Annotated in this window: 101 protein-coding genes, 4 tRNA genes and 1 pseudogene (1 of these 106 running past the window's edge); 49 read left to right on the forward strand and 57 right to left on the reverse strand. The window is 43.0% G+C overall.

Going from position 1 to position 115,343, the window contains the following annotated elements; translation table 11 throughout:
* The 6 genes and pseudogenes from JFC10_RS03260 to JFC10_RS03285 all read right to left on the reverse strand — a co-directional run.
* A pseudogene (locus tag JFC10_RS03260) lies at positions 1-197 on the reverse strand (FAD:protein FMN transferase); the annotation flags it as partial.
* A gap of 55 nt (positions 198-252) precedes the next feature.
* On the reverse strand, positions 253-567 hold the full coding sequence (locus JFC10_RS03265; RefSeq protein WP_198331659.1) for a hypothetical protein: 315 nt from the start codon (positions 565-567) through the stop codon (positions 253-255).
* A complete protein-coding gene (locus JFC10_RS03270; RefSeq protein ID WP_198331660.1) occupies positions 560-1,165 on the reverse strand; it encodes a hypothetical protein in 606 nt (201 codons plus the stop codon). Before JFC10_RS03270 ends, JFC10_RS03265 begins: the two co-directional genes overlap by 8 nt.
* Before the next feature lie 98 nt (positions 1,166-1,263).
* Complete coding sequence (locus tag JFC10_RS03275; RefSeq protein WP_198331661.1) at positions 1,264-2,727, reverse strand: ATP-binding protein; 1,464 nt, start codon at positions 2,725-2,727, stop codon at positions 1,264-1,266.
* A 64-nt stretch (positions 2,728-2,791) separates the two neighbouring features.
* On the reverse strand, positions 2,792-3,466 hold the full coding sequence (locus JFC10_RS03280) for a response regulator (protein WP_198331662.1): 675 nt from the start codon (positions 3,464-3,466) through the stop codon (positions 2,792-2,794).
* 19 nt (positions 3,467-3,485) lie between these two features.
* Positions 3,486-4,094 (reverse strand): cytochrome b/b6 domain-containing protein, encoded by a 609-nt coding sequence (locus tag JFC10_RS03285; RefSeq protein ID WP_198331663.1) that lies wholly within the window; start codon positions 4,092-4,094, stop codon positions 3,486-3,488.
* A 494-nt stretch (positions 4,095-4,588) separates the two neighbouring features.
* On the opposite strand from JFC10_RS03285, the gene JFC10_RS03290 reads away from it, so the two are divergent.
* Positions 4,589-5,848, forward strand: coding sequence for a ferredoxin reductase family protein (locus JFC10_RS03290; RefSeq protein ID WP_198331664.1), 1,260 nt, complete (start codon positions 4,589-4,591; stop codon positions 5,846-5,848).
* A 96-nt stretch (positions 5,849-5,944) separates the two neighbouring features.
* On the opposite strand, the gene JFC10_RS03295 is transcribed toward JFC10_RS03290, so the two are convergent.
* Positions 5,945-6,403 (reverse strand): DMT family transporter, encoded by a 459-nt coding sequence (locus tag JFC10_RS03295; RefSeq protein ID WP_198331857.1) that lies wholly within the window; start codon positions 6,401-6,403, stop codon positions 5,945-5,947.
* Positions 6,404-6,411: 8 nt separating this feature from the next.
* Positions 6,412-6,846: a DMT family transporter gene (locus tag JFC10_RS03300; protein WP_198331665.1), complete on the reverse strand. Its 435-nt coding sequence runs from the start codon at positions 6,844-6,846 to the stop codon at positions 6,412-6,414.
* A 98-nt stretch (positions 6,847-6,944) separates the two neighbouring features.
* Between JFC10_RS03300 and JFC10_RS03305 the strand changes: the two genes are divergently transcribed.
* On the forward strand, positions 6,945-7,880 hold the full coding sequence (locus JFC10_RS03305) for a LysR family transcriptional regulator (RefSeq protein ID WP_198331666.1): 936 nt from the start codon (positions 6,945-6,947) through the stop codon (positions 7,878-7,880).
* Positions 7,881-8,003: 123 nt separating this feature from the next.
* Positions 8,004-8,711, forward strand: a complete 708-nt coding sequence (locus JFC10_RS03310) for a hypothetical protein (protein WP_198331667.1) — start codon at positions 8,004-8,006, stop codon at positions 8,709-8,711.
* 91 nt (positions 8,712-8,802) lie between these two features.
* On the opposite strand, the gene JFC10_RS03315 is transcribed toward JFC10_RS03310, so the two are convergent.
* A complete protein-coding gene (locus tag JFC10_RS03315) occupies positions 8,803-9,063 on the reverse strand; it encodes a hypothetical protein (RefSeq protein WP_198331668.1) in 261 nt (86 codons plus the stop codon).
* A gap of 533 nt (positions 9,064-9,596) precedes the next feature.
* On the opposite strand from JFC10_RS03315, the gene JFC10_RS03320 reads away from it, so the two are divergent.
* Positions 9,597-9,986, forward strand: a complete 390-nt coding sequence (locus tag JFC10_RS03320; protein WP_198331669.1) for a hypothetical protein — start codon at positions 9,597-9,599, stop codon at positions 9,984-9,986.
* 342 nt (positions 9,987-10,328) lie between these two features.
* On the opposite strand, the gene JFC10_RS03325 is transcribed toward JFC10_RS03320, so the two are convergent.
* The gene (locus tag JFC10_RS03325; protein ID WP_198331670.1) at positions 10,329-11,255 is read right to left on the reverse strand and encodes a response regulator; all 927 of its coding nucleotides are present in this window, start codon (positions 11,253-11,255) and stop codon (positions 10,329-10,331) included.
* A gap of 33 nt (positions 11,256-11,288) precedes the next feature.
* On the reverse strand, positions 11,289-13,646 hold the full coding sequence (locus JFC10_RS03330; protein WP_198331671.1) for an ATP-binding protein: 2,358 nt from the start codon (positions 13,644-13,646) through the stop codon (positions 11,289-11,291).
* A 698-nt stretch (positions 13,647-14,344) separates the two neighbouring features.
* Between JFC10_RS03330 and JFC10_RS03335 the strand changes: the two genes are divergently transcribed.
* Positions 14,345-14,821, forward strand: coding sequence for a hypothetical protein (locus JFC10_RS03335; protein ID WP_198331672.1), 477 nt, complete (start codon positions 14,345-14,347; stop codon positions 14,819-14,821).
* Positions 14,822-15,025: 204 nt separating this feature from the next.
* Entirely contained in the window at positions 15,026-16,960 is a 1,935-nt protein-coding gene (locus JFC10_RS03340; protein WP_198331673.1) for an oleate hydratase, read from the forward strand.
* A 111-nt stretch (positions 16,961-17,071) separates the two neighbouring features.
* On the opposite strand, the gene JFC10_RS03345 is transcribed toward JFC10_RS03340, so the two are convergent.
* Entirely contained in the window at positions 17,072-17,968 is an 897-nt protein-coding gene (locus tag JFC10_RS03345) for a LysR family transcriptional regulator (protein WP_198331674.1), read from the reverse strand.
* A gap of 178 nt (positions 17,969-18,146) precedes the next feature.
* On the opposite strand from JFC10_RS03345, the gene JFC10_RS03350 reads away from it, so the two are divergent.
* From JFC10_RS03350 to JFC10_RS03435, 18 genes are all read left to right on the forward strand, one after another.
* A complete protein-coding gene (locus JFC10_RS03350; protein WP_265089980.1) occupies positions 18,147-19,274 on the forward strand; it encodes an alkene reductase in 1,128 nt (375 codons plus the stop codon).
* Positions 19,275-19,881: 607 nt separating this feature from the next.
* Positions 19,882-21,177 (forward strand): molybdopterin molybdotransferase MoeA, encoded by a 1,296-nt coding sequence (locus JFC10_RS03355; protein WP_198331676.1) that lies wholly within the window; start codon positions 19,882-19,884, stop codon positions 21,175-21,177.
* 223 nt (positions 21,178-21,400) lie between these two features.
* Positions 21,401-22,504 carry a GTP 3',8-cyclase MoaA gene (gene moaA, locus JFC10_RS03360; RefSeq protein WP_198331677.1) on the forward strand — a complete coding sequence of 368 codons (1,104 nt, stop codon included), beginning with the start codon at positions 21,401-21,403 and terminating at the stop codon, positions 22,502-22,504.
* 59 nt (positions 22,505-22,563) lie between these two features.
* Positions 22,564-23,094, forward strand: coding sequence for a molybdenum cofactor biosynthesis protein B (gene moaB / locus JFC10_RS03365; protein WP_198331678.1), 531 nt, complete (start codon positions 22,564-22,566; stop codon positions 23,092-23,094).
* A 3-nt stretch (positions 23,095-23,097) separates the two neighbouring features.
* The gene (mobA, locus tag JFC10_RS03370) at positions 23,098-23,841 is read left to right on the forward strand and encodes a molybdenum cofactor guanylyltransferase (protein WP_198331679.1); all 744 of its coding nucleotides are present in this window, start codon (positions 23,098-23,100) and stop codon (positions 23,839-23,841) included.
* Between the two features lie 59 nt (positions 23,842-23,900).
* Positions 23,901-24,437: a cyclic pyranopterin monophosphate synthase MoaC gene (gene moaC, locus JFC10_RS03375; protein ID WP_198331680.1), complete on the forward strand. Its 537-nt coding sequence runs from the start codon at positions 23,901-23,903 to the stop codon at positions 24,435-24,437.
* A 60-nt stretch (positions 24,438-24,497) separates the two neighbouring features.
* On the forward strand, positions 24,498-24,788 hold the full coding sequence (locus JFC10_RS03380; RefSeq protein ID WP_198331681.1) for a MoaD/ThiS family protein: 291 nt from the start codon (positions 24,498-24,500) through the stop codon (positions 24,786-24,788).
* 116 nt (positions 24,789-24,904) lie between these two features.
* Positions 24,905-25,396 (forward strand): molybdenum cofactor biosynthesis protein MoaE, encoded by a 492-nt coding sequence (locus JFC10_RS03385; RefSeq protein ID WP_198331682.1) that lies wholly within the window; start codon positions 24,905-24,907, stop codon positions 25,394-25,396.
* Positions 25,397-25,464: 68 nt separating this feature from the next.
* Entirely contained in the window at positions 25,465-26,310 is an 846-nt protein-coding gene (gene modA / locus JFC10_RS03390; RefSeq protein WP_198331683.1) for a molybdate ABC transporter substrate-binding protein, read from the forward strand.
* 226 nt (positions 26,311-26,536) lie between these two features.
* Positions 26,537-28,234 carry a phosphoethanolamine transferase gene (locus tag JFC10_RS03395; RefSeq protein ID WP_198331684.1) on the forward strand — a complete coding sequence of 566 codons (1,698 nt, stop codon included), beginning with the start codon at positions 26,537-26,539 and terminating at the stop codon, positions 28,232-28,234.
* Positions 28,235-28,293: 59 nt separating this feature from the next.
* Entirely contained in the window at positions 28,294-28,995 is a 702-nt protein-coding gene (locus JFC10_RS03400; RefSeq protein WP_198331685.1) for a response regulator transcription factor, read from the forward strand.
* 77 nt (positions 28,996-29,072) lie between these two features.
* Complete coding sequence (locus JFC10_RS03405; RefSeq protein WP_198331686.1) at positions 29,073-30,419, forward strand: sensor histidine kinase; 1,347 nt, start codon at positions 29,073-29,075, stop codon at positions 30,417-30,419.
* A gap of 243 nt (positions 30,420-30,662) precedes the next feature.
* Positions 30,663-31,124 carry a diacylglycerol kinase gene (locus JFC10_RS03410; RefSeq protein ID WP_406947326.1) on the forward strand — a complete coding sequence of 154 codons (462 nt, stop codon included), beginning with the start codon at positions 30,663-30,665 and terminating at the stop codon, positions 31,122-31,124.
* 121 nt (positions 31,125-31,245) lie between these two features.
* Entirely contained in the window at positions 31,246-32,037 is a 792-nt protein-coding gene (locus JFC10_RS03415; protein WP_198331688.1) for a PAP2 family lipid A phosphatase, read from the forward strand.
* Between the two features lie 180 nt (positions 32,038-32,217).
* Complete coding sequence (locus tag JFC10_RS03420) at positions 32,218-32,832, forward strand: YceI family protein (protein WP_198331689.1); 615 nt, start codon at positions 32,218-32,220, stop codon at positions 32,830-32,832.
* 141 nt (positions 32,833-32,973) lie between these two features.
* A complete protein-coding gene (locus tag JFC10_RS03425; RefSeq protein WP_227685911.1) occupies positions 32,974-34,356 on the forward strand; it encodes a c-type cytochrome in 1,383 nt (460 codons plus the stop codon).
* 81 nt (positions 34,357-34,437) lie between these two features.
* Complete coding sequence (locus JFC10_RS03430; protein ID WP_198331691.1) at positions 34,438-36,039, forward strand: flavin monoamine oxidase family protein; 1,602 nt, start codon at positions 34,438-34,440, stop codon at positions 36,037-36,039.
* Positions 36,040-36,234: 195 nt separating this feature from the next.
* On the forward strand, positions 36,235-36,840 hold the full coding sequence (locus tag JFC10_RS03435) for a c-type cytochrome (protein ID WP_406947327.1): 606 nt from the start codon (positions 36,235-36,237) through the stop codon (positions 36,838-36,840).
* Positions 36,841-36,941: 101 nt separating this feature from the next.
* On the opposite strand, the gene JFC10_RS03440 is transcribed toward JFC10_RS03435, so the two are convergent.
* The 13 genes from JFC10_RS03440 to JFC10_RS03500 form a co-directional block, all read right to left on the reverse strand.
* Positions 36,942-37,355 carry a PaaI family thioesterase gene (locus JFC10_RS03440; protein ID WP_193012189.1) on the reverse strand — a complete coding sequence of 138 codons (414 nt, stop codon included), beginning with the start codon at positions 37,353-37,355 and terminating at the stop codon, positions 36,942-36,944.
* A 29-nt stretch (positions 37,356-37,384) separates the two neighbouring features.
* Entirely contained in the window at positions 37,385-37,927 is a 543-nt protein-coding gene (locus JFC10_RS03445; protein ID WP_198331692.1) for a DUF3124 domain-containing protein, read from the reverse strand.
* A 43-nt stretch (positions 37,928-37,970) separates the two neighbouring features.
* Positions 37,971-38,672, reverse strand: coding sequence for a potassium channel family protein (locus JFC10_RS03450; RefSeq protein ID WP_193012187.1), 702 nt, complete (start codon positions 38,670-38,672; stop codon positions 37,971-37,973).
* A 58-nt stretch (positions 38,673-38,730) separates the two neighbouring features.
* Positions 38,731-40,491 (reverse strand): TrkH family potassium uptake protein, encoded by a 1,761-nt coding sequence (locus JFC10_RS03455; protein WP_198331693.1) that lies wholly within the window; start codon positions 40,489-40,491, stop codon positions 38,731-38,733.
* Positions 40,492-40,849: 358 nt separating this feature from the next.
* Complete coding sequence (locus JFC10_RS03460) at positions 40,850-41,791, reverse strand: DMT family transporter (RefSeq protein WP_198331694.1); 942 nt, start codon at positions 41,789-41,791, stop codon at positions 40,850-40,852.
* Positions 41,784-43,004 carry a flavin monoamine oxidase family protein gene (locus JFC10_RS03465; RefSeq protein WP_198331695.1) on the reverse strand — a complete coding sequence of 407 codons (1,221 nt, stop codon included), beginning with the start codon at positions 43,002-43,004 and terminating at the stop codon, positions 41,784-41,786. The genes JFC10_RS03460 and JFC10_RS03465 overlap by 8 nt, the downstream gene beginning before the upstream one ends.
* A 42-nt stretch (positions 43,005-43,046) precedes the next feature.
* Positions 43,047-43,469, reverse strand: coding sequence for a tetratricopeptide repeat protein (locus JFC10_RS03470; RefSeq protein WP_193012183.1), 423 nt, complete (start codon positions 43,467-43,469; stop codon positions 43,047-43,049).
* 257 nt (positions 43,470-43,726) lie between these two features.
* Positions 43,727-44,215 carry a M48 metallopeptidase family protein gene (locus JFC10_RS03475; RefSeq protein WP_198331696.1) on the reverse strand — a complete coding sequence of 163 codons (489 nt, stop codon included), beginning with the start codon at positions 44,213-44,215 and terminating at the stop codon, positions 43,727-43,729.
* Positions 44,216-44,481: 266 nt separating this feature from the next.
* Positions 44,482-46,527, reverse strand: a complete 2,046-nt coding sequence (gene betT, locus JFC10_RS03480; RefSeq protein WP_198331697.1) for a choline BCCT transporter BetT — start codon at positions 46,525-46,527, stop codon at positions 44,482-44,484.
* A 307-nt stretch (positions 46,528-46,834) separates the two neighbouring features.
* Positions 46,835-48,535, reverse strand: a complete 1,701-nt coding sequence (gene betA / locus JFC10_RS03485; RefSeq protein ID WP_198331698.1) for a choline dehydrogenase — start codon at positions 48,533-48,535, stop codon at positions 46,835-46,837.
* 118 nt (positions 48,536-48,653) lie between these two features.
* Complete coding sequence (gene betB / locus JFC10_RS03490; protein WP_198331859.1) at positions 48,654-50,126, reverse strand: betaine-aldehyde dehydrogenase; 1,473 nt, start codon at positions 50,124-50,126, stop codon at positions 48,654-48,656.
* 214 nt (positions 50,127-50,340) lie between these two features.
* Entirely contained in the window at positions 50,341-50,913 is a 573-nt protein-coding gene (locus JFC10_RS03495) for a TetR/AcrR family transcriptional regulator (protein ID WP_198331699.1), read from the reverse strand.
* A gap of 1 nt (position 50,914) precedes the next feature.
* Positions 50,915-51,259 (reverse strand): DMT family transporter, encoded by a 345-nt coding sequence (locus JFC10_RS03500; RefSeq protein WP_198331700.1) that lies wholly within the window; start codon positions 51,257-51,259, stop codon positions 50,915-50,917.
* A 530-nt stretch (positions 51,260-51,789) separates the two neighbouring features.
* Between JFC10_RS03500 and JFC10_RS03505 the strand changes: the two genes are divergently transcribed.
* The 3 genes from JFC10_RS03505 to JFC10_RS03515 all read left to right on the forward strand — a co-directional run bounded on the left by JFC10_RS03505 (position 51,790) and on the right by JFC10_RS03515 (position 53,688).
* A tRNA-Asn gene (locus JFC10_RS03505) sits at positions 51,790-51,865 on the forward strand.
* 374 nt (positions 51,866-52,239) lie between these two features.
* The gene (locus tag JFC10_RS03510; protein ID WP_109589375.1) at positions 52,240-52,581 is read left to right on the forward strand and encodes a CopG family transcriptional regulator; all 342 of its coding nucleotides are present in this window, start codon (positions 52,240-52,242) and stop codon (positions 52,579-52,581) included.
* Between the two features lie 372 nt (positions 52,582-52,953).
* Positions 52,954-53,688, forward strand: coding sequence for a hypothetical protein (locus JFC10_RS03515; RefSeq protein ID WP_198331701.1), 735 nt, complete (start codon positions 52,954-52,956; stop codon positions 53,686-53,688).
* A 91-nt stretch (positions 53,689-53,779) separates the two neighbouring features.
* On the opposite strand, the gene JFC10_RS03520 is transcribed toward JFC10_RS03515, so the two are convergent.
* From JFC10_RS03520 to JFC10_RS03535, 4 genes are all read right to left on the reverse strand, one after another.
* A tRNA-Ser gene (locus JFC10_RS03520) sits at positions 53,780-53,870 on the reverse strand.
* 83 nt (positions 53,871-53,953) lie between these two features.
* A tRNA-Ser gene (locus tag JFC10_RS03525) sits at positions 53,954-54,044 on the reverse strand.
* Between the two features lie 57 nt (positions 54,045-54,101).
* Positions 54,102-55,286: a type I glyceraldehyde-3-phosphate dehydrogenase gene (locus JFC10_RS03530; protein ID WP_198331702.1), complete on the reverse strand. Its 1,185-nt coding sequence runs from the start codon at positions 55,284-55,286 to the stop codon at positions 54,102-54,104.
* Positions 55,287-55,462: 176 nt separating this feature from the next.
* Complete coding sequence (locus JFC10_RS03535) at positions 55,463-57,409, reverse strand: AAA family ATPase (protein ID WP_198331703.1); 1,947 nt, start codon at positions 57,407-57,409, stop codon at positions 55,463-55,465.
* Between the two features lie 54 nt (positions 57,410-57,463).
* On the opposite strand from JFC10_RS03535, the gene JFC10_RS03540 reads away from it, so the two are divergent.
* The 10 genes from JFC10_RS03540 (at position 57,464) to JFC10_RS03585 (ending at position 69,156) form a co-directional block, all read left to right on the forward strand.
* Positions 57,464-57,622, forward strand: a complete 159-nt coding sequence (locus JFC10_RS03540) for a hypothetical protein (RefSeq protein ID WP_198331704.1) — start codon at positions 57,464-57,466, stop codon at positions 57,620-57,622.
* A gap of 77 nt (positions 57,623-57,699) precedes the next feature.
* Positions 57,700-59,226, forward strand: coding sequence for an acetaldehyde dehydrogenase ExaC (gene exaC, locus JFC10_RS03545; protein WP_198331705.1), 1,527 nt, complete (start codon positions 57,700-57,702; stop codon positions 59,224-59,226).
* A gap of 98 nt (positions 59,227-59,324) precedes the next feature.
* Complete coding sequence (gene adhP, locus JFC10_RS03550; RefSeq protein ID WP_198331706.1) at positions 59,325-60,353, forward strand: alcohol dehydrogenase AdhP; 1,029 nt, start codon at positions 59,325-59,327, stop codon at positions 60,351-60,353.
* Between the two features lie 196 nt (positions 60,354-60,549).
* Complete coding sequence (locus tag JFC10_RS03555) at positions 60,550-60,876, forward strand: DUF779 domain-containing protein (RefSeq protein WP_193011665.1); 327 nt, start codon at positions 60,550-60,552, stop codon at positions 60,874-60,876.
* Positions 60,877-61,066: 190 nt separating this feature from the next.
* Positions 61,067-62,710 carry a GMC family oxidoreductase gene (locus tag JFC10_RS03560; protein ID WP_198331707.1) on the forward strand — a complete coding sequence of 548 codons (1,644 nt, stop codon included), beginning with the start codon at positions 61,067-61,069 and terminating at the stop codon, positions 62,708-62,710.
* 471 nt (positions 62,711-63,181) lie between these two features.
* Entirely contained in the window at positions 63,182-64,822 is a 1,641-nt protein-coding gene (locus JFC10_RS03565) for an ABC transporter substrate-binding protein (RefSeq protein WP_198331708.1), read from the forward strand.
* Between the two features lie 226 nt (positions 64,823-65,048).
* Entirely contained in the window at positions 65,049-66,065 is a 1,017-nt protein-coding gene (locus tag JFC10_RS03570) for an ABC transporter permease (RefSeq protein WP_114700462.1), read from the forward strand.
* A gap of 133 nt (positions 66,066-66,198) precedes the next feature.
* Entirely contained in the window at positions 66,199-67,113 is a 915-nt protein-coding gene (locus JFC10_RS03575) for an ABC transporter permease (protein WP_114700463.1), read from the forward strand.
* A 1-nt stretch (position 67,114) separates the two neighbouring features.
* Positions 67,115-68,188, forward strand: coding sequence for an ABC transporter ATP-binding protein (locus tag JFC10_RS03580; protein WP_198331709.1), 1,074 nt, complete (start codon positions 67,115-67,117; stop codon positions 68,186-68,188).
* Entirely contained in the window at positions 68,185-69,156 is a 972-nt protein-coding gene (locus tag JFC10_RS03585) for a peptide ABC transporter ATP-binding protein (protein ID WP_198331710.1), read from the forward strand. The genes JFC10_RS03580 and JFC10_RS03585 overlap by 4 nt, the downstream gene beginning before the upstream one ends.
* 12 nt (positions 69,157-69,168) lie before the next feature.
* Here JFC10_RS03585 and JFC10_RS03590 read toward each other — a convergent pair whose 3' ends face one another.
* The 5 genes from JFC10_RS03590 to serS all read right to left on the reverse strand — a co-directional run bounded on the left by JFC10_RS03590 (position 69,169) and on the right by serS (position 74,836).
* On the reverse strand, positions 69,169-70,203 hold the full coding sequence (locus JFC10_RS03590) for an NERD domain-containing protein (RefSeq protein ID WP_198331711.1): 1,035 nt from the start codon (positions 70,201-70,203) through the stop codon (positions 69,169-69,171).
* 76 nt (positions 70,204-70,279) lie between these two features.
* On the reverse strand, positions 70,280-70,936 hold the full coding sequence (locus JFC10_RS03595; protein ID WP_198331712.1) for a LysE family translocator: 657 nt from the start codon (positions 70,934-70,936) through the stop codon (positions 70,280-70,282).
* Between the two features lie 128 nt (positions 70,937-71,064).
* Positions 71,065-73,062 carry a transketolase gene (tkt, locus tag JFC10_RS03600; RefSeq protein ID WP_198331713.1) on the reverse strand — a complete coding sequence of 666 codons (1,998 nt, stop codon included), beginning with the start codon at positions 73,060-73,062 and terminating at the stop codon, positions 71,065-71,067.
* A 93-nt stretch (positions 73,063-73,155) separates the two neighbouring features.
* Positions 73,156-73,536, reverse strand: a complete 381-nt coding sequence (locus JFC10_RS03605; protein ID WP_198331714.1) for a hypothetical protein — start codon at positions 73,534-73,536, stop codon at positions 73,156-73,158.
* A gap of 13 nt (positions 73,537-73,549) precedes the next feature.
* Positions 73,550-74,836 carry a serine--tRNA ligase gene (gene serS, locus JFC10_RS03610; RefSeq protein WP_198331715.1) on the reverse strand — a complete coding sequence of 429 codons (1,287 nt, stop codon included), beginning with the start codon at positions 74,834-74,836 and terminating at the stop codon, positions 73,550-73,552.
* 466 nt (positions 74,837-75,302) lie between these two features.
* Here serS and JFC10_RS03615 point away from each other — a divergent pair, with 466 nt between their 5' ends.
* Positions 75,303-75,962, forward strand: coding sequence for a YcxB family protein (locus JFC10_RS03615; RefSeq protein ID WP_193011674.1), 660 nt, complete (start codon positions 75,303-75,305; stop codon positions 75,960-75,962).
* A 366-nt stretch (positions 75,963-76,328) separates the two neighbouring features.
* Positions 76,329-76,808, forward strand: a complete 480-nt coding sequence (locus JFC10_RS03620; RefSeq protein ID WP_193011675.1) for a Dps family protein — start codon at positions 76,329-76,331, stop codon at positions 76,806-76,808.
* A gap of 95 nt (positions 76,809-76,903) precedes the next feature.
* Here the strand turns inward: JFC10_RS03620 and JFC10_RS03625 are convergent, their stop codons facing one another.
* The 3 genes from JFC10_RS03625 to JFC10_RS03635 all read right to left on the reverse strand — a co-directional run bounded on the left by JFC10_RS03625 (position 76,904) and on the right by JFC10_RS03635 (position 79,910).
* Positions 76,904-77,593: a DUF2057 family protein gene (locus tag JFC10_RS03625; protein ID WP_198331716.1), complete on the reverse strand. Its 690-nt coding sequence runs from the start codon at positions 77,591-77,593 to the stop codon at positions 76,904-76,906.
* 76 nt (positions 77,594-77,669) lie between these two features.
* Positions 77,670-78,473, reverse strand: a complete 804-nt coding sequence (gene hda, locus JFC10_RS03630; protein ID WP_193011677.1) for a DnaA regulatory inactivator Hda — start codon at positions 78,471-78,473, stop codon at positions 77,670-77,672.
* Between the two features lie 330 nt (positions 78,474-78,803).
* Positions 78,804-79,910, reverse strand: coding sequence for an AI-2E family transporter (locus JFC10_RS03635; RefSeq protein WP_198331717.1), 1,107 nt, complete (start codon positions 79,908-79,910; stop codon positions 78,804-78,806).
* 342 nt (positions 79,911-80,252) lie between these two features.
* On the opposite strand from JFC10_RS03635, the gene purM reads away from it, so the two are divergent.
* A complete protein-coding gene (gene purM / locus JFC10_RS03640) occupies positions 80,253-81,302 on the forward strand; it encodes a phosphoribosylformylglycinamidine cyclo-ligase (RefSeq protein WP_198331718.1) in 1,050 nt (349 codons plus the stop codon).
* On the forward strand, positions 81,302-81,994 hold the full coding sequence (gene purN / locus JFC10_RS03645; protein ID WP_198331719.1) for a phosphoribosylglycinamide formyltransferase: 693 nt from the start codon (positions 81,302-81,304) through the stop codon (positions 81,992-81,994). Before purM ends, purN begins: the two co-directional genes overlap by 1 nt.
* Positions 81,995-82,145: 151 nt before the next feature.
* Here the strand turns inward: purN and JFC10_RS03650 are convergent, their stop codons facing one another.
* Together JFC10_RS03650 and JFC10_RS03655 are read right to left on the reverse strand one after the other, a co-directional pair.
* Positions 82,146-83,528 (reverse strand): NAD-dependent succinate-semialdehyde dehydrogenase, encoded by a 1,383-nt coding sequence (locus tag JFC10_RS03650; protein WP_198331720.1) that lies wholly within the window; start codon positions 83,526-83,528, stop codon positions 82,146-82,148.
* 402 nt (positions 83,529-83,930) lie between these two features.
* The gene (locus JFC10_RS03655) at positions 83,931-84,920 is read right to left on the reverse strand and encodes a LysR family transcriptional regulator (protein ID WP_193011682.1); all 990 of its coding nucleotides are present in this window, start codon (positions 84,918-84,920) and stop codon (positions 83,931-83,933) included.
* A 679-nt stretch (positions 84,921-85,599) separates the two neighbouring features.
* Between JFC10_RS03655 and JFC10_RS03660 the strand changes: the two genes are divergently transcribed.
* A complete protein-coding gene (locus JFC10_RS03660) occupies positions 85,600-87,186 on the forward strand; it encodes an isocitrate lyase (RefSeq protein ID WP_193011683.1) in 1,587 nt (528 codons plus the stop codon).
* A gap of 120 nt (positions 87,187-87,306) precedes the next feature.
* Here the strand turns inward: JFC10_RS03660 and JFC10_RS03665 are convergent, their stop codons facing one another.
* Positions 87,307-88,542: a DUF4349 domain-containing protein gene (locus JFC10_RS03665; protein WP_198331721.1), complete on the reverse strand. Its 1,236-nt coding sequence runs from the start codon at positions 88,540-88,542 to the stop codon at positions 87,307-87,309.
* Between the two features lie 242 nt (positions 88,543-88,784).
* Between JFC10_RS03665 and JFC10_RS03670 the strand changes: the two genes are divergently transcribed.
* Complete coding sequence (locus JFC10_RS03670; RefSeq protein ID WP_198331722.1) at positions 88,785-90,494, forward strand: CYTH and CHAD domain-containing protein; 1,710 nt, start codon at positions 88,785-88,787, stop codon at positions 90,492-90,494.
* Positions 90,495-90,708: 214 nt separating this feature from the next.
* On the opposite strand, the gene JFC10_RS03675 is transcribed toward JFC10_RS03670, so the two are convergent.
* Positions 90,709-91,323, reverse strand: coding sequence for a nitroreductase family protein (locus tag JFC10_RS03675; protein ID WP_198331723.1), 615 nt, complete (start codon positions 91,321-91,323; stop codon positions 90,709-90,711).
* A 214-nt stretch (positions 91,324-91,537) separates the two neighbouring features.
* Positions 91,538-92,053 (reverse strand): L,D-transpeptidase, encoded by a 516-nt coding sequence (locus tag JFC10_RS03680; protein WP_198331724.1) that lies wholly within the window; start codon positions 92,051-92,053, stop codon positions 91,538-91,540.
* Between the two features lie 146 nt (positions 92,054-92,199).
* Here JFC10_RS03680 and JFC10_RS03685 point away from each other — a divergent pair, with 146 nt between their 5' ends.
* Entirely contained in the window at positions 92,200-93,498 is a 1,299-nt protein-coding gene (locus tag JFC10_RS03685) for a hypothetical protein (RefSeq protein WP_198331725.1), read from the forward strand.
* Between the two features lie 143 nt (positions 93,499-93,641).
* On the opposite strand, the gene JFC10_RS03690 is transcribed toward JFC10_RS03685, so the two are convergent.
* A complete protein-coding gene (locus JFC10_RS03690; protein WP_193011689.1) occupies positions 93,642-94,880 on the reverse strand; it encodes an argininosuccinate synthase in 1,239 nt (412 codons plus the stop codon).
* A 327-nt stretch (positions 94,881-95,207) separates the two neighbouring features.
* On the opposite strand from JFC10_RS03690, the gene pyrC reads away from it, so the two are divergent.
* The 4 genes from pyrC (at position 95,208) to JFC10_RS03710 (ending at position 97,853) form a co-directional block, all read left to right on the forward strand.
* Positions 95,208-96,278: a dihydroorotase gene (gene pyrC, locus JFC10_RS03695; RefSeq protein WP_198331726.1), complete on the forward strand. Its 1,071-nt coding sequence runs from the start codon at positions 95,208-95,210 to the stop codon at positions 96,276-96,278.
* Positions 96,279-96,569: 291 nt separating this feature from the next.
* A complete protein-coding gene (gene rnt / locus JFC10_RS03700) occupies positions 96,570-97,229 on the forward strand; it encodes a ribonuclease T (RefSeq protein ID WP_193011741.1) in 660 nt (219 codons plus the stop codon).
* 297 nt (positions 97,230-97,526) lie between these two features.
* A complete protein-coding gene (locus JFC10_RS03705) occupies positions 97,527-97,724 on the forward strand; it encodes a hypothetical protein (RefSeq protein WP_140412980.1) in 198 nt (65 codons plus the stop codon).
* A 53-nt stretch (positions 97,725-97,777) separates the two neighbouring features.
* A tRNA-Glu gene (locus JFC10_RS03710) sits at positions 97,778-97,853 on the forward strand.
* 464 nt (positions 97,854-98,317) lie between these two features.
* On the opposite strand, the gene JFC10_RS03715 is transcribed toward JFC10_RS03710, so the two are convergent.
* The 11 genes from JFC10_RS03715 to JFC10_RS03765 all read right to left on the reverse strand — a co-directional run bounded on the left by JFC10_RS03715 (position 98,318) and on the right by JFC10_RS03765 (position 113,015).
* The gene (locus JFC10_RS03715) at positions 98,318-98,941 is read right to left on the reverse strand and encodes a BLUF domain-containing protein (RefSeq protein WP_198331727.1); all 624 of its coding nucleotides are present in this window, start codon (positions 98,939-98,941) and stop codon (positions 98,318-98,320) included.
* Between the two features lie 679 nt (positions 98,942-99,620).
* Positions 99,621-100,388, reverse strand: a complete 768-nt coding sequence (gene ispD / locus JFC10_RS03720) for a 2-C-methyl-D-erythritol 4-phosphate cytidylyltransferase (RefSeq protein WP_198331728.1) — start codon at positions 100,386-100,388, stop codon at positions 99,621-99,623.
* A gap of 150 nt (positions 100,389-100,538) precedes the next feature.
* Positions 100,539-100,847, reverse strand: a complete 309-nt coding sequence (locus tag JFC10_RS03725; protein ID WP_193011693.1) for an FtsB family cell division protein — start codon at positions 100,845-100,847, stop codon at positions 100,539-100,541.
* Between the two features lie 124 nt (positions 100,848-100,971).
* Positions 100,972-102,288 carry a phosphopyruvate hydratase gene (gene eno / locus JFC10_RS03730; protein ID WP_045444505.1) on the reverse strand — a complete coding sequence of 439 codons (1,317 nt, stop codon included), beginning with the start codon at positions 102,286-102,288 and terminating at the stop codon, positions 100,972-100,974.
* A gap of 320 nt (positions 102,289-102,608) precedes the next feature.
* The gene (locus tag JFC10_RS03735; RefSeq protein ID WP_198331729.1) at positions 102,609-104,969 is read right to left on the reverse strand and encodes a heavy metal translocating P-type ATPase; all 2,361 of its coding nucleotides are present in this window, start codon (positions 104,967-104,969) and stop codon (positions 102,609-102,611) included.
* Positions 104,970-105,317: 348 nt separating this feature from the next.
* Positions 105,318-105,542, reverse strand: a complete 225-nt coding sequence (locus tag JFC10_RS03740; protein ID WP_193011695.1) for a heavy-metal-associated domain-containing protein — start codon at positions 105,540-105,542, stop codon at positions 105,318-105,320.
* Between the two features lie 233 nt (positions 105,543-105,775).
* Positions 105,776-106,030 carry a heavy-metal-associated domain-containing protein gene (locus JFC10_RS03745; RefSeq protein ID WP_198331730.1) on the reverse strand — a complete coding sequence of 85 codons (255 nt, stop codon included), beginning with the start codon at positions 106,028-106,030 and terminating at the stop codon, positions 105,776-105,778.
* 30 nt (positions 106,031-106,060) lie between these two features.
* Positions 106,061-106,936 carry a 3-deoxy-8-phosphooctulonate synthase gene (gene kdsA, locus JFC10_RS03750; protein ID WP_193011697.1) on the reverse strand — a complete coding sequence of 292 codons (876 nt, stop codon included), beginning with the start codon at positions 106,934-106,936 and terminating at the stop codon, positions 106,061-106,063.
* 230 nt (positions 106,937-107,166) lie between these two features.
* Complete coding sequence (locus tag JFC10_RS03755) at positions 107,167-108,801, reverse strand: CTP synthase (RefSeq protein WP_198331731.1); 1,635 nt, start codon at positions 108,799-108,801, stop codon at positions 107,167-107,169.
* Positions 108,802-108,995: 194 nt separating this feature from the next.
* The gene (locus tag JFC10_RS03760) at positions 108,996-110,054 is read right to left on the reverse strand and encodes a porin (protein WP_193011699.1); all 1,059 of its coding nucleotides are present in this window, start codon (positions 110,052-110,054) and stop codon (positions 108,996-108,998) included.
* A 762-nt stretch (positions 110,055-110,816) separates the two neighbouring features.
* The gene (locus tag JFC10_RS03765) at positions 110,817-113,015 is read right to left on the reverse strand and encodes a malate synthase G (protein ID WP_198331732.1); all 2,199 of its coding nucleotides are present in this window, start codon (positions 113,013-113,015) and stop codon (positions 110,817-110,819) included.
* Positions 113,016-113,691: 676 nt separating this feature from the next.
* On the opposite strand from JFC10_RS03765, the gene miaE reads away from it, so the two are divergent.
* A complete protein-coding gene (miaE, locus tag JFC10_RS03770) occupies positions 113,692-114,387 on the forward strand; it encodes a tRNA-(ms[2]io[6]A)-hydroxylase (RefSeq protein WP_406947328.1) in 696 nt (231 codons plus the stop codon).
* A gap of 124 nt (positions 114,388-114,511) precedes the next feature.
* Here miaE and JFC10_RS03775 read toward each other — a convergent pair whose 3' ends face one another.
* From JFC10_RS03775 to JFC10_RS03785, 3 genes are all read right to left on the reverse strand, one after another.
* Positions 114,512-114,712 carry a hypothetical protein gene (locus JFC10_RS03775; protein WP_198331733.1) on the reverse strand — a complete coding sequence of 67 codons (201 nt, stop codon included), beginning with the start codon at positions 114,710-114,712 and terminating at the stop codon, positions 114,512-114,514.
* A 91-nt stretch (positions 114,713-114,803) separates the two neighbouring features.
* Entirely contained in the window at positions 114,804-115,196 is a 393-nt protein-coding gene (locus JFC10_RS03780) for a hypothetical protein (RefSeq protein WP_198331734.1), read from the reverse strand.
* 109 nt (positions 115,197-115,305) lie between these two features.
* Positions 115,306-115,343: the end of a hypothetical protein gene (locus tag JFC10_RS03785; protein ID WP_198331735.1), read on the reverse strand. The gene runs 214 nt beyond the window's last position; 38 of the gene's 252 nt are visible here — the last part of the coding sequence; its start codon lies beyond the right edge, outside the window; it ends in the stop codon at positions 115,306-115,308.

The following is a 115,343-nucleotide window of genomic DNA, read 5'->3' on the forward strand; positions in this document are numbered from 1 at the left end:
CTGAATATATGTTCCCAGTCAGCTAAGCGCTGCTGAATATCGTTTGTTAAAAAAGCGACTTGTTGGTCTATTCTCATTTGTGAAGGTTGCACGCTCAGTCTTGTGGTATCTAAGCTGATTTGAATGTGACAACCCATGGCAAACAGTTTAATCGTTGCCAGTTGCGGTGTTGTTTGATTGGACGTATTTGTGTGCATTCAAAGCCCTCCCTTGACTAAACATTCAAACTAAATAATCTGTGGTTTTTCTTATTTATTGAGAAGAACGCGTACGAGCGACAACCCTTATTACCTCAACAGGTGCGACTGCATTGACCTGTCGCAATTGATTGATATCAGCGATGGGCGTTGGCGTGACAGCACTTTCATCAGACTCAGCAACAGCAGTGCTTATAATGGCCGTGCTCACAGGGGCAGTTTGTTTTTCTTGATTGAGTAGTACCAACCATCCTGCCATAGTACCTACAATCGAGACCATCATAATGCTGCTTTTAAGAGCGGCAAAAGGATCTGCTTTTTTAGCCGTTTTTTTGACGGCTGGTGTCGAATGTGATTTGGTATTAGTCATCGTATTCCTCCTCCTCATGTTGCTGATAGCTCATGGCGATTAGGCGATCATTCTCTTTATAGTATTTTTTATCGTGTGCTTTGCGGTGTTTATCCTCTTTATGGTCGTCATCATCGTGATGCTTATCTTCATAACCATCGTCCTCATAATCGTCATCGTCAAATCTCTCAGCACGATAGTCATTGGTCGCAACCGGATTCAGTACAGTGCCGACACTGGCATCAATATAAGTAGCGCCGCTGTCTAATAGCACCTCATAAGCGACGGTACCGTTATAATTGACGAGCTCGGGTGACCCCTGCAATACTGAATTGGGCGCGTCTTGCTGCGCAAGCGCAGTTGCTTGCGTGGCTGTGAGTGCCGCAAGAGGTGATGGATTGGCAGATGGGGGTTGCGTGAGAGGGTTTGCCACGGCTTTAAAGGACGATAAATCAGAGGATACAGAGGTAATGTCAGTATTTTGACTCATGACATCCGCAGCTGATAGTGCGTCATCAGCACTGGGCGATTGGACAGATAAGGCAATAACGCCACCAAAAAACACTAATGAGGTGGCACCAACAGTCAATAATAAGGGTTTTAATAGAGGTAGGCTCATAGGATGTACTCCGTCTATATTATTAGGGAATACAACTAGCATACGGGGTAAATATTAACTCAACCTTAAGCCCACGCCGATTAATTTTTATCGTTTTATCAGGTGCTTGATATCGCTTTTTTATGTCTTATCGTGACGATAAAGCCAGTTTCTGGTTGAGAGCGGTTAGCAAACTCTAACGTCAGACCGTGCAGCTCTGCTATTCGATTGGCAATGGATAGCCCAAGACCGCTACCTAATTGGCTTTGACCTGCTGGGCGATAAAAGCGCTCGCTTAACCGCGTCAGTTGTTCTGGCTCGACGCCACTGCCATTATCGACCACTCTAATAGCATTGGTGTCGAGCTGAAGTTCAATCGAAGCGCCCTCGGGACAATAGCGAATGGCATTGTCCAACAGGTTGCGGATGAGCAGTTTGAATAAAATTGGATTGATAAGGATGGGTAGAATATCAGCAGGATTGTCACAGTTCACAGTGCGTTTTAATTGAATGCGCTTTTCACGAGCCAGCCGATTGACATCACTAAGTACAATATCCGTGAGCATTAGCCATTCCGGACTTTCTAATTGCTCAGGAGGTAATTGTTGTTGCGGTTCTATTTTGGCTAAAATCAACAGTTGCTCGACCAAATGAGTAGCCCGCTCAATGCCATTGCTGATGTTTTGGGTATGATAAAACAGCTGATTATCGTCTTCTACGCCAGATAACTGCAATATCTGCTGCTGTAACAAATCAGCTTGTAGCTTTAACGCCGCAAGCGGGCTTCTTAGCTCATGTGAGGCATCGGCCGTAAAGCGTTGCTCACGTGCTAGGGTATCCGCGACTTTTACAAACAAGACATTTAAGGCGCTCACTAACGGTTGGATCTCTTTGGGCACGTCTGCTGTGATGGGGCTATCGTCTTGCGGTTGACGCTGTTCAAGCGCACCACTAATCTGAGTTAACGGCATAAACCCCCGTCGAATCAACCAAACCACTAAACCCATAAAGGCAAATAGCCCAATCAACATCGGCAGCACTTGCACGGACATGGCATCAACAATCATCTCTCGGCGAGATTTCAGGTTCTGTCCGACGGCAATGACCCGACCTTCGTGGTCATGGTCATCGTGCACATAAAATAAACGCCAGCGCTTACTAAAAGGGTTGAGGCGCTGATAGGCAGAATCATGCTCTTCTAAAAATCCATACTGATCTGGCAAAAAAGCAAATGATTGACCATTTTCATCAGCCATTAATAGGCGTCCTTTTTTATCCCAGATGGCAAAGCCCATATAGTCATCTTCAGCCTCACCAAGATCACCTGATAGCTGCTTACTTTTTAAATTATAGATTTTGGGTTTATGCTTTTTTTTACTGTCCTCTTGTCCATGATTGTCTTTATCATCATCTTCTTTGGGGGCGACCCCTATTAAGTAACGGGCAACTTGAGTGATTTGGGTGTCATTCATCTCATTGATTTCATGCCAAAGCTTCCACGCAATAAAGCTCGAGGTGAGTACCCATAGCAGAGGTAGACCAATCAGTAGCGATGTTAATAGCCGTTGCTGAATACTTTTCATAGGCTCACATAATAGCAGACAAAGTGGGAACGCCAAAAACAGGCAGGTGAATGCCTAACGGTGGTTAATGGTGGTTATGGGCTGGATTGAGATAGTAGCCAATACCACGTTTGGTCAAGACGAAATCATTACCCAGTTTTTTGCGTAAATGATGAATGTGCACTTCAATGGCATTACTTTCGATATCTTGTTGCCACCCATATAGCTTATCTTCTAAGCTTGCGCGGCTGTGAATTTGCTTAGGGTGAGTCAGCATTTGCTCTAAGATTGCCACTTCCTTGATGGTTAATTCTACAATTTTTCCTTTATAAGAGACTTGCTGATTATGAGGCTGATAGGCCACTTCGCCATAACGGACTTCAGGTTGACTCCGACCTTGGCTGCGTCTCATCAATGCTTGTAAACGGGCAATCACCTCATCTAATGCAAACGGCTTCACCAAATAGTCATCAGCGCCTGCATTGAGTCCTGCCACACGATTGGCAATCGCATCGCGAGCGGTGATAATCAATACAGGCGTATCTATGTGTTTTTCCCGCCAGTTTTTTAGGACGGTCATGCCGTCCCCTTTTGGCAAGGTCAAATCCAGCAATACCGCATCAAACATGCCATCTTGCAGCGCAATCTCACCTTGCTTGGCATCACTAAACCAATCCACCATCATGCCATGACTTTTTAAGCCAAGGACAATACCATCAGCGATGGTGCTGTCGTCTTCTATCAATAATATGCGTGCCATATGTGCTCCATCGCTTGACTTATTTCATAGTAGTCGGCTTGTCTGTCACCGTTTTTTTGCCCGTTATCATTGATTTGATGAGGTTTTGGCGTTGCCAGTAACTCATGGCAATCGCTGCGATGATATGTAGAGGAACCAGCAGATATAAGCTGTTTGCTAATAACTCATGAATCTCTTCAAGCACCTCTTTATCACCAAACAGCCCTGATTCCATCAGATAACCGGTTAGTCCTAACCCTATAATCACGGCCCATAACGATAACATCATCAGGGCTGCCAAGGGGTTATGACCAAGATGCTGCTCATCAACGCGTCGAACACTTAAATCTGATACATGATGTTTGAGTCGTGTTGGTGTAGGAAAGAAACTAGTAAAGCGTGCATAGCGCGTTCCAACCAGACCCCAAAGTAAACGTACGACGACCAGTCCCAAAACGGTATAGCCTACATACTCATGCCACTCACCACCATCTTCGGTAAAGAATAGATTGGCAATAATACCAGCTGCGACTGTCCAGTGGGTAACTCTTACTAATATGTCCCAAACTTTTACTTGCCTCGCTTTAGGCGTATTCGATAAAGGCGCGGAAGAGTCGTCGTCCCAATTCATGGTGTCTTTTTGGCTCATGGTTGTCACTCTCTTAATCATTTGTTTGTTTATTGACAATATCAGCTGCTAAACACTGAAAATCAGCAAGATATCGTAAGCAGACGAGATATCGCATCATCTGCCTCATCGCTATTACAACAAACAAATCTTAAGGTGAGCTTAGGGCGTGTACTCATTTAAAAAATGGCGATAAAAATGAGATAAATTGCCGTTAAACAAGGAAAATGGCGCAGATAATACCGAGGTATTGCCCAGCAAGTTGACGATGTTTAGCAAAATTTAGCCATTTTTAGCCCATTTAGAGGACTATCGCTTGAATTGAGAACACGCCCTAGGACGTTAAAACAGGTAAATAATTGTGCAGCGGATCAGTTGCATACGTCGTGCCATAGACACCACTTAAGAATTATTTAAGAATCAGGCTGTATGATCAGCCATGCTTTTTCAATAAATGTATACTTAGTAAATCAAGCCTTCTTAACGTGAATAAAATAATTTTTAGGGAGATTCTTATGGCTGTAAAGTCATGGCAAGTAATCAGTAGTATCGTACTGATCACATCAATCACTGTACTCATGCAAATTCCCTCTGAAACGTGGATAACGTCAGCAACAGTCAGCTTGATTATGGGTGCATCGGCTTTAGCCTGCATGGCAAGCTCATGCATACTCGCTAGCCGTTGGCACGGTGTTGAACGGATCTTTGGCGGTCTGGACAGAGTTTATGAAGCGCATAAGTGGATTGCTATATGGGCACTTGTCTTCGCTGTCTATCATTTTTTATTCAAAGCCAAGCTAGACTCTTGGGAGCTTGCACCAATTTTAGAATTATCCAAATATTGGACGCGGATGGTGCGTCAACTTAGCCTTGTCGCGCTAGGTCTGATTATACTACTGGCACTGAATCGGAAAATTCCCTATGGCAACTGGCGTTGGTTGCATAAGTTCTCAGGTCCACTTTTTCTAATCGTTATACTACATTGGCTGAGCTTTGAGTCTCCCATCACACTGACTAGTCCAGCAGGTATTTGGTTAGCACTACTTTGTTCTGTCGGCGTGATTGCAGCACTGTACAAAATGGTGTTTTACCCCTTCATTGCCAAAGCTGGAGAATATAAGTTAGTCGCTATCTCCCATGGCAAAGCGGCGGTACACTTGGAATTTGAGCCAGTAGATAAAAGGTTTCCATTCAAAGCTGGGCAATTTGCCTTTATTTCTCTTAAAGAAGCAGGTTTACGCGAGCCGCATCCTTTTACCATAGCTAACGCACCTTCTGATAATGGACGCATCCATTTTGTGATCCGAGCATTGGGTGATTATACAAAAAAGCTAAATGAACAAGCCAAAGTGGGTATGTTGGCTGATATTTATGCGCCTCATGGTAATTTTAAACGTATAGCGAATGCAGAGCGTGAAATATGGATTGGTGCCGGAGTCGGCATTTCGCCCTTTATTTCTTGGCAAGAGGATAAAACCATTGGTCATTTTGAACGTGCCACTTTGGTATATTGCTTCGATCCTGCGCGTGTTTTCCCAAGTGTTGAGCGCATGCAGGAGATGACAGACCAGTCTGGCGTAGGTTTCGTAGCCAACCCAAGTGGCAGTAATGCCATGGCTGAAACCATGCGCAAAATCGCCAGTGAGGTTGATCCAAAGCAGATTCAGATTAGTTTTTGCGGTCCAAAAGGGCTTTTAGACAGGGTGCGAGGATTAATGAAAGAAAATGGCATTCCTGCCAAGAATATTCATTATGAGTTTTTTGATTTTCGCTAGGCGCTATAATAGCTTCTGTGTTTAGCATGACATGCCTTTTTCCTAAGTCACTAGAAAAAGGCATGTCATGCTATTAAAAACAATCAATATATATGACTAAGCTTCTTTGGGCTCAGACTTGCTACTCGCATAAATAAAATAAAGGGCAATTGCCAAACAAACCAAAGCACCCATGCGACTGACTGAAAGACTAATCGCCTCATTACCGAACCAACCAAAGTTATCAATCAACACACTCATACTCAACTGACCAAAAATAACCGCAACCGTGGCCACAGCCGTACCAATACGCTGGACTGCCACCACCATAATGACAATATAAGGAACACCGCATAAAGCACCAAGTAGCTGCCATTTAGGGACATCCAATAAAGTAACCGCATGCTTGGGTTCAAAAAAGAAAATCAGCAAGGCTGTGACCACTGCACCCACAGAAAAGGTTAAAAAAGCACTTTTAAATACACCAACATTGCTACCAAGGCGACCATTTAAGGCTGCCTGTATGCTTAATGCCGCGCCGCCAATTATTGCCAATACAATCATTAAAATAAGCATCATTTATTTTACCCCTGTGCCATAAAGATAAGTGCAACAATAATGAAAAACAAAGCAATAATTCGTTTAACGTCTATTTTTCGCTCCATGGTTTCGAACAAACCATAATGGTCTATGAGTACACTCTGAAATACTTGCCCAGCCAGTATTCCAATCATCGTCAACGCAATCCCAATGACAGGCGTCACAACGGTTAATACCACCACATAAATAGGCCCCAAAATACCGCCAACCAGCAGTAAAGGCGGCTGTGAGAAAAATGAAGGACTGTCTCGCGGACTAAAAAACAACATCAAAAAAAACGTCAGAGCAGCACCAACACCAAAAATACTCAATGTCGCCCACAGCTCCCCCACTTCACTTCCCAAAGGCCCCAGCAGCCCTGCCTCAACGGACAACCCCATGCCGCCTAAAACAACAATGAGTATTAATAAAATTTGCATGAAAAAATCCTTAATGAGCAATGTGGCGTAGTGTACCGCAGCCTATACCCATTAAAAAACGCTATAATATGGAAATGACCTTTGCATAAGTTGCACAAATGAATACTTTAGATACCATCAATATAAAAACCTTACTGTTTTTTATAGATGTTTTTCATGCTCAGAGCTTTTCGGTAGTGGCTCGAAAAGAAGGCGTCTCAGCGTCTAAAGTGTCACGCATCATCAAGCAGTTAGAAGACTCACTGGGGCAGCAGCTTTTTTATCGTAATACACGTGCCGTCATTCCGACTGAAGCGGGACGCGTGTTTATGCGCTATGCACACTCCATGACTGAGAGCATGAGTGCGGCACAGCAAGCGCTTCAAGACCGGACATTAGAGCCGGGTGGTTTATTAAGAATCAACGCGCCAGTATTTTTCGGCCAACGCCATATCGCACCTTGGCTGCCACAACTTAGTGCTCTGTATCCTAAATTACAGATAGATTTGACTTTAACAGATGACTTTATTGATCCTCATCATTATGCAACCGACGTTATTTTTAGAATTGGCACCTTAAATGACTCCGCCTTTCATGCGCGTATTTTTGGCGAGCAAACCTATCATCTTGCCGCCTCTCCGGCGTATATAAGCACACACGGCAAACTACAAGCGCCAGCAGATCTGACGCAGCATAAATGCCTAGTATATAAAGGCTCAACAGGACCCAATCGTTGGCTTTTTAAGACAGGAAATGAAGAGTGGACGCCATTCTTAGCGCCCGCTTTGTTGATGTCTAATAATGCAGAATCTTTATTGGTATCTGCACTCAAAGGTATGGGAATCGTACTTTTTCCAGATTGGCTTATCGGTGAGTATTTAAAGAGCGGCGAGCTAATCAAGCTATTACCTGATTATGATGCCGCCGTTAAGACCACACCTCAGCATGTCGCGGCTATTTATCCTCATACCCGTCATGTTTCTCTAAATGTAAGAACGTTGATTGATTATTTTGCTGAGATTTATGGCACGCCTCTTCGTTGGCAGCTCAGTTAAAGAGCGGTAATTGAAAGCAATAAACACTGTAGTGGCATAATTAAATAGTTAGCAGATGTCATTGTTTAAAAATTCGATTATAGTAGATATCAAATCATACATTTAAAAATTGAGGATAAAACCATGAAAACACTAGGATTATGTATCGCAGCAGGACTGGGCTTAAGCGCTTGTGCTGGTGGAATGACAGGCAACACGGGTCAAAATAACAATGTCAATGGCGTCGTCACTCAATACCCTGTTGAGGCTGCTATGCTCAACATCTACACCAAACAACGCAGTGATAAGTTAGTTGCCGTTGTCGGCAATCAAAGCGTGTCAGCAGAGATTCAAGTTACGCCTAAAGGCAGTATGGTATTTAATAATAAGTCTGTACAAGGTACAGAAATAAATACCATCAATAAGATGAATAATCAAATCACCAATCAATCAGTCGCTATCAATTACTTTACTTTGAATCCACTGATATTCCATGGTTTTACCGATAGCACAGGCAGATACTCACTATCTAACCAGACAACCACTATTCCTAAGATGGCGACGGTAGGCGCTTCTAGTAAGCTAATTACAGAAAATGTCTATGCTGATAGCAGCATGCGCAACAAGATAGGAACCTACAACCAAGACTGGTCTCTGTCGCGAGATACGAATAACACTGCATGGTTCTGTATAGAAACCTCAGGCAATCTATTACTTAGCTATGATCCAGCAGGCACTTCATCAGAATGCTACAAGATCAATGCCAAAGGCGATATCTTAGCAAGTAAGGTGACATTGAGTCAGCCGAGTAGTAATGGTGGCACTAAGAAAATCACCTTGACCAGTCAATAGTGATTAACTTGGTTACTTAGCTTTTGTCACATAACAACGAAAAAAATAGCGCCTAACATGGGCGCTATTTTTATATCAAAAAGCTGCACGATTAAGAACGGTATCCATGAGTATGCTTAGCTTGATATTTGTTTTTTGCTTTTATATGAGCCACTGGTTTTTTTGATTGATACTTTGACGCTATTACTCTTTTCTTTACCTGCTTATGTTTATTATCGAACTTTGCATTGACCTTTTGATGTTGTATTTGAGTGGCATGATGCTTAGCAACATGAGGAGCTGCATTCGCTTGACCAACCATAGTAAGGCAAGCCGTCAAAGCTAGAATTGAGCTTATCATTATTTTTTTCATTGTATTTTCTCGTGTCAATTCATATGAATTATGAGTGAAAGTGTCTTACTCAATATCAAGCAAAACATTAACGTGATAAAAAGCATCGTGATAAAAGTCTGCTCTATCGACAACGAAAATGATAAACGATTCTAAGGTTAAGTAGATTCATGAAAATTGAAGAAAGGTAACCTTAATAAGGAAAGGTTGCTTCAATGGTACGCTATAAGCGTTATATTGGCGCTTTTGTAGACGGGCAAGTAATAGTTAATAAAAAAAACATCTTATATATAACTTAGGATAACTGACTTTGCCGTATTTTTTATAAAGCCTAGACTTTGTCACGATACTTTCATTTCCACCCTATAGAATGCGGTGATTATTCAAAGCCATTAACGATATGTCGCATATCAATGAAGATTTCTAAAGAGTGAAGACCAAATCAAGTAGGCTGAATAAGTATTTTGTAACGGTCGTTGGCATGTGGATTTTTTTAAAGTAGCCAATTGATGGCCTTCTGAACAGAATTTTTGAAATAACTGAGAGTAGATGTAATGAGCCATTACTTATGTTTGACAGATTATGAAAAGAATTTGATTGATAGTGCGTTGCTCATTCTAATGAAAAAAAATATCCAATATAGCGAGCAATCAAAAGAAAATTCAGTGCAGCAACACTATCAAGATTTTAATCTTACACTTTTTGAGCTATGTGCAAAAATAAAGGCTCCTGATTTTGATAAGCACATGGATTTATCTTCGAAAGAACTCAAAGCAATTAAAAAAGGCCTGACATCACTGTACAACCGTATCTATCAAAAAACCCTTAAGAAAACAGAGAGCCACCAAGAAGGTCACTATAAGAGCTGTAAGTTGCAAATTATAGAGCTAGAGAGGAAAATCGATATTATCGAGAAAAACAATATAGAGGGCAATAGTTGTTAAGTTGTCCTTTTTTTTATCGAAAAATTTCGCTATTTTTAAGGCGCTACCACCATCAACACTGGTCGCGTAAAACAAGAAAAGGCACTCCACATTACATCAATCTTATGCTTATATTTTCCGCTGTTTTTTTATTCAGTCCCTCCTATTTGCTTGGTTATAGTCTAGCTACTCTAGTCATATGGTCGTCTCAGCACAAGCTGGATATAGATACAGCAAATGATAGTATGACAAATAACAGGCTGAGCAAATGAACCATGAGCAATAAAAAACGTCTCTCATGCAAATAGGAGGCAATGATACGTTTAAACCATGGATAGGGCATTTTTAGCGTGCCCTATTTTTTTATCTACTAATGCGCCAACTTCTGAATTTGGCAAAGAAACCCTTCAGCCTTTCAGAAAAGTTAAAAGCCTCTGACTCCGGCACTTCTTCGACATGATGACGAGCCGCCAGTATCGGCTGCTGCACCAATCTTTCGTGATGATCAAAAGCGCGATCAAGACTGATACTCATGATAGAGAAGTTGGTCGGACGTGGTAGACAGCGATACACCTGACCCTTATTGATTAAATCAATGACCATATGGGCATCTTTGAATTCAGTCAACATCAGCACCATGAGATCTGGCTGGATATTTTTTAAGGCATAAACGATGGGTGTAATATTCTCTTGATTGAGCGTCGAATCCGTAATAGTAACGCCAAAGCGTTTTTTTTGTAATAACGTTGCTGCCTGTTCAAGATTGCTGGCCCAGCTCACGTTATAAGCACTCTTAAAATGACTTTTTATTTGTTGATAGATGCTCTCATCATCATCTAATACCAATATATTGCGATTACTAACAGTGCCACTATCAACACGGTGTTGAGTCGCATCATTTTCCATGATTTCTTGCGTTTTCTGAGCAATTTCTGTGGCTTTATTAACGATTTTTTTAAGCTCATCATTTTGCCATGGCTTAGTGATATAGCGATAAATTTCGCCTTCATTCACAGAATCCATCACGGCATTCAGATCCGCATAACCGGTTAACAAGATACGAATAGTATTTGGTGAAGCTGCTTTGATGTCACTCAATACTTCCGTACCTTGCTTATCTGGCATGCGTTGGTCGCTGATGACCACTTGTACCTCATTTTGGCTGACATATTCCATTAGCTCAGTGGCATCGGTAGTAATAAATACATCATGTGACTGGCGAAAATGCATCTTTAAGCTGCGCAAGATACGCGGCTCATCATCGATAAAAGCGATTTTTGGTTTTTGCATGACGCTCTCTTTAAATAAGTGGTTGCAAGTATCTCAACTTTCAAATAAGGCTTGTGCAGGTTTCTTTTCATGAACGATAGACTGTATCGGGAGCATAAGGGTAAACGTCGTGCCCGTGCCAACCATTGAGCTAACCTCAATGCGTCCACCATGTTGTTCGATGATTTGTACTGTAATGGCCAATCCCAACCCTGTGCCATCGCCTGCTTTTTTGGTGGTAAAAAACGGCTCAAAGATATGCGTTAAAATATGCTCTGCGATACCGACACCATTATCTATAATGCGTACCACGATATATTTCTGCGCCTCATCGACAGACGACGTGACTTGCAATGTCCCTTTATGATCACTCGGTATGGCTTGCGCGGCATTATTAAATAGGTTTAATAATACTTGGTTAATTTGCGAAGGATTACACTGAATAAGCGGCAGCTCGGCTAGGTTGGTATTGACGTCTAAGGTTTTTAAATTATTGCGAGCCATAGTCAATGAGGTATTGATACATTCATTGATATCGACATCTTTTACTTTGGATTCGTCAAGTCGAGAAAAGTCGCGCAAGCTGACGACCAGTTCAGCAATTTGATCCACGCCATACAGTCCGTCTTTAATCAAATCTGCCAAATCTTCATTGACTTCATCTTCTTTGATTGCCTCGCAGCATTTTAAGGTTTGCTCTATTAGCTGCTTGACTTGTTCTTGATTGATAGTTGGCGCTTTTAACGCCTGCAATAATTGATCGGTATGCTGTAGCAGCTCATCAAAACGCATGAGATTATCGCCGACCAGCTCCATATTACTACGCACATAGCCCAATGGAGTATTGACCTCATGTGCCACGCCAGCCACCATTTGGCCTAATGTCGCCATTTTTTCGGAGCGCACCAGATGCACTTGTGAGGCTTTTAACTCATCCATGGCTTGCTGCAAGTCTTGCGTGCGGGCGGCGACTTGTTTTTCTAGATGGACATTTATTTCAGCAAGCGCACCTTCATTTTCGACGACGCGGTCGATTAATTGATTGGTCTGCTCACTGATGATTTGAATTTCGCTGACATTTGAGTGTGGCAGTTTAAGTGCGCTTAATTGTTGATATTTTTTTTGTTCAATCAATGCACCCATATCAGCCACTGCTAGTGCCATGTACTTTAATGGTCGAGTAAAGTAGCGACGGAACACCCATGCAGTCAACAACAAGATAGGAATAAAACCCAGTAGCATGGTTTGAATTAGCTGGTTCGACAATGCATTTGCCACGCTCATCATGTCATTATTGGGCTTGACGATAACCATTTTCCAATAGGTAAATGGCATACGAAACACAAAGGCGGTGGCAGGCTGCTGCAACACAAAATCATTGGGCACAGCGATGGTCTCAACTAAGTGACTGTCTACCAAATTAAATGTTTGATCAATATTTAACAGCAGTAATGCTGACAGCAACTTGGATTCTTGTTCGCTGATTTTATCAAGATTGGTCGTACTCAAAATACTACGTGCGGCGAGCGTATAACGACCTTCATCTTTGGCAACTGCCTCATCGATGAGTGTTTGGTTAATATGATCTAGGCTGTCCGCAATAGGTGCAAAGGTAGGATGTTTCTCGGCCAATTGATGCGCGGTTACCATCTCGCCTTGGGGGTTATCTTTAGTCGCTTGCGTGACCATAGATTGATCAGGAAAGGTCAAAAATCTATTGTCCAAATCTACCAAAAAGACATAACCACCCAGCTTATCTTGCCACTTTTTCATGGCGTCATCGAGGTTATCTAATAGCAGGTTAAAACTCACTACTCCATCAAAAGCCTGATTGCGACTGTCATACAATGCCTTGGCGCAAGTCATCATCGGCTGATTGCTTTGCGGATCGACATACGCACGACTCCAGACACAGTGGTCATGACGTGCGTACATCGCAGGAATGTACCACCACTCTCGATAATAAGGATTAGGCGTTTGGCGCACTCGATTATAACGCTCTAATGGCTGCATGTTGCCTGAGTCATCACGCGCCCACACAAACGACTGGCGCTCTCGGTCTTGCGCGTACATATTGGGATCAAACCACACGCCGCCGCCCACAATCCTTTGATCGGTTTGTTGCATGAGATTGCCAAAGGTTTCTTTATAAAGAACGTCTTCTTTTGGCAAGCCGCCCGCCATCGCACTGGTGGCTTTTGCCAGTCCGTCGACATGATTGATACTCGCCATAATGCTGTTAATGGCTTCGTTACCCGTTTCAACGACTATCTCTGAGGTCATCTCCAGTATGCGCGGCTTAGCTTGGGTCTCGATGACCCAGTAAACCATCAAAATAATCAGTAAAAAAGCTAACGCTAAAATAATCAGCATACGTGTGGAAATACTACCAAGCCGACCAGCAACACTCATAGATAAACCTTATATTGATGCGTCTACCATCATCAATGAATCACTGAATGAATAAAGACATCAGTGATACGCAACCACCATTTATAGTGGGCTCAAGGATACGATGCAGTCATGACAACATGATGACAAAAGTTTTGTTTTATTATCTGTTGACCAGTATCTTTTAATTAACAACAATTAGCTTGCGGTTGCTAGATACAACCTTGTCATCATTTAGCGCTGCTGCCTTTTTCTCATCAATCACAACATACAGCTTATTGAGCACATAGCTACACTATCAGCCATTACAAGACACAAAAAAAGCCACTTATTTTTAAGTGGCTTCTTCATATTCAAATCAGGCGCTGTCTTACTCATAATTAGTAAGGATTCAACACATTAGCACAGGAAACACGATCAGCAAAACAGTCGCTAGTTTTTTCTATTGATATCATCAACACCTTTATAATCACAGAGTCTACCAAGTTTATCTTGTTCTATACTGTGAAATTTTATACATATGTTATATTAATAATACTAATATAGATGTTCTGTTTGTATTTTATATAATAGAGTCGATTACCGTCACTTATCACTGATTGTAATATCTGTCTGCTGTACACTCAGAGATTGATATAACTCGCTCATACAGTTATTCAAATAAACCTAAAGAAAGGCGCTTACAAAGTCTTTCTCTTTTCAGAATTAAAGGAAGACCGATGCGTTCTTTGTTTTTCAGTACTTTGTGCTTAGCAAGCAGCCTTTCGCTAGTGGCTTGTAATACTCATCAACCAAACACAGCAAGCAAATCAACAGAGATCATTACAAACACGACAAAAGAGAACGCTGATAAACAGCCAAACGTGGAGCCGTCCAGTACCAAAGAGCCGTTATCGGCATTCACTGCTTTTGGTAATAAAGAGAAAAGTTGGCGCACAGTGGTTAATGGTAACCAACTTAGTATTGAAGCAGATTTTTTGAAACCAACAACCATCGTTGTCTCTCGTTCGACCGACGCTGAAGGTGTTGAATACGTGAGCACCGTTAGCGGCAAACCTATTATCATGAATATACACGGCCAGACTTGTACCGATGATAATGGCTATCAGAATGAATTTACCGCGACGTTAACTTATGATAATAAAAGCTATCAAGGTTGCGCGGTTGCTGGAGCGTTTGAAACAGCGCCTACGTAATTACATAGCAGTCCTTATGGTTAGCAACCATAATAAACAGTAAACCATTAGCAAATGAATAACGCATAATCTGGCAAATAAATACTTATATTCTTTTCAACCGATGTCACTATTGTTTAATGAAGACAATCTATAATCTGTCTATAAATCATTCATTTAAGTCAAATAACCTTTATATCAGTCTTACTAAATAAGGATGAACTTATGAAAACCATAAAGACTCAAACAGGTAATCCGGTAGACCATGACACATTTATTCGCCAGCCCGATGCCAGTAAAACCCGTGTAGAAAATATACCAGGCAAGAGCTTACCCTTTCCGGACCAAATTGGTAATTATCAGCGCAATATAGGGACGCCCAATGACGCTTATCAAGACAGTAAGGTTTATATCGTGGGTGGCGGCGTTGCAGGTCTAGCCAGTGCTTATTACTGTATCCGAGATGGCAAGGTATCCGCTGAAAATATTATTATCTTAGAGTACCTGGACGTTGCAGGTGGCTCCTTAGATGGTAGCGGTAATCCCGAGACTGGCTATATGATTCGTGGTGGTCGTGAAATGGACTTCACCTACGAAAATTTTTGGGATTTATTCCAAGATATTCCTGCACTTAAAATGCCTGCACCTTATAGCACCTTGGATGAGTATCGAATTGCAAACGATACCGACCCAAACTACTCCATTGCGCGACTGATACACAAACAAGGTGAGATAAAAGACTTCAGTCAACTGGGATTGAGTAAAACCAATCAGCTCGCATTAATTCGTTTGCTGTTAAAGCGCAAAGAAGAATTGGACGATATCACGATTGAAGAGTATTTTGACGACAGCTTCTTAAGCAGTAATTTTTGGACGTTTTGGCGTACCATGTTTGCTTTTGAAAACTGGCACAGTTTACTTGAACTTAAGCTTTATGCGCATCGATTTTTACATGCATTAGATGGTCTAAACGACATGTCTGCCTTGGTATTCCCAAGATACAACCAGTTTGATAGCTTTGTGGTACCACTAAAGAACTATCTAAAAGACAAAGGCGTACAATTTCAGTACGACACGCTAGTCACTGATTTAGACATTGAGTTTGAGAACGAAGATAAGGTAACAGGCGCTAAAAAGGTCAATGCCATTGTGATGGAGAAAGCGGGTGAAGAAACCACTGTCCCCATGGGCGCTAATGACTTTGTCATCGTGACGACAGGCTCCATGACTGAAGATACCCGCTATGGGGATGATAATACCGCACCTACCCTAGACTTCACTCAGGATAATATGGGGCAATCGTCTGGTTGGAAAGTATGGAATAACCTAGCCAAGCAGTCTGCTGTCTTTGGTCATCCAAATAAATTTAATCAGCATGTGGACAAATCTTCTTGGATGTCTGCCACTTTGACCTGCCAACCCTCTGCCTTTATTGATAAGCTCAAAACGCTGTCCGTCAACGATCCATATACTGGTAAAACAGTGACCGGCGGTATTATTACCATTACTGACTCAAACTGGTTGATGAGCTTTACTTGTAACCGTCAACCGCACTTCCCTGATCAGCCAAAAGACACGCTAGTGATATGGGTGTATGCCTTATTGATGGACAAAGAAGGCAATTATGTCAAAAAAACCATGCCAGAATGTACGGGTACAGAAATTTTGACGGAACTTTGCCATCACCTTGGTATCATCGATAATTTAGACAATGTCATGGCCAATACCATCGTCAGGACCGCTTATATGCCTTACATTACCTCGATGTTTATGCCACGAGCTAAAGGCGATCGCCCCGAAGTCGTCCCTGACGGTTGTGTCAATATGGGGTTGGTCGGGCAGTTCGTTGAGACACGTAATGATGTGGTCTTTACCATGGAGAGCTCTGTGCGTACTGCCCGTGTCGCAGTTTATGAGCTACTGAATGTGCAAAAACAAGTTCCCGATATAAACCCATTACAATATGATATCCGTCAATTACTAAAAGCCGCGAACACCCTCAACGATGGCAAAGGCTTCATCGGTGAAGGTCTATTAAATAAGCTCCTTAAAGGTACCTATTACGAGCACATATTGCCAAAAGCCAATCAATCCACCAACGGCAATGACTCAATATTTTCTCAGCAATGGGAGGCGATCAAAGGACTTTGGCATAAGTAGTTGTAGTTTTAATAAAAGTAGTTTTGGTAAAAGTAAGAACGAAAAATAAAAGCGATAACGTTCTAGGGCGTGTCCTCATTTTAAAAACGAAGATGGAAATGAGGTCATGCCCTAGTCAGACTTGGATAACTGCTGTAACTGCTCAATCAGCCAACGGTGTATACCACTGTGACTGGTACGTGGGTGCCATGCTGCTATCACCTTAAATGTGGGTGGCAAGGCTGCCACTTTAAGCTCTTTAACCCGACTGTTTGGCAATAAACGCGAGGGATAAAATGCAATCATATCGGTTGTATAGAGGATATCTGGCACCGCAGAAAAGCTAGGAACGGACATAACAATATTTCGTTTAAGACCTTTTTCTGCAAACCACTGGTCATGAGAGCCACGCAAGTTAGCGCGTGAAGGTGACACCACCAGCTGCGAGTGCGCAGCAATTTGCGCCAGTGACAGCGGCTCAGTTGTAATATTATTATTACAACCAGTAATGCAGAAATGTTGTTCTTCAAGCAACGTCACATAAGCCAAGTTATCAGGGATAAATTCTGGGAAAGTAATCAGCAGATCAAGCTCGCCTGCCGTAATAAGCTGATTGACATTGTCTGAGGCAAAATCACGCACGATTAACTTCAAATCAGGCGCATCGCGACGCGTTATATGAAACAACTGCGGTAATAATGCCTGCGTCGCATAGTCGGTCGCGCTAATCGTAAACACCCCTTTATAAGTCTGCGGCGAAAACACATCCGGTTCTAACAGTGCTTCTAATTGCTCTAATATGCGACTAATGGGTTGCTGCATCGATAGCGCTTTGGGGGTTGCCACCATGCTATTGCCTTGACGAATAAACAAACGATCATCAAACAAATCACGCAGCTTACGTAACTGTTCGCTGATTGCCTGTTGCGTCAGCCCCATTTTGCGCGCGACTTGTGAGAGATTTTTTAGATCAAGTAGCGCATGTAGCACTCTCAGCTGCTTGATATCGAGTCGGTTAATACCATTCATAATCTGTACCATTCATAATTGTATCTTAAACAAGAAAATCCTGTTTCCGATTGTATCCATAAAACTCTATGCTTGCCAACCTTACTTACGCAGTAATAAAGCATCAAAACAAGCTCAGTGGTTTAAACAATAACCCCGTCTATTTGTTTTAAAAGAGAGTTTTATGGAACCATCTAATATCGATACTAGCCCATTGTTTTCATCTGTAACACTTGGACCATATACGTTAAAAAACCGTATTGTCATGCCACCATTGACACGCTCTCGCAGCACGCAACCGGACAATATTCCTAATGACTTAATGGCAAGCTACTATACACAGCGCGCCTCTGCAGGTTTTATGGTCACTGAAGGCACACAAATTGAGCCAAGGGGTCAAGGTTATGCGTGGACGCCAGGCATACATTCGCACGCCCAAATCGAAGGCTGGAAAAAAGTCACTCAAGCGGTACACGCGGCAGGTGGTATTATTTTCGCTCAGCTTTGGCATGTTGGTCGCGTGTCTCATACCAGCTTACAACCACAAGGCGCTCAGCCAGTCGCACCATCAGCTATCAGTGCTGACAATGTAAAAGTATTTATCGAAACAGCACCAGGTGCAGGCGCGTTAGCCGATCCTAGTGAGCCACGCGCACTCAGTACTGATGAAGTTAGTGAACTGGTCGCTATGTATGCTCAAGCCGCGCGCAATGCATTGGAAGCAGGTTTTGATGGCGTCGAGCTGCATTGTGCTAATGGCTATTTGGTGAATCAGTTCATCTCTGAGCATAGCAACACACGTGATGACCAATATGGCGGTTCGTTGACCAATCGCTTGCGTTTCTTAAAAGAAATCGTTGCTGCCGTCAGTGCAGTGGTTGGTGCTGATCGTTTAGGCGTACGTTTCGCGCCACTGTTTGCTAGCACAGATGAGACTCGCGTGTATTTAGGTCTAGTGGAATCAGATCCACATCATACGTACATGGAAGCGATTAAAGTACTTGAACAAGCGGGTATCGCTTATTTATCTATTGCAGAAGCTGACTGGGACAATGCCCCTGATTTACCAGAGACTTTTTATCAGGCCGTCAGAGCTGAGTTTTCAGGACGCATTATCTATGCGGGTAAATACACAACGGAAAAATCGGTTCATATGTTAGCTAAAGGTTATGGTGATTTATTTGCTTTTGGGCGTCCTTTTATTGCTAATCCCGATTTACCTGAGCGCATCGCCAATCATTGGCCACTCAATGAGGCAGATCCTGCCACGATGTATGGTGGCACCGAAATTGGCTATAATGATTATCCTTACTATCAAAACTCTTAATATAATAAGGCCATTCGTGGCCTTATTTTTTTGCTGATAAATATGATGTTTTTATGGAAAAAATCGAAAGCCTTACAGAGAGCTTCATAGAAAACCTTACCGCATAACATAACCATACTGCATAATTTATATGTATTACGTAGCCAAGATTATGGGGCTGCTGACTGACAGCGAATCCTCCTGCTTAAATAATGCAGAATTTATCCAATTAGCACGCCCGCATTCGGCTTGTCCTTCAAAATAGCTAGGCGGTGAATTGGGTGTGTTTATCAAAAGATAAACCGTACTAGAACTTGAAGGCACATTATTTAAGCCTGATAAAGAACGTGCCCCAAGCCCCATCGAAAGCCGCTATCATTTTCACCTCGTTGAGGTGCTCAATTATTTGTTTACCTTAGCGAATGAAGCTGATATTAAAGGTATTGAGATAATGCTTGAGCAATAGGATATATTTTGCGGTTACGCAATCCGCTGTCAGTCACTTCATTCTTATGTTATAAAGTAGCTGTTAAGGTATAAAGGTTCTTATAATATAACTCACCTCTTATGCTATGTGTCGTTCAATATCAATAACACAGTTCAATATTAATAAAATAAGTAGACATTTATGATTACGGTTGCAGAGCTCATCTCTGAAATACAGCAGCGCATAGAAACGTATAATACTAACGACTATCCGCTACATCAAAGAACAGTCAAGAGCTACGATTTATTAGACAGCCCTCATCATATATTGGCAGAAGATATCATCTCGCCTTTTGCGATACCAAGGCAAAACCTGTCCGCGATGGATGGTTATGCTATTGCTAAAAACAGCGTACTCTCAGCAGACAGCACTATCGATATCGTCGGTGAATCACAAGCTGGCAGTCCTTATGATGGTGAAATCTCAGCAGGACAAGGGGTGCGTATCTTTACCGGTGCGGTTGTTCCTGACAGCTGTGATACGGTCATCATGCAAGAAAACACCAACTTTGCCGCGATAAAGGATAGCATTGATAAATCACAACCCTATGCCATCACTCTCAGTCAAGACGCTAAGCATGATGATAATATCCGTAAACAAGGCGAAGAAATTGAGGCTGGCGAAGCGGTTTTATTAAAGGGTAAACGCCTAAATTCTGCTGATATCAGCCTACTGGCTAATTTAGGCTTTGATAAAGTGACGGTATATCAGCCTTTAGTCGTTGGTGTGCTCGCAACAGGTGACGAGCTGGTTGCGATTGGCAGTGAGCTGACAAGTTTGGCGCAAATCTATAACTCGAACACCCCTACTCTAAAAAGCCTACTCTCTGATTTGCCCGTCACTATTCGTGATTATGGCATCATTCCTGATGATTTAGACAAGACCACCACTGCCGTAACCCAAGCAATGCAAGAGTGTGACGTACTAATCTCTACGGCAGGAGTATCGGTTGGCGACTATGATTTCTTAACGACAGTCATTGAGCAACTTGGACAGATTAATCACTATAAAGTCGCGATGAAACCCGGTAAGCCGTTTGTCTTTGGCGAGCTGACTAAAGACCTTACCAAGCCCGTACTATATTTTGGCTTACCCGGCAATCCGCTATCGACCATCGTTGGCAGCTTGCAATTTGTGATTCCAGCCTTGTGGCAAATGGCAGGCGCTGCGACACAAGAGCGACCTATACAGTTAAGTCTCACTGCAACGCTTAAAAACGATATCAAAAAATCAGCGGGGCGGATGGATTTTCAAAGAGGCATCTTATCCCAAAACGAATCTGGCGATTTCCAAGTTGAAAGCTTCACCAAGCAACAATCGCACCGTATTAAACAACTGAGCCTCGCCAATTGCTTTATTGTATTGGCACAAGATTCTGGCAATATAACCGCTGGCGAAACCGTAAACGTGCAGCCTTTTCCTTGGTCGCATCGCTAGTTAATGGTTACACAGTTAATAATTCTTTATAGCATTAGTCATGAGAAACTGATTCATGATATAAAGTAGCATCTACTACTTTGGTGGTAGTTTTTAGGTCACTTACGGTGAATGGTTATTTGCGTACAAGCTGTCATAATCATACCTAAATAGAATTTTCCACTCACAACCCGAGGCAACGCCTAAAAGTACACACTATACTTAATGTTAATGGTAATCATCTATGAACCATCTTGCCCCCAATGCAGGCAATGTGCAATGGCATTCGCCTGCCGCTGCACCCGCTGTTTTTGATGGTGACTCATCATCGATAGCAGCTATCACATCAACGTATTCTCCGGCCACGCTCTCTCAACCATTAACCGATGGTTTCGCACGACGTCTCACCTATTTGCGTCTATCGATTACCGATTTCTGTAATTTTCGCTGTGAGTATTGCCTGCCCAATGGCTATCAAGGCAAACCACCACAAAACGAGCTCAGTGTCACTGAAATTGCCACTTTAATCCGCGGCTTTGCCCAAGTTGGCACCAAAAAAGTCAGAATTACTGGCGGTGAACCCTCTATACGCCGTGATGTAGTAGACATTATTAAAACCATCAAAAATACCGAAGGTATAGAAACCGTTGCCATGACCAGCAATGGTTATAAGCTTGGTAAGCACTTAGCCGACTGGCAAGCGGCTGGACTGAATCAGCTTAATATCAGTATGGACAGCTTTGATGCTGCAACCTTCCATAAGATGACTGGCTTTGATATGTTGCCGCAGCTCTTGGCTGATATGGATACTTTGCTTGCGACCACAAATATTAAGCTAAAAATAAACAGTATTTTAATGGCTGAAACTGCCTTTGAAAATTTGATGAATGCCATCGAATACATCAAGGACAGAGCGGTCACTTATCGCTTTATTGAATTTATGCAGACCAGTGATAATAGCGATTTATTTTTTGCGCAGCATGCACAGTCCGATATTATTACCAATTACTTATTAAAAAATGGCTGGCAAACTCACATACGTGGCAGCAACGATGGTCCAGCGATAGAATACAGCCATCCCGATTATCAGGGGCGCATCGGTATGATTGCCCCTTACGCTGCTCATTTTTGTGACAGCTGCAATCGCCTGCGGGTCAGTAGTCAAGGCAAGGTGCATTTATGCCTGTTTGACCAAGGTAATTATGATATTCGTCAGCATCTAGCGCAAGATGATGTGGCAGGTCTCGTTGATACCTTACACAGCTTTATGCCGATTAAACCAGAGCATCATCATCTTCATGAGTCCAATAGTGGCATGATGAACAACTTGTCGATGATTGGCGGTTAATGAATTTATCAGCAATATTTTTCATTTTTTACAACAAGCGTATTTATTAAGGAACATCCATGAGTAAGCTGCAAGCCCCTTTTACCCCGCTTAATATCGCCATCTTAACGGTTTCGGACAGTCGCACTCTTGCAGAAGATACCTCAGGGCAGTATTTGGTCGACCAACTGACCACAGCAGGTCATCAACTTGCCGATCGGCAGCTGATTACCGACGATATTTATAAAATCAGAGCCGTCATCAGTGGCTGGATTGCTGACCCAAATGTGCACGCTATTATCACCACTGGCGGTACTGGCTTTTATATCCGCGACAGCATGCCAGAAGCGGCTGGCGTATTATTTGATAAATCAGTCGATGGTTTTGGTGAGATGTTCCGCTTAATCTCAAAAGACGATATCGGTATGTCTACCATTCAATCTCGCGCCCTAGCTGGCATGGCAAATAGCACGGGCATTTTTTGCTTACCTGGTTCATCAGGCGCTTGCCGCACTGCGTGGGAAGGCATCTTACAAGAGCAGCTCGATAGCCGTACACGCCCATGCAATTTTGTCCCACACTTTATGCGCACCAATCCAGGTCATGATTGATTCATGCTCGAAGTTTCAGATAGCTTAATTGAAGCAGGTAAATTAAATCGCTTAGCAGGTATCGTGATTTTGGCGGGCGGCGCGTCCAAACGTATGGGAACGCCAAAAGCTGAGCTTATATTGCCGACAGGCGAGCGCTTGCTTGACTATCATATCAGGCAAGCGCTTGAATTAAGCACAGCATTGGCGAGAAACTTACCTATTATGATTGCGGATAATGGGCGTGGTTTTACCATCAATCCAGATTTGATTAAGCATTTGCAATCGCCAATATTTCATATTGCTGACTATGTAACTAATGACGATCTATTTAGTGACAGCGATAAACCGATTGAAACAGGCGGCGCATTGGTAGCGATTGAATCGGCGCTGCAATCTTTGGTAAGTTCAAACCAATTAACGAAAAATGTAAGCTGTCATCAATCTTGGCTGCTAGTCATTAGCTGTGACAGCTTAATTCCTATTAATGATTTATGGCAAAAACTGCAACCTTATATAACGCAAAATCCTGATAAAGCTGTCATTTGCCTCGCCGATGATCATCATTTATATCCATTATTAGGTCTATATCGTTTAAGCATTGAGCCTGATTTAAAGCATTATATTGACGGTGGACAGCGACAAGTCATGAGATTTATTAAGCCGCTTGTGCAGCCCGTCCCTTTTGCAAAAGAATGGCAGTATTTAACCAATTTTAATACGCCTGAAGATTTTGATCATGCCTGTTTAGCTTTAAATGATTCATAAAAAGGTTTATTGAGAAAAACTAACTTTAAGAAGAACCAGCCATTTGAGAGAAATGAGAAATGAATAGCGACCGTCAAAAAAACAGTCCTCAACCGAGCAGCAAGCAACCGAGCAACCAATCTGGGTTATCCCATCTAAACAGTGCTGGTGATATTACCATGGTCGATGTGAGTGGCAAAACGGCTAGCACCAGAGAAGCTAGTGCATTTGGACAAGTGGTTTTTCCTGCGGTCATTTATGAGCAAATAAAAGCCGCTGACGGCATGACCAAAAAAGGCAGCATTACTCAAACTGCTCATATCGCTGGTATCATGGCAGCCAAACGCACCCATGATTTGATTCCACTTTGTCATCCTCTGCCCTTAGATAAAATCAGCTTAAGCTTTGAATACGATGATGCAAACCATAGCATTACCGTGACCGCCACCGTTAAAGTCACCCATAAAACTGGGGTAGAAATGGAAGCATTAACCGCTGTCAGTGTCGCCTGCTTAACCATTTATGATATGACCAAAGCCATCTCGCATGACATTGTGATTGATAATATTCATCTCATGAAAAAAACGGGCGGAAAATCCGACTATCAACATGCATAAATTGGCTTTATGAATATCATCTACAAAAAGCTTAGTAATGAATAAATAATGGAGATTTCTATGAGCACTTTAGTAGAAAGCAATACAAATTCAGAGATAGATGCCACGATGAATATTAACGTTTTATACTTTGCCAGCTTAGCCGATGAAGCCAACTGCCATGAAGAAACAATCAAAGTGCCACAGTCAACATCATTGACTGAATTGTATGAACAGTTGCGCCAAAAACATCGCTTTAGTCGCCCGCAGTCGGAGTTACGCGTGGCGGTCAATGACTATTTTGCCAAATGGACAGATGAGATTCATGACGGCGATAGTGTGGTTTTTATTACCCCAGTTGCTGGCGGCTAATTTAAAATAGCTTTTTATTAACCTATTCCTTTATCAAACCACTTCTTTATAAGCAGCGTTACTTTTCGCTATGCTTAAAAGATTAAAAATCTCGCTCGAATAATAGGCAAAAAGAAATGACAGACAACGTACATGGGCAGTCGATGAGCATCAAGCGTAGCATCGATGAAGCGTATCTCCTCGCTGAACGTGATGGTTTTGCACTTTTAGATACCGATATTGATGAAAATCGTCTTAAAAGCACCCTTGATAATGACAGTTGCGGCGCATTTGTCTGCTTTGAAGGGCGGGTACGCAATCATAATAATGCCAGTAGCGTCAATCGTTTGACTTATTATGGCTACGAAGAGCTTGCCATCAATCAAGGTCGCGCCATTATCGAAGAAGCCAAAAAGCGCTTTGAGATTACCCATGCCATTGCCATCCATCGTGTCGGCGCGTTAGAGATTGGTGATGTCGCTGTTTGGGTTGGCGTGGTTTCTGCCCATCGCTATCCTGCGTTTGATGCTTGTCGCTGGATATTGGATACTATTAAAGCCGATATTCCCATTTGGAAGCAAGAATATTACCAAGATGACTCTTCTAAATGGCTTAGCAATAACGGTTAAAAATGCGATTTAAATGACTGCTCAGAGCGATAGCCAATAGTGAGCAATAATGGCAAGGCTTCATAATAATGATTAAAATAATAACAGTATCATCAGCTTGCTTAGCATTAACACTAAGCGCTTGTAGCAAAGAGCAAACCGCTGCGCTTGTCCAATCGGACGCCGACAACGCCACTGAGCAGAGTCAAACACTGCGCATCGCTTCTGCTGCCAACTTATCTGATGTATTACCTGAGATCATTGCTGCTTATAAAAGGGATAAAAACCTGCCTGCGCAAGAGATTGACGTGACTTATGCTTCCTCAGGTAAGTTATATGCGCAGATCACCTCTGGCGCACCTTACGATATATTCTTATCTGCTAATCAAGCATTTCCTGCCAAGCTTGCCAAAATAAAATTAAATAAAATTAAGCCTAGTGACAAAACGACCCATCAGCCTTTTACTTATACCCAAGGTCAACTGGCACTTTATAGCGTTAACAAATCCCTTAAAGGCCTCAATCCTACTACCTTAAATGCATTATTGATGACTGAGTCTGATAGTAAAATCACCATTGCCAATCCAGAACTTGCCCCTTATGGCAAGTCAGCACAAGCCTATCTACAAACGCAAAAAATTTTTGATACTCTCACTGAGCAAAGTCGCATTATTCAAGCTGAAAATATCGGGCAGGCGTTTCAATATGCGCACACTGGTAATGTCGATTATGGCTTTGTCGCCCAGTCGCAACTGACGGCGATTAAGGCCACGCCTGAGCAGTTCTATACGTTAGCGCCAAAGTCTTACCCCGCTATTTTGCAAGACGGTTTGGTACTTAGTGACACTATTACCGCGACAGATTTTTCTGACTATCTGCGCTCGCCTACTGCACAACAGTATTTTTCTGACGCAGGTTATCTCGCGGTTGATTAGGCCGTACATCATTTTAAAAATAGTGATACAAATGAGATAAATTACAGCCAAACAAGCACAATAGTGCAGATAATATTAGGATATTGACTAGGACCTGTCTGTCATCGTTTAAATTATTAAGGTTTCCTCATATATTATTAAATTAAAATACCTTAACATCTTCTTAACAGCCCACTTGTTATGGTAAGGAATGACGTTTCCCACCATTCTGTTGAGAAGTATTTATATGTCAATATCTCAAGCCGCCAAAATCGACACGCCCAAAGCCAATAAAAAAAATAGCTATCTGAGTAAGCTCTACGATCGTGAGGTAAACCTCAGTTATCTTATTATCATTGTTGCCTTATATTTGGTGGCGACTGCCAATATTGGCTTTTTTGAACAGGTGCTAAACGTCTATCCATTTAGCAAAAACGTCGGCTTTATACTGTCTATTACCGGCTTGTTGTTTGGACTGATGTGGTTGGTATTGCAGCTGCTTTGCTATCGCCCTATTGCCAAACCAGTATTGATTGCGCTACTGATTACTGCCGCCATCTGCGGTTATTTTACCGATGCTTACGGGACGATATTTGATACGAACATGCTGATAAATAGTATGGAGACCGATCAAGCAGAGGCCATGGGATTGTTTGCCCCTAGCATGGTCATTCGACTGCTCATATTAGGCGTGTTACCGGCATTTATTATTAGCAAAATTCGTCTAAAACGCTTTACTTGGCAACGCAACATTTTACAAAAGACAGCCACGTTGATATTGTCTATAGCACTGATCGCGGCGTGTCTTTTACCCTTTGGTGACCAATACGCCAGCTTCTTTCGTCAGCATAAACAAGTTCGCTCTTATGCCAACCCGATCACGCCTATTTACTCTATGATCAAACTTGGGGAAAACTATATCGATGAGCTGCGCCGTCCTGATACCTTGACGCTACATGCGACAGATGCAAAGCGCGTAGCCTCTGCCAATAGTGTTAATAACAGCGCCAAACCCAAACTGATGGTGTTTGTGGTTGGTGAAACCGCTCGAGCAGATCATTTTGGTTTAAATGGCTATACACGCAATACCACGCCTCTACTCTCAAAACAATCAGATCTTTATAGTTTTAAAGATGCCGTCTCCTGCGGTACTTCGACTGCCTACTCAGTGCCGTGTATGTTCAGTTATGCAAATCGGGAAAATTATGATATCGATACCGCCAAGTACAATGAAAACGTACTCGATACGCTAAGCAAGCAAGGGGTCAATGTCATTTGGCGAGACAACAACTCTAGCTCTAAAGGTGTGGCTGATCGTGTCACTTTTGAGGACTACAAAACGGCTGATACCAATCCTAACTGCGATGTTGAATGCCGAGATATTGGCATGCTTGATGGTTTTGATAAACTGGTTAAGTCAGGCAGCTTAGAGAAAGAGGCACCTAAAGACACGCTTATTTTGTTACACCAAATGGGCAATCATGGCCCCGCCTATTACCAGCGCTACACTAAAGAATTTGAAGAATTTAAACCTGTCTGTATGACCAATGAGCTGTCAAAATGTGATACCCAGTCTGTGATCAATGGCTATGATAATGCGATTCTTTATACCGACTACTTTTTGAATAACGTGATCGATACCTTAAAATCTTACGAACAAGATTATGATGTAGTCATGGTATATATGAGCGATCATGGCGAGAGTTTGGGGGAAAATAATATTTACCTGCATGGTCTGCCATATAAATTTGCTCCAGATACCCAAAAACACGTCCCCGCGGTGATCTGGTCACCAGACAGTAATAACATCGATGCGGATAGTCTCTCTAGTATGAGCAGTCAGCCCGTATCACACGATTTTATTACGCCAACATTGCTTAGCTTTTTTGGCATCACGACTGATGAAGTCAAAGATGCACCAACCTTTTTTAAAGTGAATCACTAAATCTGTTTTTATATTGCTCCATCCTTTAGGCCATCATCATCTTTTAGGTAATAAGCATCATGTACAAAATACTCGTTATTGAAGACAACCCCGATATCGTGGCCAATATTTATGCTTTTTTTGAGCCAAAAGGCTTTGAGCTGGACAATGCACATAATGGCTACAGTGGGCTAACGCTCGCCTCAAACAATCATTATGACGTGATACTGCTCGATGTGATGCTACCAGGTATGGATGGCACTAAGCTGTGTAAAAAACTCAGAGAAGAATTACACGACAAAACGCCTGTATTAATGCTCACCGCTCGCGATACGATTTTGGATAAAGTTGCAGGATTTGATAGCGGTGCTGATGATTATTTGGTCAAGCCTTTTTCGTTGATTGAACTGGAATGCCGTATCAAAGCACTCATACGTCGCCATGAAGACGAGCATTTTGTACACAGTATCGCTGTAGGTGCGCTATCGTTGAACAATAGTGAGCATACTATTATGCGCGAAGGCAAATCCATTAAGCTGACACCAACCGGATTTAAAATACTACATATCCTAATGAATGCAGCACCTCGCGTCGTCAGCAAAACTGAACTTGAAGAAAAGGTTTGGGGTCTGGATATCCCGAGCAGTGATGCGCTACGCACCCATATGCATAGCGTGCGGGCGCAGGTCGACAAGCCCTTTACCAAAACTATGATAGTGACAGTACCTGGTGTTGGTTACCAAGTTATTGATCCTAATAAATCAGAAAACGTTGTAGTATAACTGAGAGAATAGCACCTCATAAGGTTTGCCATCGCTCACTATAACTACCGCCTCATTCGATTAAGCACCTCCATACTATGTTCAATATAGACTCGATAGCCAATAAGTTTCGCTTGTCCTACTTCATATTTGCATTATTGCTATGTGCCGCTTTTGTCAGTATTTTTTTGTACGCGGAAAGCAGAATAGAGCAGGAGTTGGTCAAGGCTCGTCTGTTACAGCAGCTAGAGCTCAGTCAAAAAGAGTATGGCGATCAGCCTATTTACACTGCCGATCCAGGTATCAAAATTTACCGCTACGATAATGCTCCTGCCAGTCTGCAAACAATGGCGAATGAAACCGTTCAAGAAACCTCTATCACTATAAATGATGAGTCTGGCAAAACGCGCGCTAACCTTCATTTCTTTGCCTATCAACAAGACGGTCAAGCTTATATTTTGACCTACTTAGAAGGGGTAGAGATGGTAATGAAGCACTACCCTGTTTTGGAAATCTTCGAAAACTTAGAAGATATATTTGCGGATACACTAAAAGTAGCGGTGATTTTAAGTTTACTTATCGCTGCTATCTTCTCCCATTTGTCCTCTAAACAAATCATAAAGCCGCTACTCGATTTAAAACAAGCCGTCGAAACTGATCATAAAAACCTAACCGAATTAACACATATGCCATCTGAGGTTGGCGTGTTGGCTCGAGCTATTGATGAAAAAAACCATAAACTAGAGCAATATCTCAAGCGCGAGCAACTGTTTACCGGTGACGTCAGCCATGAGCTGCGCACGCCTTTGACCATCATCATGGGTGCCTCTGAGGTGTTGGCCTCACAGTTAGAAGCAGACAGCCACCTGAACGAGTTTACCAATCGTATCAGTAATACGGCCAAAGAAACCTCCGAGATTATCACCGCTTTGCTGCTACTATCGCGCGCGCCTGAAAAGCTGGATACACCGCAAACGTCGATCAATAGCATTGCCTTAGCTGAGGTGCAGCGACTGAAGTATTTGATGCGCTATAAGACCGTCACATGTCAGGTAGTCGCTGAGCAAGAATACAGTGCCTATGTACGACCTGAGCTACTAAAGATGGCATTGGGCAATTTGATAAAAAATGCGTTTCAGTACACCGATGATGGCGAAGTGATCGTCACTATCGATGACGAAAAAATCACGGTAACCGATACTGGTCTTGGTATTCCTGAGGTGATGATGCCCTTACTATATGAACGATTTGAGCGATTAACTCATGACTATCAAGACGAGGGTACAGGCACCGCATTGTCACCAGAGCATGATATCAATCACAAGGTTGAAGGCTCAGGTTTGGGGCTGAGTATCGTACAACGTATCATGTCTCATATGGGCTGGCAGCTGACCCATCAAGCCAACCACTCAGGTGGCAGCACCTTTAGTATTTATTACAAATAACCTTGATCAATATAACGCTACCCAAAAACCTCCATTTATCAGCCGCCAGTTAGTGTTGCTAAGCGATGCACCCAAATATTCACAACCGTTTATTGCTGCCGCTTTATAATCTCTTAACACTTTCTTAACCTCTATTATCTTATACTCAAGCTATATTGACTTTGCTTGACTGGTTTTTTGGTCATGCAAAGCCGAGCGCATACCTTGATATTAATAGACTATTAAGAATTCTATATGAATAAAATTACTCCTATTAATCTTGAAAACAAGCCAGCCAGTCACAGCTCTATCAAGCAGCCAGCACATCATAGTGCGCTTACGCCTGATAGCTTTGCAGAGAACGCAAAAGGTAAAACGGGCTTTTACCGAATTATAAAAGCTGCTGGCTATTCTATGGATGGCTTTAAAGCAGCATACAAATTTGAGGCGGCCTTTAGACAAGTCGTGTGGCTCAACTTTGCACTGTTTGTAGCCATCGCTTTTATGCCTTTTGCACTGAATATAAAAATGATGCTAGTGCTCGCATCTTTTTTATCTTTGATTGTGGAGCTGCTCAACACCGGTATCGAAGCTTGCGTTGACCATACCTCAACAGCCAAGCACCCACTCGCAAAGATAGCAAAAGATGTCGGCTCTGCTGCGCAATTTTTGTCGTTATTTCTCTTAACCGTCTTATGGTTAATGGCGCTGTCTATCTTTTTATAGTAGAGCGCGGTGAATACTCATATTTAAGTATTACCAATCGCTAGTCCAGTTTCAGATAAGACACCAATGAACGATCATGCTGGAAGCTATCACCATTTAATATACGTTATCAGGTGTATCCATGACTTTAGAAAACCACTCAATGGCTTGGGGCTGGCTAAAATTACTGTGCGTGACCATCATTGCCACATTTATTTTTGAGCATAGCCAGTTGGACATACGCATCAGTGAGCTGTTTTATAGCAATGGTCACTGGCTACTAGAAAAGGGCGCGCAGCCTTATGCGTTTATCTTTTATGATTTGCCCAAAGCTCTATTAATTCTACTGGCGGTCTATCTCATAGCAGTGTTAATTATAAAGTATCGACAGCCTTTGCCCGACCTTGCCTCGCAGCATCGCCATAAATTCGATAGATTTCTGCTTCCGTTACCAATTCGAGAGATTGGCTACCTACTGATTATAATAGCGATTGTACCGGCTACCATTGCCACGCTCAAAGGCGTCACCCATGTGAGCTGCCCAAATGACTTGGTTATTTTTAACGGTGATCTACCCTACCTTAACCTTTGGCAAAACATCGTAGCAGCCACGCCAGCCAGATGCTTCCCCGCTGCTCATGCTAGTGCAGGGTTTTCCTTATATGGACTGGCCTTTTTGCCGACCCTAAAAAAATACCGCTATCATATATTGGCAACAGTAACGGTCCTAGGATGGACGATGGGGCTGTATAAAATGCTGTTTGGCGATCATTTTTTTAGTCATACTTTGGTCTCGATGCTGCTATCACTGACGATAGCATGTGCGCTTGCCACTCTGTTTTTTAAAGACTCAATCATGAAGAAAGCCAAAAGCATCAAGGCTAATACTAAAAAATCTGATGAGACAGGCTTTCAAGAATCATCAAAAACCTAATTTTAACGGTTGAACAATAGCCAAATTGATAATGATGTTCTTACGAAAATAAACCTACTAAGTATTTGAAAAATAATGTATAAATAGTTAGTGCTGACCTACTTGTTATTAAGTAACAGCATGGATTGCGCTCGTCGTCGACGTTCTTTATTTATCAATAGCCCGCAAAGGAATGTAGCTATGAGCATCCTATCCCTTACTCTAAAAATATCACACACCTACCCTTTATTGACACTGCCATTATTGATAATAAGCGCCGCACCTAGCAGCCATGCCGCCAGTTACTCCATCAACCCTGCCAGTACACACATAATATTTGCCATTGAACGCTTCAAGACCTCTGCCACTACTGGTGGCTTTTATGATATCAAAGGTCAACTACAATACGACCCAAGTCGACAAACAGGCGACATTTCATTAATCATACCGATAGACTCCCTCAATACGGGCAACCCCTCTTTTAATAGTAGCCTAACGGGACCGGATTTTTTTGATGCGAAAAAGTTTCCCTCGGCGCGATTTAAGTCGACGAAGTGGTATTTTGATCAAAATAAGAAAAGCCCGCAGGTAACAAAAGTAGATGGCAAGCTGACGCTACATGGTGAGACACATCCTATTAGCCTGACAGCCACGAATTTTGATTGTTATTTGAGCCCCAGTCTCAAAAAGGATGTTTGCGGTGGTGACTTCACTGCGACGATTGATCGCACAAAATGGAATATAAACAAATTTGTCTGGTTTGGATTGACCAAAAATCTTAACTTAAATATCAAAGTCGAAGCCGCCAGACAATAGCAGTCAGTTTTAACTTTACGACACTGCTTTTTGAAATATGAATTTTTATCACTTTGCTTTATTTTGGTAGACACTATTGATGACTTGCAGGCATTTCATAAGAAGGGGTTAAGGATGATTTATCAGCACTATAAGGACGTTATGAAGCCACTTTCTGCCGTCATGCCAGCATTGTCGTTTTCATTGGCATTGGGACTTAGTTTAGTGTCTACCGTCGTGATGGCAGAAGGTGTCAGTTTGCCAATAGATACTTTGCACAGTCGAATAAGCCTACCAAATGTCAGTCCAGCCAATAGTGCACTTGCTAATCGAGGTGCTTACGTCGCCCGTACCGCTGACTGTATGGCCTGCCACCGTGAAGACTATAGTGGCGGCGTGCCGATTGAGACGCCGATTGGCAATATCTACTCGACCAATATCACACCCTCTAAGAAATACGGTATCGGCAACTATACCGAAGCCGATCTCAAAAAAGCCTTACGTAAAGGTCGTGCACCCGGTCATCAGATTTATCCTGCTATGCCTTACCCGTCCTATCATGGCCTAACGGATGATGATGTCAGTGCCTTATTCGCTTATTTCCAGACCGTACCTATCGTAGACAAACCACCTGAAAAGACCACACACCTCCCTTTTCCATTAAATATCCGTAGCTTAATGCTGGCATGGAATGTGATCAACGTACCCTCTACCGAAAATCGCTCAGGACTCACCCAAACTCAGCAACGCGGTGAATATCTGGTCAATAACTTAGAACACTGTGGCACCTGTCATACGCCGCGTAACCTAACCCAAGGCCTCGATAAAGACCGATACTTATCTGGTGCACCGCTCGGTAAATGGTTTGCCCCAAATATCACCCCTGACAACGACACAGGGATTGGTCGCTGGAGCGAAATGGACATCGTGACTTACCTGCGTACAGGAACGCTTGATAAGCACGCTTATGCGGGCGGGCCAATGGCAGAAGCCGTGGCGCATAGTACGCGCTATCTTACCGACGAAGACCTGATCGCGATGGCGTCTTATTTAAAAGTCGTCCCAGCCATTAAGACAGATGATTATCTTATACCGGTCAATATCTCTCGCCTGCCGCAGCCAGTCAGCAACTCCATTACTTATAATTTACTTGAGCAAAAAGACTATCTGGCGCAGGCCAAAACGAATGCTGTCACCAGTGCCAACAATAGCGGTCTGAACATCAACTCGCCAAAAGACTTATATCTAGCAAATTGCGCCAGCTGTCATGGCGTCGATGGTTACGCTCAGCCCGATGCGCGCTATGCATCTATCGTTGGCCTCAGTAGCATTCGCCGCGTAAAACCTGATGCGCTCGTTGGCGTGATTGCCTTTGGCGCGAAAGGTGCCTTCAATACAGCACCAAAAATGCCTGGCTTCTCAAAAGATTTAAGCCCTGCACAAATCGCTAGCATTACCAACTATGTACGAGTCACCTTTGGTGGTTTACCAAACAGCGATGTCAGCGCGGCGGATGTCACACGCGTGATAAAAGAAAAAAGCTAGCCCTAAAACTAACTATAAAAAATGCGCTCTAATCTTCGCCTTTTATCATATGGCAGAGACCAGCACGATAAGGATAATCCTATGAATGACCTGCTCCAATCTCCCACGCGGCGGCAACTGCTCTCCATGATCGGCAAGACAGCAGGTGCGACCGCGATGTATCAAGCGATGACCACGTTGGGGTTTGCATCCGAGTCGAGCTTTAAAGAAGAAATGAATCTAAAAGGTGCCCCTGCTGGTGCCAGTATCGTGATTTTGGGTGCAGGATTGGGCGGGCTTACTGCGGCCTACGAGCTCCGCAAAGCGGGCTACAAAGTGACCGTGCTGGAGTACCAAAATCGGGGCGGTGGACGTAGTTGGACACTCAACAGTGGTGATAAATATACAGAGCTGGGCGGTGCTGAGGTCACTTGCGACTTCAAAAAAGGCAATTACTTTAATGGCGGTCCATGGCGATTACCCATCCATCACTACGCAGTCTTTCATTACTGCAAAAAGTTTGGTGTGGCACTACAGCCATTTATCCAAACCAATGATCGCGCTTATCTACATCGTACCAATCACTTCAATGGCGCGCCGCAGCGCTTGGGTGAAGTGCAGAATGATATTCGTGGTTATGTGTCAGAGTTATTATCCAAAGCCGTGAATAAAGGCAGCCTCGATAGTACGGTTGATAAAGAGGACAAAGAAAAACTACTCGAAGGGCTAAAGGGTTGGGGCGTCCTTGATAATAACTATCGCTATGTCAAAAGCGATGAAACGGGTAAACATCGGGGCTATAGTGTGTATCCGGGTGGTGGATTGATGCCTGATGCCAAGCCGTCAGCACCTATACCGATGGACAAGCTATTGGACTCAGGCATGTGGTCAGACATTTATAGCAACTATACCGTGCATGTGCATCAACCAACGATGTTTCAGCCTGTCGGCGGTATGGGAAAAATCGGTGATGCGTTCACGCGTGAGTGCCGAGATATGATTACCTTTAATGCCAAAGTCACCAAAATCAATCAAGACGAGACGGGCGTCACCGTTGACTATGTCGATAGCAATAGCCCTGACGGTGCCACCAAAACCGTGCGCGCGGATTGGTGCATTTGTAATATTCCCTTATCCATATTGACTCAGATTGATGTCAACGTCTCCGCTCCGATGAAAAAAGCGATGGCAGCCGTCCCTTATGATAGCTCGTATAAAGTGGGTTTGGAGTTCAAACGGCGGTTTTGGGAAGAGGATGAATGGATTTATGGCGGTATCACCTATACTGATCTGCCGATCACTCAAATCTCCTATCCGTCACAAGATATGTTTAGTACAGGCTCTGGTGTGTTACTTGGTGCGTATGGCTTCGGGGAAGCCTCGTATAAGTTTAACTCATTGACACCCAAAGAACGTATCAATGCGGCTCTCGCCTATGGCAAACAGATTCATCCGCAATATACCAAGGAGTTCCGCTCAGGTACATCTGTCGCATGGCATCGTATTCCTTGGTCGCTTGGCTGTTATGGTATCTGGAGCGAGTCCAGTCGTGAGCAGTATTACGACACACTCTGCGAGATTGACCACCGTATCGTACTAGCAGGTGAGCATTGCTCACATATTCCTGCGTGGCAAGAAGGGGCCATACTATCTGGTATGGATGCTGCTAAACGCCTGCATCAAAAGGCTAAAAAGCTTGGGTAGTACGTCTTTCAATAGCCAAACTTTGAATAACAAGGCTGTGGTAATAAACCTCTAGATAATAAGCTTTTGGATAATCAGTCTGGCGTTGAAGCAAGGATGATAACAATGAGACTAGGCACATTAGGAATAATCATGAATATGGTGACAATAAACCCGATCAAACCCTTTGGCACGCGCAGCTCAAGCAAAGCAATAATGACGGTCATAGTTGGTGGAACAATATTATTATCAGGCTGTAGTCAGTATAAGGCAAAAAACGCAGCCACTATCGCCAGCCAGCAGACAGCACCAATGGTATTCGACAATCAGGCCAGTCGCAATCAAGGTGCATGGGGCGGCGTATATATGTCCAAAGCAGAATTGGCTGAACCCACTACCAATATTGTCGATGTGCGCTCAATACCGAGAATGAGCAATGATGCTAGCATGCAGAAATGGCTCGCCAAGTTTGAAGGCAGCACGCAAGGCAAAAAGGGGTTTTTTACCACTAATGGTAAGAAACTCTATGACGACTCCTGTGCTGGTTGTCATATGCAAAAAGGTGAAGGCGCACAAGGTGCTGGCTACTATCCACCGCTGGCTAATAATAGCAAGATGCAGTCGAAATACTATATTATCAGTGTGTTAATCAATGGTCTGCGCGGGATGCCATCGTTCCATAGCATGATGAACGACGAGCAAATAGCAGCCGTCACACAATACGTGCATAGTGACCTAAATAATTTCACAGATACGGTTACCACTACTAATGTTGCACAGCTACGCCATGATTTTCCACCCGGTTCAGACCCGAGTGAATAGATGACACTCGCTATTTTATAAAGCAGGTTCGTTTTTACGATAAGAGTAAACTGGTAAGCCAGTTGCTTTTTTATAAGGTATCCAAACGCTTACATAGCCTTTTAGATACGCTTAGGCGGTACAGAATAGGTGCCCACTACATGAGCCACGGCATCATCTGAGCCTTCTGAATACAGAGAGACCTCGCCCACTATCAAGGCTCGCCCTACTTTTAGTAAGGTGCATTCAGCGATGATACGTGCATCCGCTGACGGTTTACGCAAAAAATTGATGGTCAGACTCGTCGTCACCGTTAATGGTACGATACCGATTTTTCCGAGTATCGCAACATAGATGGCGACATCGGCAACGGCCATCATGACAGGTCCCGACACTGTGCCACCGGGACGTAGCTCATCTATGCCAATTTCGTGTGATAAGGTCGCACCATTATCACCGACTGCCTCAACGACGCATTTGGTTTGCGGAAACTCTAACGCCATAAAGGCACTGATTTCTTCTTTGGTTGCAGACATATCCCTTCCTTGGATTTTTTTATCCTTGATCAATGCACCACTGGCGTGCCTTCTGTACTGAATGCAAAACCTTTATTGCTAAAATTACCAATCATCACCGCCTCAATGACGGGCTTGACCGTCTCATCGACGCCTTCAACTTCGATGATGAAGTTGGCACCCGATCCGCCTTTATCCTCTTCTTTTTCAACGATATAATTGAGCGTAGCCATTGCTGGAAGCTCAATCGATTTATTTAAATAAGACTTTATAAAGGTTCCATCAGTGCCGTAGTAGTCAATTTTATTGATATAAAGTGATTTTTTGAGCGTGGTATTACGCACACTCAGCGTTGCTGACAGTAGCACTTTGCGATTGTCTCTATCGGTATAGATGTCAGAGTAAATGGGCACATAAAAGGTTTGTTTATAGGCAAACTGGCTACGATCAACGGCTGTCGTCATCTCAAGCTCCTGAATGGGGTCTTGATGTTTTTCTGAGTACAACACATTCGGGTCTTGCGTTGACTGATCACAACCTGACAACAGCGTTATCGTCGCAAGCAACAAGACGGATATAGTGCGCTTATTCATAAGTTTCTCCTTTGCCTTTTCATGTCACGGCTGCTGCAAATATTTATTTAATTTTTACACCGACACTACGCAGAAACTCGTTGATATGCTTATTAGCACCGTAGATGACCAATACGTCTTTATCTTGCAATACTTGCTCAGGCGCGGCCAAGCCTTTAATAGTAGGCTTACTTTGCGTACGACCAAAGCTGTCCTCATAATACTCATAGCGCAGGGTACTAAGCAATCGAATATTGAACTTTTGCTCCAACTGCAAGTCCTCAACGGAGTGACCAATCAACGCCTTGGGAATGCTAATCTCTACCATACTGAAGTGATCACTCAGCTCAAACGAGTCTACGAAGTAACGTAGTGACAGCCGTTTGGCCCAGCGATTGGCCGCCTCTTTTTCAGGGTGAATAATATCGTCCACACCGATAGCTTGCAACACTTTTTCGTGCAATGGATTGATACTGCGACTGATCAAACGTTTTGCTTTGAGAGTTTTAAATAAAGCGGTCGCCATGACGTTTGCGCCTTGATCTTCACCGATTGCGACAATCACGATATCGGTGTCGATAATCGGTAAACCACTGACGGTAGATTCATCTGTGGCATCCATACAGATGGTATGAGAGATAACTTCCTTATACGCCTCAACCTTTTGTATGCGGCTATCAATGGCAATCACTTCATGCCCCTGACGGGTCAATGCCATACCTAGCGATGAGCCAAAGTTCCCTAACCCTACGATGATATATTTCATAACCTTGATGACCCTTTTTCAGTATTTTTTAATGATAAAACAACTTGTTTGCGGCAATTTAATTGATTGTGATTTCTTCAGTTGGGTAGCGATAATTGCGCTGGCGTCTATTTTTAAGTAGGGCAATAAAGATGGTCAACATGCTGACACGCCCAACAAACATAATGACAGACACCACTATTTTGCTAAAATCTGATAAATCTGCCGTCAAATTCAGACTTAATCCCACCGTGCTGTAAGCTGAAAAACATTCAAAAACCACTTTGATTAAGTCAAGCTCTGGTTGATCATAGCTGATGAGCGTCACACCCATAGCGATGACCAATAAAGACAACCACATAATAGAAAATGCGCGGCGAATCGAGATATCAGCAATCTGGCGCTTGAAGACCTCAACATTGGTCTGACCACGTGCCAAACTCAAGGTGTTTAATAGTGCAATCGCAAAAGTACTGGTTTTGATACCGCCGCCCGTCGAGTTTGGAGAGGCACCAATCCACATCAAAAATATCGTCAGCATGACTGTTGGAAAGGTCAGCTCACCCATATCAATCACATTGAATCCCGCGGTTCGCGGCGTGGCAGCAGTGAACAGCCCTGTGACAAGCTTGCCAAAAAAACTGGTATGGTCTGCAAGTACGTTGTTGTATTCAAATATCATCACACCGATGAGACCTACCAGCAATAAAGCGCCCGTCGTAATCAAGGTAATGCGACTATTAATATTGAGCAACCACGGTCGATAAATATAACGCTGATCATGGCGATATATTAGCCGCTCGGCAAGATCGCGCAAATACCGCAGCACATTGACCACAATGACAAAGCCCATACCACCAAAGATAAAAGTAGTGGCAATGATCAGTTGTAGGGGATAATTAAAACGCAGGGAATCATCATACATGCCAGCACTGAATGTAGAAAACCCTGCATTACAGAACGCAGAAATCGCATGAAAAACAGAGAAAAACAACTGCTCAGACCAATCCATGTCTGGCAAGTCATAAATGCTAATATAAATGAGAGCGGCAGCCACTGCCTCTACGGCAAACGTCACATATAAAATAGATTTGAGGGTCGATACCACATTGCCCATGCCGCGCATATAAGACATCTCACTGATGCTCGCCTGCGTCTCGTAACTGACACCGCCCTTGAAGAAATAACTAAAATACGTCACAAACGTCAAAATCCCTAAGCCGCCGATCTGTATCAGCCCCATGATAATGACTTGCCCAAACGTTGTGAAATACGTCGCCGTATCTACCACGATAAGACCAGTTACACAGACAGCACTGGTCGCGGTAAAGAGCGCATCAACAAAGGATAATGGCTGCGTCGTCGCATTGGGCATCATCAACAGCAAGGCACCAATCAGCACCACTGCCAAAAAGCTCAAAATAAAAAACTGCGCAGGGTTTAGAAAGGTACGATTAAGATTAAAATCGTGGTCAGAGATTTCACGAATAAAGGTCACAAAGACAGCGATTTTTATGGCAACGAAGCCATCAACAGCAACTGACATCCCAAAGCGGATCAAATCCGTGAAATGTGCTACCAATAAGATAACAATCGCAATACTGGTCAGCAAGTCAAAAACCGCGACTTTATTTAAAGTCAGCGGCTTTTTGCTATAGATATAACGCCCCGATGTTACAACAAAGCCTAAAAAAATAATCGCCAAATAAAAAATATGAAAAACATGTTGTAGCCACATCGGCAACGTGAAACCACTGTCTAATAAAGCAACGGCTACTCCGATAATACTAATAACAATCGTGAAATTATTTAACAATCGATAACGCTTGGCTGCATGCATAGCCCTAACCCATGATAGGAATAACCACGATATTTATACTCCTTTTTTGTGTTATTCACAAAAACTGATTTTAGATAATCGTAACCAATTATGAGACCGTGTTGAACATTTATATATAGCTATGCTGATTGCTAAAATGGTTGTAGAGAAAGTATAAATTGGCGGGGCCATTAATACTCAAGCCTTAACTAGGTTTTATAAGGCTGGATTAGACACAAAATAGTCAATGTGCGAGTTGCATGATGACATTTCTACCTTGTCGCGTTTTTATAGAGTTGTACTGCCAACATACACCCTAGTATGTTCATTAGTCTATAGGTTGGCGGCATTTATGAGTGCGCTATCCTGATGGTCATCTTTACATATTTTCTGTCGATGTGTTCGCCATTTTTACCCCGCCCCATGTCACCAAACCAACGCCCAGCGCAATCAATGAAGCACCCAAAAACAGCCCTGCGGGTGGCGCTTCCCCTTGTAAAAAAATAGCAACCGGCACACCAACGACGGCACCTACCGAGCCTAATAAACTCAATAACACGGGGCCACCCGTTTTTTGCAAGAGAAACAATAGCAAAAACTGACCCGCAAATACGCCTGCTTGTATAGCAATCAAACCTAGCGACAACCAGTCTAGCCGCATATTGACTGAAAAATTAGGCAATACACTAAATGCCAGCAGCAACAGCGACGCCGCGATTAGCATGCCTGGAGCGAGTGCACTAGGAGACGCCTTATCAGGCCAGCGTAAAGTACGATATATATTACCGATAGCCAGTAGCACTGGCCCACAAAGCGCCATCAAAATCCAAAAAGTACTGGCGTCTGGCGCTGAAAACTTACGCGCTGCCAATACGCCTGCGCCAAGAAGCGCAGCGGCCACCCCTAAAGCGCGGACGATATTAAATCGCTCCATCCGCAGTGCCAGTGCGCCAAGATAAGTTAGCAATGGTGGAAGCGAGATAATGAGCGCGACAAAACCTGCACCCACATGTGGAATAGCCGAAAACAGTAGCAAATTAGAGCCTGCAACACTAATAAGGGCAGCCACAAAATAGTACTCAAAGCTACGCGCATTTAAGGGAGGTAATTCGTGCCGTATGAATGCAACGAACAATAAAATCGCAGCAGCGCCCGTGATGGACCAAAAGAGAAATACCAATGGTGTCATACCTATCTCACCAGCATATTTTGCCAAATTGGTAGAAAGACCAATCAGGCCTCCTCCGCCTAACAAGCAAGCAAAAGGGATGAGCCATGTACTCTTCTTGCGAGAGGCTTGCTGCTTTAAAGACTCACTCATCCACTATCCTATTGGGTGGCGACGCTGATGACGATAGCGCATCAGACAAACCTAAATCTAAACCTTGTACCGCCTTATGTGCCGCGTCGATAGCACCAGCAACATAACCAGAGAACGCTTCTGACCATTCACTTGCGCTACCCGTTAGGCAGTCTTGCCATACACCTGTGTTTGGCTTAGCGGTAGGTGCTACGGCATGTTGACCTGCGCCACTGGCATCAGCAAGCGTCGCGGTCAATGAATCTTGCGCCCAATCTTTCAGATATTCAGCCGTTGGCATCTCTGCTTGTGCGCCAAATAAACGTACCAGTTGCGCACGGCAATGGGCTTTTAGCTCCATTTCTGAGACGCTTTTTCGGATATGAGCAGGCACTCCAAAGAAACCAAACAAGGCACCTTCTCCCGCTGCCAAGGACGCATCGTGAATCTCTGTAAGTGGCCCTACTGCACTTCGTGCTGATCCTGATAACCCTTGATTCCGCCAAAACGGCGAATCATAAACCGCGACATATTTGGCATGTGGCGCCATCCATGTCGCGGTTTCTTGCCATTCTTTTGCCAAATCCTGCGGTAAAGCTGGCTCAAACACTAAAGTACTCGCCGCCAAACGAGGCGGTAGCGCAAGTAACACATGCTGTGTGTGATAAGTGTTTATTTGACCAGCTGTCATATGTACAGAGCTGCTCTCAATTTTGATACCTCGATCAGTCTTGGTTAAACGCCGAACAACTTGACCCGTCACGATACGATTGGCATCTAGGCGATTATATAAAGCATCAATCAATGAGGTCATACCGCCTACAAGACGCATAGACGGTGGCGAGCTTTGATAGCCTTGAGTACGGATAGGTAACTCATTGGCGGCACGTTCAACCATCATGTCACCGTCTTCGAACTGCGCAAAACGCAGTAGATGCAACGTTTCAATAAGGCGACTTAACTGCAGCTGATAATCAGGCCAAAACCACGATGGCCCTAAATCGAAGCCATCACCCAACTGCTCATTATCAGAACTTGAGCTTTTATCAGACATCTCTGTTGATGCCTTATCTATTGAGGCTTTTTTTATTAATGATGGAGCAACAGCGATGCGCCCGCCCAATCTATCACGCGCCTCAAGCAATATATAATCGATACCTCGTTGCTCTAATAAAAACGCCGCATATAAGCCACTCAAACCACCACCGATAATTGCAATAGGTAGGTCTTGCATAACAAATCATTCCTGCTTAGTTGAAGCTATTCAGCATTGAGATTATTCAGCCAACAACTTGGTAAGCAGCTCGTCTATCTCAACCTTAAACTCTTTATCCTCAATCTTATTAGCCGTGACTTTGGCATTCTGTAGATTGAGGATAGCCGCATCTTTTTCACCCATTTCAATCTGCAAGACCGCCATAGAAAAGGCGATCGATGACATGTGATCTTTCGAATTAATCGCCGTTGCTTTTGCTAATGCTTTGTCATAAATAATTAAAGCTTCGTCTAAATCTTCGGTAAAGTCAGCCAATGTTTCCCACTGTTCTGGATGGTCTTTATCGGTATTTTCATTATCGTTACAAATGGCTTCTAATTCGGCATAAAACCCATCAAACGCTGCTTGATTGCCTATACGGTCAGCCTCTAATAACTCTTCAGCTAAGGTATAAATTGCTTTATAAATTTTGGTATTAATCATTGTGTTCTCTATTGTTGGTTAGGTAATGTTATTCATTTAATGAGCAGTAAACATTTAATTTGGACAAGCTTATCACGCTTGTCTATTCGTATTGATTTTTTAATTAAGGTGTCTAGTAAAAAGGATGGTTCAAGCATAGCGATAGTCGTTTCAAACTAATTTGAATACAAGGAAGTCGAGTGAGCGTACGACACAGAGTAGACTAAACGGGACTGACAGCGTGTCTGTTTTCTAAAGGACTGACTGAATGAGCCAAATCACAACTCTCGCCAGTGCAGCCATAGGCGCGTATCTAACTCAAACTGATGATACTCTGGCTCCATATGGCAGCATAACTGATAAAAAGCTTTGTTATGCTCATGCTCTTTAAAATGCGCCAATTCATGCACAACAATCATGTGCAAAAACTCAGGCGGTGCTTCCTGAAATAAGCTGGCCACGGTGATGCTGTTATGGGATTTTAGCTTACTACCCTGTACACGCGACTGGGTGGTATGAATGCCCAGCGCATGCTTAAGGACAGTTAACTTGCTACTATAACTGACATTGGATAACTGGCCAATTTTACGCATAGATTGGTTTTTTATCTCATTGATGTATTGATAAAGAGCCTTATCACTTTTTATTTGGTGCTGATTGGGATACTTGTTTTCTAGATATTCTCCTAATCTGCCATCACTAATCAGCTGTGCCGCTTGGGTTTGAATTTGCTCAGAATAATGAGCGATGTACTTTAATGTGGTCACAAATTTATCCTTTGCTGATCTGTTAAAACTTGTCTTTATATATTTTACCCTATATCTCCTATTTACCCATAACCAGTTCAAGATGTTTTGGAACCAAAGAAGGCGCGCAAAAGTACTACAGAGAGTAGACTGAGGAACCTGACACCATATCCGCTTTATATTGGACTGACGATTAGCATAAATAAACCCCATAAGCTGTATTCAACTTATGGGGTTGTTTCTCACGATATTTTTACTGAACTATTTAGAGTATATTAATGAGTGAATTAACGCTCTAAATGGAGATACTGCAAATGGCGCTCGTACTGATTTAAAATATCGACCAACACTTGCTCTTTGGAGTAGCCAACCAAGTCATACTCTTGCGAGCCTTCGCTTAAGAACACTTCAGCACGATAATAGTATTCGGCGTGTTTAGTTGATGTGCTCAATGTAAAGTTAGGACGCTCCGCTTTGATCAAATTAACTTCATAAATAAAGTCATCTTCATCACCGTGTCCAACCCGTAATTTTAGACCATCTATTTGACCGCTACTCTCATCCATGCCTTCATCTATATCTTGTCCGATATGTTCAGGGTTACGGATATCCAAAGAGGTTTTTAGACCGCCTGCGGCAAACTCTTTTTCAACTTCCGTCATGGCAGGTCTTACTACACTTTGTAAAAACCGTTCAACTTGTGCATGTCTAGGGAAACTGACGATACGTTGCAAGCGTGCTTTCCAGCTCTTACCGCTATCAAGCACATTAGCCGTACCAATCGTACTGGCTTTGCGCTTATTACCTTCCTCTTTTAACGACTTCCACATAGCCATCATATAAAGCACCAAAATAAGCGAAAACGGTAAGCCAGCAATCACAGATACTGACTGTAATGAGGCAAAACCACCTGCAAATAATAATCCTAAAGTAATAAAACCCGTTGCCGCTGCCCAAAACAAACGCAGCCAAACAGGTGCATCAGTATCATTGGTCATGCCTCTTGAGCTCAAGTTTGCTAATACTAAAGCGCCTGAGTCAGCTGAGGTCACAAAGAAGACCAAACCAATAACCACACCAGCGAACGATAAAACATCACTGTAAGGAAAATACTCGAACAAGGCAAACATACCCATGGCAGCATCATTGACAGCGATTTCACCAAGTTCAGTTGCCCCATTAGCAACCAAGTCGATCGCCGAATTACCAAAGATAGAGAACCATGCAAAAATGAAACCAAGCGGAATAAACATCACGCCAAAGACAAACTCACGCAAGGTACGACCACGGCTAATACGCGCGATGAATAGACCAACGAACGGTGCCCAAGCGACCCACCATGCCCAGAAAAATATTGTCCAACCTGATTTCCAGTCGGCGCCAGCCTTACCATCATAGGCATACACATCAAAAGTTTTAAAGAGAATGGTTTGAAAGTATTGACCAATATTTTGGGTAAAAGTATTTAGCAAATACACCGTATTACCCATCACCAATATGGCGATTAATAGTAATATCGACGATAGCATATTAAATTCAGATAAGCGGCGTACGCCCTTTTCCACACCTGTCATCGCAGAAATAGCAGCAGCTGCAACTACACCCACAATGATAAGCGTCTGCACTGTTTTGCTAGATTCAATACCAAAAACATGGGTCAAGCCAGCATTGGCCTGCAATACCCCGATGCCTAAGCTGGTCGCAATACCCATCAAGGTACAAACGACGCCAAAGGTATCAATACTATCGCCAAGCCAACCTTTGATTAAACGCTCGCCAAAGATAGGCGTCAACGGTGAACGTAAGGCTAATGGCATGTTTTTACGATAAGCAAAGTACGCCAATGCCATACCAATTAGTGCATAAATACCCCAACCATGTAGACCCCAATGTAAAAAAGTCTGCGACAGAGCTTGACGCATAGCTTCTGCGCTGGCAGGCTCCAGTCCCGTATGCGGCGTTAAATAATGCATTAACGGCTCAGAGGCACCAAAAAATAGTAAATCAATACCAATACCCGCAGAGAACAACATCGCGGCCCATGCTAAAAACGGGAACTGTGCTTTTTCGTGGTCTTGCCCAAGCTTGATGTCGCCGTATTTAGAAAAACCAACAAATAATGCAAATATACTATAAGCGGCAACCACCAGCATGTAATACCAGCCAAAACTCTCTGATACCCATGCCATGCTAGCGCTTAATAATGTCTCACTATAATCTGGAAACGCAATCGTCCAGATGATTAATAAAATAGAAATAATAGCTGAACCTAAAAAAACTGTCTTGTTTAGAGTCAGGGGTTTCGTCGCATCTTTTGATGGCGAGCTGTACATAAAAGACCTCAATAGGTAAATTAAACAGGATCTGATATTGCTTTGTCCGTCATAATCTTATGACTTATAATCGCATGACATACAAATAACTGCATGACGCACAAAGCAGTACCAATAAATAAAAATTGCGATGTAAACTATTAAAAAATAGCAAAGCAAATGATAAGCAGATTTAACCACAACGGTTTTCATCTTTATAAATGTGAGCACTGATAAAAAAGACCTTTACTGCGAAAGGTCTTCTTATTGAAATTGTCTTATATCGTTTTTTGTCCCACATCTTGTATGGCGACTTAGCTATTGAAAGTTAGACAGTAGAGCGGTAAGCACGCATTGGCTCAGCTCTAAGCGGTGCGCCATTTGCAGTAAAGTAGTCTACCGTCGAGCGTGGCAGCTGTATGCCGCGCATCTTATCGACGATTTTTTCTGCCAGCATAATGGTGGTTGCGTTCAGGTTGCCACTGATGATATTTGGCATAATTGACGCATCAACGACGCGCAAGCCATCGATACCATGTACTAGCCCCTCTCCATTGACGACCGAATCATTGCCTTCGCCCATCGCACAGGTACAAGACGGATGATAAGCCGTCTCGCTATGATTACGAACATATTCGTCTAGCTGTGCATCGGTCACCAAATCATCGGTTGGTGCAATGGCGCGACCACGATAAGGGTCGAGCGCTGGCTGATGCATAATCTCACGAGTGATACGCATGGCAGCGCGGAACTCCTGCCAGTCTTGATCATGAGACATATAGTTAAACAAGATGCTCGGATGCGCACTTGGGTCTTTCGAGGTCAGCTTGACGCGACCACGACTTGGCGAGCGCAATGAACCTACATGCGCTTGGAAACTATGCGATTTCACCGCACTGCGACCATCGTAGCGCACCGCTAATGGTAAGAAGTGATACTGGATATTGGGGTGAGTAAACTTCTCATCGGTACGGATAAAACCGCCCCCTTCAAACTGATTTGACGCACCAAGCCCTGTGCCATTGAACAGCCATTCAGCACCGATTGCAGGCTTATTCCACCATTTGTTGGCAGGGGCAATCGACACTGGCAGCTTGCATTCATACTGCATATACAGCTCTAAATGGTCTTGTAGATTATTACCAACACCCGGTAAATCTAAAATCTCATTGACGCCCAAATCTTTGAGCCATTTACCAGGGCCAATACCTGAACGCTGCAACAGTTGCGGCGAGGCTATCGCACCCGATGAAACAATCACTTCACGAGACGCATGGAAGTTTTTGGTTTGACCTTGATGTTCTACTTTCACACCGACAGCACGTTTGCCATCGAACAAAATCACATCAGTCAATGCACCCGTCAAAATCGTGATATTGCTACGCGGTTTGGCACGGTCGAGATAACCACGAGCAGTCGAGGCGCGGCGACCATTAGGCGTGACAAAACGATCCATCGGACCAAAGCCTTCTTGCTGATAGCCGTTTAGGTCTTCAGTGCGCGGATAGCCTGCTTGCACACCCGCTTCGATCATCGCTTGGAACAGCGGATTGACTCCTGGCTTGGAAGTGGTCATCTCAACGGGACCACCGACGCCATGATAATCGTTTTCGCCAGCGTCGCGATTCTCTAGCTTTTTAAAATAAGGCAGGCAGTCCAAATACGTCCAATCCTCTAAGCCTTTGATCTCAGACCAATCATCAAAATCTAGCGCATTACCACGGATATAGCACATCCCATTAATCAAAGACGAGCCACCTAACCCTTTACCACGACCACAATCCATGACGCGGTTATTCATATACGGCTCAGGATCGGTTTTATAGCCCCAGTTATAAGTGGTGCCTTGCAATGGCATGGCGAGCGCTGCTGGCATCTGCGTGCGAAAGTCTAAGCGATGGTCTGGACGACCCGCTTCTAACAGCAACACCTTAATGTTGGCATCCTCGGTCAAACGGGTGGCCAGCACATTGCCTGCTGAGCCTGCGCCGACGATGATGTAGTCATATTCAGGTGTGGTTGATGTCATAAAACGCTCCATAATATTAAAAAATCCATCATTTCATATCAGTAAGGTAGTGCCAAAAGGACAAATTATTCCTAATATGCCAACCTTACTGTTTTAAAAATTTTTACCATACAACTGGTTAAAATACCGATTCGAACTTACCTAGCTCTACTTGGATAGATTTGGTCTGCGTATAATGCTCAAGGGCTTCAATGCCGTTTTCGCGGCCAATACCTGAGTGCTTATAACCACCAACTGGCATTTGCGCCGCTGATTCACCCCACGTATTTAACCAGCAGATACCGGCTTCAATCTGTGCAATCACGCGATGCGCTCTAGTCAAATCAGCAGTCACGACCCCAGCTGCCAAACCATAATCGGTATCATTGGCACGGCGAATCACTTCTTCTTCGCTCTCATAAGTCAATATCGACATTACTGGGCCAAAGATTTCCTCACGCACGATAGCCATATCATCGCTACAATCAGTAAATACAGTTGGTGCGACAAATGCGCCATTGGCAAGCTCGCCTGTCATGACTCGTTCACCGCCAGTTAATAAGCGAGCACCACCTTCTTTGCCTTGCTCGATATAGCCCAGCACTCTGTCCATATGCGGAAAACTGACCAATGGGCCCATATTTACGCTCTCATCCATCGGATCGCCAAGCTTAATACGCGAGACACGCGTTAAAATAGCTTCTTCAAACTTGGCTTGTAAGGCTTTAGGGATAAAGACCCGCGTGCCATTAGTACATACCTGACCGGTACTGTAAAAGTTGGCCATCATAGCGATGTCAGCAGCGGTATCGATATCGGCATCATCAAATATGATCAAAGGTGATTTGCCGCCAAGCTCTAAGGTCACATCCTTCAGAGATGAACTTGCAGCGCTCGACATGACTTTTTTGCCAGTCGGTACACCACCAGTGAACGAGACTTTGGCAATATCAGGGTGCTGGGTCAACGCTTCGCCTACTTTATAGTCCCCTTGTACGACGTTAAAGACACCATCTGGTAGTCCAGCTTCTGTCAAGATTTCTGCTAATTTTAAGGCAGTCAATGGCGTGACTTCTGATGGCTTGAAAATCATCGCATTACCAGCGGCTAAGGCTGGAGCTGCCTTCCACATAGCTATTTGAATAGGATAGTTCCACGCACCAATGCCAGCGACGACGCCAAGTGGCTCGCGACGGGTATAAACAAAGCTGCTATCACGCAGCGGAATTTGACGACCTTCAATCATCGGCGCAAGACCGGCATAATACTCAACGACATCGGCACCAGTGACGATATCCACATATTTGGTCTCAGAGAGCGCTTTACCCGTATCTTTGGTTTCAAGCAACGCGAGTACATCATTGCGCTCGCGCAATATTGCAACCGCCTTTAATAAAATACGACTGCGCTCAACTGCTGTCATCGCTGCCCAAACTTTCTGCCCTTTTTGTGCTGCTTTTACGGCTTCGTTAATCTGTTCACTGGTCGTTTGCTGAACGGTAGCCAGCACTTCACCCGTGGCTGGATTGATATCTTCGAAGGTGGTTAATGAGTCATCGACAGCCAAATAAAAGCCATTAATATAAGCGGTTTGAACCTTCTCTAAATCCATGATGTCTGTTAAGTTGCTTAGGTCTGTTTTTAAATCTGTCATGCAGTGCTCCTATTAACGACTGGCAAAAGCCTTATAAACAAACTGATGCCAAATAATGTCGTCAGGGGTTAAATGTTTAAAATAAATTTATATAGCCTATTGCTACAAGCCTGTCTTTCAATGATTTTTTGATAAAAAATGCTTCTTTGATCAATCATTTGAGAACAGCATTTTATTCATTCTCAGGTTGCGTCATTTTTATCAAACGCTTATGTATAGATGTTTTATCTGGAATATTAATGCCTGAAAAATCAGAGAGCCAAATACCATCAGCCACCAGACGCACCATACATAATGTTTCGGTATTGTCGGTTGCTTGATGTTTCTTTAATTGTGCATTTGCCCACTGAGCCCACAACTCACGTAACTCATTATCGCCTAGCATCAATACATATAAAGTTGCTTGATTGTCATATTCTTCCTGCCCTTTTTCGCCTAAGCTAATCGTGGCATTGATATAGGCGCGGGTAAAAGAGCCATAACGCACAGGGTCTTTAACCATGGCTTGATCGACTTCTGCCTCAAACCTCGCCATCGCATCATGAAACACTTCAAGAATGAGTGCATTTTTAGTAGTGAAGTGATGCATCACCCCGCCTTTGGTCACCCCGACCGCATCAGCGACCGCTTGAAAGGTCACTTTTGATAAGCCCTGCTCTAACGTAATTCGCGCTGCCTGATCTAACAGCGCACGACGGACAACTTCTGGTTGTTTTTTACGTTTGTAAGCGTTTTCCATTTCCATATCAGTGCACCACAGAATTAGAGAATAAGTTCATCACCACGACACCGCCCACAATCATAGCGATACCAACCACAGCTGCTGCATCAAGACTTTGCTTAAAAAACACCAAGCCAACGAGCGATGTCAATACAACCCCCAATCCGCCCCACAGTGCATAAGCAATACCAAGCGGTATGGTTTTGATGGTTTGTGTCAACAAGTAAAACGAGATGGCATAAAGCACACCCATAATCAGGGTCGGCACCAAACGCGTGAACTGCTCTGACTTGACTAAAAAAGTCGTGCCAACCACTTCGCAAATGATGGCGATGGCTAGATAACCGTAAGCAATAGTGGTAGGACTCATAGTTAGGTTACCTGTTTCAAATCAAGCATATTTTCTCGATTACGCATCAGTTAGTAGGCATAAATGGTTTAAATACATATTTTTAAATACATATTAAAGAAACCATACGGTCGGTATTCTATAGACATATTCTAGCAATGTGAAGGGCTGTTTACGACTTTTTTGTTTCAAGGGACACAGAGATTGCTTTACTATTCAAAAAGATAGGCGACTTGTCTAATCAAATTACAGGTAGATTTTATAATCTACCCTGCATAAATAAGGGTTTTACCATTTTTAGCTCATTTAAAAGATATTAGATTGAATTGAGGAGATGGCCTAGTCAATGAATGAAAATATTAGAGGTCAAATTTGCCACAACACTCCGTTTTATAAGGGATTAATGGTTATTTTTGACAGATGACAATAATATTTATAAATAATGGCATAATAAGGTTGACAGCCTATAACAACTTGGCTAAAATGTGCCCCACATAACGCAAACAAGACAAGCGATAGCGCTTACCTAACTTGTCGTTATACCAACTTATTCTCCAATAGCTCAGTTGGTAGAGCAACGGACTGTTAATCCGTGTGTCCCTGGTTCGAGCCCAGGTTGGAGAGCCATATACTAAAAACCTTCATCATTATTTGATGAAGGTTTTTTTATGGCTGCCGTTTTCAATTAAAAAGATAACCACAATATTAGGGCGTGTCCTCATTTTAAAAATGGTGATAAAAATGAGATAAATTACCGTCAAACAAGGAAACTAGCACAAATAATATCGAGATATTGATAAGCTATTTGACGATGTTTGGCAAAATTTAGTCATTTTTTGCCTATTTAGAGGTTAATCGATTGAATTGAGGACATGCCCTAGTACGATTGGCATGGCTACGGTGTTCTTTTAGGCGTTTTTGTTGTATGGTAAGGATAGTTTTGATTGGGTTAATTTTTGTCTGAGTGCTTTACTCCTACTCACTAAAAATAATGGTTTATTATGATACCTGTACGTGTAAAAAATAAGTTTTCTGATCATCCGCAAAAAATCATGCGCCCGATCAGTATTCGTTTGTCTGAAGAGATGATTTCGTTATTAGAAGCCACTTCAAAGGAATTGGGGTTTAAACGCATCCAAGGGCTTATTCGTTTATATATCCGCCAAGGACTTGACCGCGATCATCAGGACTATACCCTAGCCCATGATGAGGTGTTCATCGAAAGTCTGCGCAAACGCGGTGTTAGTCAGCATATTATTGATGAGGCTATTGTCGTGACCCATAATAACAATATTACTCACTCACTATCTGAGCTTCAAGAAAATGACCAAGCTCATGACTAACTATCTGCGTTAAAAGCCATGTGCTGAGTAAAAACAGCAATTCAAAACGACTATACTATTAGTTAGTCGTTAATTAAATAGTCGTTAAGTGTTACTGATTTTAATAAAAAAAGACTGAGTCTGCCTAATCGCACTCAGTCTTTTTTTGTGGGCATAATAAACACATCGGTTACGATTACTTCTCAAACCTTATTGTAAAAAATATACCTTCTACCCCTTTCTGCTGTCATATAACTAAAATAGGTCGATTTTGCTTGCGATACAGCATTTAGCGATAATTAAACACAACCCATCATTAAACGAGGTATATTAAGAAAACGGTCATTATTTGTCATTCTTTATTATCCATAAAGATTTCCAAGGAGGTGTACGATGGCGGGTTTACATCAACGCTTACATAAAGCTTTGTTATTGACGATTGCCTTAGCGATGCTACCAATCGTTTCTGGTTGCTCACAGCCGACAGCTGATCCAAGCAAAAAAACCATACCGACTAACTCGGACCAGTGGCAGAAAAAACTCGGCACCACTTTTGAGCAATTGCCTGAGTCTGAGCAACAGTTGCTCAGCCGCTACATGTTGCGAATGAAACTGAGCGACGCCTATGAGTCAGGTGCAATGCCGCGTACCACTATCAAGCAAGCCCTTGTGCAACAGCGTGAATACGAACGACTACATCCAAACAATCCGACGGGTAAAAAAAGCCCCATTGTCAGCAGTCAGCCAGCTTATAGTGCCAATGCACAGAACTACCCTGTCGCCCTCCTACCAGTCAAAACCAGCGACAGTGACAGCTTAAATCAAGTAAAACTACAGTTTATGCTATCCAACCATGGCAAGGTCGCCATTCAAAGCTTTCAGGGCACACTGACCATGCAAGACGCTAACTTGGCGCAGGGCAAAAGCTTTAACGTACCACTAACACAGTTTGATCCGCCTATTAGGCCCGAGCAGTCTGGTAAGATCATCATCGAGAGCAGTATTGAAGACATCAACGTTATGCGTGCCATTAAAAACACCAAAGACATGAACATCATGATCAGTAAAGGTACATTAATATTGGAGAATGGGCAGGAAATTGAGTTTGATGAGTCGCTAATGAAATAAAAAAGCGCTTGTGAGCATTTATAAGACTATAGGATAAATATCCAGCATAAAAAAATCCCCAATCAGTGATGATTGGGGATTTTTTCGAATTTGGAGGAGACGGAGAGATTCGAACTCTCGAAGGGCTACAAACCCTTGTCGGTTTTCAAGACCGGTGCATTCAACCACTCTGCCACGTCTCCATTTGTGCATCATTATAACGATATAAAATAAAAATGCAACAAAAAAAGCCGCAATCATTATTAATGATTGCGGCTTTCGAATTTGGAGGAGACGGAGAGATTCGAACTCTCGAAGGGCTACAAACCCTTGTCGGTTTTCAAGACCGGTGCATTCAACCACTCTGCCACGTCTCCATTTGTGCGTTATTATAGCGATATAACATGAGAATGCAAGCAATTAATTGCACAAATTTAAATTATTTTGATGCTAGGCTTTTTATAAGATGCCAGATGTAGACACATATCTAGTAGTCTATTGGCATAACCCCATTCGTTGTCATACCATGCAAAAACCTTGTACTGGCTACCCACTTGCATGAGCTGCTGACCATCAATGATCAGCGACTCTGTCTGATGAATAAAATCGCTTGAGACCAGTGGTTCATCCGTATAAGCCATGATATCGAGCAAACAACCCATGCTAGCGACTTTAAGCACCTCGCGAATCGCCTCGACACTGACATCTGGCATATCAAACATAAAAGTCACGTCAATGGCGGCAACATCAATGGTGGGCACTCTGATTGAATGACCATTGATTTTGCCGATCATCGCTGGCAGTACACGCTCTGTCGCAGCGATGCTACTGGACGTCGTCGGAATAATGTTGTAGCCAGAAGCTCGCGCGCGCCTCGGGTCACGGTGTGCTTGATCGAGCACGGTCTGATCAGCGGTGACAGCATGAATCTCCGTCATCATCGCCGACTTTACCCCAAAGGCTGTATCAAGCGTCGCAATCAAGGGAACCAATGCCTGCGTGGTACAAGAAACGCTCGATATAATCGGCAGCTCACGCGTTAGCTCATCGGTATTAACGCCCATAACGATACAAGCATCGACATCATCGAATGGTGCCGCACCGATAATCACTTGCTGCGCGCCTGCCTCAATGTGCAGTTGTGCTTGCTCGTAAGAGCGGAAATGTCCGGTACACTCTAGCACCACATCGACACCCATCGCCTGCCAAGGCAACTGCGCAGGGTTAGGTTCTGAGAATAAGTTGATACAGTAGGTATAATTGTTTTTTGTCAGACAAAGCTGCGTAGCGCTGTTAACGTCACCGCTAGCATCATCATTGCTACTCGCCACAATATCAGCACTGACCCCAAGGCGACTTAGGCGGCCATGTGTACTATCGAATTTTAATAAATGCAACAGAATATCAGCAGGGGCTAAATCATTAATTGCCACCACATGGATCGCACGGCCTAATACCTCAAAGCGCTCTAGCAATGCCCGTAATACATTGCGCCCTATACGTCCAAAACCATTGATAGCAATCCTCAGTGGCTGTGTGTGCTCACTAGATGCATGAAACGCCGCTGCTGCTACCGGGTCAGACGTTAATTGATAAGTGGCGCTCGAAAAATCAGGCATAAAAAGATATCGCTATAAAGGGATAAAAAAATTGAGCACTGCAAAGTCAGCGCTACCATGAAACAAAACCAACAAGTTGTTAATCGGCTCTAAGGATTGTTATATAAAAGCTAAATGGATTTGGTGAATACTTGAGTCCTGAATTGTCATACTCAGTATCAAGGCGCCATTCAGGATTAAGGCGTGATAAAAATAAGTGCTAATCGAATGGCATTGTAATCAATACTTTGCTTAAGATGATCGAATATTGGACGCAGTTTGATACTACCATCATCATTGAAATCATTTGGATTATTGGCGACTTTAATCGCGACATAGGCGTTGCCCACTGCCGTCATCACCTCATCGGCTGGGCGCAAATGGTCACAAGCAAGGCTAGGATCTTGAGATTTTAATTCGCCAATATGACGCATAATGGTCGATTGTGACAACTGACGTGCTTGTGAGATTTCTGCAATCGACAAGCTCTCTTCTAATAGCACCCGTGTCGCTAATAAAGTGCTTTCGGACTTATCAGAAACTTGATTGCCCAGTTTTTGTTTTTTGTCTATTTGCGCTTGCTGCTGCTCACGGCGCTTTTTTTGCAGAGTGGCATAAGCATCAATGACTGACTTACTGAGCGTACCGCCCGATTTTAAAATAAACTTCTCATGTGCCTGCGTCATGCTCTCTTCATCAAGCATCGCATAATTGGCATCGGCTTCTTCTGACAGTACCAAAAACCGTTTGTCTGCACCGCGTGCCAACGGATCGAGTTGCAAACTCATGTCGTTCATACCCAGCAACTGCAAACCTGCCAGCGACTTTAGCCGTGACAATGCCACATAGCCCTGCCCAAGCTCAAAAGTACGTGATAAATCAATCTCAGCAGCATCAAGCGTCATGCCTTGTGATTTATGAATGGTAATCGCCCACGCGAGACACAGCGGTACTTGCTCATAGCTTGCCAGCACATCGCCCGTCTCATCTTCGATGATCCATTCTTCAGGCTCAGCGACAACTTCACGCCCTGAATTGAGCCGAACCACGGGCATTTTTTGCGTCGTTGGCTTTTTAGATTTTGCCTGCTTTTTATCACTGTCTTTCTCTTTTATGGCTTTTTTAATTTTGCCTTTTACATTCTTATCAGTCTCACTTTCAGCACTGTCATCATCGTCTTCGATTAAATCATCACTACTGTCTTTGCTATCATCATTAATTTTTACTGCGGCAAAACCAATCAGCTCACCCATCGTACCGTTGGACACGCCAAGTTCGGTATTATTTTTGATAAACATCACCTTGGCACCGACTTTTAATACCAAATCATCTTGGGTACGTACCGTTTTTTTAAGCGTCTCAACCAATTTACTGTCGCCCGTAGACGTAGCGGTAAAGCGCATCATCTCGCCCTCTAACGCGGCAAGCTCTTTATCATTGATGCTATTAACGTTGAGATTGTGGGTATAAAGACGGGTACGTTTGATATCGACATTTTGATCAAAGGTCGCCTCCAGCGCAGCAATCGATTCAAAAGTGACTTCCTGACGACGGATTTGGTTGAGAATATCGTCCAAATCAAGCCCGCCATTTTCCGCGTCACTGACTTGCCTATGTTGCTCAGATAAATAGCAAATATGGAACTTGGCATCAAGCCAAGCTTCTGACATAAAGGCAAATTTTTCACGATTGCTTTCACCCTTACTACCAATGGGCGGTAACTGGAAAAAGTCCCCTGCGACGACGACCTGAATACCACCAAATGCTTTGTCATTTTTGCGGATATGCTTGAGTACTTGGCTGACCAAATTGAGCTGCTTGGCATGCAACATCGATATCTCATCAATGACCAATACCGCGGTGTCTTTTAGTCGGTCTGCTAGGAATTGCTTGCGTGATAAATTACTCAAATCACGATCAGACAGCTCATCTTTGATACCGATGCCTGACCAGCTATGAATCGTCGTGCCGTTCATGTGCGTAGCAGCAATACCAGTACTCGCGGTGACGGCGACAGGCACACGGCGTGCGCGTAAATAGTCGATATATTGATTGAGAGTATAAGTCTTACCTGAACCTGCTGAGCCAGTCAAAAAGACATTTTGACCCGTTTTTAAGATATCAAGAGCAGAAGATTGACGCATATATCCAAACCAATTAAGTTAATAGTAATAAGAAAAATAGAATAAGAGCAAGTTATGAGAGAGAAAGCTGCCAACAATTATAGCAGCTACATCCGTTTTGCGGACGACTTTAACCCTGATAAGCCACATAACTTAAAGTTATACGATACGGAATATATCATTATAAAAAGTCATTATCGCTCATCGCTAAAGCTCAGTACGATAGAGTCATAGCTTGGTCAGGATGGCCAAATATTTATGCTTAAGTCGTTTGTTCTTAAATAGTCATAATACACAACAAGGAGTGGTTAATGTTATACGCTTATCCCAATACTGAAGACAGTCCTGTCCAATTCCGCAAAAAATATGACAATTTCATCAATGGTGAGTGGGTCGCACCAATCGATGGTGAATACTTTGACAACTCAAGTCCAATCGATGGTAAAACCTTCTGTCAGATCGCGCGTTCAAAAGAAGCCGATGTTGAAGCTGCACTAGATGCCGCTCATGCGGCAAAAGATGCTTGGGGCAAAACGAGTGTCACTGATCGCTCTAATATGTTGCTCAAACTTGCCGACGGTATCGAAGCCAATTTAGAGGCAATCGCTATCGCCGAAAGCTATGAAAACGGTAAACCCGTACGTGAAACCCTCGCCGCTGATATTCCAATCGCCATCGACCATTTGCGTTACTTCGCTGGCGTTATTCGCGCACAAGAAGGCGGCATTAGCCAAATTGATGAAGACACAGTCGCCTATCATTTCCATGAGCCTCTAGGCGTCGTCGGTCAAATCATTCCTTGGAACTTCCCTATCCTAATGGCGATTTGGAAAATTGCCCCAGCACTTGCAGCTGGTAACTGTATCGTCCTCAAGCCTGCCGAGCAAACCCCTGCTTCTATTTTGTACATGCTTGACTTAATAGGCGCGGCGGACATTTTACCTAAAGGCGTATTAAACGTTGTTAATGGCTTCGGCGTTGAAGCCGGTAAGCCAATCGCTTCCAACCCGCGTATCGATAAAGTGTCCTTTACTGGTGAGACCACCACTGGTCGCTTAATTATGCAATATGCCAGTGAAAATATCATTCCGGTCACGCTAGAGCTGGGCGGCAAAAGTCCAAATATCTTCTTTGCCGACATCATGGATGAAGACGATGACTTCTTAGATAAGGCAGTTGAGGGCTTGGTGATGTTTGCGCTGAACCAAGGCGAAGTCTGTACTTGCCCATCACGCGCCCTCATCCACGAAAGCATCTATGATGAATTTATGAAACGCTGTATCGCCCGCGTTAAAGCCATCAAAATGGGCAACCCGCTCGATACTGATACCATGATTGGAGCCCAAGCCAGCTCAGATCAGCTAGAAAAAATCCTATCTTATCTCGATATCGGTAAAAAAGAAGGGGCAAAAGTGCTTGTCGGTGGTGAAGTCGCTAAACATGATGGCGACATGGCAAACGGTTATTATGTGCAGCCCACCATCTTTGAAGGCACGAATGATATGCGTGTGTTCCAAGAAGAAATCTTTGGCCCCGTACTCGCTGTAACCACTTTTAAAGACGATGAAGAAGCAATGGCTCTCGCCAATGATACCTTGTACGGCCTTGGTGCTGGGGTATGGACGCGTAATGGCACTCGCGCTTATCGTTTCGGTCGTGGCATTAAAGCTGGTCGCGTTTGGACAAATTGCTATCACCTCTATCCTGCGCATTCCGCGTTTGGTGGTTATAAGCAGTCTGGTATTGGTCGTGAAAACCATCTAATGATGCTCGATCATTATCAACAAACCAAAAACATGCTGGTATCGTACAGTCCTAAAGCGATGGGCTTCTTTTAAGCCTGTCTTTAAAAGCACTTTATGGCAAAACCGGTAAAGTGCGACCTCGATGCTCGCCGAGCATCTTAATGTAAAGAGCGATGACAAGGAGTTACAACGTGAGTAATAAAATGAAAGCGGCCGTACTGCATGAATTCGGACAACCCTTACAGATTGAAGAAGTAGATATTCCGACTCCAGGTGTAGGTCAAATCGTCGTAAAAATGCAGGCATCAGGTGTCTGTCATACCGATTTGCACGCCGTTGAAGGCGATTGGCCAGTCAAGCCTAGCCCGCCGTTTATCCCAGGCCACGAAGGCGTTGGTCTTATCACTGCGGTTGGTGATAATGTCCATCACGTCAAAGAAGGTGATAGAGTTGGTGTACCTTGGCTTTACTCTGCTTGTGGGCATTGTACCCATTGCTTAGGTGGTTGGGAAACCTTATGCCTAAGTCAAGAGAACTCTGGCTACTCAGTCAACGGCAGTTTTGCTGAATATGTCCTAGCGGATGCCAACTATGTTGGTATTATTCCTGAAGGTGTTGACTCTATTGAGATTGCCCCCGTTTTGTGTGCCGGAGTTACTGTATACAAAGGGCTAAAAATGACCGATACCAAACCAGGTGATTGGGTCGTCATTTCAGGTATTGGCGGTCTGGGACACATGGCGGTTCAGTATGCCATTGCGATGGGATTGAACGTTGCTGCTGTCGATATTGATGATGACAAGCTTACATTCGCCAAAAAACTGGGTGCAAAAGTCACTGTTAATGCGAAAAAGACCGACCCTGCTGAATATCTACAAACAGAAATCGGCGGTGCTCATGGTGCGCTTGTGACAGCGGTATCGTCCAAAGCTTTTGATCAAGCATTAGGCATGTTACGACGCGGTGGTACTTTGGTATGTAATGGTCTACCAACGGGTGAATTCCCAGTATCCATTTTTGATACTGTTTTAAACGGTATTACCATTCGTGGCTCAATCGTTGGTACACGTCTCGACTTGCAAGAGTCGCTAGATATGGCAGCAGCAGGCAAAGTAAAAGCCACCGTTACCGCTGAGCCATTAGAAAATATCAATGATATCTTTGATCGTATGCGTGATGGCAAAATCGAAGGTCGCATTGTCATTGACTATAGTCTGTAGCCATAGGCCTTATGATATTTTGAGATTCGTAACACTGTCTCAATGACTGGCTAGATTAATCATCAGTAATTAATGGGTCGTATCGTTTTCAACCACATATGATAAATGATGTGAGTGAATATGATGCGACCCTTTATATTTTACTCAGTATGATTATGAAAGACATCCATTCGGGTTTAACGATAAGGAAATCATTATGAAAGTGACAGCGACCCCATCCTGCAAAGCATTAATCGACTTACTAAAATCTAAGCACGGTGAGCTGATGTTTCATCAATCAGGCGGCTGCTGCGATGGCAGCTCTCCCATGTGTTATCCATTGGGCGAATTTAAAGTAGGCGGACAAGATGTACTCGTCGGCGAGTTAGTAGGCTGCCCCTTTTATATGGGTAAGGCACAGCACAAGCTCTGGCAACATACCGATCTGACGATAGATGTGGTCGATGGACGCGGGGCCAGTTTTTCGCTTGAGATACCTGAAGGTAAGCGCTTTATCGTACGCTCAGAAGTGTGTTCGGTATAAGGTTGCATGGTAAAAAATTAGATGAACTCAATTCCAATTAATAAGCTGAAAGTCATACTGCCAGTTTGTTTTTTTGTACTTATATAAATAGATACCATGGAGTCATTTATATTTTATTATTTCTACAAAATAATAGATATTGTAAAGCTTAAACTATTTTGATTAGCATGGACGCTATAAGGAATATGACATGGAATTTGATAAAAAGTTTGATTACGTCATCGTGGGTGGTGGCTCTGCAGGCTGCGTACTTGCCAGCCGTCTCACAGAAACCCCAAATATCAGCGTTTGCCTATTAGAATATGGCGGTGATGGCAAAGATCTTGCGGTGCGTGTCCCTGCTGGATTGATTCTGTTAGTCCCTGGTAAGCCGCTAAAATTGAATAATTGGTGCTTTCACACTACGCCTCAGACTCATCTCAATAACCGACGTGGTTTCCAGCCACGTGGACAGTGCTTGGGCGGCTCATCCGCAATCAATGCAATGATTTATACGCGCGGTAGTGCGCTCGATTATGAGCGCTGGGTGGAACAAGGCTGCACTGGCTGGGGATTTGACGATGTGCTGCCCTACTTTATCAAAGCCGAAAATAATATTCACGGCAGCGATGAGCTGCATGGCGATAGTGGTCCGCTGCATGTCAGCGACTTACTAAGCCCACGTGATATCTCCAAAGCATTCGTAGAAGCGGCCATCACCAATGGTTTAGATCATAACCAAGACTTTAATAGTAAAAAACAAGATGGTGCGGGCTTATATCAAGTCACTCATTTCCATGGCGAAAAACAAGGTCAGCGCTGCTCTGCTGCTGCCGCTTATCTACATCCGGTACAAAGCCGACCAAATCTAACCGTCATCACCCATGCCCAAGCCAACCGAGTGATCTTTGAAGACAAACAAGCCGTTGGCGTCGCTTATGAAAAAGATGGCGTCGAGCACACGGTCATGGCGCGTCATGAAGTCATATTATCAGGCGGCACTTTTGGCTCACCCAAAGTCCTGATGTTGTCGGGTATTGGCCCTGCTGAGCATCTACAATCGCACGGCATCGATGTAGTGGTAGATGCGCCCGATGTTGGTAGTAATCTACAAGATCACTTAGACGTCGTCTTTGATTACGAGGTCAATACCACTGACGTCATCGGCATCGGTATGGCAGCAATGGCGACATTGCCTAAGAGCATTCGGCAGTGGAGAAAAGACGGTACAGGGATACTATCTACCAATTATGCAGAAGCAGGTGCCTTCTTTAGTGTGGGTGATGCGCCAAAAGAGTGGCCAAATACCCAATTACACTTTGTTATCTCGCGCGTGATTGAGCATGGTCGCGATTTGAGACGTGGCTATGCCATTTCTTGTCACAGTTGCTACCTACGCCCCGAAAGCCGCGGCACCGTGAGATTAGGCTCAGCTGATCCATCTGACGCCGTATTGATTGATCCAAACTATCTCTCGCACCCAAAAGATGTAGAATATATGATTGCAGGCGCGGAGCGTACGCGCGCCATCATGCAAGAACCACCCATCGCCAAATATATTACTGAAGACTACCCTGCCCCTTATATCGAAAAAGACGGCATGCTCGGTTATATGCGTAATAAATCAGATACCATTTATCATCCTGTGGGCACTTGCCGTATGGGTTCAGATGGCAAGTCCGTGGTTGATTTAGAGCTGAAAGTACGTGGCGTAAATGGACTACGGGTTATTGATGCTTCAGTCATGCCGACACTCATTAGTGCCAATACCAATGCGCCAACCATTATGATTGCTGAAAAAATAGCAGACCTTATTAAGGCAAAACATATTGATGTTGAATTAGTCACTAGGTAGATCAGAATTGCTTCAACACCTCATAAATTGGCATACATAAAATGTAACCAATTTATTTCTGATTGTTTTTATTGAGTAAAATTATAATTAAGGAGCAATACATTATTGCGTCTCATTCCTGTTGGTATTATAGGGATAGAAAGAAACAATGATTGATAATATTGGTCAAAATAATATCAAAATGAGCATAAACCCATGTTTTTTATAAAAATTAGTTCAAATATTTCTTGCATTACGGCTATTTATGAGAGTATATTCGAACAACTATTCATATCTTTATGTTTTTAAATGCATCAATTAAAGTTATATCAACTTAATTTATGTATTTTTTTGTAAAAAATATATCGTTAGAATAAATACTCAAAGTCAGTTTAGTGCTTGCTCATTGTATTTCTTGCAAATTGTATTCATGGTCGAATACGAACTAGGTAAATACATGAGCGATTACCTATCATTACATGGAACGTAATAATGCAAAAATCATTTTTTAAACTTACGATGTTGGCCACGCTTATCTTGGGTGTAAGTGCTTGTAGCGGCGACAACAAAACCACTGATGAATCTGCTGCCAGCTCAGATGCTAAAGCAGCCAAAACCTTGCTTTACTGTTCAGAAGGTAGCCCTGCTGGTTTCGATCCAGCACAGTACACCGCAGGTACAGATTTTGATGCAAGCGCCTACCCTATCTACAACGGTTTGGTGCAATTCAAAAGAGATGGTACTGAGATTCAGCCAGGATTGGCTGAAAGCTGGGATATTAGCGAAGATGGCAAAACTTACACCTTTAATCTACGTAAAGGCGTCAAGTTCGGTAAAACGGATTATTTCACACCAACCCGCGATTTTAACGCAGACGACCTTATTTTTACGCTAGAACGTCTCACCGACCCAGACTTTGAATTCAACAAAGCCTACCCTGCTGAGTTCCCGTATTCGGTTGGCATGGGACTACCTGATATTATTGCTAACATTGAAAAAGTTGACGATTACACGGTAAAAGTCACATTAAGCGAGACTAACGCGCCATTTTTACAGAACTTAGCGATGCCGTTTGCCTATATCAATTCTGCTGAATATGCAGACAAGTTGATGGCTTCTGGTAATGCCGCTGATCTTAATACCAAACCTGTTGGTACTGGACCTTTCGTCTTTACTTCTTATCAAAAAGACGCGCAAATTCGTTATACCAAAAACCCAGACTATTGGGACAAAGATAACATCTACATCGATAACCTCGTGTTTGTTATCACCAAAGATTCAGCGGTTCGTGCGCAAAAAGTTCAAGCGGGCGAATGTCATGTATCGGCATATCCAAAGCCTGCCGAAATTGAATCGGTCAAAAAATCCGGCAAGGTCACAGTTCTTGATCAACCAGGCTTCAACGTCGGCTATGTGGGCTACAACGTCGAAAAACCGAAGCTTAGTGATCTTAAAGTTCGTCAAGCATTAGATATGGCGATTAATAAAGACGCGATTATCAATGCGGTCTATCAAAGCGAAGGCCTTAAAGCAACCAACCCGATGCCACCAACGCAGTGGGGTTACGACAAATCGCTTAAAGATGCACCTTATGATGTTGAAAAAGCAAAAGCGCTGATCAAAGAAGCAGGTGCTGATAATATGAGCATCAACTTGTGGTACATGCCAGTCCAACGTCCGTACAACCCCAATGCCAAGCTAATGGCTGAAATGCTGCAAGCAGATTGGGCGAAGATTGGTGTCGATACCAAGCTGGTAACCTATGAGTGGGGCGAATACCTAAAACGCGCTGCTAAAGGTGAGCCTGATGTGATCTTGGCAGGTTGGACTGGCGACAATGGTGATCCAGACAACTGGCTAGGCTCGTTACTGTCTTGTGATGCCGTCGGTGGTAATAACTACTCACGCTGGTGTAATAAAGACTTTGATAATTTAGTCATGAAAGCGCGTCAGGTGACCAATCAAGATGAACGTGTGGATGACTATGTACAAGCTCAGCAAATATTCAAAGAGCAACTTCCTTGGACAACAATGGCGCATTCGGTAGTAACCGTATTCACTGCACCAAACGTTGTGGATTTCAAAATTAGTCCGCTTGGTGCCGTACGCTTCGATGGCGTGAAGGTTGAATAGCCTTAGCTAATTAAGTCCGGTACGACATGCACTATTATTTAATTTGTATTCGGCTGGCTCAGAATCTCTGTTCCAGCCGTATTTATATGCGTTAAATACTTTTCATTTAAGTGCTTGTCATTTAAGTACCTTTCACTTAAGTGCTTTATGACTTAAATGCATGGTTACGGACGACTTCATTAATTGCTATCACTCCACTCATTGAATCACAACTATTGAGCAGCCCATGCTACTTTATATTCTGCGCCGTATTGCCATTCTCATTCCTGTCTATCTTGGTTTAACGCTATCGACCTTTACGTTGATTCGTCTCGTACCGGGCGATGCTGTCGAGATCATGATGGGCGAGCGGATGGTCGATCCAGAGCTACATGCCCGCGCCTTAGAAAGACTTGGATTAGATAAACCACTCGTTGTCCAATATTGGGACTATTTGACGGGTATATTGACCGGTGACTTTGGTCAGTCTTTCCGTACTCGTTCTCCCGTATTACAAGACTTTTTTGCTCACTTCGTACCAACCTTAGAGCTGGCATTGTGTGCGATTGTCATTGCTAGTGTTATTGGTGTGAGCTTAGGCATCTTTGCCGCCTTACGCCGTGGTACTTGGATTGACTATACCCTGATGTCAGGAGCACTGGCAGGATACTCGATGCCGATCTATCTATTGGGACCTATTCTGACTGGTATATTTGCTCATTATCTCGGCCTTTTACCCGTTGCTGGGGTAATTTCTGTCGCACAGTTCTTGGATGTCCAACCACTGTACGGTTCATGGTTACTTGGCTCTCTCACGTCAGGAGAACCTGGCGCATTCTGGAATGTGGTCAAACACTTTATCTTGCCTTCAATTGCCTTGTCGACTATCCCACTCGCCATGATCGCGCGGATGACACGCTCTGCGATGTTAGAGGTGTTGGATGAAGACTATGTCCGTACTGCTCGAGCCAAAGGCTTATCACCGCGCCGCGTGATAATGATACACGTGATGCGTAATGCATTGATTACCGTGGTCACTGTTGTTGGCTTGCAGATGGCGACGTTGCTTGCAGGCGCGATTATCACTGAGACTATCTTTAGCTGGCCGGGAGTTGGTAATTGGCTCCTCGATGGCTTTTTCACTCGTGATTACCCCATTGTGCAAAACGGTATTTTATTGGTCGCCACTGCCTTGATTTTGGTCAGTTTATTTATTGATATTTTGTATGGTCTGATCAATCCGCGTATTCGACATACTTCTTAATTTCACATTGATAAATACTTATATTATAAATAGTGATGATTGGCGCTGAAGTGATGTTTTAGCAATGCTTAGTACTTTTTTGGGAATGAGATTCTAAAAAATGTCACTGCGCTAGCCACTATAGGAACTGCTCATGAAGCCTTCTGTTCTCCCCTCTGATGTCAATCTCATGGCCGCCACACCGCCATCGTCTTGGCAGCTATTTTTATCGACGTTTTGTCGCAATAAAGGTGCGGTACTTGGTTTTATTGTATTGGCATTGATGGTCATCATTGCCATACTCGCGCCCACTATTGCACCCCATGACCCTTATGAATTGTTTACTGGCCAAGAGCAATTGCCGCCAGCCTTCTTGAGTGGCGGCGATGCGATGTTTTGGTTGGGCACTGATGATGCTGGACGAGATACCTTGTCTCGGGTGATGTATGGCGCGCGTTATTCTTTATTCATTGGTCTGAGCGCGACGACCCTTGCGATGCTAGTCGGTATTTCATTAGGACTTAGTGCCGCATTTTGGCCTAAGGTTTGGGGCAAAGCGGTCATGCTAGTCAATGATATTTTGATGTCATACCCTAGCTTACTACTAGCGATCATCATTGCCGCTATCTTAGGGCCATCTATGACCAATACGATTATTACGATTGCACTGGTCTGTACGCCGCCCTTTATTCGTCTGACTCGCGCCACCGCGATGGTAGAGTTGCAACGTGAGTACTTTATCGCCTCGCAAGTGATGGGTGCTGGCGTACTTCGCCTATTGTTTATCACCATTTTACCCAACTGTATGGCACCGCTCATCGTGCAGGCGACGATGATTTTCTCTTCTGCTATTTTAGAAGCGGGTGCGATTGGTTTCTTAGGGTTTGGTGTACAGCCACCTGATGCTGAATGGGGCGCGATGCTCGGTACGGCACGTCAGTATATTCAAAGTAATGTTTGGCTCGCTATTTGGCCAGGTGTCGCTATTTTCTTAGCTGCATTGTCGATTAACTTGACGGGTGATGGCCTGCGTGACGCGCTCGATCCCAAATTAAAGCAGGTGACCTAAGATGACTGATACTTTAATTAAAACGCCTACCACTCACACTTCTATGAATGGCGCATCAACAAAAGAATCACCATTGTTATTGGACATCGAAAATCTGTCGGTCACTTTTGGTCAAGGAAGGCGTGCCTTTCGTGCCGTCGATGATGTGTCGCTAAAAATCACACAAGGTGAAGTCATCGCCGTCGTGGGTGAATCCGGCTCAGGTAAGTCGGTCACGATGATGGCGCTAATGGGACTATTACCGCCGTCTGCGAGCGTCCGTGCCAAGCGGGTGATGTTTGATAATAAAGACATGCTCAGTATGCCTGCCAAAGAAAAACGCGGCATCATTGGCAAAGACATCTCTATGATCTTTCAAAACGCAATGTCTTGCCTCAATCCAAGCTTTACCATTGAGATGCAGTTGGGTGAAGTTCTGCGCAAGCATCTTGGTTTGCGCGGTGCAGCAGTACAGGCACGTATATTAGAGCTGCTAGAACTGGTCGAAATGCCTGACGCCAAAAACCGACTCAAAGTCTATCCGCATCAACTCTCAGGCGGTATGAGCCAGCGCGTTATGATTGCAATGGCGCTTGCTTGTGAGCCAAAACTGCTCATCGCCGATGAACCGACCACCGCACTTGATGTCACCGTACAAGCGCAGATTATGGATTTGCTCGGTCGTCTACAACGCGAAAAACAAATGGCGATGGTACTGATCACCCATGATCTAGGCCTTGTCGCACAAAACTCACGTGATGTTGCGGTCATGTATGCTGGACAAGTGGTTGAAACCAGTACCGTGCCAGAGATTTTCCAAAACCCTGCACACCCTTATACCGAAGCCTTGCTACAAGCCATTCCTGAACTGGCCATCGGTCAAGATCGATTGAACAGCTTATCCGGTGTTGTACCAAGCCAATATGATCGCCCAAGCGGTTGTTTATTGTCTCCTCGTTGCCCTTATAAAGAGCCAACTTGTGACGTGCCACCGCCCATTTTAGATACGCCAAATGGCAAGGTGCGCTGTATTCATGCTGATCCCTCTTCTCGCACCCCTATCTCTCACGCTGCTATTTTGGAGTCACAAGTATGAGTAATAAAGTGGTTTTAAAAGCAGACAATCTACACAAGCATTACCCAGTATCGCAAGGATTGGGTAAACCAAAAGCGTATGTCAAAGCCCTGAACGGTATCTCATTCGAGCTTGAAGCAGGTAAGACACTGGCAGTCGTTGGTGAGTCAGGCTGCGGCAAATCCACACTTGCCCGCCAGTTGACGCTGATCGAAGCGCCTACGCAAGGCGAGCTGTTTATCAATGATGAAGGCACCACTGGCTATAGCAGAAAGGCGCTCAAAGAGCTACGTACCGAAATTCAAATGGTCTTCCAAAACCCTTATGGTAGCTTAAACCCGCGTCATACTATCGCCTATCAACTGACAGAACCATTAGATATTCATACCAAACTGTCTAAAGAAGAAAAGCGTGACAAAATCAACGAGATGATGAGAAATGTCGGCCTACGTCCTGAACATGCTGGGCGTTTTCCACATATGTTTTCAGGAGGTCAGCGCCAGCGGATTGCCCTCGCCCGCGCCATGATGCTCAATCCTAAAATCGTCGTCGCTGATGAGCCAACTTCTGCACTCGATGTATCGATTCAAGCGCAAGTCTTAAATCTATTTATGGATTTGCAGGATGAATATCGTACTGCCTACGTCTTTATCTCGCATAACTTATCGGTCGTACGTCATGTCGCTGACGACGTGATGGTCATGTATTTGGGTCAGGCCGTTGAGCACGGCCCTAAAGAAGCGATTTATAATGCACCAAAACATCCTTATACCATCGCTTTATTGGCGGCTGCACCCACGGTAAATGGCCATAAGAATGACTTGACGTTACAAGGTGAGCTACCAAGTCCGCTTAATCCACCAAGTGGGTGCGCTCTGCATAAACGCTGCCCATATGCCACCTCGCAATGTAGCGAAGTAGAGCCAAAACTGCGCGAATGGGATGGTCGACTAGTTGCTTGTTTACGTTTAGAAGAAATCTACGGTTAAGAGGACTAACGACTAAGCAATATTAACCACACCTCGACACTTAGGAAACTGCGCGCACCCATAAAAGGATTGTCCTTGGCGTGCGCCTTTTTTCGCAGTGCGTTCAACCATCTCACCGTTGCATCTTGGGCAAGTTGGCGCTTGGTTGATATTAGCAGCATAGCCTGCCACCTCAATTTTCGCAGGTGCTTCAACCTGTGGTTCAGATTCTATAATCTCAAATGGCGTCATAAACACTTTATTGGTCATATCATGTGACATACTGGTAGGCGGTGTGATCGTCTGCTGAGTATTCAGACTATCAATTGGTAACTCGCGAGATTCAATCTCAGTTTGACCAGACCATCGCAGCACTTCTCTACTTTTCAGCGTGGCTCTGTTTGCGGTTTCTTTTACTACTGGCTCAGGTGTCAGCTTATTATTCATTTTAGCAACTGGTTTATCATTAGCGTTACTGCTAGGCTTTTTATTTGATGGGCTATGCTTGTCTTTTAGATAGGCTTTATGTTGCCGATTGGTGCGCCACGATTTGCTAAACCTATTGCTATTAATCTGCTCAACGATAGATGCAACCTCGTCTTCGGTCAGTATTTTATCTTGCTTTTTCTTCACATAAGATACCATACCACCCGTTAATACGTGATCGGGCAACTCATCACGGGTCTTTAGCTCACACTCACCGATGAAGGCAATCATCGAATGAAAGTAGCTCAGCTCCAAATCTAATAAATCAGCGAGCGTCTTTATGTGCAAGTAGTTTTGACGCAATGGATTTTGGAATTTGAATTTACTGCCATTTGGAAAGGCTTGCGTCCATTGTCTTTGCGTCTCGCTACCGTATATCCAGCCTTTGTAGTTTTTGGTCTCAATCACAAAGATGCCGTACACAGAGACGATGACATGATCTATTTGGGTACTGCCGCCATTGGCTCGTGGTAAGGTAATACCGTTTAATCGGTGATAGACGTCTTTTTCAAGTTTTAGCCACATGGCGACGTTAATGACGGTCTCGCCGAGAAAGCCTTTAAAAGTGGATTTTAGGGACATGGTTGTTTTTCTTGAAAGTAGTTATGAAAAAATAAATAACGTTCAATATTAATATAATAATTACTTTTGGTTAAAATTACCGATCTACAATTGCTGTTCTGACGATAGTTAAACCAATGACGCCAAGCAATGCCCCTGTAATTTTATCAATATAATAAGCGACTTGGGTGAATTTAGCGCGTACTTTGCGAGTCGACAATAGAAATATGACGGCAGTGTCCCATGCGAATACCACAACAGTCATCCAAATACCTAAGCCCAATTTGAACACAAAACTTATTTCTGGTGTCAACACTACAGTGAATAAACTGAGATAAAAGAGTAGATTTTTAGGGTTAAATATTCCAGACAAAAACCCTGCAGTAAATTCCTTTAAAAAAGTTGTCTTAGGTATATTTGAATGGGCTAATTGGGCTACCTGAAACTGGTCATACGCATCTTTTCGTGCGCGTAACGCCTGTATCCCAAGGTACATTAAAAACAACCCACCAATGATTTTTAGCGTAATCATAATAGGTGCAGAGGCGGCTAAAATTGAGCCAACACCAATTAGACATAGACCAATGTACACTGCATTAGCAAAGGTGATACCGAGCGCAACCCCTATTGCGTCTTTACTGTCGTTCTTAATCGCACTTTTTACGATCAATACAAAATCCGGTCCAGGACTCAATAGTGCAAGAAAATGCGCCAAGCCGACCGTGATAAAAATACTCAACAAATCCCAGTTCATAATTATTCCGTACTCTGTTTTTTTTAATTATGGACTAAATACCACTATGAATACACTGATTATTTAGTCAATAAAAAAAGCCACCAGATTTCTCTAGCAGCTTTTTTATTTATAACTTTTTTAACGGATTACACCAAACTATTTACCGCTTCGACCACAGCATCAGTCGTGATACCAAACTCTTTATACAAGTCGCTAGCAGGAGCAGACTCGCCATAAGTGGTCATACCGATGACTTTGCCATCTAGACCAACGAACTTGTACCAGTAATCTACATGCGCGGCTTCTACTGCGACGCGAGCACGGATATTGGCAGGCAATACGGCTTCACGATAGCTAGCATCTTGCTCGACGAAAATCTCTGCACATGGCATAGAGACCACACGTACGCCAACACCATTTGCGCTCAACGTTTCGTAAGCTTCCATCGCTAGGCCAACTTCTGAACCAGTCGCGATAATGATGGCTTGTAGCTCGCCTTGTTCTTTTGCCAGTACATAACCACCTTTGGTGATGTTCGCTACTTGCTCGCTATCACGTGATTGATGTGGCAAGCTTTGACGGCTGAAGATCAATGCAGATGGGTTGTGTGCTGACTTGATCGCCTCTACCCAAGCAGTGGCAGATTCAGTCGCATCACATGGACGCCATGTGCGTAGATTTGGCGTGGTACGTAGGCTAGTCAACTGCTCAACTGGCTGATGCGTTGGGCCGTCTTCACCCAGACCGATAGAGTCATGCGTATAGACATGGATGACGCGCTGCTTCATCAGTGCACCCATACGTACCGCGTTACGTGCATATTCCATAAACATCAGGAACGTCGCTACGTAAGGGATAAAGCCGCCATGCAATGCAATACCATTGGCAATCGCCGTCATACCGAACTCACGTACACCATAATAGATATAGTTGCCGTCAGCGTCTTTTTCGATGCCTTTAGCGCCTTTGAATAGCGTTAGGTTTGAACCAGCGAGATCCGCTGAACCGCCTAGCAATTCTGGTAATAATGGCTGTAAGGTATTGATAGCATTTTGACTGGCTTTACGGCTGGCAACATCGCCGCCCGCTTCTTGCGTTTGCTGAATATAGGCTTGTGCTTGGCTAGCAAAGTCAGCAGGCAACTCGCCATTTAGACGGCGTAGTAGTTCAGAGGCTAGTTCTGGATAGGCTTTTTTGTACGCTTCAAAGTCTGCATCCCAGTTCTTTTGCTGTACGTCACCTTTGGCTTTGGCATCCCATGCTTCATAGATTTCGTCATCTAATTCAAATGGAGCATGTTTCCAAGACAACGCATCACGAGTCAAGGCGATTTCGTCATCACCCAATGGTGCACCATGGCTTGCCGCTAGACCTTGTTTGTTCGGGCTACCAGCACCGATGGTGGTTTTGCAAATGATTAGGCTTGGTTTGGTAGTCTCTGCAATCGCTTGCTCAGTTGCTTGCGTGATCGCGTCGGTATCATGGCCATCGACCTTGATGACTTGCCAGCCGTATGACTCAAAGCGCGCTTGCGTATCATCAGTGAACCAACCTTCGACATTACCATCGATTGAGATGCCATTGTCATCATAGAAGAATACCAGCTTGCCAAGCGCCAACGTACCAGCTAATGAACAAACTTCATGACTGATGCCTTCCATCAAGCAGCCATCGCCTAAGAATGCATAAGTATGGTGATCGACGATGTTATGACCGTCACGGTTGAACTGCGCGGCTAGGGTTTTTTCTGCAATTGCAAAACCAACTGCATTAGCAATACCTTGTCCTAGTGGACCAGTCGTGGTTTCAACACCTGGTGTATAACCAAGTTCAGGATGGCCTGGAGTTTTTGAATGCAATTGACGGAAACCTTTCAGATCGTCAACGCTGACATCATAGCCAGATAAATGTAGCAATGAATAAATAAGCATTGAGCCATGACCGTTTGATAGTACAAAGCGATCACGGTTGTGCCACTTAGGATCAGCTGGGTTGTGCTTCAAAAATTTGCGCCACAAAACTTCGGCAATATCAGCCATACCCATTGGCGCACCCGGATGTCCAGAGTTGGCTTTTTGAACCGCGTCAAACGACAGTACACGGATGGCATTGGCTAGTTTACGTTCGTTAATTGGGGTGGGCATAGCGTGTCCTAAGATTGAAGGAAAGTTTATTTGAATGAAAAAGGTTATTGAACTGAATTTGCTTAGATATCTAAATAGGTGGCTCATTATAAACTAAGTAGCAACAATTTTCCCTGTTACTCCTAGTCCACAACTTGATCGGGTCACATAATAAAAAATCAATTGATCGTTAACGACTTCAATATAATGTTTCTCAAATTCTCGATAACAAACATACTGAAGCCATCTCTCCTCTAGATAAACTGCCATTTGCTGATAGCTTATATTATTTGCAAATTTGCAGCGCAACGTAAGCATACAATTTGCATCATCATGGCGTTCTTGATCAAGAAAATCGCAGCCAACATTGTTTTCCTTACAACAGAAAAACATATTGGCATCTATTTCAAATCCTAACAAATTGTCGCCGCTGCTTTGACCATAGATGAGATATTGTGAGTAATTCAATTCATCAACTATGGACAAGCTCTTCATGACGTGACTACCATCAAATTTCAATACGTTCAGCACCGCCCATAAACGGACGCAATACTTCTGGAATGGTGATACTACCGTCAGCATTTTGATGATTTTCCATGACGGCTAGCAACGTACGACCAACTGCCAAACCTGAACCGTTCAAAGTATGGGCTAAGCTGGTTTGTTTGCCATCTTTAACACGAGTGCCCATACGGCGCGCTTGGAAGTCACCACAGTTAGAGCAGCTTGAGATTTCACGATACGTATCTTGGCTCGGTAACCATACTTCGATGTCATAGGTTTTTTGTGCGGCAAAACCCATATCACCTGTACATAACTGCACAGTGCGGTATGGCAGGTTCAACTGCTGCAAGATATATTCAGCCTGCCCTGTCATTGCTTCTAGCAACTCATCAGATTGCTCAGCCGTGGCAATATTAACCATCTCAACTTTTTCAAACTGATGCTGACGGATCAGACCACGAGTGTCACGACCGTGTGAACCCGCTTCACTACGGAAACAAGGCGTATGCGCCGTGAATTTCAGTGGCAGCTCTTTGATATCCAAACGCTCGCCACGTACCAAGTTTGTCATTGGCACTTCGGCAGTAGGAATGAGATAAAAGTCCATGTCTTCATTGTTTGTGTGATTTTTGAGCTTAAACAAATCATCTTCAAACTTAGGCAGCTGACCCGTACCTTTGAGACTGTCTGAATTCACAATATAAGGTACATAGGTCTCAAGATAGCCATACTTCATAGTATGGGTATTGAGCATAAATTGAATCAGAGCGCGATGCAGTTGCGCGAGCTTTCCTTTGAGCACGTTAAAGCGGCTACCAGTCAATTTGGTCGCTGCTTCAAAGTCGAGCATGCCAAGCGTCTCACCGATATGCGTATGGTCTTGAATCTCAAAATCAAACTCACGTGGCGTGCCCCACTTACGCACTTCTACGTTATCGTCTTCTGACATACCCACTGGCACATCAGCTGCTGGAATATTAGGGATTTGCATAGCAGCTTTGTTGATACGCTCTTGTAGAGTGCGCAATTCATCTTCGGCTGTTTTAATTTCACCGCTGACATTCTGCATCTCAGCCAATAGCTCACTAGCATCTTCGCCTGATTTTTTCAGCGCCCCTACTTGCTTAGCACCAGCGTTACGGCGCGATTGCAACTCTTCTGTTTTGACTTGTAGAGATTTACGCTCAGACTCAACGGTTTGCCAAAAATCCATATCAAGCACATAGCCACGAGTAGCCAGTTGCTGTTGTAAATCGCTTAAATCGCCGCGTAAGAGTTTCGGATCAATCATAATAGTTGCCTGTAACACTAAAGGTGAGTAAAAGGGTTAAAAATATTATTAATATAATCATTACCCAGCGCATCGTTATCACCATCTTTGTGACAACTGGCTGTGCTGCTATGTTTTCATCAACATATATTGTAGACGCTATAATACCAAGACGCAGCAGATTTGACCATGTTTTGACCGATTTTGAATAAGTTTTGATCTATTACTTTCATTGTCCGTAGCTAGTTACATTTGGCTGAAAGGCATGTCTTAAAGTTCAGCTCACCTCAATAAGCCTCGCCCATCTTTCTTAAAGCTATTAATATCGCCTCTATCAGTGAACAGACCTGCTTATATGTTTCATTTAGGGATAGTTTTCGGTAAGATAAGCGCATACCTTTATTTACCTTCAGCCAAGTACAGCATCATGACTTGGCTTTGGCGATTTAAACCCAACACTTTTAACAAAAGTATCTGAGAAACCTTTATGGCCTTGTACCCCTATACGCTACAACCTGTCGCCTTAAACCTAACCGAGGCAGAATTTCACCAAGCACAATACGAGCTATTTGCCAGTGCTAGCCCTTCTTTCGGTTTAAAAAGCATCAAAATGAAAGAATGGATCATTATGGCGGTAGCCGTGGTACTAGCGATTGCAGGGTTGGTCTTTGTCACCGGCTACTCAACCATCATTTTTTGGCTGATGCTAGTGTCAGTAGTGATTTATTTACTGGTTCGTACCCTTGGATTTAAATGGTATGTCAAAAGAGAGTTTGAAAAGCAAGTGGCTGACCAAGAAATGCCAGACGAGATGCGCCAAATGAAATTGGGCGTGCAAAAGCATGGATTAGTCATGGCGATGCCAGTGAACCAGCCTGACACATTTAATAACAACCAAATGCGCGGCATGCAAATGCGAGCAGGCACGACCCAGCAAGCCGTCATTCCATGGTCCGCTGTCAAAAGCTGGGATGAGACGGACGACTATATCTTTATGATGTTTGAGATGAAAGGTCAGCAAGGCAGCCAAATTGTGCCAAAACGCTTAGAATCACAGAAGTTTCCGATCGATACGGTACGTCAGCATTTGCAAGAGGTTATCCCCGTTAAAGGCTTAAACCCTGAAAACTTACAGCCGCCAGCATAAATAGCAGAAGATTTCTTTATCGCTTACTATATAAGTGATAAAGAAATGAGCAATAAAAAATATTTTTTACAAAACCAATCATAATCATAAATTTATTAAAATTAACTTATCAATGGTGCTTTGCTATTATAATGGTTATCAGAAGAAAGGTGATAGTTGCTCTAAATTATATTAATGTATGGTTATGATTTTAGCTTAAGTTGATGCTATTTTAGATGGTAGTTTTATCTTCTAAGATTGTTACTTTTTAAGGCGGAAAAGCGTTAATATATTAACGAGCATAGTAATGCAGCACACGAGTTGCTACACTTCTCACCTTCTTCATTTAATGTTTTATATCAACACTCAAATTATAAGGATAATATTATGAGTAACAACGCTACTAATCAAATCGGTTTAGAAAAAGCTGATATGAGCGAAGTCATTGCACAACTAAACAATTTATTATCAACGTATCACGTCTTTTATTTAAACGTCCGTGGCTATCACTGGAATGTAAAAGGTGAGCATTTCTTCACCTTGCATCCAAAGTTTGAAGAACTGTATACTTCGCTACAACTACAAATTGATGAAATTGCTGAACGTATCTTAACCTTAGGCGGTACGCCACTGCATGCTTATAGCGACTTTGTTCAACACACTAGTATTGAAGAAGATAAAAACGTAAAAGATGGCAATGCTTGTGTGAAGGGTGTGGTAACTGGTTTACAAGCCTTGATTACAGAGCAGCGTAAAGTATCTGCTCTAGCAGCAGATAGTGAAGATCAAGGGACAGCTGACCTCGTAGATGCGTATGTACAAGAGCAAGAGAAGCTTATCTGGATGTATAACGCCTTTTTGGGTTGATCATTGCTAAAGAAAAAATGAGTCGCTAAAATGTAGATCATAAAAAAGCACCTAAAGTAGGTGCTTTTTTTGTGTTTACTTTTGCTAATCACACCTTATTTTTGCATCCACTGACGCATTTTTTCACGCTCAGCAGGTGTCGCTTGTAACCAAATTTGCATAAACTGATCCAAGGTATTTGCAGATAAATTAACGCTAGTGGTTTGCTGAATAGCAGCTACCGTACTTGTATTAACATTTGGTTGATCTAATGATGCAATCGCACGCTGATTCTGTAGCTCAGCATCATCTGCCCCACCAAATACACCGCCGAATGCTTTACCCAAACCTGATAGCAATCCACTTTGATTACCAGCGAGACCTTGCTGACTTGCAACCACGGTATTGTTTTTCTCTATCGCCAGTGTTGGACGTTTGGCATATTCTTTAGCTGCTGTATACTCTTCTGGCTGATTTGGCATGGTCAGACGATAGGTTTGATTGTCCGCCAACTCTGCCGTCACACTAACGTTACCCGAACGCAAATAGTCATGCTCATCACGGCGCAAGTCATATAAACGATCGTATTTTGCAGTAATCGCATGTTGACCCGGCTGAAGCGTGAACTTTTTTGTCAATGGTTGAAAAGCGCTCTGCTGCACTTCTTGCCCATTGATAGCAGTGACTTTAATATGGTCATCAACCAGTAGTGTCACTTCGGCATGCGACAGCATAGAGACAGAGCCCGCACTAATAAGCAACGTGCTGATGGTCAGTTTTTTTAGCAAAGAAGCATTGGGTTTCATAAGTGATTCCATTAATAGTAAAAACGTTTTGGCAATAGTAAAAGCGCTTTGGATAAAAAGACGTTAGTTTTTAATGCTAAAAATCGAGTGGCATCGTATGTTGATCTTGTTCCGCTGAATCGTTATCTACTTGTGTCTCTTGCGCAATATCAGCAAGCTCTGCTGCTAGTGTCTGTTCATCGATAGTACGCAATGCATCAGTGATGACCGCTTTGGATATATTGCTACGCCCAAGGTTAGAAAACATCGGCTGAATATAATTGAGCACTTCCATCATTGCACCGATACGATGAGGCCCTTCAGTAAGCAAGTGATCAATAATTCGATCATCAAACTGCCAACCACGTCGACGCAAGATAGACTGTAATAACGCCTGACGGTCGGCTAGATCATGACCATTAGGCACTTTGAACGTAGGTGCTTGTGCCAAACGAGTCAGCAAATCCCTTAGTTGAAAGGGCAAGTCACCAGCAGGCTTATTGGCTGCAAATAACAATTGACGCTGACCTTCACGACTGCGGTTGATCAAATGAAATAACGCTTCTTGCCATTGACTGCTTTGCTCCAGCACCTCTAAATCATCGATCGCAATTAGATCAAAATTTTCTAGAGATGAGAGGACGTGCACATCGGTATGAATCAACTCATTGAGCGACAAACAAATCGCTGACTTGTCCATCTCAATAAATGACTCACAAATAGCAGATAATAAGTGCGACTTGCCTGTAGCAGGACTTCCAAATAGGTACAGCTGACCTATCAGGCCGACATGTAACTGCCGCACTGCATCAATAATCGACATCCAACCAGGACCGCCGAAGTCACTTAGACTTGCATCATGCTTAATGTCCAGATTGAGACTTAGCTGTGCTTCTGCCATGAATCATCAACTCGTTTTGCGTAATGCAATAAATAAAAGGATAAATTATTAATAATTGTCTTTGAGGTGCTCTTATACTACCTGATATAAACTTGCTGCGTTAGCATCTCATCGTTTTAATTAGGAGTATATTCGTAGATTACTTAATCAAAAGGCATCTTGTTAACGACTAACTAGATAACGGCTGATACTGTCAATACTGCGCCTATATATAACATATTTGCAAAATGACTGACAAGTCTTTTACCTATTAAGCCTTATCAATCGCTGTTTTATCTCTCACACCATCTACTAATTAGCAATGACTCTATTAATTTAATAATAAGGTACTTATCTTTTTTCAAACAGAGCCAACTGCTTACGACCTTTATAAAAATCAGTCGTACGATAGTAGGCGTATAAATGGCGGAACAGTACATTCAGCACGGCAGAGACAGGCAGAGCAATTAGCATACCAACGAAACCCAATAGGCTTGCGCCTGCCAATACGGCAAAAATCACCCACAGCGGCGATAGACCAATCTTATCACCCAATAGTAATGGCTGCAGAATATAACCTTCAGCAGCTTGCCCAACCAAAAAAGCACCAACAATCAGCGACAGATACGTCCAATTTAAGCCAAACTGGAATAGGCAAGCGATAATGGCAGCGACAAAACCAATACCAAAACCCAGATAAGGAACAAAGCTGGCAATACCAGCAACCATACCAATAATAAGCCCTAGCTCAAGCCCAATAAGCTGTAATTGCACAGCATAAATAGCCCCCAATAATACCATTACCAATAGCTGACCCTTGATAAATGCCATCAATGCACGGTCACACTCTTGGGCAATTTGAATAACTTTTTTGCTATAGGCATTAGGAATTGCCAGCTTCCATGTCTGTAAACGCTGATCCCAATTGAACAAAAAATAAAAGGTTAAAATTGGTACTAGCACAATGAGTCCCGCATTATTGATAAAGTTCATGCTTGAAACCAATATTTGGTTCATCATGGTACTGGCATCTTCAAACTTATAATTGGTTTGCATATAATCGACTAACGTATCAGAAAAGCCTTTCGCTTCTAGCTCTGGTAGCCGGATGCGGCTATTGTCAGCGAACCATGCACGTACCACTTCATTATACCAAGTTAAAATCTTTGGCAGATAATCCCACGCCGCTTGCAACTGATGCCACAAAGTCGGTATCAACCACCAAAGCAGCAGCACCATTCCTAAAGTGATGGTGGAGTAGACAATAATAATCGCCACCCAGCGTTTGATATATTTCGACAAGCGTTTGACCAGCGGATTGAATAAGTAAGCCAGTACGAAAGCAAAGATAAACGGTATAATAACTGGCATCATCAAATACAGTAATAAGACACCCACCACCATAGCAACGACAATAAATAAGCGCCGAAAGAAGGGATCTATTGGTTGGTTCATCATGGCAAGGAATCCTACGATTGGGCTGATTTAAAATGGGCGTGTAACTGAAAGAAATGATACGTCTTATCGTACAATAATGCCGTAATAGCGAACTGTTATCGACAATAAATTTAGCGTTCCATTATCGCAGAGTACAGCAAAAAATCCGTCATTTTTTGTTTCTTAACTTTTTATTTACCACTTAAAGTCAGTCTTCGTGAAATATCCGCCAAATATCCACAAGTTGCTTTGCGAGTGAGGGTCATTTTTGGGTATAATGCGCCCACTATATTCAGAATTAACACGACCAACTCGATTTTCTACTGACAGACCTTCATTCCCTATAAAATTTGTGAGATGACCATGAGTAACAAGCCTTCTTTAAGCTACAAAGATGCTGGTGTTGATATTGATGCTGGCGATGCGTTGGTTCAACGTATTAAGTCAGTGGCAAAAGCCACCTCTCGTCCTGAGGTTGTGGGCGGACTTGGCGGCTTTGGAGCGCTTTGTCGCATTCCAACTGGTTATACCTCTCCTCTACTAGTCTCGGGCACTGACGGCGTCGGCACCAAGCTCAAGCTGGCATTACAGCTGAATCGTCATGACACTATCGGCATTGATTTGGTCGCCATGTGCGTCAACGATTTATTGGTTTGCGGTGCAGAGCCATTGTTCTTCTTAGATTACTATGCGACTGGCAAGCTTGATATTGATGTAGCAGCAACTGTGGTTACTGGTATTGGCGAAGGCTGTAAGTTATCAAACTGCGCCCTGATCGGTGGCGAAACGGCTGAGATGCCAGGCATGTACCAAGACGACGATTATGACTTAGCTGGATTCTGTGTCGGTGTGGTCGAAGAAGCGGAAGTCATCACTGGCGAAAATGTCGCCGAAGGCGATGTATTGATTGCCCTTGCCTCAAGTGGTGCACACTCAAACGGTTATTCATTAGTGCGTAAAGTCATCGAAGTCAGCGGCGTTGACGTGACTAGCAGCGATGAGCAACTAGACGGTCAGCCTATCCAAGATGCACTGATGGCCCCTACTCGCATCTATGTTAAAGCGATTAAAGCGTTGCAAGACACCCTGGGTAGCGCAGCTCTACATGCGATGTCACATATTACTGGTGGCGGCTTAACCGATAACTTACCACGTGTACTGCCGGATAACTTAGCTGCTAGCATTGATACGGCTAGCTGGCAGTTTTCAGAGCTATTCACTTGGCTACAAACCCAAGGTAATATCGAGCAAAGTGAGATGTACCGCACCTTTAACTGCGGCGTTGGTTTTGTCATTGTCGTACCTAAAGACAAAGCAGAAGCTGCTATCCAGACATTAACAGATGCTGGTGAGACAGCTTGGCAATTGGGTGAGATGGTTAAACGTGAAGCGGATGCAGTGGTGTACCGTTAATGTCAATTGATAATGCAAGCCAGCTCATCAAACCGTTGCGTATTGCTGTTCTAGTATCAGGAAGTGGTAGCAACCTGCAAGTATTAATCAATGCAATGCAAGCAGGCGCGCTACCGATTGAAATCGTTGGTGTCATTAGTAACCGTGAAGACGCTTATGCATTGACACGTGCTAAAGACGCTGAGATACCAGTTGCGGTGCTGTCACATGTTGCTAGTGGCAAACGTATGGGTATCAAGACGTTTGAAACCCATGCCAGCAGCCAACTAGCGTCATGGCAACCAGATCTCATTGTATTAGCTGGATTTATGCGCGTATTGAGTGCAGATTTTATCGATAACGCGCCAGCGCCGATGATTAATCTACATCCCTCTTTATTGCCAGTCTATAAAGGCCTTGATACCCATCAGCGTGCGATACAAGCCGGTGAGCGCCATCATGGCTGTAGTATTCATGTCGTCACTGCCGAGCTCGACGCGGGTACTGTTTTGACGCAAGCGATGTTAGAGATAAATCAGAAAGACACTGCCGATAGTCTACAAGCACGCGTGCAAAAGCTTGAGCATCAATTGCTCCCTTGGACGATTTTATTGTTGGCTAAAGGTGCACTATCGCTGAAAGATAATTCATCATCACATCAGAAAAACATCTTTTTGCCAGCCTTACCTTTAAAACTATATTTGAACGACTGAGTAAATAACGATAGTCACAAATTATCAGGCATAAACTATCAAACTTAACTCTTAGCATAAAAAAGCCCAGTCACTCAATGAATGACTGGGCTTTCTAATAGCGGCCTTTAAAAGTCTCTAAAGTCCATCTAAATCCTGAAGACTTCAGATATTATTGACTCTTATGGACGTGTAACCCTTTAATATTTACAAATTCTTTAATACCAAAACCGCCATGCTCGCGGCCATGACCTGAGTTTTTTACGCCACCAAACGGCAACGCTGGATTTGCAAGGCCATAACCATTGATGTAGACCATTCCAGTATCAAACTCTTCGCGCGCTAGGCGAATGGCTTTATCTTCGTCTTTAGAGAAGATAGCACCGCCCAGACCGTAGCGACTGTCATTGGCAATGCGTAATGCATCATCTTGGTCTTTGGCTCGTATTAATGAGGCGACAGGGCCAAATAATTCGTCGTCATAGGCAGGTTGGCCTTTTTCGACATTCTCCAAGATAGTTGCTGGATAAAAACTGCCTTTTCCTTCTGGCAATTGACCACCAACAGCAATCGTTGCGCCTTTTGCCACACTGTCTTCTACTTGCTCATGCAACTTTTCTTGTAAATCTTTGCGGGCTAATGGACCAAGATCAGAGCTATCATCCATCGGATCGCCAGATTTAGCATCTGCAAATTTTTCGACAATGCGTTTACGGAAATCATCGTATAAGCTATCAACGACGATAAAGCGCTTAGCGGCGACACAAGTTTCACCATTATTAATGAGACGTGCTTGGGTACAGGTTTCTACTGCTAATTCTAAATCCGCATCTTCTAAAACAATAAATGCATCGTTAGAACCTAATTCCAATACTACTTTTTTGATAGCTTTCGCTGCTTGCTGACCAACGATACTACCAGCGCCATCACTACCTGTGAGTGTAACACCACGCACTTTGTCATGACCGATTAACGCTTCTGATTGATCGTGATCGATTAAGATCGTACGGAACAAATCGTTTGGTAAATCAGATTCATGGAATATTTTTTCAATTAATAAGCCAGAACCAGTCACGTTTGATGCGTGCTTGAGTAAGATACTATTACCCGCCATCAGATTCGCGATGGTATAACGGAACACTTGATAAGCAGGAAAGTTCCATGGCTGCATGCCATAGATGACACCGATAGGCTGGTAAGTCACAATGCCTTTTTTCAAGCCTTCGATATCACGCTCATCATCAGCAAGTGCAGCCACCCCTTTTTCTGCGGTATAGTCACAAATTGCCTTACACAAATCTATTTCTTGTAAACTCTGGCTATAGAGCTTACCACGCTCCTCCGTCATGAGCTTAGACAACTCTTCTTTGTACTTGAGCAAGGTCTTACCGATAGAATTGATGACTTTTGCACGCGCTTCATGGCTAGTTTTGCGCCACTCCAGAAATGCTTGGTGCGAGGATTCAACAATCTTGTTGACCTCATCATTACTCATGTAATCGTATTCTTTGATAGCTTCACCCGTTGCTGGGTTTATAGTAGTAATATCTGCCATGATTATTATCCTTATTTATTAAACTATTTTATTGGTTTAAAAATTTATCGCTTCAACATTTGAAATTTTAAAAGACACATAAGCCGAGAATCGTCATTTTTATAAATGCATATGGTCAAATTCAACGACTTCATCAACGATTTTATTGAACCCGACAATGTCGTATAACTTAACAATAGGTTATGTATTTGTCTTTTTTCTTAATGTGGATTCATCATAGCAAAATGTTCGACGAGTAGTTTTACAAGTTATGAAGAAGTGTGCGTAAGATGTTAAGAATGTGACTGGCTGATTGATTATGCTGAGATCTTGGATGAGACTTTTCAGCAAAATCAGACCAATAAAAAACCAGCGCTTTGGCTGGTTTAGTGAATAAGTGATTGATAAATAAAAATAAATGACTTAAAACAAATGATTCATCACAGGGATTTCTTGTGGTGGATTCTCTTCTTCGTCAACGATTTGACGTGCTACATGCATGATAAGCTGACGCAACCAACGATGCGCGGGATGATGCTGCAACAAAGGTGACCACGCCATGGTTAGCTCAAATTCGGGGATAAAAAACGGTGGCTCTTCCATCTTTATGCTGTCGTTATTGGCCTGCATTTTTGCCACACGTGTGGGCAAAGTAGCAATCAAATCTTTGTTTGCTGCGAGCATAGCTGGCATTTGATAATGACGGGTAAAAACGCTGATTTGACGTTTTTGACCTAAGCGCTGTAGAGCTTGATCAATAGAGCCAAGTCCGCCAGATTTTTCTGGATTGACCCCAAACCCCACACCCATTCCCGTTTTAGAGACCCAAACGTGCTGCGCTTTTAGATAATTTTTAAGATTGAAGCGGTTGGCATAAGGGCTTTCTGACGACAATAAACAACTAAAAGTATCACGCCATACCAGAACTTGGTGAAAACTTTGGGGTATCTCATTAAAACGGTTGATCGCCAAATCGACGCGACCTTGCTCCATATCACGATAAGAGACATCTGACGGCGTCAAGAAATCCAAAATAACATTGGGCGCCTCTGACCTCAGGGCTTTGACCAGTTTTGGTACCAACGTCGCTTCAGCATAATCTGAGGTCATAATACGAAAAACGCGCGAGGTACTATAAGGACGAAATTCTGTACGCGGCTCCAGTACTTGAGTCAAATCCGCAAGTATTTCACGGATACGAGGCTGCAACTCCAAAGCGCGTTCAGTCGGCGTCATACCTTCGGATGAGCGTACCAGTAATGGATCATTAAATAGCTTACGCAGACGGCGCAAAATATTACTCATCGCAGGTTGGGTAATGCCAAGCTGCTCAGCTGCACGAGTGACGTTTTTTTCTCGTAGCAACACATCTAAATGTACCAATAAATTTAAATCTACCCGCTGCAAATTCATATATGTCTCTTTACCTTAGAATAAATACCACTCCAAACGCGGCGTTTTTTGCCCTGTTATTTAGTATAAATCATCTATAACAGAATGAAATAAGCATAACTTTATATTAATTTTTCTGATATACGCTTATTATAACTGAAATTATCTATCTTAAGCTGTTGTTTTATATATACTATCATCAAATTAAATACCCAAGATAATAATCATAAACTAGATAAATCAAGGTAACCTAGCTATAGTGGCTAGCAAGCGCTTAGTTAGTCATTATTTAATATTAGGCAGTCGCCATGCGTTTCAATGGATTGACTACAACCTGTATTTTATCGCATTTTCATACGGAAATACGGACATAACATTTATTACGCAAACTTAATTTTTTGCTCTCATTTGTTTTTAAGCTTGAATGAGTACTTTGCACTTTTAGGGCAATAAGCACTTTAACAGTCGAAAAAGGCTTATAAAAAAGCGCATTCATCCTGAAATAAAAGACCAAATAATAAAAGCTGACCAATTAGACAGGTTTTGTTTGCTTTTATGCTAATTTTCTTATAGTTTAGTAGAGATTGCTAAGGCACAAGGCCTATATTTTAAATTTTTACTTCTGCCAGCATCTTTCTATATATCAAAATTATCTCACTACTTTTAGTTTACTAATTTTCACCACCCCAAGGAGACATAGATGTCAACTGCATATAAATCAGCGATCGATTTAGTACGTGAATTAAAGCAAAAGCACGGTAACTGGCAGAATATTAGCGAAACCGATGCGGCACGTATGATGTCACAAAACCGTTTTAAAACGGGCTTAGATATCGCCAAATATACTGCAAAAATCATGCGTCAAGACATGGAAGACTATGACAATGATACGTCTCAGTACACGCAGTCTTTAGGTGCATGGCATGGTTTTGTTGCTCAACAAACGATGTATGCTAAGAAAAAATACTTTGGTACAACAGCTAAAACTTACATCTACCTATCAGGTTGGATGGTTGCTGCCCTTCGTTCTGAGTTTGGTCCTCTACCTGACCAGTCTATGCACGAAAAAACGTCTGTACCTAAGCTAATCGAAGAAATCTATACCTTCTTGCGTCAAGCTGATGCTAAAGTATTGAACGATTACTTCCGTGAGCTAAACGCTGCTGAAGAAGCGGGGCAAGATACCTCAGCTATCCTAGAAAAAATCGAAAACTTTGATTCACACGTGGTGCCAATCATTGCTGATATCGATGCAGGTTTCGGTAACGAAGAAGCAACTTACTTGCTAACCAAGCAAATGATCGAAGCTGGTGCTTGTGCTATTCAAGTTGAGAACCAAGTATCTGATGCGAAGCAATGTGGTCACCAAGCGGGTAAAGTTACTGTACCGCATGAAGACTATATCGCAAAAATCAACGCTATTCGTTATGCATTCTTAGAGCTTGGTGTTGAAGACGGCGTTATCGTTGCTCGTACTGACTCTGAAGGCGCATCACTGACGCAAAAAATCCCAGTATCAAATGAGCCAGGCGATCTTGCTTCTCAGTACATCGATTTTATCGAGATGGAAGAAGTCACGCTTGAAGATGCGAAAGAAAACGACAGCTTGCTTAAGCATAACGGCAAACTAGTACGTCCAGTTCGCCTACCTAACGGTCTATATCAATTCCGTGAAGAAACGAACATCGACCGTGTGGTACTTGACTGTGTAACCGCTCTAGAAAACGGCGCTGATCTACTATGGATCGAAACACCGACTCCAGATGTAGAACACATCAAAATGATGGTTGACCGTATTAAAGAGCAGCAGCCTAAAGCCAAGCTTGTATACAACAACAGCCCATCATTCAACTGGACGCTTAACTTCCGTAAGCAAATTATCGCTCAGTGGGAAGACGAAGGCAAAGACATCTCTGCCTACAATAAAGATGACTTGATGAGCGCTGATTACGACGGTACTGAGCTTGATACAGCAGCTGACGAAGCGGCTAGAAACTTCCAACGTGATGCATCACGTGAAGCAGGTGTATTCCATCACTTAATCACGCTACCTACTTATCACACCACTGCACTTAGCGTGCATGAGCTTGCTAAAGGCTACTTCGGTGAAGATGGTATGCTTGCTTATGCAGCCGGCGTGCAACGTAAAGAAATCCGTGAAGGCATCGCTTGTGTTAAGCACCAAGCAATGGCGGGTTCTGACCTTGGTGATGATCACAAAGAGATCTTCTCAGGTGAAAATGCCCTTAAAGCTGGCGGCGGCAAAAACACCATGAACCAGTTTTAATCACCGACCACTTATAAGTACATTTCGTAAGTGCCAGTTATAAAGAAAGCCGCCCTACATTGTAGGGTGGCTTTTTTATGTCTGCTTATTTGCACTCTATCACTGTGAGCTTGTTAAATTTCAATTTGAGTGCTTATTATCCTTACTATCAATCTCTTTCATATTATTGCTATTATCATCTACCTGACTGCTCTGTATACTGACTGAATCGTAAGTTTCTGGGTTTTCACCCATCAGCTCACGCTTTATATTTTTTATACGGAGGTCATTTTTAAAAAATTTACGATAGATTGATTTTATCATCCTGTAAATTAGATAAAAAACACCACCAAGTACAAGCAGCCACCACAGTTGTATCAATCCAAGCGCTACTGACCTGAGTATCTCCCAGCCATCTTTAAATGCTTGGTTAACTTGGGTACTAAAGCTTGGCTGCTCAGCATCCAATAGCACATCTAGATTTTGTGTGGTTTCTTTATAACTGATATCTGGCTGCATAAAGGTCAGGTTAATGGTGCTATATTGAACTTTATCAGCGATAGCCAGTTGCTCAAGCTTGGCAAGCTCTTGTTGACGACGCGCAGCATAAGTCGCGGTAATGGCATCAACATTGCTGCCTTGGTCTTTATCATTTTTACTATTGAGACGTTCTTGGCTAAGCTCGCTTGCCATATCACTATTTAGCTGGCTCGCTAGCTGTTCACGATAAATATCTAATGTTACATCTTGAGCACTAAACTGCTGCTCATTTAAAAATGCGACTTGCTGTTGTAATTGCGCTAGGAACTTGCTGACATTGGCGCGAGGGATACGGACTGTCATGTTAGCTTTACGAGTATAGGTTGTGATCGTGATGTTTTTATTGCCTTGTACAAAGGTGCGACTATCACGTGGATGATTACTAATATTACTAAGTGCCACATAACCAGCCTGTTGCCTTGTCAAACTCTCAATAGCATCACTAGTTTTGACGACATCTTCAACTTTAAAATCAGCACTGGCAGTTATCAATAACGCTTTACCAGCAATTTTAATGTCTGTTGTCTGACTACCAAGTGTTTGTTCACTAGGGTTTGATAGATTTGCAACCTCTAAGCCATTGGATGCGTTATCGACTGCCGCATCTGACATGATGCTGACCATCTCACCTGCTGTAGCCTCTGCAACTTCTTCAGTTGCCACTTCTGTCAGATCTGCGCTACTTTCTGCATATTCAGAAGAGCTGTCGCAGCCGCCTATCAATAAAACAGACCCGAGCATTATTGGTAAAAAGAAAGCTGATGAAAACAAGACGTTAGGCATTAATATTGAATGAGATTGCTGAGTGTCATACTTCTTTTGATTGCATTGCGTCATTATTTTATAATCCGGCATTTTATGAGATATATTAGATAAAAATATTTTAGCTTTCATTATAAAGCTAATCATTTTTATTCTACTTTTGTTCAATAATTATCCTTAATTATAATGATTACTTACTAAAAGTATATCTCTAATATTCGCTTAGATTATTTATAGAAAAGATTTCGCTTGTTATTCGCCGATAGCTTTCATACGATGGTAGTGATTCAAATTTATTAAAATAATCGGGAGCCATCATGCAAGAGATAGAGCTAAAGTTTTTGGTACCAGAGTCGCGACTAAAAGGTTTAATGCGCCAAGCAAGAGTCAAATCTTCTGAGGTGACGCCACTGGCTGCCCATTATTACGATACCCCTGACCAACAGCTTGCAGAGGCAGGCATTGGCTTACGCATTCGTAAAGAAGGCGACGCTTGGGTACAGACCATCAAAGCGGGCGGCGACGGCATTGCGGCACGTTTAGAGCATAATGCGGTACTGGATAGTGAGCAGGTAGAGGCGATGCTCGATAATAATGCGCTCATGCCTGATTTAACCATTTATAAAAATACCTCTGTCGCCCCTGCTCTGGCTAAATTTAAGCTAAAAAAACTGGCTAAAAATCTCACACGGCTATATGTTACCGATGTAGAGCGCATCGCACGATTGCTGGTAGATGAGGGTGACGATGAAGCAATTAACCATATCGAGATGGCGTACGATTATGGAGAAATCATTCACGGCAATGATGATACTCAGCGCGCTGCTATTCAAGAAATTGAGTTTGAGCTGGTATCAGGAGATATCGATTTTTTATTTGTAACCGCTAAAACTTGGTGTAAACGCTATAAGCTTTGTCTGTCTACGGTGACCAAAGCTGAACGCGGTGGCTTACTCATTACTGGGCAGCAGCATAGCTCAGCCGTTCATACGGACCTTAGCCAGCTAAATATCGATAAAAAAATCAGCATGCCGGCCTTTGTGCGCGCAGCCGTGCATAACTGTCTGTTGCAAATACTGCCCAATAGTAGTGCTATCGTCGCTGGCAGCGAAGAAGATGACCATATATTACAACTGTATATCGGTATTACCCGCTTGCAAGCTGCCCTACAAGCATTTACCAGCTACTCTGACGAAATCAATCCAGACTGGCTGCCGATACTAAAACAAACAACAGCTTTAATTAATGATTATCGAGAGCTTGTCCATCTTGCCTCATATATAGAGCCTAATTTACAACAGCAAGGCTCACCTACAGTCGATTGGACAACAGATATCGACGCGCTGAAGATTACTCCGAAGGATGCTGTCAGCGCCAATGATTTTCAGTTGATCTTACTTGAGCTGATCGCCTTTACCATGAGTAACCCAAGCCTTGAACCGCAATCTGACCAACTCGCCATCGATAAACTGGCAAAAACACTATCCAAACAGCAGGCAAAGCTTGGCAAAGCAGTGCAAAAGCTTCAGAGTAAAAACGGTGCTGACTCTGCTAGCATGAATATAGAAAGTGGTGATTTAAAAAATGACGATTTACAAAGTGTGGACTTAGAAGGTATTGACTCAGAAAGCGTCAATACACAAAGTCTTGATGTAGAAAGTGACAATACAGAAAACATTGATGTAGAGAGCTTTAATGAAACGCAAGCCATGCATGAACTACATCAACAGTTAACGACCTTACTTTATATCAGTGAGTTTGCTGCGCCATTATTAGATAAGAAAAAGTCAAAAAAGAAAAAAACGAAAAAGACAAACAAACGCTGGCTAAAATATTTAGCAAAAGCGCAAAAATCTTTGAATCAATATCGCAATCATATGGTGTATCAACAGCACTATCAGTTAAAATCAGAGACAGAGAGGAATGCACTATATGGAGCTGGTTGGTTTGCAGCCATGCAAGCGATAGACCATAAACCTACTGAAAAATGCTTGGCTAAAGTAACAGACAGCTCAATATTTCGCTAAAAATACTCTTAGCAACAGGAACAACGCTTAGAATAAACAAAATCTAGAAGAAAAAAGACAGCTCACTTTATGTGGGCTGTCTTTTTTTGAGCGCTTTTTTTGATTGGATGATTAAACTCAGCTATGTTGAAACTTAACAACTCGACTCAGTCAATGATACATCAAAAATTAGCATTTATTTGCTAAGCCTAGCGCTTTTATAAGCTTGAGCATTTTATAAACCCAGAACTTTCATACGCTCACTGACTGGCTGATACATTTTTTCGCCAGCAGGCTCAACAATGTTACCAAATGGCATTTGTGCCACCAACTCCCAACTATCTGGGATAGCAAAAGCCTTAGCTGCGTCTTCATCCACAAGCGGATTGTAGTGCTGTAAATTTGCACCAATATTCAGCGTGCGTAGTTCTGTCCACATGGCATACTGATGCATGGCTGAGGTTTGCTGTGCCCAAACTGGGAATTTGTCTGCGTATAGCGCAAACTGCTCTTGCAATGATTTAATCACCTTGTTATCTTCATAAAATAGCACGGTACCAGCAGCGGCACGGAAGCTATCTAGCTTTTGCTTAGTGCCAGAAAAATCGCCATCACCGACTGCTTCACGCAGTTTGTTTTCAGCGATATCCCACAACTTCTGGTGCTCTGCACCAAACAGTACGACCAATCGCGAAGATTGCGAATTAAAAGAAGAAGGGGTATGTAATAAAACCCGCTCTGCCATATTTACAATCGTTTGTGGCTCTACTGGTAGCTCGTTGCCCAAGGCATAGATCGAACGGCGTTCATCAAAGGCTTGTTGTAAAGTGACTAGGCTTTCTTTAGACATCAATATTATCCTTGTAATTATAATAAAATATAGGTTAAACGAGCCATGTTTGGGATGACACGTTGATTTTTAACAAGGGATTTATTATATCATTATGCTAAATAATATCTATACTCCATAAAGTTTATTTTATCAATTAATCTATGCAGTTATTCTGTTTTACTTAAGCTCTTCGGCAAAAATAATTCACTCAGCAGCATTTAATAAATAGTGGTTAATGAGCGATAATCACTACCGATGTACCCGCTTCAACTTGGTCGAACAACTTAATAATATCCTCATTACGCATACGTATACAGCCGTGCGAGAGTGGCTCGCCCATCGGCTCACTATCTGGCGTACCATGAATGTAAATATAACGCTGATAAGTATCACAGCCACCTTCACTATTACTGCCTTTATTCAACCCTTCTTCCACACCCCCTAACCAAAGAATACGGCTTAAGATCCAGTCGCGCTCAGGATGTAGCATACCCAGCTTTGCTTCATATATCTCGCCGGTAGGGACACGTCCAATAAAAACCGTATTTATGGGTTCGCTTGCACCGATTTTTTTTGCAATAAAGTGCTTGCCAAGAGGTGTGCAGCCACTATCTTGCTGACTGCCAATACCATTTTTCGCGGTAGACACCGCATATTGAGCCATTTTTTTATTGTGCTGGTAGAGAATCAATGTTTGCTGAGCAATATTAATCACTAAATGTATATCAGAGTTTTCGTTGTTTTTCATAAAGGGCTTCCAACTGTCACTAATGAGGTTGAGGGCATTATTGATCGCGTGATGAGTAAGTTGACTGGTTTTTTCTATTATTAAAGGATTGTATCAAGGCTTTTGGCACCGTAATATAGGGGCACACTTTTTGATGCTAGCAGATTATGACGACTATTTCACCGACACGTGTGTCGATGTATGATTTTCTCTATCAAGATACCAAGCCAATGGTGTCATTATTGGCAGATGCCGCCAAGCTTTCATTACCGCAAGCGCGATTGGCAATGGATGCTAGTTTGCAGGCCATTGTCAGTGCCTTGCTCGCTTACCAGCAGCACAATGATGGTCAAGCCGTGAGCAAAAAGCTGTTTAGTCGCGGCGCTGTCAAAGAGCTACGCCAGTATAATTCGATGAACTTTTCGACCATTAATGCGACGTTATATCATCGCCATGATGCGGCGGATGCGATATTTTATGATAATGCTCGTGTGATTAAAGCCAGTGATTATATTGCTCAGCAGATTGACGCAACAACGCAGCAAGTACAGATACTCCTCACATCTCTATGCGTGATTGTCTTACGTGAACTGGCTATTTTGGCCGAATATAGCCAACTTGATAACAACGAGATGGATAAATGGTTCGCTTTACAACCGCAGTTTTTATCAGCTGCTCGCTTTGCCGCCAATGAGCCAACGTCTATCTCTGTCGAATTAAATGAAGGTAATGACGATAAAGGTCTAATTGCAGCATCGGAGGTCGTTTTAGACTCGGCAGTAAAGATAAAATCAGCAGCCAAATCCGAACATAACTCCAACACAGAACGTGCCTTATTGAGCACAGAGCAGCTCGCTGGCACCCCGCCAGCTTTCAATCATTACTGGCATGAGTTAACGACTTTCAAACCTGAACGTCATGAGCCTGTGCAAGATATGCAACTGGCGACGGGTAATTATTTAAAAGTCATCGGACGCTCATCTGCAAATGCCCAACAAGGCAAACATAATGACTTGTTGATCTTTGCAGAAATGACCGCCATCAGCTTACCGCACCAACGCTGGCTACTGCAATTGGCTAAGATTTCAGAAATATACTTACAACGTAATCGCCTACGTATTACTTCCGAACCTGCCAGCGCACCAAAACCGCCTCTGGTTAGTCTGGGCTTAATCGGTGGTAATAACGACAATACGCCAACCACAACTAGTGAAAAGCCCATTGAGTACGAGGCATCCATACCGCTGTGGAAAAATCCGGTTATCTTGATTATTATTGCTGTTATCGGTGTGCTTGGCGGGCTTGCAGCTCTCAAGTATCAAAGCCAAAAATCTGACGGTGTGTTACTGGCGACAGAAGAGGTCATAGAACAAGACCTTATCGAGGAACGTCAACAGCAAGATGTGGCCATTGTCAGGATGGATGATGATGAGCCTGATGCCAAAGAAACAAAAGCGTCTCAATGATAAACAGCAGCAATTAATACATAATTTATTAAGTAGTAAAAAATGATCGAACAAACCTTTAAAAAATCCACAAAAAAAGGCGCTATTAACATAGCGCCTTTTGATTCATGTATCTTATTCATGCTTTATCTAGCAAAGTATACTTACTTTGATAAATCGCGACCACGGCTGGCTTCAATCGCCAAACGTAGGCCATTTAAGCGAATGAAACCTTCCGCATCTTTTTGATCGTAAGCACCAGCATCATCTTCGAAAGTCGCGATTTTTTCGTCGAATAACGAATCATCTGACTTACGACCAACAACACTCACAGCACCTTTGTATAGTTTTACGCGTACTGTGCCGTTAACGTATTCTTGTGATTTGTCAATCAACGCTTGCAACATCATACGCTCAGGGCTGAACCAATAGCCGTTATAAATCGTTTTAGCGTAGCGTGGCATCAGCTCATCTTTCAAATGTGCGGCTTCACGATCGAGCGTCAATGACTCAATACCGCGATGCGCTTTTAGCATAATGGTACCCGCTGGCGTCTCATAGCAACCGCGTGATTTCATACCGACATAACGGTTTTCGACGATATCCAAACGGCCAATACCATGCTGACCACCAATCTCATTAAGCTTAATCATGACTTCATAAGGCTTAAGCGCTTCACCATCGATAGCAACGATGTCGCCTTTTTTGTATTCTAATTCTAGATATTGTGCTTCATCAGGTGCTTCTTCTGGACTCACTGACCAGCGCCACATATCATCTTCTGCTTCGGCGTATGGGTCTTCTAAGATACCGCCTTCATAAGAGATGTGTAATAAGTTGGCATCCATTGAGTACGGAGATTTCTTCTTATTGCCCGCATAATCAATGGCAATGTCATGCTCTTTGGCATATTCCATCAAGCTCTCTCGGCTCGACAAATCCCACTCACGCCATGGTGCAATGGTAACCACGTCAGGCGATAAAGCAACCGCACCAAGCTCAAAACGTACTTGGTCATTCCCTTTACCAGTCGCACCATGACTGATGGCATCGGCGTTATGTTCTTTAGCAATCTCAACCAAACGCTTAGCGATTAATGGACGTGCGATAGAAGTACCGAGCAGATACTCACCTTCATAGATGGCATTGGCACGGAACATCGGGAATACATAATCACGGGCGAACTCTTCACGTAAGTCTTCAATATGAATATGTTTGATGCCCATGGCTTCCGCTTTGGCACGTGCTGGCTCAACTTCTTCGCCTTGACCGATATCAGCGGTAAAGGTAATAACTTCTGCATCATAGGTTTCTTGCAACCATTTAGCGATGATGGAGGTATCAAGACCACCTGAATAGGCCAAGACGATTTTATTAATATTTTTTGGATCAAGTTGAGCCATGAAAAACTCCTGTTGTGAGCATTTAGTTTTAGGAAAAGCACTAAGATTCAATCAAAAGATAAATTACTTGCTCAGTGTACATCATATTTACTATAGGCAAAAGTGCAACTGCCCCATGGCACAAGCTTTTGATTTAAATTTTGGGTCGATAGATTTCAATTGTTCACATGTAGGTGACAGTTGATTGCCGCAAATAAAAAAACAACCAATCTATTATGTACAGATATTTAGCCGCATATTTAGTCAAGTAGGCAAATCTGTTATGATAGCGGTACAGTATCCCTTCCTTTTATTTCCGTATATGACGATATAGAGCGCGACGACATTATGACTGATTCGATTAGAGAATTGACCATCCTTCAGCCAGACGATTGGCATATTCATTTACGTGATGGCAAAGCATTGAGCACTACTGTATCGCATGCAGCAAACAGTTTTAACCGTGTCATATGTATGCCAAACTTAGTGCCTCCTGTTAAGAACACTGACGATGCGCGTGCCTATCGCGACCGCATCATGGCGCACTTAGCAGCCAGTGAGCTGGATGCTGAGCGCAAAACTGCATTCGATCCACGTATGACTTTATATCTCACTGACAAAACCACTGCCCAAGATATCGAGATGGCAGCACAATCAGGTATCGTCCAAGCGGTCAAGCTTTATCCTGCTGGCGCGACTACCAATTCGGCTGATGGCGTCACCAATATTAACGCCTGCGTCGATGTTTTTGAAGCATTAGAAAAGTACAACCTACCATTACTGATACATGGCGAAGTGACGCAAGATCATGTGGATATCTTTGACCGTGAGAAACGCTTTTTAGACGAAGTATTGGCGCAAATTATCGTCAAATTCCCCACATTAAAGATTGTCGTCGAGCATATTACCACCAGTGATGCCGCTGATTTTGTCTTAGCACAAGGCAATCACATTGCCGCCACTATTACCCCGCAGCATCTGATGTTTAACCGCAATCATCTGTTGGTTGGCGGTATCAAACCGCATTTTTATTGCTTGCCTATCCTCAAGCGTGAAAGCCATCAAAGAGTATTATTAGATGTGGCTACCAGTGGCAATCCCAAGTTCTTTTTAGGCACGGACTCAGCCCCACATGCAACGGATAAAAAAGAAGCCGCTTGTGGCTGTGCTGGCTGCTATAGCGCTGCAACGGCGCTAGCATTGTATGCCACCGCTTTTGATAGCGTAGGTAAAATAGACAAGTTAGAGGGCTTTGCCAGCCGTTTTGGTGCTCAGTTCTATGGATTACCAGTCAATGAAAGCACTATTACGCTTGTCAATACGACTATGCAAGTGCCAGTAGCCTATCCTTACTTTGATGGCTCATCATTAACGCCATTAATGGCGGGTGAGACGCTACCTTGGTCTATCAAAGCATAAAACTCACTAAGTGAAACCGTCTTTAGTCTATTTTAACTTTAGAATTTTAACCCTATGATAAGCATGACACCTACTAACCAGCGGTGTGATTTGTATCATAGGGTGTTTGTTTTTCATTTAATGTCTTAATTCAATATAACAGTACGACTGATAAAAGCGATTTAACCAGATATGACCACTCCAAACGATGTCACCTTACCTGACGAAAACCCATCAAACGTTGTAGATAACAGCCTTAAGATCACGTCAAATAGTCACACAGAAGATACCGCAGCAGACGAGCTAGCACCAATGCGTCTAAAAGACCGATTTCGTAAGTTTCTGCCTGTCGTCGTTGATGTGGAAACTGCCGGCTTTAATGCGCAAACCGATGCTTTGCTGGAAATTGCCTGTATTCCTGTGCTACTGAATGAGCAGGGTGTGTTTTATCCTGGGGAAGCATTCAATGCTCATATCGAACCCTTTGAAGGCGCGAATCTCGAACCGAGTGCCCTTGCCTTCACTGGGATTGATCCCAACAATCCGATGCGTAAAGCCATTGCCGAAGATGAGAAAACAGCACTACGCCGTATCTTTAAAGGGTTAAAAGAAGTACGCCGTACTGAAGACTGCCGCCAGTGCGTCTTAATTGGACACAACGCCCATTTTGACTTGGCGTTTTTGAATGCGGCCGTGCTGCGTAGCAATAACAAAAGTCACAACCCATTTCATAACTTTTCAGTTTTTGACACAGTGACCTTATCCGCGCTGGCATTTGGTCAGACAGTGTTAGCACGTGCTTGTAAGGCAGCAGGCCTTGATTTTGATGGCAATGATGCTCATTCTGCACTATATGATACGCAAAAGACCGCTGAGCTGTTTTGTCATATCCTAAACCATTACCCTATGCTGGCTAATGCGATGCATACTGAAGACAATAAAGCGGATTTGACGGATAGCGGTAATAAATAATCCATTTATCACATATCCTATATTGCCAACTACCCATAATAGTGCTATTTGTAATACTTGATGACTTTAACATCTTGATCTTACAATCGATAGGGATATGATTGATAGCACAATAAATCAGCGACTTGTCTAACCATTGAACACTATATTGTGTACAATAATTCAAAACTAGACAAGTTATTGTAAACCCTCACGTTAGAACGTCTCTTTATATCCTATAGATGGTTTAAGTTGCCCGCATTGTCTCGATAGCCAGTATGATTCATGCTATCGAGGCGTAATAGGAGGGACACTATTATGGATCCACAGCTTAAGTTATGGGGAACCATCCTCGGTTATATGCTACTCGCATTGACTATCAGTGCTTGTACTTCTCTATGGATTCGCTATCATTTAAAGCGTAATGACTTACATCCTCGCCGTGCAATCAAAAAAAGATATTTAATTTTAAAAAGAAGAAGAAAAAGGCTTGACAGCAAGCGCAGACGCTATTAGAATACGCACCACTTCAGCATAAAGGTGAAAGCAGCTGAGGTGTTGTGTTACTAGTCCCCATCGTCTAGAGGCCTAGGACACCGCCCTTTCACGGCGGTAACGGGGGTTCGAATCCCCCTGGGGACGCCACTATTTGGCGTCACTTATTAGCAATTTTGCTGCAAAGCATCTGATAAGACTAATAAGCGTACCACCGAAAAGCCCAATCACATAATATTGTGATTGGGCTTTTTTTATGCCTGTTTTTTATATCATGACGCTCTTAATATCTCAAAACTTAGCCCGTGATCGCCAATTTACTTGATAAATGAAGCATAGTTAATTTTATAGATAAAATTCGGTATTAAGTTCGCTCAAGATATTAGTGATAGGGCGTCCACTTGCCCCGCCTCCTTTGATTCTAAATTATTTTGAATCCACTGTAATATGCCTATTAGCGTTATAAAGCATCGAAACTAAGCATAGCTATCCATAGTTTCGATGCTTAACTTGCTACTTTGTTTATTAATTGAAGTTTTTATCATAAATTTAAGCAAAAAAAATCCAGCATTTAATACTGGATTTTTAGATCAAATAGTCTGTATTTATAAGAACTACCAAATCTTATCTGATAGCATTAGCCATAACAATGTCATAACAATCATGATGCCTAGTACCGTTTGAATCAAAAAGAACGCTTGATGCTGACCGACGACCTTACTTAACGTCACACCTAATGTGCTGTACTTGATAGGCGGCGTGTCAATATTGCCAGTTCTTGCTTGTTCCTCATAATACTCTTGTAAGATATCTAAGAATGTTCGCCATTCATTAGAGCCCCAGTCATAGGGCTTAAACGGCATGAGTTTTTTCAGCTCAGGCTCTTTAGTCATCCAACGTTCAAGCGTAATAGAACGTAGAGACCAGTTCGAAAAACGGCGTTCGGTAATTTCTGAAAAGTCTAATATTTTTAATTCTTTATGTCGATCATCTACCAACAAGCGATTCTTTAGATTGGTTAAATCCTGTTCGGACCCTTCTACACATTGAAAAAAGTAGCCATTGCCATAGCAAAGAATACCCGTAATGTTATCGGCTTGGTTACGCTCAATCGCGACCTCTGAGATGTCGTTAAGCGTGCTGGGGCTTGAAAGACCAGTCGAAGTAATTTGGCTTATATATATAAGCTGACAGAGATCTGTCGTTACTGGACTTGTAGAATCATTGATTGTTGACAATCAGCTTCTCCCTATTTTCAGGTAAATGTAGCTAAGACAACCATACTAACTTTAGAAAAAACATAGAGACAAGATCTTTGAAAATATCAAATCGGCTTGGTATATTATTGATTTTATAAATGTTTATATTAATTGTATTAAGTTCGTTACATCATAGGCTAATTTAGTCATCAAAGCAATATATGTTTACCTTATATCATTAATTGATAAAACCAAACAATATTTTAGAACTATTTATGCTGAGAATTTGAAGTGTGGTTTTTTGGCAGCGATAGAATAAGTAGGTAATATGGTGCGAAATTGATGACAGAAAATCTTAAAGAGTGAGTGATAAAGCCATCGGCTCATTAGTAATGATTGATACAGACTGGTGCCTATTGCAATATCAATTACTGCATTATCCAAACTTATCAATATATAGAAACACTCTAGGTACTATCCTAGATAACTAGTAGTAAGCGTAAGCAAATAAAGAGTAGAGCATTTTTTGATATTTATCAGAATAACGAGGCCGTGTCCTCAATTTTAGAATAGCGATAAAAATGAGATAAATGTTAGGAAAAAAAGGAAGACAGTACAGATAATATGTACATATTAACCAGATATTTGACGCTGTTTGGCATACCTTTAGCCATTTTTAGCCGATTCAGATGACTATCGTTCGAATTGAGGACATACCCTAGGACTGGGCATTAATAATTGCTGCAAGCAAAATGGCATCATCAGGATACGTGAGCTTTATGTTCTGGCGACTACCAGTCACGAGGCGAATGGGCAATGCCAAGTATTCAAATGCACTGGCTTCATCAGTAATGGTCAGCTCGTGTTCAGTGACATAATGTAATACTTTCTGCAGCTGACCTAAGCGAAACACTTGCGGCGTTTGTGCTTGCCACATATGACGGCGATTGATAGTGCGTTTAGCATAAGGATGTATGCTGCTACTAATTGTAGGTTTAACTACAGGAGTCTCCTCTACAAGCTCAGATTGAGCGGTAGACTGGAGATAAGACTCCTTTAAGGTGTCAGCCACCGGTGTCGCTAAGATAGCACCATAAGGCTCTAGCATCGCCGCTTCGATGACTTGTTCAATATCATGATTGGGAACCGCAGGACGTGCAGCATCATGAATAACGACCAAGTCTGAGTCGTCCGCTCCCGCATCAACAATCGCCTTTACCCCTGCCTGTACAGACTGCCAGCGCTCAGCGCCGCCCATGGCATAATGTATAGGTAGCGAAAAATTCAATGTTTGTACCGTACTGTCATCTGCTGCGACGACCAATAAGCATTTATCAATATAAGCGCTACCAGCAAGCCGTGCCACACTATGTTGTAGCAAGGTCTGCCCCTGCAACATCGTATATTGTTTGGCGATAGAGGATCCAAAACGACTACCGCGACCCGCAGCGACAATCATGGCATGTACATTAGGTTTGGTATTCATAAGGCAATGTTCATAAAGTAGTATTCATGGTTAGAACCCATGACAGTATGGCTAGGGAGAAATGAAGAATAAGAGAGGTAATAAATTTCAGATAAATAAGGTTTCTATTATAGACAATAGAAGATCATAATTTTAGACAGTTAAGGGCAATTAATAACGGCTATGTGTCGTGGGCGCCGTAGATACCTGTACAAAGGTCTCGTTCGGCTTAATCAAGCCCAAATCTAAACGTGCGTGCTCTTCTACTGCCTCAAGACCATTTTTCAAGTCATGCACATCAGTACGCAATAAGTTATTTGCCGCCACTTGGTTTTCGTTTAGGCGTTGTTGATCTTCGATTTGAGTCAGCAATTTATTATGCTCAAAGCGACCATTTTCACCCAGCCAATACTGATATTGCAGTCCTAAAAGGACGGCAACGGCTAGAGCAAGTAGCATAAATTGGCTAAAGTATTTCATAAGATAATAACGCCAAACAATATAGAGACAATAATTAAAATAAAAAACCAGCTAAGCTTACTAAGCGATATACGACCCTATTAATGATGACATATCGCCTAGCTGTAGCAAGAAATCTGGCTTGTTAACCACGTAGACCGATGAACTCTTCACGACCACGATAGCTTGCACGGACTTGTTGCTCAATACGTAACAGCTGATTGTATTTTGCGACACGGTCTGAACGGCATAGTGAGCCAGTTTTAATCTGACCAGCAGCAGTACCAACGGCTAAATCTGCAATGGTGCTGTCTTCAGTTTCACCTGAACGATGTGAGATAATGGTTGCATAGCCATTTTTCTTCGCTAGATAGATCGCATCTAACGTTTCGGATAAGGTACCAATTTGGTTAAATTTAATCAAAATCGCATTAGCAATATGCTTATCGATACCTTCTTGCAAGATAGCAGGATTGGTCACAAATAAATCATCACCAACCAACTGAACTTTATCACCAATCTGCTCAGTCAAATATTTCCAACCATCCCAATCAGACTCATCAAGCCCATCTTCGATAGAGATAATAGGATATTGACGTGCCAAACCGACTAGATAATCTGAGAATCCTTGGCTATCAAAGGCTTTATTGCCCTCGCCTGCCAAGATATATTGACCATCTTTATAAAACTCACTAGCCGCACAATCTAGCGCCAAATGAATGTCTTCGCCCGCTTTATAGCCTACTTGCTCAATCGCTTGCATGATGACCGTGATAGCTTCTTCGTTGCTACGTAAGTTTGGCGCAAAACCACCTTCATCACCAACTGCAGTATTTAGGCCTTGTGATTTCAACACAGATTTCAAGCTGTGGAAAATTTCTGTACCAGCACGCAGCGCTTCTGAGAAGCTGGTAAAACCAACAGGCTCAATCATAAATTCTTGGATATCAACCGTGTTGTCCGCGTGCTCACCACCGTTTAAGATATTCATCATCGGTACAGGCATCGTCAGCGACGTCTGATTGCGCAAGTTTGCAATGTATTGATGTAATGGCAAGCTTTGTGACTTGGCAGCGGCTTTTGCAGTAGCAAGAGACACCGCTAGCATGGCATTAGCACCAAGACTGTCTTTGTTTTCTGTGCCATCTAGCGCAATCATTGCATCATCAATGCCTTGCTGCTCGGTGACGTCTTTGTCCATCAACGCGCTGCGAATCTGGCTATTGACGTTAGCAACGGCTTTTTTGACGCCTTTACCCATATAGCGACTTTGGTCACCATCACGTAGCTCAAGCGCTTCGCGTGAACCAGTTGATGCACCACTTGGCGCAGCAGCACGGCCGATAGTGCCATCAGCTAAGATTACATCGGCTTCGATGGTTGGGTTACCACGCGAGTCTAAAATCTCACGGGCGCGAATGTCTTTAATTGCGGTGACGTTGGTGGTTTCTTCAGCGTACATAATGTCTGTTAATTCCTTTGGTCATGCCAAGTTTGTGGGATAAATAACGGCAACTAGAATACAAAAAAGATAAAGCAAAATCTCGTATAGTGCTATGCCCAAACCAGCTTTGCTTACCTCTATAATCAGCAAGTTTTGAGCAAGATTAAAGGTAGTTTTAATACTTTAACCGTCAGCTATAGTGCTTGGCATCATAGCATAAATTTTGCCAAACTTCCCTTATCTTACACCGACTGGCGCTCATAAAATCACACCTAGATGAACAAATTACCAATTATGGATTTGTCTCAACACCCATAATATCAAAAGTAATATGACTCTTATGCTTTCGTTAGACGCTTTGCTTTAGTCTCGGAGCCAGATACTGTGTTATCCAGCTCAACCTCTGTTTTAAATTGAGTCAAACGTAACGCATTCATTAATACAGAAATAGAACTAAGCGCCATCGCAGCAGCGGCAATCATAGGATTTAAAAAGCCAAAAGCAGCAAGCGGAATACCCAGACAGTTATAAATGAAGGCAAAAAATAAATTTTGCTTGATGTTGCGCACTGTTGCATTAGCGATTTTTTGCGCGGCGTCAATATGCATGAGCGACTCGCCCATCAAGCGGGCAGACGCACTATGCTGGGCGACATCTGTGCCTTCAAACATGGCAAAGCTTGCATCGGCAGTTGCCATCGCTGGCGCATCGTTGACACCATCGCCTGCCATTGCAACCTTATGACCAGCCGTTTGCAACAAGGCAATTTGACTGGCCTTATCACGTGGGCTCATTTTACCATAAGCCTGTTCAATACCCAGCTGCCCTGCCACATGATCGACGACAGACTGCTTATCACCACTCATCAAAATGACATTGATACCTGCATCTTGTAGCGCAGTAATAGCTTTCGGAGTATCTACTTTTAAGTCATCGGCTAGGGCAAAAGCACCTAAAGCTTCATCATTAATACTGACGGCGACGGTACTGGCAATTTGCCATACCTTTGGCATCAACTTAGGCAGCGTTAAGTTAGCAAACTCTGCGGTACCGACTTTTACCACACCCAGACCTTCAATATTTGCTTGTATACCAGCGCCTTTAATGACACTAATATCAGTCACATTCATCAAGGGCAAGTTTCGCTCAGTAGCCGCGTTAATCAATGCTGTTGCTAGCGGATGACTGGCATGCGCCTCAACGCTTGCTGCAATTTGTAGAACATCATCGACTGCAAGCGATTTATCCACCATCACATGATCTACGATAGTCGGCTTACCAATGGTCAAAGTACCTGTTTTATCGAGCACTACTGTATCAATGTTGCCTGCCGCTTCAAGGCTTTGTGCATCTTTGAACCAGACACCATGACGAGCAGCAACACCCATACCAGCCATAATAGCGGCTGGCGTTGCCAAACCTAGGGCACAAGGACAAGCAATGACCAACACCGATACGGCATGCATTAAGGCAGTATCCATCATGCCAGTCAGCCACCACGTCACCCCAAAGGTGATAAGCGCAATGGCAACGACGACTGGTACGAATACTGCCGTCACTCTATCGGCAAGACGGGCTAAATTGGCTTTTGAGCCTTGGGCATCGCTGAGGGCTTGTACCATATCACCAAGCTTTGTATCACTACCTTTAGCACTGACGCGGTATAACAAGCTGCCATTTTCGACCAAGGCCCCTGCCAACAGCTTATCTCCCACTTCTTTTTTAAGCGGTACCGACTCACCCGTTAAGTGACTCTCCACACACCAGCCACTGCCATCAATGACTACCCCATCCGTTGCGACACGGCTGCCTTGTTTAGCACGCAAAATATCACCAACTTGCACGTCTTTAAGAGCAACATTGTGAAAATCGCCATTCGGCTGCTGCTGTTCGACTTCATCGGGGGTTAAGGACAATAATAAATCGATACTATTGAGGCTGTGTTTTTTGGTGCGCTCTTCTAGATATTTACCCGTACGCACAAAAGCAATGACCATGACGCCTGCTTCAAAATACACCGCAGGACTGCCATCCGCACCGTGACCACCAGCATGACCACTTTGCAGCAGACTAGTTAAAGTACCATCGCCATGTGTCAGCCACAGATACGTTGAATACGCCCAAATGGTTACCGTACCGATGACTACCAATACGTCCATATTGGCAAGACCACCTTTGATAGACGCCCAAGCACTTTTATAAAACGGTAATGCCAGCCCAAACTGTACAATGGTCGCTAATATAAACTGAAGCCAAACCGGTGGCATCCACGCCATACCCTGTCCAACGAGCATACCTGCCATACCAACTAAAAACGGCACCAAGCAAATCCATAACCCTATCAAGCGCCACGGGTACTGAGTCGCGGTATCTTCGTCTGTTTTTGCAAATAAACTATCGGCCGCCTGCAAATTAGCAACGAAGCCTGTTTTATTTACCCACTCTGTCACCTGTTCAGGCGTTGTCTGGGTCGGATCATAATCGACATTAGCAGTCTCACCAGCGAAGTTTACACTCACCTCGTATACCGACGGCTTTTTATTGAGCACCTTCTCAATTCGTGAGGCACAGGCTTGACATGTCATCCCCTCAATCGCCAACTGCAAGTGTGCACGCTGCGGCGTGTGCGGCGTATTGGATTGAATATCAGTTTTTACATCGTAGGCATGATGAGTATCAGTTTGGGTAGAATCATTCATAAATAAAACTCGGTATGGCGTTATGGCGTTATAAAATCGTCTGAGTTAGGACAGCAACTCAGTGGATGGGACATCTAAGTCAAACAAATATCACACTTTAAAATTTAATATTGGTATGGTCGAACTGAATAATTAGTAGGCGACTCTCAATAAATAATTGCACTAAGGCTAAATACAGGTATTAAACATTAAATGGTCATGATTAATAGTAATTCAAATCTTTCAACCCTTTCAGCTTCTTTAGCGATACTGAAAAAGAAAACACTGTATTTCGACAATACTATCAATAACTTTTAATCATTAAAAAACCAGCCATGATAGCTGGTTTTTTAATACGAACGAATGAGCTTAAGCATTGGCAACAGTAGCATCAAAGCCAGCATCTTCGATAGCAGCAGCAATTGTCTCGACACTGGTTTTGCTGTCATCAAAAGTAACCGTCGCTTGATTGTCTGCAAGCTCAATACTGATATCGTCTAATCCATCGATATCGGCAGTAGCATTATGCACACTTGCCACACAGCCACCGCAAGTCATGCCATCAATTTTAATAATACGTGTTTGGTTTGCCATGAAAGGCTCCTTATTCTTGTAACTGAATTTTTATCAGTGAGTAGTTATATATTGACACAAGCTGCTTTTATCATTGTACTTCAAAGCTTTATAAAAACAGTATTCAACTAGCATAAGCTCTATCACGGTTAACAACAAGTCTCTTTAGTTGTCACTTTATTAATAGAACCGTACATTTAAGCCTAAGCGACAGGTCATCTGTCTTATTTTAGAATCAGAGCTCTTAATAAAAGCTAATCATCATGATGTGGGTTTTGCGGTGCATCAAGAGGAAACGGCTGGGTCACATAATCGACAGTACTAATTGCTGCGGTAAAGGCATGGATACTGGTGTCTGTGTCTTTATAACGTATGGTGGCAACATTATTATCAGGATCAAGCTCGATGGCCGTCACCCCTGCGATATTTTTCAATGCTGTCATCACACTCTTTAACCCTTCATCATCATCGATATTTTCGATACTGACTTTTGCTGTTTGAATCGCCATGATCTCAGTCTCTTATTATCTGCGAATAAATTAATGAGTATCTAACACCTCAAAGCCTTTGACCAAGTCATCAATTTGCTTAAGCTGATGCAAAAACGGCTCTAACTGGCTCATACGTAGAGCACACGGACCATCGCATTTTGCGGTTTCTGGGCTTGGATGCGCCTCTAAAAATAACCCCGCCAGTCCTGTCGCTATCCCTGCTCGTGCCAATGTTGTGATTTGTTCACGGCGACCGCCCGCACTATCGCTACGTGCACCCGGCTGCTGTAAGCTATGCGTCACATCAAAGAACACCGGTATATTCATCTGCTTCATGGTATCAAAACCTAGCATATCAACGACCAGATTATTATAACCAAAGGCACTACCACGCTCACAAAGAATCAATTTATCGTTACCCCCTTCGAGGCATTTATTAACGATGTGACGCATCTCATGCGGCGCTAAAAACTGCGCTTTTTTGATGTTGATAATCGCATCTGTCTTCGCCATCGCATGTACCAAATCTGTCTGACGCGATAAGAATGCAGGTAGTTGAATGATATCTGCCACTTCAGCGACGGGTGCAGCTTGATACGGCTCATGCACATCAGTAATGATCGGCACTTGGAACTTTTCTTTGATTTGACCTAGCCAATCGATACCCTGCTCTAACCCAGGACCTCGATACGAGTGCAGGCTTGAACGGTTGGCTTTATCAAAACTGGCTTTGAAGACATAGCCAATACCCAAACGCTGACATATTTCGACATATTGCTCCGCAATCTCGAATGCTAATTCCTTTGATTCTAAAACATTCATACCACCGAACAACACAAACGGCTGATCGTTACCGATATTAATAGTATTGCCATTTGGCGTAGTAAGTTTGATATGTGATTGCGCCGTTGATAAATGTTCCATGAAGTCGTTGCCCTCTTTATTGTTATCAATATTTCTATCCCATATTGTAACCGATAGACTCAGTAAAAAAAGGGGTTAAGCGTAATTGCTTACCAACCATTAGAAAAATTGTCATGCGTATTGCTGAAAAACAACCTCATTCGTGACCAAAGTAATCAAATTAAACTCAAAAAAAAGACCAATCCGAAGATCAGTCTTTTTTATACATGCAAATTTTCATACGTTAACGATTATTTGTTTTCGTTATAGTTCTTAGCCGCTTTTACAAAGCTGTTGAACAGTGGATGACCACCGCGTGGCGAGCTGGTAAATTCAGGGTGGAACTGTACGGCAACAAACCAAGGATGATCAGCAATCTCGACCGATTCTACTAGGTGCTGCTTGGCAGAATAACCAGATATGGTCATGCCTGCTTGCTCTAATGGCTCGATATAGCGATTGTTCATCTCATAACGATGGCGATGACGCTCAGTGATATTTTTGGCGCCATAGATTTGGCTCAGCTTACTACCAGCAACCAATTCGGCTTGCTGCGCGCCCAAACGCATGGTACCGCCAAGGTCGGAGTCATCACTACGAATCTGTAATTCGCCGCGCTCATCTAACCACTCAGTGATAAGACCAATGATAGGCTCTGCCGTTTTGCGATCAAACTCAGAAGAGTTGGCATCAATTTTGAGTACATTACGCGCGTATTCAATCACTGCTAGCTGCATACCAAGGCAAATACCTAAATATGGAACGTTGTTTTCACGAGCATAAGTGATGGCTTTTATTTTACCCATCGTACCGCGCTCACCAAAACCACCTGGTACTAGGATGGCATCAGCATTGTGTAACTGCGCCAATAAGCTGTCATCATCTTCTAGACGCTCAGCATCAACATAGTCAATCTTGACATCGGCTTTATGAGTGATACCAGCATGCAGCAGTGCTTCGTTGATCGACTTATAAGCATCAGGTAACTCGACGTATTTACCAACCATCGCCACCGTGAGAGTCATTTCAGGATTAAGTTGAGCTTCAACCACTTTATCCCAATCACTTAAATCTGCTTCTGGTACATCTAAACCAAAACGCTCACAGATCAAATCATCAAGATCCTGTTCATGAAGCGTGCGTGGTATTTGATAAATACTTTGGGCGTCCTCACACATAATAACCGCACGCTCTTCCACATTAGTGAACAGCGCTATTTTGCGACGGTTGTCTGGTGAGATGTGGTGATCAGAGCGGCAAATCAATATATCAGGCTGCAATCCGATAGAACGCAGCTCTTTTACTGAGTGCTGCGTTGGCTTGGTTTTGGTTTCGCCTGCACTAGCAATGTAGGGAACTAGCGTCAAATGCATCAGCATGGCTCTATTGCGGCCAAGCTCTACTTGCATTTGGCGTACGGCTTCCATAAATGGTAGCGATTCAATGTCACCAACGGTACCGCCAATCTCAATAATAGCGATATCATACCCTTCACCACTGGCTAAGATCTTACTCTTAATTTCATCAGTGATGTGTGGAATAACCTGTACTGTACCACCAAGATATTCACCACGGCGCTCTTTATTTAGAACGTTTTGATAGATACGACCACTAGTGAAGTTATTGCTCTTACTCATTTTTGAATGGCGTAAGAAGCGCTCATAGTAACCCAAATCTAAATCGGTCTCTGCGCCATCTTCGGTGACGAATACTTCGCCATGCTGGAATGGGCTCATCGTACCTGGATCGACGTTGATGTACGGATCCATCTTGGTCATCGTGACGGTCACGCCACGGGCTTCTAAGACCGCTGCAAGAGAGGCTGCGGTGATACCTTTTCCTAGTGAGGACACTACCCCACCGGTCACAAATATAAACTTGGTCATAGTACTCTGTCGGTAATTGGTAAAGAAGGATTTTACTAAAAATACGTCAAAAAATATAGGGCAAAAGCACAAACTCTTTGAAACATTCAGTTTTTAGTACCTAGCTATTATAACGTACTACCCACTCAAATAGGACATAACAAAAAAACTCACCCCGAAGGATGAGTTTTTATAATCAGATTCTAATGCTTAGATTAGAATTTGTATTCTAGACCACTACCAACTACGAATACTTCAGCATCGCCTCTAGTAACTAAAGTCTCACCATCTACATCAAGACTCTTAAGATCATCAGCATTGTTCATACCAGCATAGGCATGCATGATGATGTTGTCTTTAAAGAAGTATTTGCCACCAACAACGATTTGGTCTGAATTAGCATCATTCCAACCATTAAGGTTATCAGTTTTGTTGTATTGTGCGTATACAGATGCTGGACGAGCAAAGTTACTTAGACCCATTTGAGCACTAACCACTAAACCTTTTTCTTTCTTAGTATCACGAGCATAATCAAAATCAGCTACTTGATATAGCGCACCAAGTGTTACAGGAGCGGCGATGTATTTACCTAAGTCTACAGTTGCAGTACCACGGATGATATCACCTTGAATGTTCTGATCTTTGTCATAAGCCACACCAGCAGTGAAGCCTGTACCTTGGTCAAACATCATTGCAACGCCAAAACCAGCATCATTGTTGAAGTTATCATCATCAGAGCTATACATAGCATACAATTCTAATGGTAGATTATTGTATTTTGGTGCAGTCCAAATAGCTGAGCTATTGATACGACGACTGTCAGCCATGTTTAAGGCTTCAACAACGTCGTCTTCCATGTCGTTAGTACCCATGTTATCCCAATAACCTTCGTTAACAACAACGTTGTTAATTTTGTCTAGGCTAGATTGGTTTTTACCAACACGGAACTCACCGAATTGCTTGTTGTTAACACCAAGATAAGTATCACGGTTAGAGAAAGTATCATTATCACCGTCGATGCTTGTGCCATACTCTAACTGATAGATAACATCAGTGTTAGCAGTCATGGCTTCAGAGCCTTTAAAGCCTAAACGTGAAGAATGAGAGTTGATTTCTACTGTGTTTTCATCGAAATCTTCACCAGCCGCAGTTGCATTGAAATCTGCATTGACATAGTCAAGAGCTAAGAATGCTTTACCATAGACAGTCGGCGCTGCATTGGCTGCAGATACAGATAGGGCAGCAACTGCTGTAGCTAAAAGTAGTTTTTTCATGGGGTATCTCCACTTTACAATTTTAGTAATAAGCTAGCTATTATTAGCTGGTGCTCATAATGGTATCGTCACAAATCCTCAAAGATATAATGTGTAACTGGCTACCGAGATTAGTCAGAAACAAGTGTGGCGAAGTTCTATTACAGTAAGATGAAAAAAACCATGACTTACATAACTGGGATTAAAAAGTAACTGCCATGTAAACTTAGGTCTTTATCGCTCCGTTGCGTAACATCCGTTACCAAACTCATACTTCGAATACAAGCATAACAACTTTGACATAATTTGCAACATATTTTTTCAATTTTTAAACTCAGTATTTGTTGAACACTATATCTACTATAGAATGTAGGTCTGCGCAGAAAAAATCCCTACCTGCTCAAATAGATAAAGATATTATTGATTAATATAATTACCAAGAACTTGAAATTATCGTAATGAATACTTTTTAATTCACAGAAATAAAGCCCTACTTATTCATTAATAAGTAGGGCTAATAAAAAATAATAAATGTCATTTATGGCATGTTGACAGTCACAATTGGCATCGATAAATTGATACAAAAGCAGAGAAAAAGCGGTTCTCACGGCTATTGTGTCAAAAATATTTGCTGATAGTAACTAAAGTAAACACCCATTACCGATTTCTTATTAAGCACATGAGCCAAAAAGCAGCCGCTGTCAGTCATTTAAGAATCCTAAGGCAAAATTCATCATGCCTTATCTTAATATTAACCTGCTTTTACTATTAACCTGCGTAATATTAGCAGCCTGCTTTTAGATCAAGGCGTGCCTGATGCAGTAATGGCTCAGTATAGCCACTTGGCTGCTCACGACCTTTAAAGACCAAATCACAAGCCGCTTTGAACGCATAAGAATGGTCAAAGCTATCTGCCATCGTCTGATAGTCGCTATCCTCTGCATTTTGCTCATCAACGACTTTTGCCATACGTTTCATGGTATCCATTACTTGCTGCTCGCTAACCACGCCATGGTGCAACCAGTTGGCAATATGTTGGCTAGAGATACGCAAGGTAGCACGATCCTCCATTAGACCAACATCATTGATATCCGGTACTTTAGAACAACCAACGCCTTGATTTACCCAACGTACAACGTACCCTAAGATGCCCTGAGCATTGTTGTCTAGCTCTTGCTGCTTCTCTTCGTCTGTCCAATTGGTGTTTTTTGCTAAGGGGATGGTCAAAATGTCGTCTAAACTGGCACGTTCACGTGATTTTAGGCTGTCTTGAACATCAGCAACACTTACTTGATGATAGTGCATACTGTGCAAGGTTGCTCCTGTCGGTGATGGTACCCATGCAGTACTAGCACCAGACTTAGGATGGGCAGCTTTGGTGTCCATCATCTCTTTCATCTCATCAGGCTTCGCCCACATGCCTTTACCAATCTGAGCAACACCCTGTAGACCAGTCTCTAAACCGATATCAACGTTCCACTGCTCGTAGGCTGGCTGCCATGCTTGTGACTTCATCTCACCCTTAGGTACAAATGGGCCTGCATTCATGCTGGTATGCATCTCATCACCAGTACGATCTAAGAAACCCGTGTTAATGAAAATAACACGCTCTTTCGCTTGGCGGATGGCTTCTTTTAAGTTGACCGTCATACGGCGCTCTTCATCCATGATACCGATTTTGATGGTATTACGCTCTAAGCCTAATAAATCTTCTACTGCATTGAATAAATCGTTGGCCATTTTGACTTCTTCAGGGCCATGCATTTTTGGCTTCACGATATACATTGAACCTTTACGTGAATTCGATAGCTCATTTTTACCTTTAAGGTCATTGAGCGTTAATAGTGGTGTAATCAGACCATCCATCAAGCCTTCGAATATTTGTTCTTGACCATCACCCAAGTCGACCAATATTGCAGGGTTTTGCATGAGGTGACCGACGTTACGAATCAGCAATAATGAACGACCTGGCAGGATAAGCTTGCCACCGTCTGGAGTGGTGTATTCACGATCTGGATTTTGCTGACGTGTGCGGGTTTTGCCACCTTTTTCAAAGGTTTCTTGCAAGTCACCATTCATGAGACCAAGCCAATTGCGATACACTTCCACTTTTTCTTCTGCATCAACAGCAGCGATTGAGTCTTCACAATCTTGGATCGCCGTAATGGCTGACTCTAGTAGCACATCTTTGATATGAGCAGGATCGTCTTTACCGACTGGATGATTGGCATCTATTTGAATTTCTGCATGCAAGCCGTTGTTTTTTAATAAAATACCCGTTGGATTTTCTGCATCACCGACGAAACCAACGAATTTTTCTGAATCTTTTAGCTCAGTACTGCTATCACCTTGGACAATTTCAAGCTTACCATCGACCACTTTAAAGCCGGTCGCGTCGTTATATGAACCTGACGCCAATGCAAAGTTTTCATCTAAGAATTGTTTGGCATAAGCAACGACAGCAGCGCCACGAGTTGGATTGTAACCACCTTTTGCTTCTTGACCATTTTCGTCACTGATAACGTCAGTACCATATAAAGCATCATACAAGCTGCCCCAACGAGCGTTGGTTGCGTTCAATGCGTAGCGCGCATTACGTACTGGTACGACCAGCTGCGGGCCTGCAATATGAGCAATCTCATCATCGACATTTTCTGTGCTAACTTTAAAATCATCGCCTTCTGGCAACAGATAGCCAATCTCTTGTAAGAATGCTTTGTAAGCAGGATAATCAATGTTGCCGTCTTTGGCAGGATGCTGCAGGTGCCATTGGTCAATCTGCGCTTGAATCTTGTCACGAGTTGCAAGCAATGCTTTATTGCGCGGCGTAAACTCTTTAATGACCTTTTCAAAACCTGACCAATAACTGTCTGAATCAACACCGACTTTCGGCAGCACTTCGTTTTCAATAAAGTCATACAATTGCTGGTCGATGGCAAGAATGCCTTTTTGAATACGATTGGCGTTAGAAGACTGGCTCATGTTGTTATCCTTATCTGTTCGTGAGGGGTGTAAATACGAAGTTGCTACCGCAATGATTACACATTGTCGGCCTTAGGCATCTATTCCAAATTTAGATGAAATACTAAGTAAACCTACTGATATATCATACAAGCTTGTCGTGAATAGTGACTCAACTATTTATGCTATGCTATTAACCTATGTTTTTTGCCGCATTAGCCATTAGCATAGTCAAAGCATTTGATTATGGTGTCAACCTCGCTTAATGTACTTAGTGTACAATTTGAGCTCGGTTGCCTTGTACCCACTTTAAACGGTTCAACTGCATAATATTGGCAATCATCACCACTGCAACAATACAATATGGCTACACATCAATAGTAAGACAAAATAGCGCTTAAGCAAAATATCATCCTACTATCAAACAAAGAAATAAACAAGAAAACATCATTCATTAAATAAATACTGGGGTTGTATAAGAATGATAACCTATATGACATAAGCGCTAAGAGGTTTTATTAGCACTTATTGATTAGTACCTCATCCAGTACAGATAAACTATCAGTAATCATTACCTCACAGATTTATGCTTAACCGTTATCTATTTAATATTTGAAAAAGACATTTTAAGCGTTCGATTATGGCAAAGACTATGAATAAAGAAGATATGACAATCAAGAACAGTAATGACAAGGTCATGAACGACAGCAGTATAGAAGAACATCTTATAGTGAAAGACGATATCGAAGAGGACGATGTCGATATCGCAAAGCTACGCACCCCGATCAAGGTTGACCTATCTGCTGTTTATAATTTTTTGGGTGCGCGCACGACGCAAGCTTGGGTTAATGCGGCTATTGCGAATGTACCGCTGATCATTCAAGATCATGCCAATTGCGAAAAAAAGGCCGCTGGCACCGCCATGAATCTCATATTCCGCTATGAGTTTTCTTATGATTTGCAGCGTAAATTGGCGCAATTGATACGTGAGGAAATGCTTCATTATGAGCAGGTCTTAGGTATCATGAATGACCGTGGTCAGGCATGGAAATATCTGAGTGCCGGACGTTATGCCAAAGGTATGTTAAAACACAAACATACTTATGAGCCAGCAGCGATGGTTGATGTATTGATAATCGGCGCATTTATCGAAGCGCGCTCTTGTGAACGTTTTGCCGCGCTTGCTGAAGTCATCGACGACGAGCGTTTGGCAAAGTATTATCGCTACTTACTGAAGTCAGAGAGTCGTCACTTTGAGGATTATTTAGCCTTGGCTCAATCACTATCTGAGGACAGCATTGATGAGCGCGTCGCGTTTTTCAAAGAAGTAGAAGCCGAATTGATCTCTAGCCCAGATCATGAGCTACGTTTTCATAGCGGCACCCCTGCTTAAATCCACGCGATTAGACATCGTTTTATACAGTAAAAAAGTGAAGTAACTGACCGAGTTCCATGCTCCAATCCGTTACTTTACTTTTTGCTCTTCTATTTAAATTTTGTTATCTCAAAATAAATGGTTATTTATCATCTTTCATTAATGGGCTGTCGTATTGTTTATTATCTTTAGCGACATGATGAGGATCGTGATCATCGGTTGCCCTTTCTGCCGCTGCTGGATTGACTTTTTGTAACGCATCAGCGGGTACGATACCATTATTGTCGTTCGCATCTCTTAACTTATGGCTTTGGCTGACGACCTTGTCATCTGGCGTACTCATCATCATTCCTTATTAAAGTAGTCATTCTATGAATAGAGTAAAATTTGTATTTAATGAATTCTGTATATAATGAATTCTGTATATAAAGTTATTAGTCTTTTTCGTCAGGATTTAACACCCGTGTTTGGGCATTATCGATGTTTGCATAACGATTCATATTGGTAATACCTTCGCTTTTGGACGTCTCGCTAACCATCGTATGCTCATTTACGCCATCATCAAAGGCGTTACCTTCTTGGTCTCGACGATCAGGCTGACGTGCTGGATTATCATTATCGTTCACATGCTCTGAATTGACGATGCCTTCTTCAAAGGTATCTGTTCCTTTGTTTTCAGTGATCTTCTTTTCAATACCACTATCAACCTCACTATGCTCATGAGAGGTAGCATTACTGGGAAAATTATCATCCGAATCGCGGCTATTAAGAAGGTTTTCAGTTTCACTAATTTGTGTCTTGGTGAGTGCTGGATCATTGGTTTGCATGGCTATATCCTTATTATTCATGTTTTAGCAACTGCTTGGTTTTTTGATAGCGGTTTAGCAGATTATTAATCTGACTGAATATCCAACCTAGGCATCAATCAATTTAATGCTATTCATTGTCTTCTTGGCTCAAATCATAGACATTCA

The organism is Psychrobacter aquimaris, assembly GCF_016107525.1.
Classification (GTDB): domain Bacteria; phylum Pseudomonadota; class Gammaproteobacteria; order Pseudomonadales; family Moraxellaceae; genus Psychrobacter; species Psychrobacter aquimaris.

Coding starts and splice junctions, on each gene's coding strand:
- JFC10_RS03775 (WP_198331733.1), bottom strand. CDS start 114,712: ATGAGTACGCCAGATGACAAGGTCGTCAGCCAAAGCCATAAGTTAAGA.
- JFC10_RS03735 (WP_198331729.1), bottom strand. CDS start 104,969: ATGAATGATTCTACCCAAACTGATACTCATCATGCCTACGATGTAAAA.
- JFC10_RS03555 (WP_193011665.1), top strand. CDS start 60,550: ATGAAAGTGACAGCGACCCCATCCTGCAAAGCATTAATCGACTTACTA.
- purM (WP_198331718.1), top strand. CDS start 80,253: ATGAGTAACAAGCCTTCTTTAAGCTACAAAGATGCTGGTGTTGATATT.
- betA (WP_198331698.1), bottom strand. CDS start 48,535: ATGACATCAACCACACCTGAATATGACTACATCATCGTCGGCGCAGGC.
- JFC10_RS03620 (WP_193011675.1), top strand. CDS start 76,329: ATGAGTAACAACGCTACTAATCAAATCGGTTTAGAAAAAGCTGATATG.
- JFC10_RS03635 (WP_198331717.1), bottom strand. CDS start 79,910: ATGATGAACCAACCAATAGATCCCTTCTTTCGGCGCTTATTTATTGTC.
- pyrC (WP_198331726.1), top strand. CDS start 95,208: ATGACTGATTCGATTAGAGAATTGACCATCCTTCAGCCAGACGATTGG.
- kdsA (WP_193011697.1), bottom strand. CDS start 106,936: ATGGAACATTTATCAACGGCGCAATCACATATCAAACTTACTACGCCA.
- JFC10_RS03385 (WP_198331682.1), top strand. CDS start 24,905: ATGACAGACAACGTACATGGGCAGTCGATGAGCATCAAGCGTAGCATC.
- JFC10_RS03680 (WP_198331724.1), bottom strand. CDS start 92,053: ATGAAAAACAACGAAAACTCTGATATACATTTAGTGATTAATATTGCT.
- JFC10_RS03450 (WP_193012187.1), bottom strand. CDS start 38,672: ATGAAATATATCATCGTAGGGTTAGGGAACTTTGGCTCATCGCTAGGT.
- JFC10_RS03345 (WP_198331674.1), bottom strand. CDS start 17,968: ATGAATGGTATTAACCGACTCGATATCAAGCAGCTGAGAGTGCTACAT.
- JFC10_RS03580 (WP_198331709.1), top strand. CDS start 67,115: ATGACTGATACTTTAATTAAAACGCCTACCACTCACACTTCTATGAAT.
- JFC10_RS03310 (WP_198331667.1), top strand. CDS start 8,004: ATGAAAACACTAGGATTATGTATCGCAGCAGGACTGGGCTTAAGCGCT.
- JFC10_RS03320 (WP_198331669.1), top strand. CDS start 9,597: ATGAGCCATTACTTATGTTTGACAGATTATGAAAAGAATTTGATTGAT.
- JFC10_RS03455 (WP_198331693.1), bottom strand. CDS start 40,491: ATGCATGCAGCCAAGCGTTATCGATTGTTAAATAATTTCACGATTGTT.
- JFC10_RS03405 (WP_198331686.1), top strand. CDS start 29,073: ATGTTCAATATAGACTCGATAGCCAATAAGTTTCGCTTGTCCTACTTC.
- JFC10_RS03300 (WP_198331665.1), bottom strand. CDS start 6,846: ATGCAAATTTTATTAATACTCATTGTTGTTTTAGGCGGCATGGGGTTG.
- JFC10_RS03685 (WP_198331725.1), top strand. CDS start 92,200: ATGACGACTATTTCACCGACACGTGTGTCGATGTATGATTTTCTCTAT.
- JFC10_RS03460 (WP_198331694.1), bottom strand. CDS start 41,791: ATGAGTGAGTCTTTAAAGCAGCAAGCCTCTCGCAAGAAGAGTACATGG.
- moaA (WP_198331677.1), top strand. CDS start 21,401: ATGAACCATCTTGCCCCCAATGCAGGCAATGTGCAATGGCATTCGCCT.
- JFC10_RS03275 (WP_198331661.1), bottom strand. CDS start 2,727: ATGAAAAGTATTCAGCAACGGCTATTAACATCGCTACTGATTGGTCTA.
- betB (WP_198331859.1), bottom strand. CDS start 50,126: ATGGATTTAGAGAAGGTTCAAACCGCTTATATTAATGGCTTTTATTTG.
- JFC10_RS03415 (WP_198331688.1), top strand. CDS start 31,246: ATGACTTTAGAAAACCACTCAATGGCTTGGGGCTGGCTAAAATTACTG.
- moaC (WP_198331680.1), top strand. CDS start 23,901: ATGAATAGCGACCGTCAAAAAAACAGTCCTCAACCGAGCAGCAAGCAA.
- JFC10_RS03740 (WP_193011695.1), bottom strand. CDS start 105,542: ATGGCAAACCAAACACGTATTATTAAAATTGATGGCATGACTTGCGGT.
- JFC10_RS03565 (WP_198331708.1), top strand. CDS start 63,182: ATGCAAAAATCATTTTTTAAACTTACGATGTTGGCCACGCTTATCTTG.
- JFC10_RS03755 (WP_198331731.1), bottom strand. CDS start 108,801: ATGACCAAGTTTATATTTGTGACCGGTGGGGTAGTGTCCTCACTAGGA.
- JFC10_RS03430 (WP_198331691.1), top strand. CDS start 34,438: ATGAATGACCTGCTCCAATCTCCCACGCGGCGGCAACTGCTCTCCATG.
- JFC10_RS03585 (WP_198331710.1), top strand. CDS start 68,185: ATGAGTAATAAAGTGGTTTTAAAAGCAGACAATCTACACAAGCATTAC.
- modA (WP_198331683.1), top strand. CDS start 25,465: ATGATTAAAATAATAACAGTATCATCAGCTTGCTTAGCATTAACACTA.
- JFC10_RS03315 (WP_198331668.1), bottom strand. CDS start 9,063: ATGAAAAAAATAATGATAAGCTCAATTCTAGCTTTGACGGCTTGCCTT.
- JFC10_RS03595 (WP_198331712.1), bottom strand. CDS start 70,936: ATGAACTGGGATTTGTTGAGTATTTTTATCACGGTCGGCTTGGCGCAT.
- JFC10_RS03590 (WP_198331711.1), bottom strand. CDS start 70,203: ATGTCCCTAAAATCCACTTTTAAAGGCTTTCTCGGCGAGACCGTCATT.
- miaE (WP_406947328.1), top strand. CDS start 113,692: ATGAACGACAGCAGTATAGAAGAACATCTTATAGTGAAAGACGATATC.
- JFC10_RS03660 (WP_193011683.1), top strand. CDS start 85,600: ATGTCAACTGCATATAAATCAGCGATCGATTTAGTACGTGAATTAAAG.
- exaC (WP_198331705.1), top strand. CDS start 57,700: ATGTTATACGCTTATCCCAATACTGAAGACAGTCCTGTCCAATTCCGC.
- JFC10_RS03605 (WP_198331714.1), bottom strand. CDS start 73,536: ATGAAGAGCTTGTCCATAGTTGATGAATTGAATTACTCACAATATCTC.
- JFC10_RS03530 (WP_198331702.1), bottom strand. CDS start 55,286: ATGCCTGATTTTTCGAGCGCCACTTATCAATTAACGTCTGACCCGGTA.
- JFC10_RS03435 (WP_406947327.1), top strand. CDS start 36,235: ATGACGGTCATAGTTGGTGGAACAATATTATTATCAGGCTGTAGTCAG.
- JFC10_RS03330 (WP_198331671.1), bottom strand. CDS start 13,646: ATGAGTGTTGCTGGTCGGCTTGGTAGTATTTCCACACGTATGCTGATT.
- mobA (WP_198331679.1), top strand. CDS start 23,098: ATGCTCGAAGTTTCAGATAGCTTAATTGAAGCAGGTAAATTAAATCGC.
- JFC10_RS03495 (WP_198331699.1), bottom strand. CDS start 50,913: ATGGAAATGGAAAACGCTTACAAACGTAAAAAACAACCAGAAGTTGTC.
- JFC10_RS03380 (WP_198331681.1), top strand. CDS start 24,498: ATGAGCACTTTAGTAGAAAGCAATACAAATTCAGAGATAGATGCCACG.
- serS (WP_198331715.1), bottom strand. CDS start 74,836: ATGATTGATCCGAAACTCTTACGCGGCGATTTAAGCGATTTACAACAG.
- JFC10_RS03335 (WP_198331672.1), top strand. CDS start 14,345: ATGCGTTCTTTGTTTTTCAGTACTTTGTGCTTAGCAAGCAGCCTTTCG.
- JFC10_RS03500 (WP_198331700.1), bottom strand. CDS start 51,259: ATGAGTCCTACCACTATTGCTTACGGTTATCTAGCCATCGCCATCATT.
- JFC10_RS03540 (WP_198331704.1), top strand. CDS start 57,464: ATGAGAGAGAAAGCTGCCAACAATTATAGCAGCTACATCCGTTTTGCG.
- JFC10_RS03285 (WP_198331663.1), bottom strand. CDS start 4,094: ATGAGCCAAAAAGACACCATGAATTGGGACGACGACTCTTCCGCGCCT.
- JFC10_RS03575 (WP_114700463.1), top strand. CDS start 66,199: ATGAAGCCTTCTGTTCTCCCCTCTGATGTCAATCTCATGGCCGCCACA.
- betT (WP_198331697.1), bottom strand. CDS start 46,527: ATGTACAGCTCGCCATCAAAAGATGCGACGAAACCCCTGACTCTAAAC.
- hda (WP_193011677.1), bottom strand. CDS start 78,473: ATGGCAGAAGCACAGCTAAGTCTCAATCTGGACATTAAGCATGATGCA.
- JFC10_RS03395 (WP_198331684.1), top strand. CDS start 26,537: ATGTCAATATCTCAAGCCGCCAAAATCGACACGCCCAAAGCCAATAAA.
- JFC10_RS03445 (WP_198331692.1), bottom strand. CDS start 37,927: ATGAATAAGCGCACTATATCCGTCTTGTTGCTTGCGACGATAACGCTG.
- rnt (WP_193011741.1), top strand. CDS start 96,570: ATGCGTCTAAAAGACCGATTTCGTAAGTTTCTGCCTGTCGTCGTTGAT.
- JFC10_RS03295 (WP_198331857.1), bottom strand. CDS start 6,403: ATGCTTATTTTAATGATTGTATTGGCAATAATTGGCGGCGCGGCATTA.
- JFC10_RS03265 (WP_198331659.1), bottom strand. CDS start 567: ATGACTAATACCAAATCACATTCGACACCAGCCGTCAAAAAAACGGCT.
- JFC10_RS03290 (WP_198331664.1), top strand. CDS start 4,589: ATGGCTGTAAAGTCATGGCAAGTAATCAGTAGTATCGTACTGATCACA.
- JFC10_RS03440 (WP_193012189.1), bottom strand. CDS start 37,355: ATGTCTGCAACCAAAGAAGAAATCAGTGCCTTTATGGCGTTAGAGTTT.
- JFC10_RS03570 (WP_114700462.1), top strand. CDS start 65,049: ATGCTACTTTATATTCTGCGCCGTATTGCCATTCTCATTCCTGTCTAT.
- eno (WP_045444505.1), bottom strand. CDS start 102,288: ATGTACGCTGAAGAAACCACCAACGTCACCGCAATTAAAGACATTCGC.
- JFC10_RS03270 (WP_198331660.1), bottom strand. CDS start 1,165: ATGAGCCTACCTCTATTAAAACCCTTATTATTGACTGTTGGTGCCACC.
- JFC10_RS03625 (WP_198331716.1), bottom strand. CDS start 77,593: ATGAAACCCAATGCTTCTTTGCTAAAAAAACTGACCATCAGCACGTTG.
- JFC10_RS03510 (WP_109589375.1), top strand. CDS start 52,240: ATGATACCTGTACGTGTAAAAAATAAGTTTTCTGATCATCCGCAAAAA.
- JFC10_RS03535 (WP_198331703.1), bottom strand. CDS start 57,409: ATGCGTCAATCTTCTGCTCTTGATATCTTAAAAACGGGTCAAAATGTC.
- JFC10_RS03765 (WP_198331732.1), bottom strand. CDS start 113,015: ATGAGCCAGTCTTCTAACGCCAATCGTATTCAAAAAGGCATTCTTGCC.
- JFC10_RS03655 (WP_193011682.1), bottom strand. CDS start 84,920: ATGAATTTGCAGCGGGTAGATTTAAATTTATTGGTACATTTAGATGTG.
- JFC10_RS03675 (WP_198331723.1), bottom strand. CDS start 91,323: ATGTCTAAAGAAAGCCTAGTCACTTTACAACAAGCCTTTGATGAACGC.
- JFC10_RS03280 (WP_198331662.1), bottom strand. CDS start 3,466: ATGGCACGCATATTATTGATAGAAGACGACAGCACCATCGCTGATGGT.
- JFC10_RS03725 (WP_193011693.1), bottom strand. CDS start 100,847: ATGAAATACTTTAGCCAATTTATGCTACTTGCTCTAGCCGTTGCCGTC.
- JFC10_RS03355 (WP_198331676.1), top strand. CDS start 19,882: ATGATTACGGTTGCAGAGCTCATCTCTGAAATACAGCAGCGCATAGAA.
- JFC10_RS03780 (WP_198331734.1), bottom strand. CDS start 115,196: ATGCAAACCAATGATCCAGCACTCACCAAGACACAAATTAGTGAAACT.
- JFC10_RS03425 (WP_227685911.1), top strand. CDS start 32,974: ATGAAGCCACTTTCTGCCGTCATGCCAGCATTGTCGTTTTCATTGGCA.
- JFC10_RS03305 (WP_198331666.1), top strand. CDS start 6,945: ATGAATACTTTAGATACCATCAATATAAAAACCTTACTGTTTTTTATA.
- JFC10_RS03670 (WP_198331722.1), top strand. CDS start 88,785: ATGCAAGAGATAGAGCTAAAGTTTTTGGTACCAGAGTCGCGACTAAAA.
- JFC10_RS03400 (WP_198331685.1), top strand. CDS start 28,294: ATGTACAAAATACTCGTTATTGAAGACAACCCCGATATCGTGGCCAAT.
- JFC10_RS03705 (WP_140412980.1), top strand. CDS start 97,527: ATGGATCCACAGCTTAAGTTATGGGGAACCATCCTCGGTTATATGCTA.
- JFC10_RS03615 (WP_193011674.1), top strand. CDS start 75,303: ATGGCCTTGTACCCCTATACGCTACAACCTGTCGCCTTAAACCTAACC.
- JFC10_RS03690 (WP_193011689.1), bottom strand. CDS start 94,880: ATGGCTCAACTTGATCCAAAAAATATTAATAAAATCGTCTTGGCCTAT.
- JFC10_RS03470 (WP_193012183.1), bottom strand. CDS start 43,469: ATGATTAATACCAAAATTTATAAAGCAATTTATACCTTAGCTGAAGAG.
- JFC10_RS03760 (WP_193011699.1), bottom strand. CDS start 110,054: ATGAAAAAACTACTTTTAGCTACAGCAGTTGCTGCCCTATCTGTATCT.
- purN (WP_198331719.1), top strand. CDS start 81,302: ATGTCAATTGATAATGCAAGCCAGCTCATCAAACCGTTGCGTATTGCT.
- moaB (WP_198331678.1), top strand. CDS start 22,564: ATGAGTAAGCTGCAAGCCCCTTTTACCCCGCTTAATATCGCCATCTTA.
- JFC10_RS03420 (WP_198331689.1), top strand. CDS start 32,218: ATGAGCATCCTATCCCTTACTCTAAAAATATCACACACCTACCCTTTA.
- JFC10_RS03465 (WP_198331695.1), bottom strand. CDS start 43,004: ATGCAAGACCTACCTATTGCAATTATCGGTGGTGGTTTGAGTGGCTTA.
- JFC10_RS03325 (WP_198331670.1), bottom strand. CDS start 11,255: ATGCAAAAACCAAAAATCGCTTTTATCGATGATGAGCCGCGTATCTTG.
- JFC10_RS03340 (WP_198331673.1), top strand. CDS start 15,026: ATGAAAACCATAAAGACTCAAACAGGTAATCCGGTAGACCATGACACA.
- tkt (WP_198331713.1), bottom strand. CDS start 73,062: ATGCCCACCCCAATTAACGAACGTAAACTAGCCAATGCCATCCGTGTA.
- JFC10_RS03650 (WP_198331720.1), bottom strand. CDS start 83,528: ATGGCAGATATTACTACTATAAACCCAGCAACGGGTGAAGCTATCAAA.
- JFC10_RS03745 (WP_198331730.1), bottom strand. CDS start 106,030: ATGGCGATTCAAACAGCAAAAGTCAGTATCGAAAATATCGATGATGAT.
- JFC10_RS03560 (WP_198331707.1), top strand. CDS start 61,067: ATGGAATTTGATAAAAAGTTTGATTACGTCATCGTGGGTGGTGGCTCT.
- JFC10_RS03515 (WP_198331701.1), top strand. CDS start 52,954: ATGGCGGGTTTACATCAACGCTTACATAAAGCTTTGTTATTGACGATT.
- ispD (WP_198331728.1), bottom strand. CDS start 100,388: ATGAATACCAAACCTAATGTACATGCCATGATTGTCGCTGCGGGTCGC.
- JFC10_RS03665 (WP_198331721.1), bottom strand. CDS start 88,542: ATGACGCAATGCAATCAAAAGAAGTATGACACTCAGCAATCTCATTCA.